The organism is Nocardioides sp. YIM 152588, from assembly GCF_040191335.1.
Lineage (GTDB): Bacteria > Actinomycetota > Actinomycetes > Propionibacteriales > Nocardioidaceae > Nocardioides.
This window is the reverse complement of the sequence record NZ_JBEGDJ010000001.1, coordinates 225,404-338,112: the sequence shown is the minus strand read 5'-3', so window position 1 is coordinate 338,112 and position 112,709 is coordinate 225,404. Positions and strand designations below refer to the sequence as shown.

The 112,709-nt window shown below is 72.8% G+C and carries 109 protein-coding genes (1 of these 109 cut by a window edge); 50 read left to right on the top strand and 59 right to left on the bottom strand.

The annotated features are described in order from the left end of the window. Positions 1-61 precede the first annotated feature (61 nt). The gene (locus ABLM29_RS01675; RefSeq protein ID WP_349711796.1) at positions 62-1,567 is read right to left on the bottom strand and encodes a DNA recombination protein RmuC; all 1,506 of its coding nucleotides are present in this window, start codon (positions 1,565-1,567) and stop codon (positions 62-64) included. A gap of 91 nt (positions 1,568-1,658) precedes the next feature. On the opposite strand from ABLM29_RS01675, the gene ABLM29_RS01670 reads away from it, so the two are divergent. Further along, complete coding sequence (locus ABLM29_RS01670) at positions 1,659-2,576, top strand: oxidoreductase (RefSeq protein ID WP_349711794.1); 918 nt, start codon at positions 1,659-1,661, stop codon at positions 2,574-2,576. Here ABLM29_RS01670 and ABLM29_RS01665 read toward each other — a convergent pair. Beyond that, complete coding sequence (locus tag ABLM29_RS01665; protein WP_349711792.1) at positions 2,566-3,267, bottom strand: peptidylprolyl isomerase; 702 nt, start codon at positions 3,265-3,267, stop codon at positions 2,566-2,568. The genes ABLM29_RS01670 and ABLM29_RS01665 overlap by 11 nt on opposite strands. 52 nt (positions 3,268-3,319) lie before the next feature. Between ABLM29_RS01665 and ABLM29_RS01660 the strand changes: the two genes are divergently transcribed. After that, positions 3,320-4,189 (top strand): LLM class F420-dependent oxidoreductase, encoded by an 870-nt coding sequence (locus tag ABLM29_RS01660; RefSeq protein WP_349711790.1) that lies wholly within the window; start codon positions 3,320-3,322, stop codon positions 4,187-4,189. Between the two features lie 13 nt (positions 4,190-4,202). On the opposite strand, the gene ABLM29_RS01655 is transcribed toward ABLM29_RS01660, so the two are convergent. Together ABLM29_RS01655 and ABLM29_RS01650 are read right to left on the bottom strand one after the other, a co-directional pair. Next, positions 4,203-5,495: a hypothetical protein gene (locus tag ABLM29_RS01655; RefSeq protein WP_349711788.1), complete on the bottom strand. Its 1,293-nt coding sequence runs from the start codon at positions 5,493-5,495 to the stop codon at positions 4,203-4,205. Beyond that, positions 5,492-6,007 carry a SigE family RNA polymerase sigma factor gene (locus tag ABLM29_RS01650; protein WP_349711787.1) on the bottom strand — a complete coding sequence of 172 codons (516 nt, stop codon included), beginning with the start codon at positions 6,005-6,007 and terminating at the stop codon, positions 5,492-5,494. Before ABLM29_RS01650 ends, ABLM29_RS01655 begins: the two co-directional genes overlap by 4 nt. 188 nt (positions 6,008-6,195) lie before the next feature. Here ABLM29_RS01650 and ABLM29_RS01645 point away from each other — a divergent pair, with 188 nt between their 5' ends. Both ABLM29_RS01645 and ABLM29_RS01640 read left to right on the top strand, forming a co-directional pair. Beyond that, a complete protein-coding gene (locus ABLM29_RS01645) occupies positions 6,196-7,737 on the top strand; it encodes an acyl-CoA synthetase (RefSeq protein WP_349711785.1) in 1,542 nt (513 codons plus the stop codon). A gap of 139 nt (positions 7,738-7,876) precedes the next feature. After that, the gene (locus tag ABLM29_RS01640) at positions 7,877-8,767 is read left to right on the top strand and encodes a sulfotransferase (RefSeq protein WP_349711783.1); all 891 of its coding nucleotides are present in this window, start codon (positions 7,877-7,879) and stop codon (positions 8,765-8,767) included. A 16-nt stretch (positions 8,768-8,783) separates the two neighbouring features. Here ABLM29_RS01640 and ABLM29_RS01635 read toward each other — a convergent pair whose 3' ends face one another. Next, positions 8,784-10,067, bottom strand: a complete 1,284-nt coding sequence (locus tag ABLM29_RS01635; protein WP_349711781.1) for a competence/damage-inducible protein A — start codon at positions 10,065-10,067, stop codon at positions 8,784-8,786. A 56-nt stretch (positions 10,068-10,123) separates the two neighbouring features. Here ABLM29_RS01635 and ABLM29_RS01630 point away from each other — a divergent pair, with 56 nt between their 5' ends. Beyond that, positions 10,124-10,885 (top strand): SDR family oxidoreductase, encoded by a 762-nt coding sequence (locus ABLM29_RS01630; protein WP_349711779.1) that lies wholly within the window; start codon positions 10,124-10,126, stop codon positions 10,883-10,885. Here ABLM29_RS01630 and ABLM29_RS01625 read toward each other — a convergent pair. From ABLM29_RS01625 to ABLM29_RS01605, 5 genes are all read right to left on the bottom strand, one after another. Further along, positions 10,848-12,080 carry a mechanosensitive ion channel family protein gene (locus ABLM29_RS01625; RefSeq protein WP_349711777.1) on the bottom strand — a complete coding sequence of 411 codons (1,233 nt, stop codon included), beginning with the start codon at positions 12,078-12,080 and terminating at the stop codon, positions 10,848-10,850. The genes ABLM29_RS01630 and ABLM29_RS01625 overlap by 38 nt on opposite strands. 69 nt (positions 12,081-12,149) lie before the next feature. Then, positions 12,150-13,352, bottom strand: coding sequence for an SGNH/GDSL hydrolase family protein (locus tag ABLM29_RS01620; protein ID WP_349711776.1), 1,203 nt, complete (start codon positions 13,350-13,352; stop codon positions 12,150-12,152). Beyond that, positions 13,349-13,939 (bottom strand): TetR/AcrR family transcriptional regulator, encoded by a 591-nt coding sequence (locus tag ABLM29_RS01615; RefSeq protein WP_349711774.1) that lies wholly within the window; start codon positions 13,937-13,939, stop codon positions 13,349-13,351. The genes ABLM29_RS01620 and ABLM29_RS01615 overlap by 4 nt, the downstream gene beginning before the upstream one ends. A 66-nt stretch (positions 13,940-14,005) precedes the next feature. After that, entirely contained in the window at positions 14,006-14,893 is an 888-nt protein-coding gene (locus tag ABLM29_RS01610; protein WP_349711772.1) for a GNAT family N-acetyltransferase, read from the bottom strand. 91 nt (positions 14,894-14,984) lie between these two features. Next, a complete protein-coding gene (locus tag ABLM29_RS01605; protein ID WP_349711770.1) occupies positions 14,985-15,839 on the bottom strand; it encodes an alpha/beta hydrolase family protein in 855 nt (284 codons plus the stop codon). 258 nt (positions 15,840-16,097) lie between these two features. Here ABLM29_RS01605 and ABLM29_RS01600 point away from each other — a divergent pair, with 258 nt between their 5' ends. The 3 genes from ABLM29_RS01600 to ABLM29_RS01590 are packed head-to-tail and all read left to right on the top strand — an operon-like array spanning position 16,098 to position 17,379. After that, positions 16,098-16,559, top strand: a complete 462-nt coding sequence (locus ABLM29_RS01600; protein WP_349711768.1) for an SRPBCC domain-containing protein — start codon at positions 16,098-16,100, stop codon at positions 16,557-16,559. Further along, positions 16,556-16,927, top strand: a complete 372-nt coding sequence (locus tag ABLM29_RS01595) for an ArsR/SmtB family transcription factor (RefSeq protein WP_349711766.1) — start codon at positions 16,556-16,558, stop codon at positions 16,925-16,927. The genes ABLM29_RS01600 and ABLM29_RS01595 overlap by 4 nt, the downstream gene beginning before the upstream one ends. Before the next feature lie 5 nt (positions 16,928-16,932). Beyond that, positions 16,933-17,379 carry an SRPBCC family protein gene (locus ABLM29_RS01590; protein ID WP_349711764.1) on the top strand — a complete coding sequence of 149 codons (447 nt, stop codon included), beginning with the start codon at positions 16,933-16,935 and terminating at the stop codon, positions 17,377-17,379. Between the two features lie 21 nt (positions 17,380-17,400). Here ABLM29_RS01590 and ABLM29_RS01585 read toward each other — a convergent pair whose 3' ends face one another. Both ABLM29_RS01585 and ABLM29_RS01580 read right to left on the bottom strand, forming a co-directional pair. Beyond that, positions 17,401-18,444: a S66 family peptidase gene (locus ABLM29_RS01585; protein WP_349711762.1), complete on the bottom strand. Its 1,044-nt coding sequence runs from the start codon at positions 18,442-18,444 to the stop codon at positions 17,401-17,403. A gap of 88 nt (positions 18,445-18,532) precedes the next feature. Next, complete coding sequence (locus tag ABLM29_RS01580) at positions 18,533-19,714, bottom strand: mechanosensitive ion channel family protein (RefSeq protein WP_349711760.1); 1,182 nt, start codon at positions 19,712-19,714, stop codon at positions 18,533-18,535. 121 nt (positions 19,715-19,835) lie between these two features. On the opposite strand from ABLM29_RS01580, the gene ABLM29_RS01575 reads away from it, so the two are divergent. After that, positions 19,836-21,476 carry an ABC-F family ATP-binding cassette domain-containing protein gene (locus ABLM29_RS01575; RefSeq protein WP_349711759.1) on the top strand — a complete coding sequence of 547 codons (1,641 nt, stop codon included), beginning with the start codon at positions 19,836-19,838 and terminating at the stop codon, positions 21,474-21,476. A gap of 17 nt (positions 21,477-21,493) precedes the next feature. Then, a complete protein-coding gene (locus tag ABLM29_RS01570) occupies positions 21,494-22,252 on the top strand; it encodes a class I SAM-dependent methyltransferase (RefSeq protein ID WP_349711757.1) in 759 nt (252 codons plus the stop codon). Positions 22,253-22,384: 132 nt separating this feature from the next. On the opposite strand, the gene ABLM29_RS01565 is transcribed toward ABLM29_RS01570, so the two are convergent. Together ABLM29_RS01565 and ABLM29_RS01560 are read right to left on the bottom strand one after the other, a co-directional pair. Continuing rightward, a complete protein-coding gene (locus ABLM29_RS01565) occupies positions 22,385-22,702 on the bottom strand; it encodes a type II toxin-antitoxin system PemK/MazF family toxin (RefSeq protein WP_349711755.1) in 318 nt (105 codons plus the stop codon). A 9-nt stretch (positions 22,703-22,711) separates the two neighbouring features. After that, positions 22,712-22,945: a ribbon-helix-helix domain-containing protein gene (locus ABLM29_RS01560; protein ID WP_349711753.1), complete on the bottom strand. Its 234-nt coding sequence runs from the start codon at positions 22,943-22,945 to the stop codon at positions 22,712-22,714. Between the two features lie 102 nt (positions 22,946-23,047). On the opposite strand from ABLM29_RS01560, the gene ABLM29_RS01555 reads away from it, so the two are divergent. The 3 genes from ABLM29_RS01555 (at position 23,048) to ABLM29_RS01545 (ending at position 25,280) form a co-directional block, all read left to right on the top strand. Continuing rightward, positions 23,048-23,437 carry a MerR family transcriptional regulator gene (locus ABLM29_RS01555; RefSeq protein ID WP_349711751.1) on the top strand — a complete coding sequence of 130 codons (390 nt, stop codon included), beginning with the start codon at positions 23,048-23,050 and terminating at the stop codon, positions 23,435-23,437. Between the two features lie 67 nt (positions 23,438-23,504). Beyond that, positions 23,505-24,497 carry an aldo/keto reductase gene (locus ABLM29_RS01550; protein ID WP_349711750.1) on the top strand — a complete coding sequence of 331 codons (993 nt, stop codon included), beginning with the start codon at positions 23,505-23,507 and terminating at the stop codon, positions 24,495-24,497. A 27-nt stretch (positions 24,498-24,524) separates the two neighbouring features. Beyond that, the gene (locus ABLM29_RS01545) at positions 24,525-25,280 is read left to right on the top strand and encodes a DinB family protein (RefSeq protein ID WP_349711748.1); all 756 of its coding nucleotides are present in this window, start codon (positions 24,525-24,527) and stop codon (positions 25,278-25,280) included. A gap of 1 nt (position 25,281) precedes the next feature. Here ABLM29_RS01545 and ABLM29_RS01540 read toward each other — a convergent pair whose 3' ends face one another. Next, positions 25,282-25,848: a GrpB family protein gene (locus ABLM29_RS01540; RefSeq protein ID WP_349711746.1), complete on the bottom strand. Its 567-nt coding sequence runs from the start codon at positions 25,846-25,848 to the stop codon at positions 25,282-25,284. 82 nt (positions 25,849-25,930) lie between these two features. Here ABLM29_RS01540 and ABLM29_RS01535 point away from each other — a divergent pair, with 82 nt between their 5' ends. Together ABLM29_RS01535 and ABLM29_RS01530 are read left to right on the top strand one after the other, a co-directional pair. Next, a complete protein-coding gene (locus ABLM29_RS01535) occupies positions 25,931-26,359 on the top strand; it encodes a DUF5658 family protein (protein WP_349711745.1) in 429 nt (142 codons plus the stop codon). 62 nt (positions 26,360-26,421) lie between these two features. Next, positions 26,422-26,934 (top strand): GNAT family N-acetyltransferase, encoded by a 513-nt coding sequence (locus ABLM29_RS01530; protein ID WP_349711743.1) that lies wholly within the window; start codon positions 26,422-26,424, stop codon positions 26,932-26,934. Positions 26,935-26,982: 48 nt separating this feature from the next. On the opposite strand, the gene ABLM29_RS01525 is transcribed toward ABLM29_RS01530, so the two are convergent. Then, positions 26,983-28,368, bottom strand: a complete 1,386-nt coding sequence (locus ABLM29_RS01525; protein ID WP_349711741.1) for an amidohydrolase family protein — start codon at positions 28,366-28,368, stop codon at positions 26,983-26,985. Next, positions 28,365-29,546: a hypothetical protein gene (locus tag ABLM29_RS01520; protein WP_349711740.1), complete on the bottom strand. Its 1,182-nt coding sequence runs from the start codon at positions 29,544-29,546 to the stop codon at positions 28,365-28,367. The genes ABLM29_RS01525 and ABLM29_RS01520 overlap by 4 nt, the downstream gene beginning before the upstream one ends. Positions 29,547-29,778: 232 nt before the next feature. On the opposite strand from ABLM29_RS01520, the gene ABLM29_RS01515 reads away from it, so the two are divergent. The 4 genes from ABLM29_RS01515 to ABLM29_RS01500 all read left to right on the top strand — a co-directional run bounded on the left by ABLM29_RS01515 (position 29,779) and on the right by ABLM29_RS01500 (position 33,256). Continuing rightward, complete coding sequence (locus ABLM29_RS01515) at positions 29,779-30,531, top strand: ABC transporter ATP-binding protein (protein ID WP_349711739.1); 753 nt, start codon at positions 29,779-29,781, stop codon at positions 30,529-30,531. Continuing rightward, positions 30,528-31,391 (top strand): ABC transporter permease, encoded by an 864-nt coding sequence (locus ABLM29_RS01510; RefSeq protein WP_349711737.1) that lies wholly within the window; start codon positions 30,528-30,530, stop codon positions 31,389-31,391. Before ABLM29_RS01515 ends, ABLM29_RS01510 begins: the two co-directional genes overlap by 4 nt. A gap of 117 nt (positions 31,392-31,508) precedes the next feature. Then, positions 31,509-32,513: an isopenicillin N synthase family dioxygenase gene (locus tag ABLM29_RS01505; protein WP_349711735.1), complete on the top strand. Its 1,005-nt coding sequence runs from the start codon at positions 31,509-31,511 to the stop codon at positions 32,511-32,513. Between the two features lie 86 nt (positions 32,514-32,599). Further along, positions 32,600-33,256: a GntR family transcriptional regulator gene (locus tag ABLM29_RS01500; RefSeq protein WP_349711733.1), complete on the top strand. Its 657-nt coding sequence runs from the start codon at positions 32,600-32,602 to the stop codon at positions 33,254-33,256. Between the two features lie 28 nt (positions 33,257-33,284). On the opposite strand, the gene ABLM29_RS01495 is transcribed toward ABLM29_RS01500, so the two are convergent. Beyond that, a complete protein-coding gene (locus ABLM29_RS01495) occupies positions 33,285-34,076 on the bottom strand; it encodes an MBL fold metallo-hydrolase (protein ID WP_349711732.1) in 792 nt (263 codons plus the stop codon). Between the two features lie 185 nt (positions 34,077-34,261). Between ABLM29_RS01495 and ABLM29_RS01490 the strand changes: the two genes are divergently transcribed. Further along, positions 34,262-34,822, top strand: coding sequence for a hypothetical protein (locus tag ABLM29_RS01490; RefSeq protein ID WP_349711731.1), 561 nt, complete (start codon positions 34,262-34,264; stop codon positions 34,820-34,822). A gap of 132 nt (positions 34,823-34,954) precedes the next feature. On the opposite strand, the gene pruA is transcribed toward ABLM29_RS01490, so the two are convergent. After that, positions 34,955-36,592 carry an L-glutamate gamma-semialdehyde dehydrogenase gene (pruA, locus tag ABLM29_RS01485; RefSeq protein WP_349711730.1) on the bottom strand — a complete coding sequence of 546 codons (1,638 nt, stop codon included), beginning with the start codon at positions 36,590-36,592 and terminating at the stop codon, positions 34,955-34,957. Between the two features lie 140 nt (positions 36,593-36,732). Continuing rightward, positions 36,733-37,902 carry a PucR family transcriptional regulator gene (locus ABLM29_RS01480; protein ID WP_349711729.1) on the bottom strand — a complete coding sequence of 390 codons (1,170 nt, stop codon included), beginning with the start codon at positions 37,900-37,902 and terminating at the stop codon, positions 36,733-36,735. Positions 37,903-37,998: 96 nt separating this feature from the next. Between ABLM29_RS01480 and ABLM29_RS01475 the strand changes: the two genes are divergently transcribed. Beyond that, the gene (locus ABLM29_RS01475) at positions 37,999-38,928 is read left to right on the top strand and encodes a proline dehydrogenase family protein (RefSeq protein WP_349711727.1); all 930 of its coding nucleotides are present in this window, start codon (positions 37,999-38,001) and stop codon (positions 38,926-38,928) included. Positions 38,929-38,952: 24 nt separating this feature from the next. Here the strand turns inward: ABLM29_RS01475 and ABLM29_RS01470 are convergent, their stop codons facing one another. After that, on the bottom strand, positions 38,953-41,310 hold the full coding sequence (locus ABLM29_RS01470; RefSeq protein ID WP_349711726.1) for an ATP-binding cassette domain-containing protein: 2,358 nt from the start codon (positions 41,308-41,310) through the stop codon (positions 38,953-38,955). A 223-nt stretch (positions 41,311-41,533) separates the two neighbouring features. Continuing rightward, positions 41,534-42,550 carry a zinc-dependent alcohol dehydrogenase family protein gene (locus ABLM29_RS01465; protein ID WP_349711725.1) on the bottom strand — a complete coding sequence of 339 codons (1,017 nt, stop codon included), beginning with the start codon at positions 42,548-42,550 and terminating at the stop codon, positions 41,534-41,536. 131 nt (positions 42,551-42,681) lie between these two features. Here ABLM29_RS01465 and ABLM29_RS01460 point away from each other — a divergent pair, with 131 nt between their 5' ends. From ABLM29_RS01460 to ABLM29_RS01445, 4 genes are all read left to right on the top strand, one after another. Further along, entirely contained in the window at positions 42,682-44,226 is a 1,545-nt protein-coding gene (locus ABLM29_RS01460) for a UDP-N-acetylglucosamine 1-carboxyvinyltransferase (protein ID WP_349711724.1), read from the top strand. Between the two features lie 11 nt (positions 44,227-44,237). Further along, positions 44,238-45,023, top strand: a complete 786-nt coding sequence (locus tag ABLM29_RS01455) for a glycerophosphodiester phosphodiesterase family protein (RefSeq protein ID WP_349711723.1) — start codon at positions 44,238-44,240, stop codon at positions 45,021-45,023. Beyond that, positions 45,020-46,414: an MFS transporter gene (locus tag ABLM29_RS01450; protein WP_349711722.1), complete on the top strand. Its 1,395-nt coding sequence runs from the start codon at positions 45,020-45,022 to the stop codon at positions 46,412-46,414. Before ABLM29_RS01455 ends, ABLM29_RS01450 begins: the two co-directional genes overlap by 4 nt. A 156-nt stretch (positions 46,415-46,570) precedes the next feature. Then, positions 46,571-46,957, top strand: coding sequence for an RNA polymerase-binding protein RbpA (locus ABLM29_RS01445; protein ID WP_349711721.1), 387 nt, complete (start codon positions 46,571-46,573; stop codon positions 46,955-46,957). Positions 46,958-47,002: 45 nt separating this feature from the next. Here the strand turns inward: ABLM29_RS01445 and ABLM29_RS01440 are convergent, their stop codons facing one another. The 4 genes from ABLM29_RS01440 to ABLM29_RS01425 all read right to left on the bottom strand — a co-directional run bounded on the left by ABLM29_RS01440 (position 47,003) and on the right by ABLM29_RS01425 (position 50,770). Continuing rightward, the gene (locus tag ABLM29_RS01440) at positions 47,003-47,506 is read right to left on the bottom strand and encodes an FxsA family protein (protein ID WP_349711720.1); all 504 of its coding nucleotides are present in this window, start codon (positions 47,504-47,506) and stop codon (positions 47,003-47,005) included. Continuing rightward, a complete protein-coding gene (locus ABLM29_RS01435) occupies positions 47,503-48,261 on the bottom strand; it encodes a polyprenol monophosphomannose synthase (protein ID WP_502889136.1) in 759 nt (252 codons plus the stop codon). The genes ABLM29_RS01440 and ABLM29_RS01435 overlap by 4 nt, the downstream gene beginning before the upstream one ends. After that, complete coding sequence (gene lnt, locus ABLM29_RS01430; protein ID WP_349711719.1) at positions 48,254-49,840, bottom strand: apolipoprotein N-acyltransferase; 1,587 nt, start codon at positions 49,838-49,840, stop codon at positions 48,254-48,256. Before lnt ends, ABLM29_RS01435 begins: the two co-directional genes overlap by 8 nt. A gap of 471 nt (positions 49,841-50,311) precedes the next feature. After that, entirely contained in the window at positions 50,312-50,770 is a 459-nt protein-coding gene (locus ABLM29_RS01425; RefSeq protein WP_502889135.1) for an Lrp/AsnC family transcriptional regulator, read from the bottom strand. Positions 50,771-50,828: 58 nt separating this feature from the next. Between ABLM29_RS01425 and ABLM29_RS01420 the strand changes: the two genes are divergently transcribed. From ABLM29_RS01420 to ABLM29_RS01365, 12 genes are all read left to right on the top strand, one after another. Next, positions 50,829-51,731: a 5'-3' exonuclease gene (locus ABLM29_RS01420; RefSeq protein WP_349711851.1), complete on the top strand. Its 903-nt coding sequence runs from the start codon at positions 50,829-50,831 to the stop codon at positions 51,729-51,731. 143 nt (positions 51,732-51,874) lie between these two features. After that, positions 51,875-53,119: an urea ABC transporter substrate-binding protein gene (gene urtA, locus ABLM29_RS01415; RefSeq protein ID WP_349711718.1), complete on the top strand. Its 1,245-nt coding sequence runs from the start codon at positions 51,875-51,877 to the stop codon at positions 53,117-53,119. Between the two features lie 104 nt (positions 53,120-53,223). Next, positions 53,224-54,108 carry an urea ABC transporter permease subunit UrtB gene (gene urtB / locus ABLM29_RS01410; protein ID WP_349711717.1) on the top strand — a complete coding sequence of 295 codons (885 nt, stop codon included), beginning with the start codon at positions 53,224-53,226 and terminating at the stop codon, positions 54,106-54,108. Then, on the top strand, positions 54,105-55,211 hold the full coding sequence (urtC, locus tag ABLM29_RS01405) for an urea ABC transporter permease subunit UrtC (RefSeq protein WP_349711716.1): 1,107 nt from the start codon (positions 54,105-54,107) through the stop codon (positions 55,209-55,211). Before urtB ends, urtC begins: the two co-directional genes overlap by 4 nt. After that, positions 55,208-55,990, top strand: coding sequence for an urea ABC transporter ATP-binding protein UrtD (gene urtD, locus ABLM29_RS01400; RefSeq protein WP_349711715.1), 783 nt, complete (start codon positions 55,208-55,210; stop codon positions 55,988-55,990). The genes urtC and urtD overlap by 4 nt, the downstream gene beginning before the upstream one ends. After that, positions 55,983-56,663, top strand: a complete 681-nt coding sequence (locus ABLM29_RS01395) for an ATP-binding cassette domain-containing protein (RefSeq protein WP_349711714.1) — start codon at positions 55,983-55,985, stop codon at positions 56,661-56,663. Before urtD ends, ABLM29_RS01395 begins: the two co-directional genes overlap by 8 nt. Positions 56,664-56,762: 99 nt before the next feature. Then, positions 56,763-57,065, top strand: coding sequence for an urease subunit gamma (locus ABLM29_RS01390; protein WP_349711712.1), 303 nt, complete (start codon positions 56,763-56,765; stop codon positions 57,063-57,065). Positions 57,066-57,093: 28 nt separating this feature from the next. Beyond that, positions 57,094-57,432 (top strand): urease subunit beta, encoded by a 339-nt coding sequence (gene ureB, locus ABLM29_RS01385; RefSeq protein WP_349711711.1) that lies wholly within the window; start codon positions 57,094-57,096, stop codon positions 57,430-57,432. Then, positions 57,425-59,131: an urease subunit alpha gene (locus ABLM29_RS01380; RefSeq protein WP_349711709.1), complete on the top strand. Its 1,707-nt coding sequence runs from the start codon at positions 57,425-57,427 to the stop codon at positions 59,129-59,131. Before ureB ends, ABLM29_RS01380 begins: the two co-directional genes overlap by 8 nt. Before the next feature lie 15 nt (positions 59,132-59,146). Then, complete coding sequence (locus ABLM29_RS01375) at positions 59,147-59,857, top strand: urease accessory protein UreF (protein ID WP_349711708.1); 711 nt, start codon at positions 59,147-59,149, stop codon at positions 59,855-59,857. Beyond that, entirely contained in the window at positions 59,850-60,605 is a 756-nt protein-coding gene (ureG, locus tag ABLM29_RS01370) for an urease accessory protein UreG (protein WP_349711707.1), read from the top strand. The genes ABLM29_RS01375 and ureG overlap by 8 nt, the downstream gene beginning before the upstream one ends. Then, positions 60,589-61,338 (top strand): urease accessory protein UreD, encoded by a 750-nt coding sequence (locus ABLM29_RS01365; protein ID WP_349711705.1) that lies wholly within the window; start codon positions 60,589-60,591, stop codon positions 61,336-61,338. Before ureG ends, ABLM29_RS01365 begins: the two co-directional genes overlap by 17 nt. Positions 61,339-61,376: 38 nt before the next feature. Here ABLM29_RS01365 and ABLM29_RS01360 read toward each other — a convergent pair whose 3' ends face one another. Beyond that, on the bottom strand, positions 61,377-62,465 hold the full coding sequence (locus ABLM29_RS01360) for a substrate-binding domain-containing protein (protein ID WP_349711704.1): 1,089 nt from the start codon (positions 62,463-62,465) through the stop codon (positions 61,377-61,379). A 188-nt stretch (positions 62,466-62,653) separates the two neighbouring features. Here ABLM29_RS01360 and ABLM29_RS01355 point away from each other — a divergent pair, with 188 nt between their 5' ends. After that, positions 62,654-63,040 carry a MarR family winged helix-turn-helix transcriptional regulator gene (locus ABLM29_RS01355; protein ID WP_349711703.1) on the top strand — a complete coding sequence of 129 codons (387 nt, stop codon included), beginning with the start codon at positions 62,654-62,656 and terminating at the stop codon, positions 63,038-63,040. Between the two features lie 42 nt (positions 63,041-63,082). Here ABLM29_RS01355 and ABLM29_RS01350 read toward each other — a convergent pair whose 3' ends face one another. The 13 genes from ABLM29_RS01350 to dop form a co-directional block, all read right to left on the bottom strand. Next, the gene (locus tag ABLM29_RS01350; protein ID WP_349711701.1) at positions 63,083-65,899 is read right to left on the bottom strand and encodes a DEAD/DEAH box helicase; all 2,817 of its coding nucleotides are present in this window, start codon (positions 65,897-65,899) and stop codon (positions 63,083-63,085) included. After that, positions 65,896-66,777 (bottom strand): diacylglycerol kinase, encoded by an 882-nt coding sequence (locus ABLM29_RS01345; RefSeq protein ID WP_349711699.1) that lies wholly within the window; start codon positions 66,775-66,777, stop codon positions 65,896-65,898. Before ABLM29_RS01345 ends, ABLM29_RS01350 begins: the two co-directional genes overlap by 4 nt. Before the next feature lie 31 nt (positions 66,778-66,808). Beyond that, positions 66,809-67,207 (bottom strand): hypothetical protein, encoded by a 399-nt coding sequence (locus tag ABLM29_RS01340; protein WP_349711697.1) that lies wholly within the window; start codon positions 67,205-67,207, stop codon positions 66,809-66,811. Further along, positions 67,204-68,040 (bottom strand): twin-arginine translocase subunit TatC, encoded by an 837-nt coding sequence (gene tatC / locus ABLM29_RS01335; RefSeq protein ID WP_349711695.1) that lies wholly within the window; start codon positions 68,038-68,040, stop codon positions 67,204-67,206. Before tatC ends, ABLM29_RS01340 begins: the two co-directional genes overlap by 4 nt. A 23-nt stretch (positions 68,041-68,063) precedes the next feature. Further along, positions 68,064-68,300 carry a twin-arginine translocase TatA/TatE family subunit gene (gene tatA, locus ABLM29_RS01330; protein ID WP_349711693.1) on the bottom strand — a complete coding sequence of 79 codons (237 nt, stop codon included), beginning with the start codon at positions 68,298-68,300 and terminating at the stop codon, positions 68,064-68,066. A 117-nt stretch (positions 68,301-68,417) separates the two neighbouring features. Beyond that, a complete protein-coding gene (locus ABLM29_RS01325; protein ID WP_349711691.1) occupies positions 68,418-69,437 on the bottom strand; it encodes a helix-turn-helix transcriptional regulator in 1,020 nt (339 codons plus the stop codon). Further along, positions 69,434-70,396 (bottom strand): helix-turn-helix transcriptional regulator, encoded by a 963-nt coding sequence (locus ABLM29_RS01320; protein WP_349711689.1) that lies wholly within the window; start codon positions 70,394-70,396, stop codon positions 69,434-69,436. The genes ABLM29_RS01325 and ABLM29_RS01320 overlap by 4 nt, the downstream gene beginning before the upstream one ends. Before the next feature lie 79 nt (positions 70,397-70,475). Beyond that, the gene (locus ABLM29_RS01315) at positions 70,476-71,498 is read right to left on the bottom strand and encodes an FKBP-type peptidyl-prolyl cis-trans isomerase (RefSeq protein WP_349711687.1); all 1,023 of its coding nucleotides are present in this window, start codon (positions 71,496-71,498) and stop codon (positions 70,476-70,478) included. A 54-nt stretch (positions 71,499-71,552) separates the two neighbouring features. After that, positions 71,553-72,914: a Pup--protein ligase gene (gene pafA / locus ABLM29_RS01310; RefSeq protein WP_349711685.1), complete on the bottom strand. Its 1,362-nt coding sequence runs from the start codon at positions 72,912-72,914 to the stop codon at positions 71,553-71,555. Between the two features lie 25 nt (positions 72,915-72,939). Next, positions 72,940-73,752, bottom strand: coding sequence for a proteasome subunit alpha (prcA, locus tag ABLM29_RS01305; protein ID WP_349711683.1), 813 nt, complete (start codon positions 73,750-73,752; stop codon positions 72,940-72,942). Next, on the bottom strand, positions 73,749-74,609 hold the full coding sequence (prcB, locus tag ABLM29_RS01300) for a proteasome subunit beta (RefSeq protein WP_349711681.1): 861 nt from the start codon (positions 74,607-74,609) through the stop codon (positions 73,749-73,751). Before prcB ends, prcA begins: the two co-directional genes overlap by 4 nt. Next, complete coding sequence (locus tag ABLM29_RS01295; protein WP_349711679.1) at positions 74,610-74,807, bottom strand: ubiquitin-like protein Pup; 198 nt, start codon at positions 74,805-74,807, stop codon at positions 74,610-74,612. Positions 74,808-74,864: 57 nt separating this feature from the next. After that, a complete protein-coding gene (gene dop, locus ABLM29_RS01290) occupies positions 74,865-76,373 on the bottom strand; it encodes a depupylase/deamidase Dop (protein WP_349711677.1) in 1,509 nt (502 codons plus the stop codon). A gap of 71 nt (positions 76,374-76,444) precedes the next feature. On the opposite strand from dop, the gene ABLM29_RS01285 reads away from it, so the two are divergent. Next, entirely contained in the window at positions 76,445-77,281 is an 837-nt protein-coding gene (locus ABLM29_RS01285) for a sulfotransferase (RefSeq protein ID WP_349711675.1), read from the top strand. A 238-nt stretch (positions 77,282-77,519) separates the two neighbouring features. Here the strand turns inward: ABLM29_RS01285 and arc are convergent, their stop codons facing one another. The 3 genes from arc to ABLM29_RS01270 all read right to left on the bottom strand — a co-directional run bounded on the left by arc (position 77,520) and on the right by ABLM29_RS01270 (position 81,585). Beyond that, positions 77,520-79,292, bottom strand: a complete 1,773-nt coding sequence (gene arc, locus ABLM29_RS01280; protein ID WP_349711673.1) for a proteasome ATPase — start codon at positions 79,290-79,292, stop codon at positions 77,520-77,522. Positions 79,293-79,457: 165 nt separating this feature from the next. Beyond that, positions 79,458-80,426, bottom strand: a complete 969-nt coding sequence (locus ABLM29_RS01275) for a tRNA (adenine-N1)-methyltransferase (protein ID WP_349711671.1) — start codon at positions 80,424-80,426, stop codon at positions 79,458-79,460. 61 nt (positions 80,427-80,487) lie between these two features. Further along, positions 80,488-81,585: a site-2 protease family protein gene (locus ABLM29_RS01270; protein ID WP_349711669.1), complete on the bottom strand. Its 1,098-nt coding sequence runs from the start codon at positions 81,583-81,585 to the stop codon at positions 80,488-80,490. Positions 81,586-81,708: 123 nt separating this feature from the next. Between ABLM29_RS01270 and ABLM29_RS01265 the strand changes: the two genes are divergently transcribed. Continuing rightward, positions 81,709-82,608 carry a RecB family exonuclease gene (locus ABLM29_RS01265; protein ID WP_349711667.1) on the top strand — a complete coding sequence of 300 codons (900 nt, stop codon included), beginning with the start codon at positions 81,709-81,711 and terminating at the stop codon, positions 82,606-82,608. A gap of 7 nt (positions 82,609-82,615) precedes the next feature. On the opposite strand, the gene ABLM29_RS01260 is transcribed toward ABLM29_RS01265, so the two are convergent. From ABLM29_RS01260 to ABLM29_RS01235, 6 genes are all read right to left on the bottom strand, one after another. Then, a complete protein-coding gene (locus tag ABLM29_RS01260) occupies positions 82,616-83,926 on the bottom strand; it encodes an ABC transporter ATP-binding protein (protein ID WP_349711665.1) in 1,311 nt (436 codons plus the stop codon). Then, positions 83,910-84,980, bottom strand: coding sequence for an ABC transporter ATP-binding protein (locus ABLM29_RS01255; RefSeq protein ID WP_349711663.1), 1,071 nt, complete (start codon positions 84,978-84,980; stop codon positions 83,910-83,912). The genes ABLM29_RS01260 and ABLM29_RS01255 overlap by 17 nt, the downstream gene beginning before the upstream one ends. Next, positions 84,977-85,933, bottom strand: a complete 957-nt coding sequence (locus ABLM29_RS01250; protein WP_349711661.1) for an ABC transporter permease — start codon at positions 85,931-85,933, stop codon at positions 84,977-84,979. The genes ABLM29_RS01255 and ABLM29_RS01250 overlap by 4 nt, the downstream gene beginning before the upstream one ends. Position 85,934: 1 nt before the next feature. Further along, the gene (locus ABLM29_RS01245; RefSeq protein WP_349711659.1) at positions 85,935-86,957 is read right to left on the bottom strand and encodes an ABC transporter permease; all 1,023 of its coding nucleotides are present in this window, start codon (positions 86,955-86,957) and stop codon (positions 85,935-85,937) included. A gap of 81 nt (positions 86,958-87,038) precedes the next feature. Beyond that, positions 87,039-88,646 (bottom strand): ABC transporter substrate-binding protein, encoded by a 1,608-nt coding sequence (locus ABLM29_RS01240; protein ID WP_349711657.1) that lies wholly within the window; start codon positions 88,644-88,646, stop codon positions 87,039-87,041. 114 nt (positions 88,647-88,760) lie between these two features. Further along, entirely contained in the window at positions 88,761-89,453 is a 693-nt protein-coding gene (locus tag ABLM29_RS01235; RefSeq protein WP_349711655.1) for an HAD family hydrolase, read from the bottom strand. An 88-nt stretch (positions 89,454-89,541) separates the two neighbouring features. Between ABLM29_RS01235 and ABLM29_RS01230 the strand changes: the two genes are divergently transcribed. Beyond that, entirely contained in the window at positions 89,542-90,129 is a 588-nt protein-coding gene (locus tag ABLM29_RS01230; RefSeq protein WP_349711653.1) for a hypothetical protein, read from the top strand. 9 nt (positions 90,130-90,138) lie between these two features. Here the strand turns inward: ABLM29_RS01230 and ABLM29_RS01225 are convergent, their stop codons facing one another. Further along, the gene (locus ABLM29_RS01225) at positions 90,139-91,182 is read right to left on the bottom strand and encodes a hypothetical protein (protein WP_349711651.1); all 1,044 of its coding nucleotides are present in this window, start codon (positions 91,180-91,182) and stop codon (positions 90,139-90,141) included. 237 nt (positions 91,183-91,419) lie between these two features. Then, a complete protein-coding gene (gene metH, locus ABLM29_RS01220; RefSeq protein ID WP_349711649.1) occupies positions 91,420-95,178 on the bottom strand; it encodes a methionine synthase in 3,759 nt (1,252 codons plus the stop codon). 173 nt (positions 95,179-95,351) lie between these two features. Between metH and ABLM29_RS01215 the strand changes: the two genes are divergently transcribed. Next, positions 95,352-96,203, top strand: a complete 852-nt coding sequence (locus ABLM29_RS01215; protein WP_502889132.1) for a PAC2 family protein — start codon at positions 95,352-95,354, stop codon at positions 96,201-96,203. Between the two features lie 8 nt (positions 96,204-96,211). Here ABLM29_RS01215 and mshC read toward each other — a convergent pair whose 3' ends face one another. The 4 genes from mshC to ABLM29_RS01195 form a co-directional block, all read right to left on the bottom strand. Then, complete coding sequence (gene mshC / locus ABLM29_RS01210; RefSeq protein WP_349711646.1) at positions 96,212-97,447, bottom strand: cysteine--1-D-myo-inosityl 2-amino-2-deoxy-alpha-D-glucopyranoside ligase; 1,236 nt, start codon at positions 97,445-97,447, stop codon at positions 96,212-96,214. An 88-nt stretch (positions 97,448-97,535) separates the two neighbouring features. Then, on the bottom strand, positions 97,536-98,276 hold the full coding sequence (locus tag ABLM29_RS01205) for an SCO1664 family protein (protein ID WP_349711644.1): 741 nt from the start codon (positions 98,274-98,276) through the stop codon (positions 97,536-97,538). A gap of 16 nt (positions 98,277-98,292) precedes the next feature. Beyond that, positions 98,293-98,838 carry a DUF3090 domain-containing protein gene (locus ABLM29_RS01200; protein ID WP_349711642.1) on the bottom strand — a complete coding sequence of 182 codons (546 nt, stop codon included), beginning with the start codon at positions 98,836-98,838 and terminating at the stop codon, positions 98,293-98,295. A gap of 35 nt (positions 98,839-98,873) precedes the next feature. Next, positions 98,874-99,605 (bottom strand): histidine phosphatase family protein, encoded by a 732-nt coding sequence (locus ABLM29_RS01195; RefSeq protein WP_349711640.1) that lies wholly within the window; start codon positions 99,603-99,605, stop codon positions 98,874-98,876. A 46-nt stretch (positions 99,606-99,651) separates the two neighbouring features. Between ABLM29_RS01195 and ABLM29_RS01190 the strand changes: the two genes are divergently transcribed. Next, positions 99,652-100,629 carry a magnesium and cobalt transport protein CorA gene (locus ABLM29_RS01190; RefSeq protein WP_349711638.1) on the top strand — a complete coding sequence of 326 codons (978 nt, stop codon included), beginning with the start codon at positions 99,652-99,654 and terminating at the stop codon, positions 100,627-100,629. 21 nt (positions 100,630-100,650) lie between these two features. Here ABLM29_RS01190 and ABLM29_RS01185 read toward each other — a convergent pair whose 3' ends face one another. Then, on the bottom strand, positions 100,651-101,493 hold the full coding sequence (locus ABLM29_RS01185; RefSeq protein ID WP_349711636.1) for an undecaprenyl-diphosphate phosphatase: 843 nt from the start codon (positions 101,491-101,493) through the stop codon (positions 100,651-100,653). Positions 101,494-101,564: 71 nt separating this feature from the next. On the opposite strand from ABLM29_RS01185, the gene ABLM29_RS01180 reads away from it, so the two are divergent. From ABLM29_RS01180 to ABLM29_RS01170, 3 genes are read left to right on the top strand one after another with little or no spacing between them, the layout of a single operon-like run. Further along, a complete protein-coding gene (locus ABLM29_RS01180) occupies positions 101,565-102,518 on the top strand; it encodes an aldo/keto reductase (protein ID WP_349711634.1) in 954 nt (317 codons plus the stop codon). 29 nt (positions 102,519-102,547) lie between these two features. Beyond that, complete coding sequence (locus ABLM29_RS01175; protein ID WP_349711633.1) at positions 102,548-102,754, top strand: DUF5703 family protein; 207 nt, start codon at positions 102,548-102,550, stop codon at positions 102,752-102,754. Positions 102,755-102,794: 40 nt separating this feature from the next. Further along, entirely contained in the window at positions 102,795-103,598 is an 804-nt protein-coding gene (locus ABLM29_RS01170) for an alpha/beta hydrolase (protein ID WP_349711631.1), read from the top strand. An 18-nt stretch (positions 103,599-103,616) separates the two neighbouring features. Here the strand turns inward: ABLM29_RS01170 and ABLM29_RS01165 are convergent, their stop codons facing one another. Then, complete coding sequence (locus ABLM29_RS01165) at positions 103,617-104,954, bottom strand: M20/M25/M40 family metallo-hydrolase (RefSeq protein WP_349711630.1); 1,338 nt, start codon at positions 104,952-104,954, stop codon at positions 103,617-103,619. Positions 104,955-105,161: 207 nt separating this feature from the next. Here ABLM29_RS01165 and ABLM29_RS01160 point away from each other — a divergent pair, with 207 nt between their 5' ends. Further along, complete coding sequence (locus ABLM29_RS01160) at positions 105,162-105,836, top strand: M23 family metallopeptidase (protein ID WP_349711628.1); 675 nt, start codon at positions 105,162-105,164, stop codon at positions 105,834-105,836. Positions 105,837-105,872: 36 nt separating this feature from the next. Here ABLM29_RS01160 and ABLM29_RS01155 read toward each other — a convergent pair whose 3' ends face one another. Together ABLM29_RS01155 and ABLM29_RS01150 are read right to left on the bottom strand one after the other, a co-directional pair. Next, positions 105,873-107,234 carry a TrpB-like pyridoxal phosphate-dependent enzyme gene (locus ABLM29_RS01155; protein ID WP_349711626.1) on the bottom strand — a complete coding sequence of 454 codons (1,362 nt, stop codon included), beginning with the start codon at positions 107,232-107,234 and terminating at the stop codon, positions 105,873-105,875. 171 nt (positions 107,235-107,405) lie between these two features. Next, complete coding sequence (locus tag ABLM29_RS01150; RefSeq protein WP_349711624.1) at positions 107,406-108,476, bottom strand: M4 family metallopeptidase; 1,071 nt, start codon at positions 108,474-108,476, stop codon at positions 107,406-107,408. Between the two features lie 114 nt (positions 108,477-108,590). Between ABLM29_RS01150 and ABLM29_RS01145 the strand changes: the two genes are divergently transcribed. The 3 genes from ABLM29_RS01145 to pflB form a co-directional block, all read left to right on the top strand. Beyond that, positions 108,591-109,547 carry an NAD(P)-dependent alcohol dehydrogenase gene (locus ABLM29_RS01145; RefSeq protein WP_349711623.1) on the top strand — a complete coding sequence of 319 codons (957 nt, stop codon included), beginning with the start codon at positions 108,591-108,593 and terminating at the stop codon, positions 109,545-109,547. Positions 109,548-109,665: 118 nt separating this feature from the next. Beyond that, positions 109,666-111,423: a SulP family inorganic anion transporter gene (locus ABLM29_RS01140; RefSeq protein ID WP_349711621.1), complete on the top strand. Its 1,758-nt coding sequence runs from the start codon at positions 109,666-109,668 to the stop codon at positions 111,421-111,423. Between the two features lie 81 nt (positions 111,424-111,504). Beyond that, positions 111,505-112,709, top strand: partial view of a formate C-acetyltransferase gene (gene pflB / locus ABLM29_RS01135; RefSeq protein WP_349711619.1) — the 5' portion only. 1,054 nt of this gene lie beyond the right edge of the window; the window shows 1,205 of its 2,259 coding nt (coding positions 1-1,205); it begins with the start codon at positions 111,505-111,507; its stop codon lies beyond the right edge, outside the window.

Sequence of the window (112,709 nt, the reverse complement as noted above, 5' to 3'; positions counted from 1 at the left end):
GACGGCTCCTCGGACCGGCTCCTCGGCCCGGGTGCCCGGACCTGTCGCTCGGGTGCTGAGCTCAGCCGGCCTGGGAGTCCTCGACGATCTCGGCCTCGACGGCCCCGTCCGCGTCGGTCGGCTCCGCGAGCCCCAGCGGGAGCTCGTCGCGGTCCAGGTCGGCGATGGCCTCGAAGTCGCCGCTGGTGAGCGCGCGCGGCGCCTCCTCGATCATCGCGGGCGTCGGGATGACGGTGGACTCGTCCATCCGGTCGAGCTTGCGCGCGGTGACCAGCACGCGGCTCTCCAGGGAGCCGGCGAAGCCGTTGTAGGCCTTGATGGTGCTCTCCAGCGAACGCCGCAGCTTCTCGGCGTGCTCGGCCATCTTCACGATCCGCAGGTAGAGCTCCCGGCCGAGGTCGAACAGCTCCTTGGCGTCCTCGGTGAGCACGTCCTGGCGCCAGGTGAAGGCGACGGTCTTGAGGATCGCCCAGAGGTTGGCCGGGGTGGCGAGGACGATCCCCTTGCCGAACGCGTGCTCCAGCAGGGAGGGGTCGGCGTCCAGGGCCGCGGCGAGCAGCTGGTCGTTGGGGATGAAGGCCACCGTGAACTCGGGGCTCGCCGCGAGGCCGGACCAGTAGGACTTCGACGCGAGCGCGTCGACGTGGCCGCGGACCTTCTTGGCGTGCTCGACCAGGTACTGGTGGCGCACGTCCGGCTCGATGTCCTTGCGGCACGCCTCCATGTAGGCGTTGTAGGGCGCCTTGGCGTCGATGGCCATCTGCTTGCCGCCGGGCATGTTGATGACCATGTCCGGGCGGCGCAGGCCGGAGTCGGCCTCGATCTGGCTCTGCAGGCTGAAGTCGACCCGCGAGAGCAGTCCCGCCGACTCGACGAGCGTCTTGAGCTGGGTCTCGCCCCAGAAGCCGCGCACCGCGTTGTTCGAGAGCGCCGAGGCCAGCGTGTCGGCGGCGCGCTTCGACTCCGCGACGGTGTGCTGGGTGGTGCGGAGCTGCTCGGCGAGCTCGCCGTGCTGGAGGTGGCGCGCCTTCTCCATGTCGTCGACCCGCTGCTGCATCGAGCGCAGCTGCTCGGCGACCGGGCTCAGCGTCTTGAGCACCTGGGTGTGCCCCGCGTCGACCCGGGCCCGCTCCTGCTGGGCCTCCTGGTGCTGGCGCAGGGTCTCCTGGTGCTGCTCGCGGGCGGCCTGCAGGCCGGTGCGGTGCTGCTCCTGGGCCGTGAGCAGGGCGGCGCGGTGCTGCTCCTCCGTGGCGCGGATGGCCGCCCGCAGCTCGTCGAGGGACGCGACGGCGCCGGCGAGCCGGCTCTCGACCTCGGCGCGGGCGGCGGCCTCCTGGGAGCGCACCTCGGCGACGATCGCCTGCTGCCGCGCCTCGGCGAGGTGCTCGGCCTGGGCCAGCTCGGCCCGGGCCCGGTCGACCTCGTGGCGCACCGCGTCGGCCTCGGTCCTCGCCCCCGCGGCCTCGCCGCGCACGGCCTCGACCTGGGAGCCCCGGACGACCCAGGCCAGCAGCCCGCCGACGACGACGCCGACGACGAGCCCGATGAGCAGCAGCACGATCTCCATGTCCTCATCCAAACAGCCGGGCGCGACACAAACCTGCGGCCACGCCGTCACTCCGGCCACTGTGACGCGTCCGTTGTGCCAGCCTGGGGCCATGCGCCCCTGGACGGACGTCCCGCCCCAGCGCGGGCGGGTGGTCGTGATCACCGGAGCCAGCTCGGGCATCGGGCTCTCCGCGGCCCGGATCCTGGGCTCGCGCGGCGCCACGCTGGTGCTCGCGTGCCGGAGCGTCGCGAAGGGCGAGGCCGCGGCCCGGACGGTGCCGGGCGTCGACCGGGGGCGGGTGAGCGTGCGCCGGGTGGACGTCGCCGACCTGGACTCGGTCCGGTCCTTCGCGACCGACCTGGCCGCCGACGTGGGCCCGATCGACGTGCTGATCAACAATGCGGGCGTGCTCGGCGTGCCGCACCGGCTCACCCCCGAGGGCGTCGAGCTGCACTTCGCGACCAACTACCTCGGACACTTCGCGCTCACCCAGCTGCTGCTCCCGCAGATCACCGACCGCGTGGTGGTCACCGGCTCCCGGGAGCACCGCTCGGGCCGGCTCGACCTCGACGACCTCGGCTGGCAGCGCCGTCGCTACCGCCGGTTCCGGGCCTACGGCGACTCCAAGCTGGCGGACCTGCTGTTCCTCGCCGAGCTCGACCGGCGCCTGCGGGCGGCCGGCAGCCCGGTCCGGGCCGTCGGCGCCCACCCCGGGGCGACCACCTCGTCGATCACCTCCGGCAGCGGCATCCCGGCGGTCACGGCGATCGCCGGCTTCGGCCAGCGCCTGGTCAGCATGCCGACCTGGCGCGGTGCGCTGTGCACCGTGTACGCGGCCACGATGGACATCCCCGGCGGCACCTACATCGGTCCGCACGGGATCACCGAGATGTGGGGCTGGCCGGCCCCGGCACGACGCAGCGCCCGCGCCGCCGACGAGTCGCTGGCGCGGGCGCTGTGGGAGCGGTCGGTCGCCCTGACCGGGCTCGACCTGCCGGAGCTGCCGGACCTGCCGGTCAGTCGATGACCACGCCGGTGATGTCGATCGCGGTCTTGGGCGTGCCGTCCTCGGGGTCGTTGACGGGGTCGACGCCGGCGTCGGCGGCGTCGGCGATCGCCTCGGTGCCCTCGTCGTCCACGGTGCCGAACACCGTGTAGAGCGGCGGCAGCGCGGTGTCGCCGTACACGATGAAGAACTGGGAGCCGCCGGAGTCGGGCTGGCCCGTGTTGGCCATCGCCAGGGTGCCCTTGCCGTAGGTCTCGCTGCCGTCGTACTCGTCGGGGATCGAGTAGCCCGGGCCGCCGCGGCCGGTGCCGGTCGGGTCGCCGCACTGGAGCACCTCGAAGCCGGTAGCCACGGTGAGCCGGTGGCACGGGGTGTCGTCGAAGTAGCCGGCCTCGGCCAGGGCGACGAACGAGCCCACGGTGCACGGCGCGCCGTCGGCGTCCAGGGTGATCGGCAGGTCCCCGATCGAGGTCTCGATGGTGCCGGCGATCTCGCCGCTCACTGTGGGCTCGGCGGGGGGCAGCGTGACGCCGGGGTCGGAGCCGTCCTCCGTGTAGGTGCAGTCGGTCGACGCGTCGTCGGTGGTGGCGTCGGTGGTCGGCGACTCCGAAGTGGTCGCGTCGGAGGCGGTGGTGTCCTCGTCCCCGCCGCAGGCGGACAGCGTGGCCAGGAGCAGGAGGGCCGGGGCACCGGCGAGCGCGCGCTTGAGCATGGTCCGAAATCGTACGCACCACCCCTGGGCGATCCGGCGTAGGTTCGCCGGTATGGACCTCGGAATCCACTACGCGAACTTCTCCCACCCGCAGTGGGAGACCCGACTGGCGGACCGGCTCACCGGGACCGCGCGGATCGCGGACGAGGGCGGCGTCGCCCTCTTCACGGTCATGGACCACTACTTCCAGATGGAGATGCTGGGCGGCCCGCCCGAGCCGATGCTGGAGGGGTACACCACCCTCGGCTACCTGGCCGGCGTCACCGAGCGCATCGACCTCGGGCTCCTCGTCACCGGCGTCACCTACCGCCACCCGGGCCTGCTGGCGAAGATCGTCACCACCCTCGACGTGCTGTCGCGCGGGCGGGCGTGGCTCAACATCGGGGCGGCCTGGTACGACCGCGAGCACGAGGGGCTGGGCGTGCCGTACCCGCCGACCGCGGAGCGCTTCGAGCGGCTGGAGGAGACGCTGCGGATCGTGCGCCAGATGTGGAGCGACGACGACGGCCCCTTCGAGGGCGAGCACTACCGGCTCGCGGAGACGGTCAACGTGCCGCAGCCGACCCGGGACCGTGTGCCGGTGCTGATCGGTGGGACGGGGGAGAGGAAGACGCTGCGCCTCGTCGCGCAGTACGCCGACGCCTGCAACATCTTCGCCGGAGACGACCCGGCGGAGATGGCCCACAAACTCGAGGTGCTGCGCGGCCACTGCGACGACGTGGGCCGCGACTACGACGAGATCCGCAAGACGATCCTCTACATGAACGACCCGCTAGCCGACGCCGACGCGTTCCTGAAGGCGATGGAGTCCTACGCCGGCCTCGGGGTGTCGCTGGTCGCCACGATGCCGCCGACCGACGACCCGGAGGCGTGGACCACGTCGCTGGTGTCGGACGTGGTGCCGCGCCTCCGGGACCTCTGAGCCGCAGACCGGCTCACCCGTCGGCCAGCGGGCGGTAGACCAGCACCGATCCATCGGCCGGTCGGCCGCGCTCGTCGACCAGCGTCAGCGTGGGACTCTGGCCCGGCCAGACGATGCGGGTGAGGGACCATCCCGTCGCGGATTGGATCCCGGGGGTGCCGCCCGTCCGGCCGTTCCGCGCCAGGCCCACCGAGGCGAGCGGGTCCCCGCCGCCGGCGACGATGCCGATCAGCCGGGGCTCGTCCGTCTCGGTGACCGCGAGTCGGACCCTGCGCCCGGGCGCCTCCTCCAGCTTCCAGAGCCTCCCGTTCGCCTCGATGATCTGGTCGACGTGTGCGCCGGAGACCAGCACGGCCGGGCCGGCGCGATAGATCCCGACGCCCATCTCGACGCCGTCGAACGGAACCGACTCCTCGGAGAAGACACGGTCGGAGGTGAAGATGGTCACCGTGTGGATCCGGGCGTCGAGCCGATCGGCGTCGTTGCCTGGCCGTGTCCAACTGGTGCCGGCGTCCTCGGCGATGCTGCGGGGACCGCAACGTCCGCTGACCACCGTGTCACCGTCGATGGCCATCGATCCGACCACGCCGGTGTCCGCCCCGCGCGCGCAGTCGAAGGAGAAGGCCAGGGACTCGAGCGGCCCCTCGACCTGGAAGCTGACACTGCTCGCACCGTCGGGGAGGAATCCGCCTTCGACGAGGGTGGCCCCGCCCACCTGCTGGCGGTAGACGGCCGTACCGTTGGTGATCCCCTCCGGCAGGACGTCCGTGCGCTCGTAGACCGTCAGGCGCAGGACCGTGTCGTCCGTGACGTCGTTGGCCGCCACGCGCAGGGTCCCCGGCACGGCGTCGATCGGAACCGGAGGCAGCTCGGCGCCCCCGCCGACGAGCCGCCCGACCACGCGGTCGTACTGGTCGAACAGTGTGACCTGCGATCCGTCGGGCAGGTGTGCGGCTGAGACCAGGGCCACCCGCTGGAGGTCGCCCGGCGGGAGCTCGACGGTGACCCCGGCTCCGCCCCGCACGCCGCCCGCCGCCTGGGCGATCGTGTAGTCGAATCCGAGGACGGTGACGTGCTCCGGCACCCGGTCGGCGACGTCGCCGGTGCCGCGCCCGACCAGCACCGGCACGCCGACGGCGACGGCCGCGACCACCGCGGCCACGGCGACCGCCATCGCGCCGTGCCGGCGTCTCCGGATCGCGCGGATCCGACGCTGCACCTGGCCGAGGCGTGCGGGGTCCGGGGCGCCCGTGACGGACGCGGCGTCGCGCTGCAACTGGGCGCGCAGGTCGTCCAGGTCGGTCATCGCGGGCCTCCCTTCGTGTCGACGACCAGGGCGGGGTCGATCCTGAGGTGGGCGAGCGCCTTGTGGAGCTGGCTCTTGACGGTTCCGGTGCTGCAGCCGAGGGCGTCCGCGGTCTCGGCGACGGAGAGGTCCTCGAAGAACCGCAGTACGACGACGGCCCGCTGGCGCCGGGGCAGCCGGGCGAGGGCGCCGGCGAGGTCGTGGCGGTCGACGACCGCCGCGGCGCCGTCGGCGCGGTCGGCCGTCTCCGGCAGGACCTCGGTGGGCCGCTCGCCGTTCCAGCGCCGGCCGCGCCAGCTGGCGTAGGTGGTGACCAGGATCCGCCGGACGTACGGCTCCGGGTGGGTCTCGATCCGGTGCCAGGAGAACCACGCCTTGCTCAGCGCGGTCTGCAGCAGGTCCTCGGCCAGGGCGTGGTCCCGGGTCAGCAGGTAGGCCGTCCGGAGCAGCGCCTGGGAGCGGGCGGCGACGAACGACTCGAAGTCGACGCGGTGGTCGATCTCGGTCGTCACGCGGCCCTCCGTTCGTTCGCTCGCCCTCGGCGGGGTCGGGGTCATGCTGGTAGGACCGTGCGTCCCGGCGGGTCGGTTGCCCGACGTGTCGAGGCAAAATCTGCGCCCGGCGGGACGATCTGAACGATCGTTGAGATTTCCGGCCGAATCCGTGGCGACCGTGACGTGATCGGTGTCACAGTTGCGGCATGTATCCCGGAACCTGGGCCGCGAAGGACCCCGACCGACTCGCCCTCGTCATGGCCGGCTCCGGCCGCAGCCTCACCTACGCCCAGCTCGACGAACGCAGCCTGCGCCTGGCCAACCGGCTCCGCGCTGCCGGGCTGCGCCGCGGCGACGTGGTCGCACTGCTCAGCGACAACACCCCGGAGACCTACGAGGTCTACTGGGCGGCGCTGCGCTCGGGGCTCTACATCACGGCGGTCAACCACAACCTGAGCGCCGACGAGGCGTCGTACATCGTCCGTGACTGCGACGCGAAGGCGATCGTGGTCTCCGCGGCGAAGGCCGAGCTGGTGGCGAGCCTCGACATCGACGTCGCGGAGCGTCTCGCCTACGGGGGAGGGGTCCCCGGCTACGGCGACTACGAGGCCGCGCTGGCCGGCGCCGGTGCCGCGCCGCTGCCCGAGCAGCCCCACGGCGACGACCTGCTCTACTCCTCCGGCACCACCGGGCGCCCCAAGGGGATCAAGCTCCCGCTGCCGGACTTCGCCGTCGACGAGCCCGGCTACCAGTACGTGACCATCTTCGGCGGGCTCTACCAGTTCACCGAGGAGACGGTCTACCTCTCGCCGGCGCCCGTCTACCACGCGGCGCCGCTGCGGTACGGCGGCGTGGTGCACGCCCTGGGCGGGACGCTGGTGATGATGGAGAAGTTCGACGCCGAGGGCTTCCTCGCCGCGGTCGAGAGGTTCGGCGTCACCCACACCCAGTGCGTGCCCACGATGTTCGTGCGGATGCTCAAGCTGCCCGAGGAGGTCCGGGGCGGCTACGACCTGTCGTCCCTGCGGTACGTCATCCACGCCGCCGCGCCGTGCCCGGTCGAGGTCAAGCAGAGGATGATCGACTGGTTCGGCCCGATCATCTACGAGTACTACGCCTCGACCGAGGCCAACGGCGCCACGATGATCGACTCCCAGCAGTGGCTGGCCCACCCGGGCTCCGTCGGCGTCCCGCTGCTCGGGGTCCCGCACATCTGCGCCGAGGACGGCACCGAGCTCGCGCGCGGCGAGGTGGGCACGATCTACTTCGAGCGCGAGGGCTTCGACGGGCCGTCGTTCGCCTACCACAAAGACCCCGCGAAGACGGCGGCCACGCAGCACCCGGCGCACGCGAACTGGACCACCGTCGGCGACCTCGGCTACCTCGACGACGACGGGTACCTCTACCTCACCGATCGCAAGGCGTTCATGATCATCAGCGGCGGGGTGAACATCTACCCGCAGGAGGTCGAGGACCTGCTCACCCTGCACCCGGCGGTCACCGACATCGCCGTGATCGGGGTCCCGGACGAGGAGATGGGCGAGCGGGTGGTCGCCTTCGTCGAGGCCGCCGAGGGCTACGCCCCCGGCGAGGTGCTCGCCGAGGAGCTGATCGGTTATGCCCGCGAGCGGATCGCCCACTTCAAGGTGCCGCGCGAGGTGCACTTCACCGACAGCCTGCCCCGCACACCCACCGGGAAGATGGTCAAGGGGAAGCTGCGCGAGGTGTACGCCCAGCTGGCGGGGTGACTGATCGTTCGGCGTCGTCACAACCGGATTGGCCCCTTTTGGGGGAGAAATGGGGCCAATCGGGTTGTGACGACGCGTCCTGGCGGCATGATCGCCGGGTGGCGCAGGTGAGGCGCCGAGGGGAGGCACAGTGGGCCTGGTGAAGAGCGAGCTCCCGCAGGGGACCCGGCGGCCGATCCTGGTGACCGGCGTCCCGAGGTCGGGGACCACGTGGCTGGCGCGGCTGCTGGCGCGCGCACCCGGCACGGCGATGGCCGGCCGGGAGCCGATGAACGCGCACAACCGGCAGTACGGGCTCGGCGGCACCCTGCCCGGCTGGGCCCGGCTCACGGACCCGACGCCGGGGCAGCGGCGGCGCCTGGCGCTGGCCTACCGGGGGCTGAACCCGTTCGTCTTCAGCCGCTACGGCAGCGGCCAGTGGCGGGCGCCGCTGCCCGGGACCCGGGTCGTGGTCAAGGACCCCTACGCCCTCGCGTCGATCCCCACGGTCGCCGAGGTGACCGGCGCCGTCCCCGTGCTGCTCTTCCGGCACCCCGGCGCCGTGCTGGCCAGCTATCGCCGGATGGGCTGGTCGCCCGGGCTCGCCCCGCTCTGCGCGATGCTGGAGGAGCAGGGGTTGACCGAGATCGTGGAGCGCTCCGGTGTGCGCGCCGACCTGGAGCCGTCCTCGGCCGAGGCCCTCGGCCGGTTCTGGACGGCCCTGCACGAGCTGGCGCTCGACGACATCGCGAGCGCCGGTACGCCGGTGGTCGTGGTCTCCCACCGCGAGCTGGCGATCGGCGGCGCGGACGCCGGCCGGGCGCTCGCCGGCCGGCTCGGCCTGACCTGGTCCGACGAGATGACCGCCGACCTCGAGCGCGAGTCCTCCGGCCCCGTCGACCCGAACCAGCTGCACAACTTCGACCGCAACCCTGCCGAGGTCGCCGACGCCTGGCGCGCGAAGCTGCCGGAGGAGGACGTGGCGGAGGTCGAGGCCATCGCCGCGGGCACGCTGGCCCGGTTGGAGGAGCTGCGGGGCGCCGGGGCCTGACGCCCCGCCCCGTGGCTCAGTCGGCGGTGCCGGCGACCGCCTCCCGCAGCAGGTGCAGGAGGCAGGTGACCGACCGCCCCCGGATCGCGGCCCGGTCGCCGCTCAGCCGCAGCGCCCGGTGCCACCGGCGGTCGGCCGTGGTCACGGCGATGTGCACCAGTCCGACCGGCTTGTCGGCGGTCCCACCGTCGGGTCCGGCGACGCCCGTCGTGGACAGGCCGTACGTCGTACCGAGCCGGGCGCGGGCGCCGTCGGCCATCGCCAGGGCGACCTCCTCGCTGACCGCGCCGTGGCGGGCGAGGAGCTCCTCGGGCACCGCGACCTCCGCGGTCTTCGCCTCGTTGGCGTAGGTGACGAACCCGCCGAGCAGGTAGCGGGAGGAGCCGGGCAGGTCGGCCAGCCGGCCGGCCACCAGGCCCGCGGTGCACGACTCGGCGGTGGCCACCGTCGCGCCGCGCTCCACCAGCAGGTCGGCGACCACCCGGTCCACGGTCCGGCCGTCGGTCGCGAAGACCTGGCCGCCGAACCGCTCGACGAGGGCCCGCTCGAGGCGACGGTAGTCCTCGGCCGCCTCGGGGGAGTGGCGGGTGACCACCTCCAGCTCGCCGTCGCGCAGGCAGGTGCTGACCTCCAGCCCGGCCGCGTCGTGGCGGGTCTCGTGGTCGCGGAGCAGCCCGGCGAGCTCGGCCTCCGGAGGGCCCCAGATCCGCACGGTCTCCTCCAGCAGCGGGACGGCGTCGGCGAGCGCGTCGCGGACCTCGGGCGCGGCGAGGGCCGCCGGCCACATCCGGCGCAGCTCGCCGGGAGGTCCGGGCAGCACGACGACGGGCGGGCCGCCGGCCTCCCCGGCGGGGACGACCAGCCCGGGCGCCGTGCCGGCGGGCTCGAGGACCCGTGCCCCGCGGGGGACGAGGGCCTGCTTCGCGGTGCCCGCGTCGACCTCGGCCGCCGGGGAGTCCCACCCGCGCTGGGCGTACAGCCGCTCGACGATGGCCCCGATGCGCTCGCGCAGGGCGGGGTCCTCCGCCATCTCCCGGCCCTGGAACCGGGCCACCACGGCGGCGGTCAGGTCGTCGGCGGTCGGCCCGAGCCCCCCGGTGGTGACCACCAGGTCGTTCGTGGCGGCCAGGTGCCGCAGCGCGGCGAGCAGGTCGTCGGGACGGTCGCCGACGACGGCCACCTGGCCCACCTCGACGCCGGACCGGCGCAGCTCCTCGGCCAGCCACGGACCGTTCGCGTCGGCGACCCGGCCGGTGAGCACCTCGGTACCGGTCACGAGGATCCCCGCACGCGCGCGCATGCGGCAGATCGTAGACGGGGGCGCGGACCCGCCGCGGCCGCTGCCAGGATGGAGCGGTGCCGGACGAGACCGTGGCCGACGAGACGGCGAGACGACCGATCGCGCTGATCACCGGCGGCAGCCGGGGGATCGGCGCCGCGACCGCGCGGGCGCTGGCGCCGGACTGGGACGTCGTGGTGACCTACCGCGTCGCCGCGGGCGAGGCCGCGGCGGTGGTCGACGGGTGCCGCGCGCTGGGGGCCGCGGCCTGGGCGCTGCCCTGCGACGTCGCCGACCCGGACCAGGTCGAGCCGCTGTTCGCCCGGGTCGACGAGCTCGGGACGCTCGGCGCGGTCGTCAACAACGCCGGCGTCGTCCCGCCGCCGGGGCGGGTGGCCGACTACGACGCCGCCCGGCTGGACCGGCTGCTGGCGGTCAACGTGCGCGGGGCCTTCCTGGTCGCGGGCGCGGCGGTACGCCGGATGGCGACCTCGGCCGGCGGCGCCGGCGGGGTCATCGTCAACCTCTCCTCCCGCGCCGCCGTCCACGGCTCCCCGGGCGAGTACGTCGACTACGCGGCCAGCAAGGCGGCGGTGGACGCGCTCACCACCGGCCTCGGGGGCGAGGTCGCCCGGGACGGCATCCGCGTCGTCGGCGTCCGTCCCGGGCTGATCGAGACCGACATCCACGCGCCGGGGCGGCTGGAGCGGATGGGCCCCGCCCTGCCGATGGGCCGGCCGGGGACCGCGGAGGAGGTGGCCGGGGCGATCGCCTGGCTGGTCTCCCCGGCGGCGTCCTACGTCACGGCGACGTCGGTTGACGTGGGCGGGGGTCGTTGACGACCTGGTCGCCCATGGCGGCCGCTCGCCGCTCCTCCTCGGCGACCTCCTCCAGGTCGATCTGACCGGTCGCGCGGGCGGCGCGCTCCTCGGCCGCCTCGTCGCCGTGGAACAGGCCGCCGGTGTCGGTGCGCGGCGTGCGGATGACCGTGCGCGGCGCCTCCACCAGCTCGGTCCGGACGCGGGGCATCCCGCGCTCGGCGTTCTCGCGGACCCAGGCGACCAGGTGCTCGCGGACGTGGCAGCGCAGGTCGAAGAGGGTGGGTGCGTCGCGGGCGGTGACCAGCACCCGCACGCGCACGTAGCCGCCGACGGCGTCGGTGACCTGGACGACCTTGGCCCGCCCGTCCCACAGGTCGGTGACCTCCAGCGCCCGGTCGACCTCGACCCGCAGGGCGGCGGTGTCCACGCGCCAGTCGAGGTCGAGCTCGACGGAGCCGAGGAGCTCGGCGCTCTTGCGGGTCCAGTTCTGGAACGGGGTGGTGGTGAAGTAGCTGGACGGCAGGACCAGGCGGCGCTCGTCCCAGAGGCGGACCACGACGTAGGTCAGGGTCAGCTCGTCGATCCAGCCCCACTCGCCCTCGACGATCACCGCGTCGTCGAGGCGGATCGCGTCGCTGAACGCAAGCTGGAGGCCGGCGAACACGTTGCCGAGCACCGAGGTGGCCGCGAGCCCGGCCACGATGCTGATCACGCCGGCCGAGGCGAGCACGCTGGCGCCGTACGCCTCCACGGAGGGGATGCTGAGGAGCACCGCGCCGACCGTGACCACCGCTCCGGCGACCCAGACGAGCCGACGCAGGATCATCACCTGGGTCCGCAGCCGCCGGGCGGCGCGGTTGTCGGACCGGGCCACGTCCTCGGCGTTGTGGAGGAGCGCGACGTCGACCAGGAACACCAGGACGACGGTGAGCAGCCAGCCGGCGGCGAGGACCGTCGCCACCGTCGCGCCGCCTGAGATCGCGTTCCAGGCGGGCAGGTTCCGGCCCTCGCCGAGGTCCGCGAGGACGGGGGTGAGCGCCACCAGCACGACGAGCGCCCGGAACGGGATCCGGGCTCGGTCGGCGAGCCTCTCGGCCGGTGGCCACCGTCTGGCCAGCATCCGGAGCGCGGTCCGGACGCCGGCGATGACGGCGACGGCGATGGCGAGGGCGACGGTCGCGGCGGTGAGCAGGTGCACGATCGGGTCGGCCATCGATCCAGGGTGACGGCCCGCGCCGGGGAACCGAAGGGTTATGTGGCGCGTTCCACATCCATCCGGGGATCAGTGCGCGGCGGTCGTGACCGCCTTCACTGCGAGCGGGCCCGCGGGCGCGAACGCCCGCGCGGCGAACCGCTCGCCCATCACGAGGTGGGTCGCGCCGTCGGGGTGCAGGGCGTCGGGGAGCGGCAGGGCCTCGGCGTCCCCGGGGCCGTAGAGCTCCCGGCCGTCGAGCAGGTGCAGGTGCTCGTCCTCGGCCCGCCGCTCCTCGACGATCCGGGCGAGCTCGGCCCGGATGGTGCCGAGCGTCAGCGCGCCGGAGGCGATGCCCGACGGGTCGCCGGCGGCGACGAACGAGAGCCGGCCCTCGGCCATCGCGGACAGGTCCGGGGCGCTGGGGCCCGGCGTCTCCTCGTGGATCGGGCACAGCACCGGCGAGACGACGAGCAGCGGCGTCGTCGGGTGGCCGTCGCGGACGGTGTCCAGGAAGCCGTGCACCGCCGCCCGGAAGGCGCGCAGCCGCATCGCGTCCTGGTTGACCAGGTTGATGCCGATCTTCACGCTGATCAGGTCGGCGGCCGTGTCGCGCATGGCGCGGGCCGTGAACGGGTCGAGCAGGGCGCTGCCGCCGAATCCGAGGTTGACCAGCTCGACCCCGCCGAGCCGCGCCGCGACCGCGGGCCAGGCGCCGGTCGGGTGGGCGGCGTTCGAGCCCTGGCTGATCGAGCTGCCGTGGTGGAGCCAGACCGGCCGCGGGTCGTCGGTCGCCGCGCGCACCGGGGCGTCGGCGCGCAGCGCGACCAGGACGGTCGTCTCGTCGTGGGGCAGCCAGACCTCGATGCGCTTCGTGACCGGCTCGAGGCCGTCGAACGTGACCGTCCCGGCGGTGCCGGGCTCGAGGTCGAAGCCGCCGCGGGCCATGTCGATGACCAGCCGGTCGCCGCCGGTGACCGTGCGCTGGGCGGCGTGGCGCCCGTCGACCACGAGGTCGTAGGCGCCGTCCGGGCGCGCCGGCGCGCCGACGTACACGCGCTTGGTCGGGATCGTGTCGAGCTCCACGACCGTCGCCGAGGTCTCCAGCACCAGCCGTACGCCGGCCGGCTGCGACTCGACCATCAGCAGCTGCCCGTCGGCCGACTGCGCGCGGGCGCGAGCCGGGAGCCGGTGCGGCAGCAGGCCGCGCTCGGTCCGCTCGATCTCGAGCGCCCCGCGGACGAGCTCGGCGGTGATCGGGACCTCGCGGATCGGTGTGCGGTGGTGGGTCATCGTGTCCCTTCCGGGGTGGGGGTGGTGGACCAGGCGCGCAGCGTCCGGTCGAGGCCGTCGAGGATCCGCTCCCACGACTGCTGGCTGGGCGGGGCGCTGTGGCTGAAGCCGCCGGCGAGCTCGAGGCTGATGAAGCCGTGGAACGTGCTGCCGAGAAGGCGCACGGCGTGGGTCTCGTCGAGCGGGGAGAGCCCGTAGCCCCGCAGCGCTGCGACGGTGAGCGCGGCGATCCGGGGGCCGGCGCTGCTCGCCGCCGCGTCGGGGGAGAGCGGGTGACGCATGGCGTCGTACCGGCCCGGGTGGGTCCGGGCGTAGTCCCGGTAGGCGTCGCCGAGCGCCACCAGCGCCTCCCGACCGGCCCGCCCCGCCAACGCCTCGGACGTCCGGTCGGCGACCTCGTCGAGTGCGAGCAGGGCGATCCGGGCGCGGAGGTCGTCGGCGTTGGCGACGTGGGAGTAGAGGCTCGCGACCCGTACGCCGAGGCGCCGGGCGAGCTCGGAGGGCGTGGCGTGGGCGAAGCCCACCTCGTCGGCCAGCGCGGCGCCCGCGCGGACGACGGTGTCGGTGGACAGGCCGGCTCGCTGCACGACCTCAACCTAAAGCCTTTAGGTTTTTGGTGGGTAATCGTAGGTTCGCCGGCAGGGCGGGGTCGCTCAGCGCAGCGGGCGCATCAGCCAGCAGGTGCTGCTGTGCGGCGCGTAGCCGAGCTGGTCGTTGACGTGCCGGATGCCCGGGTTCTCCTTGGCGTTGTCGGTGAGCACCGTCCGGACGCCGAGCTCCCTGGCATGGGCGTGCAGGACCTCCTTGGTCCGGCGGGCGAGGCCGCCGCCCCGGCGGGCCGGATCGACGCCCGTGTAGACCACGTGCATCCGGTCGCCGTCCGCCACCGCGAAGGAGATGGCCGCCGGGGCGCCGGCGACCCGCGCCAGCGCCGCCACCGGTCGCTGCCCGGGCGCGGGGGTGTCGCGGAAGCCGGCCAGGCTGAGCACGAGCCCGAGCTCGAACTCCGGGTTGGTCTGGCTCGCCAGCAGCATCTCCTCGACCGCCCGCTCGTCCTCGAAGCGCAGGTCGTCGCACGCGGTGACCTCCACGCCCTCCATGGGCCGCGGCATCCGGGCGTGCGACACGTCCAGCGTCGTCGTGTCCGACCGCCCGACGGGCTCGAACCCCCAGTGGCGGGCGACCGCCAGCGACGCGGAGTCGTCGGCGAAGGCGCTGGCGGTCAGCCGGGTCAGGTCCTCCGGGATGTCGGCCACCAGGTCGGCGCGCAGCCGAGAGGCGACGCCTCGGCCCCGGTGGTCGGGCCGCACCCAGATCATCGAGAACAGCGCTCCCGTCGGCTGGTTGGAGGCTGCCCGGGCCACCGCGACCCCGGCCCAGGTGCCGTCCGGGGCGCGCGCGACCAGGATGCGCAGGAAGGTGGCGGTCTCCGGGTCCAGCGAGGCCCGCAGGATCACCCGGTCCGTCCGTGGGTCGTGCGTGGTGACGAACGCGACGAACGCGTCGGCCTCCCGGGGCAGCACGGCCTCCGCGACGTCCATGGCCGCAGTGTGCCGGAAGGTCATCGCCCGCGCACGGCACGAGCCGCCGGATCCGGGACCCGGCGGCTCGCGTGGCGCTCGATCGGTGGTGTCAGGCGGGGCAGGTGTCCCGGTAGTCCGAGAGGTAGTAGGAGCTCGGGCCGGGGCAGAGGTACGGGTCGTACCGGGTGTCCTCGTCGACGTACCGCTTGAGCCAGGAGACGAACAGGCGACCCTGCCAGTCGTCGTCGCTGTTGGCGATCAGGTGGCCGGCGTTGTTGATCTCGCCGTACGCCTTCTCGGGCGCGCCCGAGAGGGAGTTGTAGAACGGGATGGAGTGCGAGGAGACGCCGGCGATCGTGTCGTTCTCGGCGCCGATGATCATGGTCGGGATGCGGACCCCCGGCCACGTCTTGTCGGTGTGCCACGGCTGGAGCGCGACGGCCGCCTTCACGATGCCGGGCGCGTTGTCGGCGGCGTACAGCGTGCCGCCACCGCCCATCGAGTGGCCGGCGACCGCGATCCGGGACTCGTCGAGACGGGCCGCGACGGCGCTGGGGGCGTCCTCGGTGAGGTACTCCACGCCGGCGAGGATCTGCCGTCCGCGGGTGTTCGGGTAGTCGTAGACGGTGTTGGTGTCGATCACCAGCACGACGAAGCCGTGGGAGGCCACCCGGCGGGCGAGCGGGATGTACTGGCTGGCCCGGGCGGTGAACCCGGGGGAGAAGACCACGCCGCCGAAGGTGCCCTCGGAGGTGGAGTTCGGGTAGTAGATCGTGCCGCCGCCGAAGCCGGAGACGAAGGAGGACACCGAGTCGGTGCTCACCGAGAAGGATCCGCTGCCGAGCAGGCTGCTCTCTGAGGGCGCGGGTCCGCGCTCGTAGCCTTCGGCCTGGGCGGGGCTCGCCACCAGGCCGGCGAGGGGGAGGGTCAGGGCGGCTGCAATCGCGCCGAGTCGGATTGCCATTTTTCGCACGTGGAGCTCCTTTGTCGGGGGCCGTCTATCCGGCCGCTCGGCTCCGACGCTAGGGGGGTAAGTGTGTCGGGCGTCACAGTCGCGTGGCCACGTACTGATTGGGCGGAATGCCCAAGTCGTCGCCTTGTGCGGTCGCCACAATTCGGGCCGCCGCGCGGGACGCAGGCCGAGTTATGCGCAACTGATGGTTGCGCTTCCACGTCTCCCCGGCGTAACGTCATTGGCAACCAAAGGTTGCAGGAGGCAGCGATGGACCTGGGCAGCATCGAGCGCGAGATCTACGTCGACGCCACCCCGGAGGTGGTCTTCGAGGTGGTCAGCAGTCCCGAGCACATCACGGGCTGGTGGCCGGACGAGGCGCGCTACGTGGCGCGCCCCGGCTCGTCGGGCGAGATCGTCTTCGGCGACCCCGCGGCCGGGGGAGGTGCCACCGGGTTCAGCGTGCTGGAGGTCTACCCGCCGACCACGTTCTCGTTCCGGTGGACGCAGGCCGTCGACGAGGAGGCGACCGAGGGCAACTCGCTGCTGGTCACGTTCTCGCTGACGCCGGCGGGGGAGGGCACGCTCCTGCGGATGGTCGAGACGGGGTTCCGCGAGCGCGGGTGGGAGCAGGCCGTCCTCGAGCAGCAGTACCGCGAGCACGTCGCCGGCTGGGACCACTTCCTGCCTCGGCTGCCGGACTACGCGGCCACGCTGGGGGCCCGCGCGTGACGCAGCCGGTGGACGACGACCTGTGGTCGGCGGTGGGGGACCCGATGCGCCGGCGGCTCCTCGACCTGCTCCTCGCCGAGGGGCCCGGCACGGCGACGTCGCTGAGCGAACGGGTGCCGGTGACCCGCCAGGCGGTGTCGAAGCACCTCGGCGTCCTCGACCGGGTCGGGCTGCTGCGGGTCGAGGCCGCCGGCCGCGAGCGCCGCTACCGGGTCGACGAGGCCCAGCTGGGGCGAGCGGTCGCCCAGCTCAACGCCGTCGGCGCGGCCTGGGACGGCCGCCTGCAGCGCATCAAGCGGATCGCCGAGGCGGTCCAGCGGGAACGGGGTCGGCAGGCCGGCCCCGACGAGCGACGGACGAAGGAGTGATCGGGATGGTCGACATCCTGCACCGGGTCGGGGTGCGAGCCGCGGGCCCGGAGAAGGTCTACGAGGCGCTGACCGAGGTCGACGCGCTCGCCGGCTGGTGGACGACGGAGACGAGCGGGTCCGGCGTACCGGGCGGGGAGCTGCGGTTCCGGTTCCCGCCGGTCGGCGGGTTCGACATGGACGTCCTGGAGGCGGTGCCCGACAAGCGGGTGGTGTGGCGCGTCGCGGACGGCCCCGAGGAGTGGATCGGCACCACCGTCGAGTGGGACCTGCGGCAGGACGGCGGCTGGACCGTCGTGCTGTTCCGGCACGCCGGCTGGCGCGAGCCGGTCGAGTTCATGCACCACTGCAGCACCAAGTGGGCGACGTTCCTGCTGAGCCTCAAGGCGCTGGTCGAGACCGGCCGCGGGGCTCCGGCGCCCGGGGACGTGCAGATCAGCGACTGGCACTGATCCGGTACGACGGCGGCGGGCTCACGCGTAGTCGGCGTACAGGCGCCGGGCGGCGCCGTCGACGGTCATCGCGCCGCCGTACGGGACGATCCACTGCGGCTGCGTGTGGCCGAACGGCGGGCCCACCACGACGACGGCGTCCGCGTTGTAGCGGGTGACCGTCTCGATGGCGGCGTCCCGCTGCTCCTCCCGCCGCCGGCGTCGGACCTCGCTGCTCGGCCGGTCGGTGAAGTTCGACGTCGGCGGCCGCGCCACCACGACGGCGGCGACGCGGTCGAGCATCCCGCGCTCGCCGAGGATCCGCACGATCCAACCGAACTCCCGGGCGGGGATCAGGTCCTCCGAGCTCTCCAGGAGCAGCACGGCGCCGTCGAGCACGCCGGGATCGTCGGGGAACCGGCCCGTGGCGAGCACCCACTGGACGACCTCGATGCAGCCGCCCCAGGTGCGCCCGGTGACGCGGCGGTCGGGTCCCGCCCAGGTCCACGGCCCGGTGGGCTCCCGGTCGCCGTGCTCGGTGAGCGCGCGCGGGGTGGTCCACTCGTGCCCGAAGTCCTCGGACTCGCCGGGCTCGGTGATCTCCAGCGTCCCGCCGGCCAGCAGCGCCGCGCGCAGCGACGCCTCGTGGACCGGGTCGACCCCGGGGCCGGGGCCGAGGTGCACCTGGGTGGAGCCGCCGTAGAACCCGGCGACGCCGTGCGTCCAGAGCCAGTTGAGGAGGTTGGTGTTGTCGCTGTAGCCGAGGAACGGCTTCGGGTCGTCCCGGACCGCCGCGGCGTCGAGGTGCGGGACCACGGTGATCTGGTCCTCGCCGCCGATCGTCGCGAGCACGGCCCGGATGGACGGGTCGGCGAACGCCGCGTTGAGGTCGGCGGCCCGGTCGCGCGGGTCCGCGTCGAGGCGGCGCGTGGTCGGGTACTCGACGGGCTCCAGGCCGGTGATGGCGCGCAGCCGCGCCATCGCCTGCTCGTGCACCTCCGGGCCGACCGCGGGCGCCGCGAACGAGGGGGAGAGGACCGCGACCCGGTCGCCCGGGCGGGCCTTCGGCGGGTGGACCAGCTCCATCCCCCGACACTAGTGACCTGCACTTGAAATCCGCACCCTCAGTCGCACCCGGACGGTCGGGCCGGGTGCAGCCGAGATTCGTGTCGCCTCACCCCTCCTGGTCCTCCGGGGAGTCCGGTCCGGTGGCGTCGTCGTGCAGCCCGGCGGCCCGCGCCGCCCGTTCCTCGGCGGCCTCGTCGCCGTGGAAGAGGCCGCCGACGTCGATCGCGACGGCGCCGATCCGGGAGTGCGGCGTGGTGACGATCTCGGTGCGCTGGCGCGGCATGCCCCGCTCCTGGTTCTCGCGGACCCAGGCGACCAGGTGCTCGCGGACGTGGCAGCGCAGGTCGAAGAGGGTGGGTGCGTCGCGCGCGGTGACCAGCACCCGGACCCGCACCCAACCGCCCACGGCGTCGGTCACCTGCACGACCTTGGCCCGCCCGTCCCACAGGTCGGTGAAGGACAGCGCCCGGTCGACCTCGGCGCGGAGTGCGGTGGTGTCCACGCGCCAGTCGAGGTCGAGCTCGACGGAGCCGAGGAGCTCGGCGCTCTCGCGGGTCCAGTTCTGGAACGGGGTGGTGGTGAAGTAGCTGGACGGCAGGACCAGGCGGCGCTCGTCCCAGAGGCGGACCACGACGTAGGTCAGGGTCAGCTCGTCGATCCAGCCCCACTCGCCCTCGACGATCACCGCGTCGTCGAGGCGGATCGCGTCGCTGAACGCGAGCTGGAGCCCGGCGAAGACGTTGCCGAGCACGGGCCCGGCGGCCAGGCCAGCGACGAAGCTGATCACGCCGGCCGAGGCGAGCACGCTGACACCGAAGCGGGAGACGGGCGGGAAGCTCATCAGCACTGCCCCGACGGTGAGCACGGCGCCGGCGACGTAGACCAGGCGTCGCATGATCAGCGCCTGGGTGCGCAGGCGGCGCGCGGACCGGTTGTCGGAGCGGGCGACGTCGGTCTCGTTGCGCCGCAGCCCGAGGTCGATGAAGAAGACGAGCAGGCTGGTCAGGAACCAGCCGCCCGCCCCGATGGCCAGGACGCGGGCGGTGATGGCCGCCAGGTGCCAGCCGGGCGCCGACCCCTCCGGGCGCAGGTGCTGCAGCACCGGGTTGAGCGCGATCAGGAGGACCAGGACGCGGAAGGGCACCCGCTCCCGCTGCGCGAGGAGATCGAGCAGGGGCCAGCGGCGGGCGAGCAGGTGCGCCGCGAGCTGGACGGCGAGGATCACGGCCAGCGCGGCGGCGATGGCGATGGTGGTCGCGGTCAGGAAGTAGGTGAGGTCGCCTCTCATCGCCACAGCCTGCCGGGCCGGCGGGCCCAGCGGAACCCGGGTGCGGCCGCGTGCGGGCGCGCGGCAGACTGGGCGTCGGCCTCGCACCGGCGCGGGGAGCGACGAGACGAGGGGATGCCCGGTGAGCGCGACGATCAAGGTGTCCGGCCTCGCCGCCGGCCACGGCGCCACGGCCCTCTTCTCGGGGCTGGACCTGGTGGTCGGGCCGCGCGACGTGGTCGGGCTGGTCGGCCCGAACGGCGCGGGCAAGTCGACCCTGCTGCGGACGCTGGCGGGCGAGCTGCGCCCCGAGGAGGGATCCGTCGTGGTGACGCCGGCGACGGCGAACGTCGGCTACCTCCCGCAGGAGGTGGACCGGCGGGCGGGGGAGTCCGTGCGTGGGTTCCTCGCGCGTCGTACCGGCGTCGCCGCCGCCCAGGCCGCGTTCGACGCCGCGACCGCGGCGCTCGAGGCCGGCGATCCGGGGGCCGACGACGCCTACGCCGTGGCGTTGGAGCGGTGGCTCGCGCTCGGCGCCCCGGACCTCGACGAGCGGGCCGCCGCCGTCGCCGCGGACGTCGGGCTCGCTATCGACCTCGACGAGCCGATGTCGGCGCTCTCCGGCGGCCAGGCCGCCCGGGCCGGGCTCGCGAGCCTGCTGCTGTCGCGCTACGACGTGTTCCTGCTCGACGAGCCGACGAACGACCTGGACCTCGACGGCCTCGCACGCCTCGAGCGGTTCGTCGCCGACCTCGGAGCAGGGGCGGTCATCGTCAGCCACGACCGTGAGTTCCTGGCCCGCACCGTCAACCGCATCGTCGAGCTCGACCTGCACCAGCGCGCGATCAACGTCTACGGCGGGGGCTACGACGCCTGGTTGCAGGAGCGCGAGATCGCGCGGCGGCACGCGCGCGAGGCCTACGACGAGTACGCCGACACCGTGGCCACGCTGCAGGCACGGGCGAGCACGCAGCGCAGCTGGGCGGCGCAGGGCGTGCGCAACGCCCGGCGCAGCATCAACGACGAGCCCGACAAGAACCTGCGCCGGTTCCGGACCGAGTCGAGCGAGAAGCAGGCCGCCAAGGTGCGCCAGTCCGAGCGGGCGCTGGAGCGCCTCGAGGTCGTCGAGGAGCCGCGCAAGGAGTGGGAGCTGCGGATGAGCATCGCCGCCGCGCCGCGTTCCGGCGCGGTCACCGCGGCGCTGCGGGAGGCCGTGGTGCACCGGGGCGACTTCACGCTCGGGCCGGTCACGGTGGAGATCGGCTGGGCGGAGAAGGTCGCGATCACCGGGCCGAACGGGGCCGGGAAGTCCACCCTGCTGGCGGTGCTGCTGGGTCGTCTGTCGCCCGCCGAGGGGGCGGCCCACCTGGGGCCGGGCGTGGTCGTCGGCGAGGTCGACCAGGCGCGCCGGCTCTTCGAGAGCGACGAGCCGCTGGTCGACGCGTTCCAGCGCCAGGTCCCCGACTGGGCGCCGGAGCCGGTGCGCACGCTGCTGGCGAAGTTCGGGCTCAGGTCCGACCACGTGCTGCGCCCCGCGACCACGCTGTCGCCGGGGGAGCGGACCCGTGCGGCGCTGGCGCTGCTGCAGGCCAGGGGCGTGAACCTGCTGGTGCTGGACGAGCCGACCAACCACCTCGACGTGCCCGCGATCGAGCAGCTGGAGGCGGCGCTGGCCGGCTACCCGGGCACGCTGCTGCTGGTCACGCACGACCGCAGGATGCTGGAGGCGGTGCGGACCACCCGCGAGCTGCGGGTCGAGGCCGGCCGCGTGAGCGAGCGGTGATGGGGCAGGCTGGTGCCGTGAGCGAGATCTTCGACGCCCAGCTGGACGCGTGGCGCGAGTACACGGCGACGCCGTGGGCGCGCATCCGGTACGCCGTCGTCGGCGAGGTGCTGCGCCGCCGGTGCGAGGCGCTGGGGGACCGGCTCCGGGTCCTCGACGTCGGAGGTGGGGACGGCCAGGACGCGCTGCCGCTGGCGGCGGCCGGTCACCGGGTCACGATCGTCGACCCGTCGGCGGGCTGGCTGGCGGAGGCCCGGCGCCGGGCGGCCGAGGCCGGCGTGCAGGTCGAGACGGTGCACGGCGGCCTCGACGACCTGCCCGAGGGCGCGTGGGACGTCGTGTTATGTCATTTTGTGCTGCGCTACCGACCCGCGGGCACGGACGACGTCGCGGCCCTGGCCGCCCGCGTGCGTCCCGGGGGACTGCTGTCGCTGATGGACGCCAACCCGGCCGGGCGCGTGCTGCGCCGCCTGGTGACCGAGGGGCCGGCCGCTGCGCGCGCGGAGCTGCACGCCGACCGCATGGAGACCGTGACGTTCGGCACCGACACCCGCAAGATCGAGGTCGACGACGCGGAGGCCGAGGCGCGCGCGGCCGGCCTGACGCCGGTGGCGCTGCACGGTCACCGGATCGCCAACGACCTGCTGGTGGACGACACGGCCAAGTACGACGCGGGGTGGTTCGACGAGCTGCTGGCGCTGGAGCTCGACCTGAGCGGGCGTGCGCCGTACAACCGGATCGGCGTGGCCTGGCAGCTGCTCCTGGAGCGCCCCTGAGCGATGACACCGGTGTGATTCGGTGCCGCCGTCCTGGGGAGTGGTCGAGGACGTCGCTGGGCGCTCCTGTCGAGACAGAATGACATAATGTCACTTATCGGCTATGTGGGTGGGTCTGTCAGTGGGAGCTGCTCAGTCGCCGAGCAACGGCACCTCGAGGTCGTAGGCCAGCGTGATGGCGCGCGCGAGCTCCCGTTCCTGATCGGCGCCGAGGAAGCCGATCGTGCGCCCGAGCAGGGCCGCCGGGATCGTCACGACGTTGTCGAGCGAGACGGCGCCGGCGTGGTCGAGCCCGTTGGCGCGCCCGACGGGCACCTCGCCGGACAGCCCCTTGATCGTCGAGGTGATCGGCGCGACGGTCACCTTCGTCATCGCTGCGCGGGCCGCCTCGCGCGTGAGCACGAGGACGGGACGGGTCCTGTCCAGGCGCGCCAGGCAGATCTCCCGCATCCGTGCGACTCAGTCGTCGAGCGGCGCGTGGGCCACGGACCAGTCGACGAGGTCGTCGAGGTCGTCCGCCGGGCCGTCGGCCGCCAGGATCTCGGCGTCGCGCTGCGCGGCCTGTGCCCGCATCTCGCGTTCCAGCGCGGCGGCGACGACGGCTGCGCGGCTCGTCGCACGCCCGGTCGCGACGGCGCCGTCGAGGAACTGCACCATCGCGTCGGGAAGCCGGACGGCGATCTGAGTGGTCACGCCGCCAGTATACCGAAATGAATCCCAAAGTGGTATGGATCTCCGCGCCAACGCGTCACGCCACCTTGACCTGGAGCGCACTCCAGGAGTGATGCTGGGGGTGTGACCACCACGGGACTGCCCATCGCCGAGGCCGCGGAGGCCGCCGGCCTCTCCGTCGACACGCTGCGCTACTACGAGAAGGACGGGCTGATGCTGCGCCCGGTCCCCCGCTCCCCCAGCGGCCACCGCCGCTACGACGCGACCGATCTGCGCTGGGTCGAGCTGGTCACGCGGCTGCGGTCGACCGGGATGCCGATCCGCGACGTCCGGCGCTACGCCGAGCTCGTCCGCGCCGGCGACGGCAACGAGGAGGAGCGCCTGGCGCTGCTGCGCGGGCACCGGGAGGTCGTGCTGCGGCGGCTCGCCGAGGTGACCGCGCACCTGGGCGCCATCGACCACAAGATCGGCATCTACGAGGACCGGCTCGCGCGGGTGCCGCGGTCCGCGTGAGGATCCGCGGATCGGCGTCGGCCCAGGGGTTGACCTGGAGCGCGCTCCAGGGAGTTGGCTGGTGGGCATGACGATTCCCACCCGCACGCTCGGCACCTCCGCCCCGCTCACCGTCTCCGCGCTCGGCCTCGGCTGCATGGGCATGTCGGAGTTCTACGGATCGCCGGACGAGGCCGGCGGCATCGCCACGATCCGCCGCGCTCTGGACCTCGGCGTGACCTTCATCGACACCGCCGACATGTACGGGCCCTTCACCAACGAGCGGCTCGTCGGCAAGGCGATCGCCGGCCGCCGCGACGAGGTGCAGCTGGCCACGAAGTTCGGCAACGAGCGGCTCCCCGACGGCACCCGGCTCGGCATCAACGGCAGCCCCGACTACGTCCGGCGGGCCTGCGACGCCTCGCTGGAGCGGCTCGGGGTCGACCACCTCGATCTCTACTACCAGCACCGCGTCGACCAGACGGTTCCGATCGAGGAGACCGTCGGCGCGATGAAGGAGCTGGTCGCGGCGGGCAAGGTACGCCACCTCGGCCTCTCCGAGGCGTCGCCGCAGACGATCCGCCGTGCGCACGCCGTCCACCCGATCACGGCGCTGCAGACCGAGTACTCCCTGTTCACCCGGGACCTCGAGGACGAGATCCTGCCGACCCTGCGCGAGCTCGGCATCGGGCTGGTGCCGTACTCGCCCCTGGGCCGCGGGCTCCTGACCGGAGCCATCGCCAGCACCCCGGAGGCGGAGGGCGACCGCCGCTCCTCGGCGTACTTCCCGCGCTTCCTGGGCGACAACCTCACCGCCAACCTCGCGCTGGTCGCACGGGTCCGCGAGCTGGCGGACGAGAAGTCCTGCACCCCGGGCCAGCTGGCGCTGGCGTGGGTGCTGGCCCAGGGCGACGACGTGGTGCCGATCCCCGGCACCCGGCGCGTCGCCTACCTCGAGGAGAACGCCGGGGCGGCCGACGTCGCGCTCACCCCGGACGACCTCGCGGCGATCGAGGCGGCGGTGCCGCGCGGCGCGGTCGCCGGCGCGAGGTACGGCGACATGAGCTCCATCGACGCGTAGGACCCACCCGAGCGCGACACTGGGCGCATGGCCACGGAGTACACCGACAGCGACCGGCTCCGCGACGCCCGCATCCACCTGTGCGACCTCGGCGGCCTGGAGATCCGCGACTGCGAGGTCAGCGGGCTCAAGATCGTCGACTGCTACGGCGGCACCGTCTCGCTCGGCGGCGACTTCGAGCGGGTCGTGGTCAACGACGTTGACGTGACGGCGTACGTGGAGCGCGAGCTGGACCGCGCGCACCCCATCCGCGTGCTCGCGCGGGAGGCCGACTCCCCCGCGGACTACCGCGCGGCCTGGGACGCGATCGAGGCGGCGTGGGCGGCCACGCTCGAGCGCGCCTGGCGGCTGGGCGAGCCCGCCCTGCACGCGCGGGTCGACGGCGAGTGGTCGTTCGTGGAGACCCACCGCCACCTGCTCTTCGCCTCGGACGCCTGGCTCGGCAACGCCGTGCTGGAGGAGGACGCGCCCCACCACCCGCTCGGCTACCCCGCCGGCGGCACGCCGGACGAGGACGCGGCGGCGCTCGGGCTGACGCTCGAAGCGGCGCCGACCCTCGACGAGGTGCTGGCGCTGCGGGTGCGCCGGATGGCCACGATGCGGCGGACGGTGGACGCGCTGACCGAGGCGGAGCTCGACCGGGTGTGCGCCCGCAAGCCCGCCGACAACTACCCCGACCTGCGCTACGTCGTCCGGCGCTGCCTCACGGTGATCCTCAAGGAGGAGGCCGAGCACCACCGGTACGCCGTGCGCGACCTCGCGGTGCTGGAGGGCGAGCGGTGAGTCAGCCCGGCTGACCGGACCGTCGGGCCCGCTCCTTGATCGCCGCGATCACGTCGGACTTCGCGTCGGCGTACGCGTTCGTGTCGGGCCAGTCGCGGGTGACCAGCTCGCGCTTGGTGCGTTCGTAGAGGGCGCGGTCCCCGGCGTCGGAGCGCAGCCGGTCGCGCAGCAGCAGGTACTCCCCCGCCGCCGGGTCGCCGTCCTCCAGCACGTGCAGGTTGACGTCGCGCTCCGGCGTCCGGACCAGCCGGTGTCCCGGCTCGCGGACCCGCAGCGCGTACCCGGCCGTGAGCAGCTGGTCCAGGTAGTCCTCCTCCGCGGTGATGTCCGGCACCACGAGGAGGATGTCGATGATCGGTTTCGCGCCCAGTCCCGGCACGGAGGTCGACCCGATGTGCTCGATCGTCACGGCGACCGTGCCGACGGCACCCGCGATCCGCTCCCGGTGCAGCGCGTAGCGCTCGGGCCAGGTCGGGTCGTAGACGGCGATCACCAGCGCCCGCTTCTCGATGCCGCCGACGAGCTCGGTCTCCGTCACGTCCGGGCGACGCCGTTCCTCGGGACTCACCCGGGGAGAGTACGTCGGGGCGCGCGGCCGCTACCCCATCGGGGCGATGCGTCCGGCCCGGCCGCCGCGCAGGGTGGGGCGGGTGAGCACACGGATCGCCGCCTTCGGGTCGACCGCAACGCCGGCGCTCGCGGAGCTGCGCCGGGAGCTGGTCACGCTGGTGCGGACGGCACCCGCCTCGCTGCGTCGGGTGCACCGCTCGGTGCCGGTGGCGGCCGTCGTCGGCGTCTGGCTCGCCGGCACCCTCGGGGACGCCTGGACGACGCTGGCGATGATGTCCTCGGGTGTCTCCGAGGAGGGCAACCCGGTGGCCGCGGCGGGCATGGCCGTGCTCGGCGTCCTCGGCTACGTGCTCGCCGCGTCGTTGGTCTGCGCGGCGCTGTGCTGGGTGAACGTCGGCCGCCCGACCGGCCTCTACAGCTGGACCGTCGTCGCCACGCTGACGGTGATCGGCTGCGCGAAGTGCTGGCAGGCCGTGGACAACGCCCTGCTCTGGGCCAGCCTGACCTGACGGCCGCGGGAGCGCCGCGCGGGCAGGTTGCCCGCGGGGCCGGTTCCTGCTCGACTGCGGGCATGGCCACCGCATGGATCGCCCACCCCGAGCGCCCGGACGACGTCGAGCCGATCCGCGAGGTCAACGTCGCGGCGTTCCCGACCGAGGCCGAGGCGGACCTGGTCGAGGCGTTGCGGGAGGACCCGGACGCCTGGGTGGACGGCCTCTCCTGGGTGAGCGAGACGCCCGACGGCCAGGTGGTGGGTCACGCGCTGCTCACCCGGTGCACCGTCGGCGGGGAGCCCGCGCTGGCGCTGGCGCCGTGCGCGGTGCTCCCGGGGTGGCAGCGCGGCGGCGCGGGCTCCGCCGCGATCGACGGCGCGCTGGCCGCCGCGCGCGACCGGGGCGAGAACCTCGTGGTGGTGCTCGGCCACGCCGACTACTACCCGCGCTTCGGCTTCGCCCCGGCCTCGGGCCTGGGTGTCACGGCCCCCTTCGAGGTGCCGGACGAGGCGTTCATGGCGTTGCGCCTCGACCCGTCCCGCCCGGCGCCTCGCGGCGCGATCGCCTACCCGCGCGCCTTCGGCGTCTGAGACCCCGCGCAGACCTGCTCAGACCTGCTCAGACCTGCTCGGCCCGGCTCAGCCCGGCGGCAGCGCGGCGAGCTCGCGGGTCAGCGCCTCGACGTCGACCCGCGTGGAGCGCCCGTCCGCCACGACGACCTCGCCGTCGACCAGCACCGTGTCCACGATCCGCGGCGTGCCGGTCGTCAGCAGGGACGCGCCGGGGTCGGTCACGGGCAGGCAGGCGAAGTCCCGGCCGAACCGGACCAGCGTCAGGTCGGCCGGACGACCCACGCCGACGCCGCCCGGCGCCGCCGCCCCCACCCGCTGCCCGAGGGTCGCGGCCGCCCCGTCGCAGGCCAGTGCCAGCATCTCGGCGTGCCCGAACATGTCGGCGCGCCGGTCCGTCGCCCGCTGGACGTAGGCACCCGCGCGCAGCGTCTCGAGCATGTCCTGCCGGTCGTTCGACGCCGCTCCGTCGACGCCGATCCCGACGCGCACCCCGGCCGCGAGCATCTTCTCCACCGGGGCGACGCCCGAGCCGAGCCGCATGTTCGACACCGGGTTCCAGGCGACGGCGACGTCGTGGGCCGCCAGCGCCGCGATCATCGCGTCGTCGACCTCGACGCAGTGCACCGCCAGCAGCCGGTCCCACAGGAAGTCGGACTGCGCGAGCAGCTCGACGGCGCCGACGCCGGCGTGCTCGCGGCACATCGCGTCGTCGGTGCCGGTCTCGGCCAGGTGGATCATCGCGGTCAGCCCGCGCTCCTCGGCGAACGCCCGGACCCGCTTCATCCCGTCGGGCGTCAGCGAGCGCGGGTTCGGCACGGCCAGCGCCGGCGTCAGCCGCCCGCCGGCCGTACGGCGCCCGAGCTCGTCGACGCCGGCGAACACCTCGTCGAGGGGTTTCATCAGGCTCGGCTCGAACCCCCACCTGCGGGTCGGGTCGGGGCGGTCGGCCACCCCGATGCCGAGCACGGCCCGGACGCCGACCAGGTCCAGCGCCTCCTGCACCGCACGGCCGACGGCGTCGTCGCGGTGGGGCCAGGCGTGCTCGACCAGCGTGGTGGTCCCGCTGAGCAGCCCCTCGAGTGCGGCGGCGACGGCGGCGACGTACGCGCGCCGCGGCGTGACCGCCTTCATCCCCTCGCCGACGGTGAGCAGCCAGGCCAGCAGCGGCTGCCCCTCCCCCACCCCGCGGCACAGGGACTGCTGGAGATGCGTGTGGGTGTTGGTGAACCCGGGGACGAGGTGGCCGCCGGAGCCGTCGAGGGCCTCGCCGGCCCAGGCGGCGCCGGGCCGGTGGTCGCGGAGGTCGGTGACGACGCCGTCGGCCAGCACCACGTCGCAGCGCTCCCGCCATCCGGTGCCCGTCCAGACGGTGACGTCGGTGATCGCGGCCGGCCGGCCGCCGCCGGGCGCGCTCACGCCCAGCGACGGTCGGCCGAGGTCGGGCTCGGTCACGGCATGCCGACCGTGTCGTCGACGAAGCGGTCGGTGAACAGGTCGTCGGCGCTCAGCGTGTCGGGGACCTTGTTGCCCTGCTCGCGGATCATCGGCGCGACCTCGTCGACGAACGCGGTCAGGCGGGCCTGGTCGTAGCCGCCGACGACGCCGCCCTCCTCGGCGATCAGCCCCTCGTCGGCGAGCAGCTGGGCGCTGTAGGCGGCCTCTCCGTCGCTGTAGGGGAAGTAGGAGTCGTCCGAGGCGATCATCTCGACGATGACGTCGTTGGTCGCCCCGGGGTCGGAGATGTAGGCCGCGCCGGCCCGCTGCACCATCGGCACCAGGCGCTCCAGGCAGGGGGCCATCTCGTCCAGCTCGTCGGCGCGGACGGAGAGGTTGGAGGCGTACGGGTCGTAGCCGGCGTCCTTGAGCAGCTGGTAGCCCACCGGCTTGCCCCAGGCCGAGATCTCGTTCTCGTAGGTGTAGGGCTCGGAGTTCGCGAAGCCCTGCTGGACGATGCTGGTGTCGCCGACGAACCGGGCCGGGTTGCCGTCGTAGCTGGGGTCGATCTGCTTCTGGGTCGCGTAGCCCTGCGCGACCAGCCACGCCGGGTAGGCCTGCTCGCCGGAGACGACGACGGTGGCACCGGTGTCGGCGATCTGGGTGATGTCGAAGTCGTCGCCGTACGTGGCGGGGTCCCACATCAGCATCGCCGGCGTGTGGGTCAGCAGCGGCGTGACGCCGACGACGGGCTGGTCGCCGGAGGCGGCGATCATCATGTCGGTGTGCACCAGGCCGAGGTCGATGGTGTCGTCGACGTACATCTGCGAGGGCACGGACTGGAAGCCGATGGCGGGTCCGCCGGCGCGCAGGGTGAGCTCGGTGCCGGTGTCCTCGCCCTCGCTGACCAGGGTCGCGGTGACCGACTTCGTGGCCGGGTCGAACCGGTGGTCCGGACCCAGCAGCGCGAACAGCGCACCCATGTCGGACTGCGGCTGCCACTGCAGCTGGACCGTCAGCTCGGTGCCGCACACGTCGTCGAGCCGGGTCTCCCCCGCCGCCTGGTCGAGGTCGGCGGCGGCAGCGTCGGTGGCCTCGGTGTCGGAGCCGAGCGAGCAGGCGCTGAGTCCGGTGAGGAGGACCGCGGCGGCCGCGACGGAGGCGGCGCGGGAGCGGGTACGGCGGGTGCTGGTCATCGATCTACTTCCTGTGGTGGGACCTCGGAGGAGGCGGCTGCCCGGAACCCTGACCGACGCCCCCGGCCGGGAGCAAGTGTTACGAGTGCATGTAACAAAGTCTTCACACGGCGTCGCTTGCGTCGATCTACATGCAATCGGCAGATTTGGGTCCGCAGGGAACGACGTATTGCCTTCCATCGAACGGAGCGACATGACCCGGACAGCACCTCTCGTCGACACGATGGGAGACGTGGACGCCCGGCACCTGACGCACGGGCTGCAGGTCGCGTTCCACGAGACCGGCCTGACCTACCCGAACGGCACGGTCGCCCTGGAGGACGTCACGCTGCCGGTCCGGGAGGGCGAGTTCGTCGCCATCGTCGGTCCGTCGGGCTGCGGCAAGTCCACGCTGCTGCGGCTCGCCGCCGGCCTGGAGCGGCCGACGACCGGATCGGTGGCCGTCGGGACCCGCTCGGTCGGCTTCATCTTCCAGGAGGCGACGCTGCTCCCGTGGGCGTCGGTGCGCCGCAACGTCGGCCTGCTGACCGACCTCGCGCGGCTCCCCAAGGCGGTGCGCCGGCAGCGCGTCGACCACGCGGTCGAGGCGGTCGGGCTCGGCGGCTTCGGCGACCACCTGCCCCGTGCGCTCTCGGGCGGCATGCGGATGCGCGTGTCGCTGGCACGTGCCCTCGCGCTGCAGCCGGAGGTGATGCTGCTCGACGAGCCGTTCGGCGCGCTCGACGAGCTGACCCGCCAGGAGATGCAGCTGCAGCTCCTCGACCTCTACGACCGCGAGGGGTTCACCGCCCTGTTCGTGACCCACTCGGTCTCCGAGGCGGTCCTCCTCGCGGACCGCGTCGTCGTGATGGCGCCGCGCCCGGGTCGGGTGCGCGCGGTCGTCGACATCGACATCCCCCGACCCCGCGGCCCCGAGCTGCGCTTCGACCCCGCCTACGTGGCCCAGGTCCAGGCCGTCTCGGAGCTCCTCCGGGGGGAGCAGTGAGCAGCGTGCCCGTCAGCGGCGCGGCGCCGCGCGCCCTCGCGCCCCGCCTCACCCTCCACGTCGGTCGGCTCGCGCTGCGCTCGCTGCGCGGCGCGCTGGTCCCGGTGCTCGCCCTCGCCGGCGGCCTCCTCGCCTGGTACGGCGTGAGCTACCTCGTCCTCGCCGAGGACCGCCGGTTCCTGCTGCCCCCGCCGCACCAGGTGTGGCAGCTGTCCGTCTCGGACCCGGCGCACCTGCGACCGATGCTGGAGGCGCTGTGGATCACCGCCCAGGTGGCGGGGATCGGCTTCGTGCTGGCGACGACGATCGGAGTCGCGGTGGGCGCACTGATGGCCCAGGCCCGGTGGCTCGAGCGCGTCGTCTACCCCTACGCCGTGCTGCTGCAGGTGATCCCGGTGCTCGCCATCGTGCCGCTGATCGGGCTCTGGTTCGGCTTCAGCGTCACCGCGCGGATCGTGGTCTGCGTGATGATCGCGCTCTTCCCGATCATCACCAACACCCACTTCGGCTTCCGGTCGATCGACCGCGGCCTGCGCGAGCTCTTCGTGCTCGGCCGGGCGTCCACCGCGCAGCGGCTGGTCCGCCTCGAGCTGCCCGCGGCGGCGCCCTCGATCCTCACCGGGCTCCGGATCGCGTCCGGCCAGGTCGTGATCGGCGCGATCATCGGCGACATGTTCTTCGCCCAGGGCCAGGCGGGGATCGGCACCCTCATCAACACCTACCGCGCGCAGCTGCGGAGCGAGGACCTCATCGCGGCGATCGGACTGGCCGCCCTCTTCGGCCTGCTGGTCTTCGCCGCCTCGGTGGCGCTCTCGTCCCTGCTGGTCGGCCGCTGGCACAGCTCCGGAGACCGCCACTGACCCCGCGAGTCGGCAGAAAGTTTCTGCCGACTCGCGCCCACCCACCCAGACCTGCCCAGGCGATTCGCGTCCCGGGGCACGCCCGCCCATGAGCGGGCAGCACGAGAGGAACCACCCATGACGAAGGCACCCACGCCGTACGGCCTCGCCGAGCTCGACAAGGAGGCCCGGATGGGCCAGGTCGGGACCGAGCGGTCGGACCGGTCGATCCCGCAGATCAGCCTCGCCGACTTCGACGCGCGCCGCGAGGAGATCACGGAGGCGCTCTGGACGGCCGCCACCGAGATCGGCTTCTTCCAGATCGTCGACCACGGCATCGACCAGGAGAAGGTCGACCGGGCCTTCGCGTGGTCGGCGCGGTTCTTCGACCTGCCCACCGAGTCGAAGGAGCGCCTGCCGCTGCGCAAGGCCGACAACGCGGGCTGGGAGTACTCCAGCCAGGTGCGCCCGTCGGTCGGGGTCCCCGACCAGAAGGAGTCGTTCCAGATCACCCGGCCGCACATGGCCGACCTGTGGCCCGGCGACGAGGAGCTGGCCGGGTTCCGCGAGTTCATGCTCGACTTCGAGGCGGAGTGCTGGAGCCTCGCGATGCGCGTGCTCTCCTGCTTCGCCGACCGTCTCGGGTTCGAGCGCGACTTCTTCGCGGAGGCGCACGACCCCGCCAGCGACCAGTACCAGTCGACGCTGCGGCTGATCCACTACTACGCGCTCCCCGAGGAGCTCCGCGGCCGGCCGGGCACGTGGCGGGCCGGCGCGCACACGGACTTCGACTGCCTCACGCTGCTCTTCCAGCGCGACGGTCAGGGCGGGCTCCAGGTCTGCCCCGGCCGGGAGGCCGACGCGCAGGAGTGGACGCCGGTGACGCCCAGCGACGACGCGATCACCTGCAACATCGGCGACATGCTGATGCGGTGGAGCGACGACCAGCTGCTGTCGAACTTCCACCGGGTGCGCGTCCCGGGCGCGGGCGAGTACACCGGTCCGCGGTACTCGATCCCGTTCTTCGCCCAGGCGAACCGGGACGTCGTGATCACCACGCCGCAGGGCACGTACCCGCCGATGACCGCCGACGAGTACCTCCAGCGCCGGGTCACGGCCAACTACTCTGGACCGCGCGCGTGACGACACAGTCACCGGAACGACGCCCGGCCGGCCGGTCCCCGCGCGGGGACCGGCCGACCGGGGTCGCGGACCTGAGGGGGCGACCGTTGGCCAACGGAACCGAGCTGCTGGGCGACGCCGTGTACGCGCGCCTGGTCGACCTCATCTTCACCGGCGACCTGCAGCCCGGCGCGCCGCTCAGCGTGCCGGCGTTGGCGGCCCGGCTCGACGTCAGCCGCAGCCCGGTCCGCGAGTCGGTCCAGCGGTTGATCGCCGACGGCCTGGCCGTCCACGTGGCCCACGCGGGCGCACGCGTCGCCGAGGTCGACGAAGAGACCATCGCGGACGTGATGACGGTGCGCGAGCTGCTCGACGGCCTCGCCGCGCGGGAGGCGACGCGGCGGGCCGACGGCGAGCAGATCGCCCAGCTGCGGCGACTGCTGGAGGAGCAGGAGGCGCTGCTGGGCTCGGCGGCGGACGGGCTGGTCGACGCCCGCCTCGACCTCGAGTTCCACACGGCGGTCCGCGACCTGGCCGGGAACCCGACGCTGAGCGACGCGCTGCACCGCCTCGACACGAAGGCCCACCTGTACAACTCGGGCCTGTGGGAGGACGACGAGAACCGCAGGATCGCGCTGCTCGAGCACCGGCGCATCGTCGACGCGATCGCGGCCGGTGACGCGGAGGCCGCCGGTGTCGCGGCGGAGGCCCACGTCTCGTCGGTACTGGTCCGGATGCGCCGGCTGGCGCGGCGCCGGCCGTAGGGCGCGGCAGCGGCGGGCCCGCGCGCGGTCACTCGACCACGGTGGACTCCCCCGGCCTCAGGTCGATCAGCTCGCACTCCGGCGCGATCCGCTCGAGCGCCCGCGCGAACGCCGGGTGCGGCCGGTCGATCCACGGCGCGGTGCCGCGGTGGATGATCGGCGGGTGCAGCGTGCCCCAGTGCACCGCGAGCGCCCGGGAGGCGCGCGTCCTCGCGCAGACCTCGGCCGCCTGCTCGGGGTCGAGGTGGCCGCCGGAGAGTCGCGGCCCCCAGCCGGCGATCGGGACCAGCACCAGGTCGGGCGCGCCGCCCAGCTGGTGCGGCACGAGGCGCATCTCGTCGAAGAGCTCGGTGTCCCCCACCGCCCAGATCCGCCAGTCCCGGCTCTTGATCAGGTGGCTGTTCGCGGCGTTGGGGCGGTGCGGCATCGGCCGGTGACCGTGCACCGCCGGCGCCAGCCGGACCACGACGTCGCCCGTTCCGACCGGCACCCAGTCCTCGCCCAGGTCGACGCCGCGCAGTCCCTGCCGGCGTACCCAGGCGGCGTTCTCGGGCGCGGTGAGGACGGGGACGCCGGGCAGCAGGCGCAGCGAGGGAAGCTCGGCGTGGTCGTGGTGGAGGTGGGAGATCAGGATCGCGTCGGTGCCGCGGTAGACCTCGGGGCTGGGCATCGGGAAGCGACGGCGCAGCGGCCCGTTGTGGCGCTTGAGCAGCGGGTCGATCAGCACCCGTGCTCCGTGCAGGTCGAGCGTCACGGTCGCGTGGCCGACCCAGGTGACCCCGAGCGGCGCACGCGGGGCGTCGGTGGGGTCGGTGCTCACGGGTCCTCCCGGGGTCGTGGTCGCGCGGGTTCACCGTCCCACGACTCGGGGGCGCTCCGGTAGCGATCGGGCCCGTGGCCGTCCCTCCTGTCCCCCGGCTGGCAGGAGGCTGTGAACCCGGCGGTCCACCTGTGAGTCGGACCGGGGACGGTCAGCTCGCGGCCCGGTACGCCGAAGGCGGGGGCATGACCATCAACTCGATCGGGAGCGCGTTGTCGTCGCTCTCCGTCACCAGCGCCACGCAGGCCCAGCAGTCGCGGGTCCCGGGCCACTTCCAGGCCGTCGCGTCCCTGCTCGGCGAGTCCGCCGAGGACCTCGCCGCCGCGGTCGCCGACGGCACCAGCCTCGCCGACATCGCCGCGGAGAAGGGCGTCTCCACCGAGGACCTGCTGCAGGCCCTGAAGGACGGGGCGCCGGCCGAGCTCCGGTCCGACCCCCACCTCGACCAGCTGGTCGCCTCGATCGCGGAGCAGACCGGTGTCGCCGGTCCGGGCGGTCCGGCCGGGCCCCCGCCGCCCCCGCCGGGCGGTGCGACCGGCGCCCTCGGGGGCACCATGACCACCGACCAGGAGGAGACGCTCTCGGCGATCGCCGACCTGCTGGAGATGGACGAGGCGGACCTCCTCGACGAGCTGCGCTCCGGCACCAGCCTGACCGAGCTGCTGGAGCAGCACGACGTCGACCTGTCCGAGCTGGCCGCGTCGCTGCAGACCAGCCTCGGCTTCCAGATCGACCTGCAGGCGTGACCCCACCGCGCGCCTGAGAAGGGAAGCGGGCGGGGACCGGATCCGGTCCCCGCCCGCGCTACCCGGGGCGGCGTCGCGCTGGTGGCGCGGTGCCGCTGGTCCCGGTGTCCCGCAGCCCGGATGCTCAGCCGATCAGGCCTCGGCCGCCATGTGCGGGTAGGCCACCGAGGTCGGCGGCACGAAGGTCTCCTTGATGGACCGCGGCGAGGTCCAGCGCAGGAGGTTGGCCGGCGAGCCGGCCTTGTCGTTGGTGCCCGAGGCCCGGGAGCCACCGAAGGGCTGCTGGCCGACGACGGCGCCGGTCGGCTTGTCGTTGACGTAGAAGTTGCCCGCGGCGAAGCGCAGCAGGTGCGTCGCCTCGGCCACGACCGCGCGGTCCTGGGCCAGGATCGAGCCGGTCAGCGCGTAGGCGGAGAAGGACTCCATCTGGCGCAGCACCTGGTGGTAGTCGGCGTCGTCGTAGACGTGGATCGCGAGCAGCGGGCCGAAGTACTCGGTCGCGAAGATCTCGTCGGTCGGGTCCTCGCTGACCACGACGGTCGGCCGGACGAAGTAGCCGACCGAGTCGTCGGTCTGGCCGCCGGCGACGACCTCGAGGTGTGCGGCACCCTCGGCCCGCTCGATGGCGGTGCGCAGGCGGGCGAACGCCCGGTCGTCGATGACGGCGCCCATGAAGTTGGACAGGTCGGTGACGTCGCCCATGGTCAGGCCCTCGACCTCGGCGACGAGGTCGTCGCGGATGACGTCCCACAGGCTGCGCGGCACGTAGGCGCGCGAGGCGGCGGAGCACTTCTGGCCCTGGAACTCGAAGGCGCCGCGGATGAGCGCCACGCGCAGCACGTCGGCGTCGGCCGACGGGTGGGCCAGCACGAAGTCCTTGCCGCCGGTCTCGCCGACCAGTCGCGGGTAGGTCCGGTAGGAGGCGATGTTCTCGCCGACCGTCCTCCACAGGTGCTGGAAGGTGGCGGTGGAGCCGGTGAAGTGGATGCCGGCCAGGTCGGGGTGGAACAGCGCCACCTCCGAGACGTCCAGGCCGTCGCCGGGGAGCATGTTGATCACGCCCGCCGGGAGCCCGGCCTCCTCGAGCAGCGCCATCACGAGGTGCGCCGAGGCCTGCTGGGTCGGGCTGGGCTTCCAGACCACGACGTTGCCCATCAGCGCCGGGGCGGTGGGCAGGTTGCCGGCGATGGCGGTGAAGTTGAACGGCGTGATCGCGTAGACGAAGCCCTCGAGCGGGCGGTGGTCGCTGCGGTTCCAGACGCCGGGGCTGTTCGCGATCGGCTGCTCGCCGGTGATCTGCTTGGCGTAGTGGGCGTTGAAGCGCCAGAAGTCGATGAGCTCGCAGGCGGAGTCGATCTCGGCCTGGACGGCGGTCTTCGACTGGCCGAGCATGGTCGCGGCGTTGAGGCGCTGGCGCCACGGGCCGGCGGCGAGGTCGGCGGCCTTGAGGAAGATCGCGGCGCGGTCGTCGACCGAGAGGTCTCGCCAGGCCGGGGCGGCGGCGAGGGCCGCCGCGATCGCGTCCTCGGCGTCGGCCTTGGTGGAGTTGTTCAGGACGCCCAGGACGTGCCGGTGGTCGTGCGGCTGGACGACCTCGATCGGCTCGCCGCCGCCCATCCGGCGCTCGCCGCCGATCGCGGCGGTGAACGCGACCTGCTTCGACTCCTGCAGCGCCAGCTCGGCGCGCAGCGCGTCACGCTCGGCCGTGCCGGGCGCGTAGGTGAGGGTCGGCTCGTTGACCGGCGCGGGGGTCTGGGTGATGGCGTCCAAGGGGTCCTCCTACGGTTCACGGCGCGCGCCCGGAAGCCGCACGCGTCCAGTCCTCACGCTAGGAGGTGCGGCGCCGCCGCAACACGGACGTTTGTCCGAGAGCAGTGGGGCGGGGTTCGACCAGATGTCACACGCCGCGGTCAGCCGGTGGTGACGTAGTCGCGGAACGTGAGGGCGAGGTGCAGCCGCATCCGGTCCTTCCCCACGCCCAGGTCCACCCCGGCGGCCGCCTCGATCTGGCGCAGCCGGTGGTAGAGCGTCTGGCGGTGGATGGTCAGGGCTGCCGACGTGCGCCCCGGGGAGCACGCCTCGTCGAGGTAGGTGCGTGCCGTCCGGACGAGGACGGGGTCCCCGTCGAGCGCGAAGGCGCCGGGCCGGCCGGAGAGCACCGTGCGGCGCAGGTCATCCGAGCCCAGCACCTGGAGCAGCTGCAGCGCGCCGAGGTCGTCCCACCGGGCTGCCGCGGAGCCGCCGGGCAGGTCGTGCGCGCGGCGCTGGGCCACGCGCAGCGCCGTGCGCGCGGCGGCCCAGCTGTCCGGCAGCCGGGCCAGGCCCGGCACGATCGGGCCGACCCCGAGGCGCAGGGAGGTGGCCAGCGCCTGCCCGCCGGGGCCGGGCGTGGAGAGCAGCGCGAGCAGGTCGTCGGAGGGCGCCGGGTCCGGCACCCGGGCCCCGGGGGCGATGACCAGCCGGTCGGGGCCGGCGTGCTCGGCCCAGACGATGCCCGGCCGGGCACGCCGGGCCGCCACCTCCAGCGAGCGGGCCGGGCCGGCGACGAGGACGCAGCGCACAGGGGCCTCCAGGTCGAGGCCGGTGAGCGCGGAGAGTCCGCGTGCCGCCTGCCGCGTGTCGGCCCCGTCGAAGCCCAGCAGGTCGGCGAGGTGCGCCTCGATCCGGGCCTGCCGGCGTCCCGCCTGGCTGAGCAGGACCCCGGCCGTGTCGGCGATCAGCATCGCGTCCGGCCACAGCGACTCGTCCACGCGCCCGTCGGGGTCGATGAGCCAGAAGTACCCGTAGGTCCGGCCCTGGTGGCGGGCCGGCACGCAGAGCCGCGGGCTGATCTGGAGGGCCTCGTCGGCGGGGGTGCGAACGGGCTGCTCGGCGGTCCGGATGCCGTGGCCGTGGAACCAGTCGCGGATCTCGGGGCTGGTCCGGCGCTCGAGGATGGAGCGCTGCCGCACGGCGTCCACCTCGCCCTGCGCCGCGTAGGTGATCAGGTTGAAGTCCGCGTCCTCGAGGACGCAGGGGCCGCCGAGGAGCGCGGCCATGTCCGCCACGAGCGTCTCGAGCTGACCGGCGACCGTTGTCATTTGATCCACTTTCGGGGCCTGGATGTCGTGCATCTGTCAGTACGACGCCGACGGCCGCCGATCTTACGCTCTGCTCGAAGCGAAGGAGTGTGTGCAGTGCTGAGCAACGTTTTGAACCGGGCGTCCCGCAGCGACCGGGCCCGTCGGGCCGTCGAGGCGATCCCCGTCACCAGGAAGGTCGTCGACCGGTTCGTCGCCGGCGCCGACCAGGATGCCGCCCTGGAGGTCGCCCGCGGCGTCAGCGGGCGCGGCCTCGCGACGAGCCTCGACATCCTCGGCGAGGGCGTCTCCGACATCGCCGGCGCGCGTCGCACCCGCGACCAGTACGTCACCCTGCTCGGCGCGCTCGGGCAGACCGGCGCCGGCACCGGCACCGAGGTCTCGGTGAAGCTCTCGGCCCTCGGCCAGGCGCTGCCCGGCGACGGCCACCGCGTCGCCCTCGACCTCGCCCACGACATCTGCGTCGCCGCGGACGCGGCCGGCACCATGGTCACCCTCGACATGGAGGACCACACCACCGTCGACTCGACCCTGGCGATCGGCAACGAGCTGCGCGCCGAGTTCCCGCGCACCGGCACCGTGCTGCAGTCGAACCTGAAGCGCACCGCGGGCGACATCGCCGACCTCGCCGCCGACCCGGTCCGGATCCGCCTGGTCAAGGGTGCCTACAAGGAGCCGGTCTCGGTCGCCCACCAGCGCAAGGCCGAGGTGGACGAGGCCTACCGCGGCGACCTGACCCGGCTGATGGCCTCGGCCTGCTACCCGATGGTGGCCACCCACGACCCGCAGATGGTGGAGCTCGCGCGTCGCCTCGGGCGGGAGCAGGAGCGCGGCGCGGCCGGCTGGGAGTTCCAGATGCTCTACGGCGTCCGCGGCGACCTGCAGGGCGCGCTGGCGGCCGAGGGCCACCAGGTACGGCTCTACGTGCCCTTCGGTGAGGAGTGGTACCCGTACTTCATGCGCCGCCTCGCCGAGCGCCCGGCCAACGTCGCGTTCTTCCTGCGCGCGCTGGCACGCAGCAACTGAACCCGGCGAGCACCTGCGTCGGCCTCAGCGGCCGAGGTACGACGCCAGGTGCTCGCCGGTCAGGGTCGACCGGGCCGCGACCAGGTCCGCGGGCGTGCCCTCGAAGACGACGGTGCCGCCGTCGTGGCCTGCGCCCGGCCCCAGGTCGATGATCCAGTCGGCGTGGGCCATCACGGCCTGGTGGTGCTCGATCACGATCACGGTGCGCCCGGCGTCGACGAGTCGGTCCAGGAGGCCGAGCAGCTGCTCGACGTCGGCGAGGTGCAACCCGGTCGTGGGCTCGTCGAGTACGTAGACGTCGCCCTTGTCGCCCATCTGGTTGGCCAGCTTGATCCGCTGGCGCTCGCCGCCGGAGAGGGTGGTCAGCGGCTGCCCCAGGCTGAGGTAGCCGAGCCCGACGTCGACCAGCCGGGTGAGGATCTTGTGGGCGGCCGGGATCCGGCCCTCCCCCTCGGCGAAGAACGTCTCCGCCTCGGCGACCGACATCGCCAGCACCTCCGCGATGTTCCTCCCGCCGAGGGTGTAGTCGAGGACGGCGGCCTGGTAGCGGCGCCCCTCGCACTCCTCGCACGGGGTGGCGACGCCCGCCATCATCGCGAGGTCGGTGTAGATGACCCCGGCGCCCTTGCAGGCGGGGCAGGCGCCCTCGGAGTTGGCGCTGAACAGCGCCGGCTTGACCCCGTTGGCCTTGGCGAACGCCTTGCGGACCGGCTCCAGCAGGCCCGTGTAGGTGGCGGGGTTGCTGCGGCGCGACCCCTTGATGCCGCCCTGGTCGATGGCGACGACGCCCTCCCGGGTGGCGACGGAGCCGTGGATGAGCGAGCTCTTGCCCGACCCGGCGACGCCGGTCACGACGGTCAGCACCCCGGTGGGGATGTCGACGTCGACGTCGCGCAGGTTGTGCGTGGCGGCTCCGCGCACCTCGAGCGCACCGCCGGCGGTGCGCACCTCGGGCTTCGTGCTGACCCGCAGGTCGAGGTGGCGGCCCGTCACCGTGTCGGCGGCGCGGAGCTCGTCGACGCTGCCCTCGAAGACGACCTGGCCGCCCGCGGTGCCGGCGCCGGGACCGAGGTCGACCACGTGGTCGGCGATCGCGATCGCCTCCGGCTTGTGCTCCACGACGAGCACGGTGTTGCCCTTGTCCCGCAGCCGCAGCAGCAGGGCGTTCATCCGGTCGATGTCGTGCGGGTGCAGCCCGATGGTGGGCTCGTCGAAGACGTAGGTGACGTCGGTGAGGGACGAGCCGAGGTGTCGGATCATCTTGGTGCGCTGCGACTCACCGCCCGAGAGCGTGCCGGACGGCCGGTCCAGGGAGAGGTAGCCCAGGCCGATCTCGACGAACGAGTCGAGGGTCTCCCCCAGCGACCGCAGCAGCGGCGCGACCGACGGCTCGTCGAGGTCGCGCACCCACGCGGCGAGGTCGGTGATCTGCAGGGCGCAGGCGTCGGCGATGCTGATCCCGCGGATCTTCGACGACCGCGCGGCCTCCGTCAGCCGGGTGCCGTCGCACTCGGGGCAGGTCGTGAACGTGATCGCCCGCTCGACGAACCGCCGGATGTGCGGCTGCATCGCCTCGACGTCCTTGGAGAGGAACGACTTCTGGATCTGCGGGATCAGGCCGAGGTAGGTCAGGTTGATCCCGTCGACCTTGATCTTGGTCGCCTCCTTGTGGAGGAGGTCGTCCAGCTCCTTCTCGGTGTACTTCCCGATCGGCTTGTCCGGGTCGAACCAGCCGCAGCCGCGGTAGATGCGCCCGTACCAGCCGTCCATGCTGTAGCCGGGGATGGTGATCGCGCCCTCGTTGAGCGACTTCGTCCCGTCGTAGAGCGCGGTGAGGTCGACGTCGCTGACGTTGCCGCGTCCCTCGCAGCGCGGGCACATCCCGCCGGTGATGCTGAACTCCCGGCGCTCCTTGGTCTCCTTGCCGCCCTTCGAGAAGGTCACCGCGCCGGCGCCGGACACCGACGCGACGTTGAACGAGAAGGCCTGCGGCGAGCCGATGTGCGGCTCGCCGAGCCGCGAGAAGAGGATCCGGAGCATCGCGTTGGCGTCGGTGACGGTGCCGACGGTCGAGCGGGGGTTCGCGCCCATCCGCTCCTGGTCGACCAGGATCGCGGTGGTCAGGCCCTCCAGCACGTCGACGTCGGGACGCGCCAGCGTCGGCATGAAGCCCTGGACGAAGGCGGAGTAGGTCTCGTTGATGAGGCGCTGGGACTCCGCCGCGACGGTGCCGAAGACCAGCGAGCTCTTGCCGGACCCGGAGACCCCGGTGAACGCGGTCAGCCGTCGCTTGGGGATCTCGACGCTGACGTCCTTGAGGTTGTTCACGCGGGCGCCGACGACCCGGATCAGGTCGTGGCTGTCGGCGGGGGTGCTGGGCATCGTCGCTCCGTTCGTCCGGTCGCGCTCAGGCTAGCCACCCCCGCCGACCGCCCGCCCGGTGGTTGAGGTGCGAGCGAAGCGAGCCCGCCCGGTGGTTGAGGTGCGAGCGAAGCGAGCCCGCCCGGTGGTTGAGGTGCGAGCGAAGCGAGCCTCGAAACCACCCGAGCGGCGTGGTGGTTTCGAGGCTCGTCGCTAGCGCTCCTCGCACCTCAACCACCGGCGCTCAGGGCTGGAGCAGCACCTTGATCGCGCGCCGCTCGTCCATCGCGCGGTAGCCCTCGGCGGACTCGGACATCGGCAGCGTCAGGTCGAAGACCAGCCCCGGGTCGATCGCGCCGTTCAGCACCCGGTCCAGCAGGTCGGGCAGGTAGCGGCGTACCGGTGCCATGCCGCCGCGCAGGCCGACGTTGCGGGTGAAGAGGGTCCGGATCGGCAGCTTGACGCCGTGCGGGACGCCGACGAAGCCGACGCCGCCACCGGGCCGCGCCGCATCGATCGCCGTCCGCATCGCGGCATCGGTGCCGACGCACTCCAGGACGGCGTCCGCGCCGACGCCGTCGGTGATCTCGAGGACCGCGGCCTGGGCGGCCTCGCCGCGCTCCGCGACGACGTGGGTCGCCCCGAAGGCGCGGGCGACCTCCTGCCGGGGCTCGTGCCGCGACATGGCGATGATCCGCTCCGCCCCCATGGTGGCGGCGGCGAGCACGCCGCACAGCCCGACCGCGCCGTCGCCGACGACGACGGCGGTGGAGCCCGGCGTGACGCCCGCGCAGACGGCGGCGTGCCAGCCGGTGGGCATCACGTCCGAGAGCGCCAGGACCGAGGGGACGAGGTCGGGCCCCGGCGCCTCCGGCAGCGCGACCAGGCTTCCGTCGGCCTGGGTGACCCGTGCGTACTCGCCCTGCCCGCTGGTCGTGAAGCCGAGCGCCACGCACGCGGACTGCATCCCGGCCCGGCAGTGCGCGCAGGTGTTGTCGCAGTGGTCGAACGGCACGACGACGAAGTCACCCGGCTTGATCGCGGTCACCGCCGAGCCCACCTCCTCGACGACGCCGACGCACTCGTGGCCGATCGTCGAGCCGGGCTGGATCGGGTTCTCGCCGCGGTACGGCCACAGGTCCGACCCGCAGATGCAGCCGGCCGTGACCTTGACGATCGCGTCCGTGGGCTCTTTGATGGCGGGGTCGGGAACCTGCTCGAAGCGGATGTCCCGGGTAGCATGGATCGTCGTTGCGAGCATGCCGGGCATCCTTCCATCGAGCGGATCCCGCGCGACAGGACATCGCCTCCAGTCGCACTCGGACGACCTGCACGACACGCCCGCGAACCGCGGTGAGTTGCGATATCTCATATGTGAGATACCGTCGTTGCATGACTGCCCCCACGGATGACGCCGGCGACTACAAGGGCCGCATCGGCAACCTGATCCGCGACGCACGCAGGCACCGAGGCCTCACGCAGGCCCAGCTGGCGGACCGGCTCAGCACCAGCCAGAGCGCGGTGAACCGGATCGAGAAGGGCCACCAGAACCTCTCCCTGGAGATGCTGGCGCGGATCGGCAGCGCCCTGGACTCCGAGATCGTCGCGCTCGGCGCCGGGCCGACCCACCTCCGGGTCAAGGGCCCCACGACGCTGACCGGCAGCATCGACGTCAAGACCTCCAAGAACGCGGGCGTCGCCCTGCTCTGCGCATCGCTGCTCAACCGCGGCCGCACCACGCTGCGCAAGGTGGCGCGGATCGAGGAGGTCAACCGCCTGCTCGAGGTCCTCAGCAGCCTGGGCGTCCAGACGCGCTGGATCAACGACGACAACGACCTCGAGATCATCCCGCCGAAGGAGATCGACCTCTCCGACATCGACGCCGAGGCCGCACGCCGGACGCGCTCGGTGCTCATGTTCCTCGGCCCGCTGCTGCACCGCGCGGACACCTTCGAGCTGCCGTACGCCGGCGGCTGCAACCTCGGCACCCGGACCGTCGAGCCGCACATGTCGGCGCTGCGTCCGTTCGGCCTCGAGGTGAAGGCGACCGACGGCTGGTACCACGGCCGCGTCAACCGTGCGATCGTCCCCGAGCGGGCCATCGTGCTCACCGAGCGCGGCGACACCGTCACCGAGAACGCGCTGATGGCCGCCGCGCTGCACCCGGGCACGACCACGATCCGCAACGCGTCCTCGAACTACATGGTCCAGGACCTGTGCTTCTACCTCCAGGCGCTCGGCGTCACGGTGGAGGGCATCGGCACGACCACCCTGCGGGTCACCGGCCGCGAGGTCATCGACGTCGACGTCGACTACGCCCCGAGCGAGGACCCGATCGAGGCGATGTCGCTGATCGCCGCGGCGATCGTGACGCGCTCGGAGATCACCGTCCGCCGCGCGCCGATCGAGTTCCTCGAGATCGAGCTCGCGGTGCTGACCGAGATGGGCTTCCGGTACCGGCTCAGCGAGGAGTACCTGGCCGCGAACGGCCACACGCGGCTGGTCGACATCCACACGCTGCCCTCCGACATGGTGGCGCCGCGCGACAAGATCCACCCGATGCCGTTCCCGGGCCTCAACATCGACAACCTCCCGTTCTTCGCGGTGATCGCCGCCGTCGCCCAGGGCGCCACGCACCTGCACGACTGGGTCTACGACAACCGGGCGATCTACCTCACCGAGCTCAACAAGCTCGGCGGCCGGGTCACGCTGCTCGACCCGCACCGGGTGATGATCGAGGGGCCGACGTCGTGGACCGGCGCGGAGCTGATGTGCCCGCCGGCGCTGCGGCCCGCGGTCGTGGTGCTGCTCGCGATGCTCGCCAGCAAGGGCACCTCGGTGCTGCGCGGCACCTACGTCATCCACCGGGGCTACGAGGACCTCGCGGAGCGCCTGAGCTCGTTGGGCGCCGACATCGAGACCTTCCGCGACATCTGAGCGGCGCGGCCGTGTACCTGCCGACGGGCAGGGTGCTGGCGTTCGCCCACCGCGGCGGCGCCGACCACCCGGAGATCGAGGGCCTGGAGAACACCCTGGCGGCGTTCCGGCACGCCGCGGACCTCGGCTACGACTACCTGGAGACCGACGTCGTCGCCACCAGCGACGGCGTCCTCCTGGCGTTCCACGACGACGTGCTCGACCGGGTCAGCGACGGCTCCGGCTCGATCCACGGGCTCAGCCTCGCGGAGGTACGGCGGTCGCGGATCGCCGGGCGCGAGGAGATCCCGGCGTTCACCGACCTGCTCGACGCGTTCCCCGACGCCTGCTTCAACGTCGACATCAAGTCCGAGGCCGCCGTCGAGCTGCTGGCCGAGCTCATCGCGGAGCGCGGCATCGCCGACCGGGTGCTGGTCGGGTCGTTCTCCGTACGGCGGACGCGACGGTTCCGCCGGCTGACCGCCGGCCGGGTGGCGACCGCCGCGCATCCGCTGGAGGTGCTGGCCTTCCGGCTCGCGCCGACCGCCGCCGTGGCGCGGCTCCTCGGCGGCCGGTCGTGCGCCGCGCTCCAGATCCCGGTCGCCCGCGGGCCGCTGCGCGTGCTGACCCCGGGGCTGCTGCGCCGTGCGCACGCGGCGGGGGTCCAGGTGCACGTCTGGACGGTGGACGAGCCCGAGGAGATGCACGCGCTCCTCGATCTCGGAATCGACGGAATCTTCACCGACCGCACCGATGTGCTCAAGGATGTCCTCGTGGCCCGCGGCCAATGGTGGACGCGGCGAAGGGGGAACCGATGACCAACGAAGTGCCGCTGCCCGTCCAGGGGCCGAGCCCCGACGAGGTGCTCGGTGGCGGCGACGACGGGCCCCGCGAGCGGTTCGGGTGGCCGGTCTATGCCTGGGGCCTGTGGGACTGGGGCTCCGCGGCGTTCAACGCGGTCATCACCACCTTCGTCTTCACCGTCTACATCACCTCCGACGACTTCGGGCCCGGGGCCTCGTCCAAGCTCGGCTGGACGCTCGCGGCCGCCGGCCTGCTGGTCGCGCTGTTCGCCCCGGTGAGCGGGCAGGGCGCGGACCGCAGCGGGCGGCGGTCCCGCTGGCTCGGGATCAACACCGCGCTGGTGGTGCTCGCCTCGGCGGGCATGTTCTTCGTCCAGCCCTCCCCCGACTACCTCTGGCTGGGCCTGCTGCTCCTCGCGTCGGGCAACGTCTTCTTCGAGTTCGCGCAGGTCAACTACAACGCGATGCTGGCCGACGTCTCCACGCCGCGCAGCATCGGCCGGGTCTCCGGGCTGGGCTGGGGCCTGGGCTACCTGGGCGGCATCGTGCTCCTGCTGATCGTCTACTTCGGCCTGATCAGCCCCGACGTCGGCCTGTTCGGCGTCACCGACGAGAACGCCATGGACGTCCGCGTCACCATGCTGCTGTGTGCCCTGTGGACGCTGCTCTTCTCGATCCCGGTCCTGGTCACCCTCCGCGACGAGCGTCGCCCGCGCGGCGAGCGGGGGCCGCGGATCGGGCTGCCGGCGTCGTACCGGCTGCTGTTCGGGAGCATCGCCGAGCTGTGGCGCACCGATCGGCGGACCGTGTGGTTCCTGGTCGCCTCGGCCGTGTTCCGCGACGGTCTGGCGGGCGTGTTCACGTTCGGCGCGGTGATCGCCGCCAACGTCTTCGGCTTCAGCGACGGCGGGGTGATCATCTTCGGCATCGTCGCCAACGTCGTGGCCGGTGTCGCCACGATCGCCTTCGGCCACCTCGACGACCGGATCGGACCGGAGCGCGTCATCGTCATCTCGCTGATCTCGATGGTGGTCGCCGGGCTGGTCATCTTCGCCCTGCACGACGCCGGCCAGACGCTGTTCTGGGTCTTCGGCCTGATCCTGTGCATCTTCGTCGGACCCGCCCAGTCGGCCTCGCGCTCCTTCCTCGCGCGCCTGATCCCGCCGGGCCGCGAGGGCCAGGTCTTCGGGCTCTACGCCACCACCGGCCGGGCCGTCAGCTTCCTCGCGCCGGCGGCGTTCTCGATCGCGATCTGGCTGGGCGCGACGTTCACCGGCGCCGCGACGCTCGACGACGCCCAGTACTGGGGCATCCTCGGCATCGCCTCGGTGCTGCTCCTGGGTCTGGCGCTGCTGCTGACGCTCGTTCGGCGGACCCCTCCCGCCGAGCGCGCCGACGTCGCCTGAGCGCGGCCCCGCACCGGCTCACGGTGAGACAGTCGTCACGATTGAAACCTTGAGCGGCTGGGTAGCGTTTGAACAGATGAGGCGGCCTGTCTGTCAGCCGTTGGGGAGACTCCCCGGCGAGGACGCCTCGTTGACTCTCGGGCGATGGAGGTAGAGATGGCCGAACGTACGTTGCGTGGCGCCCGGTTGGGCGGCCAGTCCTTCGAGGACGAGCGCGGGATCGAGTTCGCGGCACGGCAGCAGGTCGGGTACCGCTGCCCGCGCGCTCACGAGTTCGAGATCACCATGTCGATGGAGGCCGAGGTCCCCGCGGTGTGGGAGTGCCCGCGGTGCGGTCTCGAGGCGGCCAGCACCTCCGGGATCCAGGCGGAGGAGAAGGTCGACAAGCCGCAGCGCACCCACTGGGACATGCTGCTGGAGCGGCGGTCCGAGGAGGAGCTCGAGGCCATCCTCACCGAGCGCCTGGAGCTGCTGCGCGGCGGCGAGATCGGCCCGGCGCACCTGCACCGCGCCTCCCGGAAGCGCAAGCCCGCCCACACCTGATCGGCAGCGATCGACACCGACCGCCCCGGGCCCGCCCGGCGGCCGTCACTGTTCGTCGTCGATGACCTCGCCCCGGACCACGGCATCACCGGCCGCGGTTCCGGGGCGGGTCTGCGTTCCGGGCCCGTAGGTGGTCCGGCCGTAGGCGTCGGTCACGGTAACGGTGGCGCGGGTGGCGGCGTAGGCCATCAGCATCCGCCGGAACAGCGGACGGGTCGGCGGCAGGATGAGGAGCACGCCGAGCAGGTCGGTGACGAAACCGGGGCTCAGCATCAGCGCGCCACCGAGGGTGACCAGCGCCCCGTCGGCGAGCTCCCGGGTCGGCAGCCCGCCGGTCTCGAGCCGGTCGCGCAGCGCCTGCCAGGCGCTGCCCCACTCGCGCTTGAGCAGCCAGGCGCCGATGACGCTGTCGAGGATCAGCAGGAAGATCGTCGGACCGGCCCCGATCACCTCTCCGACCTGGATCAGCACGTACAGCTCGACGAGCGGCACCACGATGAAGGCGAAGAAGAGGACCAGGGCGAGCTTGCGACGCCCGGAGACGGTCATCGGCGCCCCCGGAGGTGGGCCAGCCGCTCGCGCAGTCCCCACTGGGTGATCCGGCGCAGGGACTCGAGCGCCACCTGCCCGCTCATCTTGGAGTCGCCGCGGATCCGCTCCACGAACTCGATCGGCACCTCGGTGACCGTGAGCCCGGCGCGCAGCGTCCGCGCGACGAGGTCGGTCTGGAAGACGTAGCCGGTGGAACGCACCTCGTCGAGGTCGATCTTCTCCAGCGTGGTGCGCCGGAAGAGCCGGTAGCCGGCGGTGGCGTCGCGGACGTCGATCCCGAGCAGCAGCCGCACGTAGAGGTTGCCGCCGCGTGAGAGCACCTCGCGCTGCCACGGCCAGTTCACCACCGAGCCGCCCGGCACCCAGCGCGACCCGATCACCAGGTCGGCGTGCTCGAGCGCGGTCAGCAGCCGGGAGAGCTGCTCCGGCTGGTGCGAGCCGTCGGCGTCCATCTCGCCGACCACGTCGTACCCCTCGGCCAGGGCCCACGCGAAGCCGGCCAGGTACGCCGCGCCGAGGCCGCCCTTGCCGCTGCGGTGCAGCACGTGCACGCGCGGGTCGTCGGCGGCCAGCGCGTCGGCGACGCGCCCGGTGCCGTCGGGCGAGGCGTCGTCGACCACGAGCACCTCGACGCCCGGCTGAGCGGCGTGCAGGCGGTCGATGATCCAGGCGATGTTCTCGACCTCGTCGTAGGTCGGCACCACCATCAGCACGCGCCCGAGCGGGCTGGGGATCGCGGGGTGGTCAAGCAACGGGGGCCTCGTTCGTGCTCGGGGACGGCGCCGGTTCCGCGGGGGCGGGCTCGGTCGGGAAGCCGGCATCCTGCCGTCTCCGACGATACGCCAGCGTGCCCAACACGAGACCGAGGAGCGACACGAGCGTGAACAGCCGGGCCGGCCAGTCGCCCATCCGGATCGCCGGGGTGAGCGTCTCGCTGAGCCCGACCCGCTGCTGGATGACCGCGGTGGTGCGCGGGTCGGCGCTCGCGACGACCTCGCCGGCCGCGTCGATCACGCCGCTGCGCCCGTTGGTCGACGCCACGACCAGCCAGCGCCCGGCCTCGAGGGCGCGCATGCGGGTGATCGCGAACTGCTGCTCGATCTGGTGGGTGAAGATGAAGCTGGCGTTGCTGGTCTGCACGGCCAGCATCTGCGCGCCGTTGCGGACCTGCTCGTCGAGCACGTCGTCGTAGGCGACGTCGAAGCAGATGGCGTCGCCGATCAGCGCGCCGTCGACGGGCAGCGGCGTCGTGCGGCTGCCGCTCTTCATGTCCCTGCTGATCAGCGAGAGCTGGCCGAACTTGGGGTCCCAGATGTCGCGGAACGGGATGTACTCGCCGTACGGCACGGGGTGCTGCTTGGTGTAGCGCTCCCCCGGCCCGGTGATCGGGTCCCACACGATGCCCTGGTTCAGCACGTGGTCGGGCCCGGCGGAGACGATGCCGCCGACCAGGACCGGCACGCCGATCGCGGAGACCGCGGTGCGGATGCCCTCGTTGACCTCGCTGTCGTCGAACGGGTCGACGGCCGTGGAGTTCTCCGGCCAGAGCACCAGGTCCGGCTGGGTGGCGCGGCCGGCGGCGACGGCGTCCGCGAGGGACACGGTGGCCTCGACGTGGTTCGCGGTGACGCCGCGCGGGTCGAACAGGATGTCGTTGCCGGGCCCCGGCACGTTGCCCTGCACCGCCGCGACGTCGACGGAGCCGTCCTCGTCGACGGGGTACGGAGCCACGGCTGGGATGGTGAGCACGGCCAGCACGCCGACGGGCAGCGCCAGCCGGGGCCAGCGCTCGCGTCCCTCGCCGGGCCGTCGTTCGAAGGCCCAGACGAGGCCGAACCCGAGGAGCGCCAGCGCGAACGAGAGCCCGGTCATCCCGAGATAGGCGACCGCCGGCGCCACCGGCGTGTCGATCGCGGCGAAGGAGAGGCGTCCCCACGGCATGCCGCTGAAGGGCCAGGTGCTGCGGATCCCCTCGATCATGGTCCAGACCGCTGCCATCCACACGGGCCACGCCGGCAGCGTCCGGATCACCGGCACGGCCGCCCCGGTCAGGCCGTAGAAGAGCGACTCGGCCGTGGCGAGCCCGAACCAGGCGTCGGGGCCGATCGAGGTGCGCATCCACGCGATGTGCGTGAAGTAGAACGCGATGCCGAAGAGCCAGCCGACCAGCGCCGCGCGGCGCACCGACAGCCCGGAGCAGGCCCAGCCCAGGCCGGCGATCCCGAACGGCAGGAGCACGGGAAGCGCGACCGGCTCGAACGCGGCGGAGAGGAGCAGGCCGCTGGCGATGGCGACGCCTGCCCGGAGGGCGAGCGATCCGGGGGCGTTCACGGGATCAGCCTATGTGCGAGCGGTGCGGGCCGCTCCGGGGGGCGGAAGGATCCCGGGCGCCTTCGGGCCACCCCGCGGATCGACCGGCTGCCGACGACGGGGCGTTGTCTAGGGTGCACGGGATCCTTCCGCGTCGCTCTCGTGGAGCGAACCGACCTCCGCGAACCGTGGGCGGGAAGAGCTGGTGCGGCTCCCCCGACTGCGGCCACTCGGACGGCGGTCCGCCGGTCACGACCTCATCGAGCAACGAGCGCTACGTTCTCACACTTGCGGGACGTGTCAACCACCCCGTCATCACCAACAATGGGTATATATGCAGGTCAACCCGCGTTTTTGGGGCCCTGAGAAGACCCCAATTCTTTCAGGTGCGCCCGCGAGGTCGCAGCACGCCGCCGGGGAGCGGCGCGGTGCGATAGCGGAGCGGCCGGCGGGTCGGGCCGCGTGGACCCCTGCGGGCGCCGAGCGCGTCGGTCAGCCCGTGACCGGGCGGTTCTCGTAGTAGGTGGAGAGCACGATGGTGGTCCGCGTCGAGACGTTGGCCGCGGCGCGGATGCGACCGAGCAGCTCCTCCAGCTCGGCCGGTGTACCGGTGCGCACCTTGAGCACGTAGGACTCCTCGCCCGCGACCGACCAGCACGACTCGATCTCGCGGATGCCCTCCAGCCGCTCGGGGCAGTCGTCGGGCTGCGAGGGGTCGATCGGCCGGATCGAGATCAGCGCGGTCAGGGGCAGTCCGAGCTCGGCGTGGTTGACGGTCGCGCCGTAGCCGAGGATCAGCCCGCGGCGCTCGAGCCGCTTGACCCGCTGGTGGACCGCGGAGGTCGACAGGCCGGTGGCCTTGCCCAGGTCGGTGAAGGACATCCTGCCATCGGTCGCCAGGAGCTCGAGGATCTGTCGATCGATCCCCTCCACCGGTCCACTCTCGCTCACCCCGCAGATGCTAGGGCATGGCGGCGCCACTACCGTGGCATGAGTGACTGATCGTCTGATGCTGCTGGACACCGCGAGCATGTACTTCCGGGCGTACTTCGGATCGCCGGAGATCCAGGCGCCGGACGGGACCAACGTCAACGCGGTGCGCGGCCTGCTGGACTACATCTCCCGGCTGGTCGAGCAGTACCGGCCGACCCACCTCGCCTGCTGCTGGGACGAGGACTGGCGCCCGGCCTGGCGCGTCGAGCTGATCGACACCTACAAGTCCCACCGTGTCGTCGAGCCCGTGGCGACCGGCCCCGACGTGGAGGAGGTGCCGGACCCCCTGCAGCTCCAGGTGCCGATCATCCGGGAGGTCCTCGCCGCGTTCGGCATCGCCGTGGTCGGCGCCCCCGGCTACGAGGCCGACGACGTGATCGGGACGCTGGCGACCGGCGCCGGGATGCCGGTCGACGTCGTCACCGGCGACCGCGACCTGTTCCAGCTCGTCGACGACGCCGCGGGCGTGCGTGTCCTCTACATCGGGCGGGGCGTCGGGCGCCACGAGCGGGTGGACGAGGCCTGGGTGGCCGAGAAGTACGGCGTCGCGGCCGGCCAGTACGCGGACTTCGCCACCCTGCGCGGCGACGCCTCGGACGGGCTCCCCGGGGTCAAGGGGGTCGGTGAGAAGACCGCGGCCACCCTGCTCGGGCGGTTCGGGGACCTCGACGGCATCCGCGCGGCGGCGGTGGACCCGGCCGCGGAGATGGCCGCCGGGGTGCGTGCGAAGGTCGCCGCCGCCGGCGACTACCTGGACGTCGCCCCCCGCGTGGTGGCCGTCGCCCGCGACCTGCCGCTCGACCGTGGAGCGCTCGCGCTCCCCCACGCGCCGGCTGACCCGGAGGCGCTCGAGGTGCTCGCCGAGCGCTGGGGGCTGGGTACCCCGGCGGCGCGCCTGACGGGCGTGCTCGGCGCGTAACCTCGTTTTAATTCCATTTGGTAATAGTTCGAAATCCCCTCTCCCTACGTTCTCTGCCACCGGGGCACGACGCCGTGCCCCCAGGCTCCCGAGGCCGCCGCGCGACCGCGGCCGCCCGAACGACCGAGAGGGTTGTACCCACCGTGTTCGAATCCCGCTCCCGCCTCGTCGCGGGCACCGTCCTCGCGCTGACCTCGACGCTCGCACTCAGCGCCTGCGGCTCCAAGGCCGGAGAGGAGGGCGCGGTCGAGAGCTGCGTCGACACCTCCGGCGACACCATCAAGCTCGGCTTCCTGAACTCCCTCTCCGGTCCGATGTCGATCAGCGAGACGACGGTGTCGAAGTCGCTGTCGATGGCGGCCGAGGAGATCAACGCCGACGGCGGCATCCTCGGCAAGGAGGTCGAGATCGTCCAGGAGGACGGCGCCTCCGAGCCGACCGTCTTCGCCGAGAAGGCCGAGAAGCTGATCCAGCAGGACTGCGTCGCCGCGGTCTTCGGCGGCTGGACGTCGTCCTCCCGGGTCGCCATGCGTCCGGTCTTCGAGTCGCTGAACTCGATCCTCTTCTACCCCGTCCAGTACGAGGGCCTGGAGGCCGACCGGAACATCTTCTACACCGGCGCGACGACCAACCAGCAGATCATCCCGGCGCTCGACTTCCTCCGCGAGGAGAAGAAGATCAAGAGCATCTTCCTGGCCGGCTCGGACTACGTCTTCCCGCGGACCGCCAACAAGATCATCAAGCAGTACGCCGACGAGTACGGGATCGAGGTCGTCGGCGAGGAGTACCAGCCGCTCGACCAGGGCGCCTGGGGCACCGCGGTCGACAAGATCGTCAAGACCAAGCCCGACGTCATCTTCAACACGATCAACGGCGACTCCAACGTGGCCTTCCTGCAGGCCTACGACGAGAAGGGCCTGGACGCGAAGAGCATCCCGATCATCTCGGTCTCGATCGCCGAGGAGGAGGCCGCCGCGATCCCGGTCGACCTCACCGGACAGATGACCTCCTGGAACTACTACCAGACCGTCGAGAGCCCCGAGAACGAGACGTTCGTGGCCGACTTCAAGGCCGCCTACGGCGAGGACGCGGTCACCTCGGACCCGATGGAGGCGGCGTACACGTCGCTCTACCTCTACAAGGCGATGGTCGAGAAGGCCGAGACCTTCGACGTCGACGACGTGATCGAGGCGGCCGGCGGCGTCAGCTTCGACGCCCCGGAGGGCACGGTCACCGTCAACGGCGACAACCACCACATCGCGAAGACCGCGCTGATCGGCCAGGTCCGCAAGGACAAGCTGATCGAGACCATCTGGTCCTCCGGTGAGCCGATCGAGCCCGACCCCTTCCTGGAGGGCTACGACTGGTGGGACCCGAGCAAGGAGTGACCGCCTGACGTCGGAGCGCCGCGGCGCTCGCCCGTCACCCCGGTGGTCCCGGTCGCCTCGCGGCCGGGACCACCGTGCCCGTCACCGGCAGGAAGGCGTCTGACATGGACGTTGTCATCTCGCAGGTCTTCACCGGCGCCTCCTACGGCGCCGCGCTCCTCCTCATCGCCCTCGGCCTGGCCCTGACCTTCGGCCAGATGGGCGTGATCAACATGGCGCACGGCGAGTTCGTGATGGCCGGCGCCTACACCGCCTACCTCACCCAGCAGATCGTCTCGAACGTCGACATCTCGCTCCTCATCGCGATCCCGGCCGCGTTCGTCGTCGCCGGCCTCCTCGGCGTCCTCCTCGAGGTGACGGTCATCCGCTGGATGTACGGGCGCCCCCTCGACACGCTGCTGGCCACCTTCGGCGTCAGCCTGGTGCTCCAGCAGGCCGCGAAGGACGTCTTCGGGGCCCAGGCGGTGGCGGTCGAGGCGCCGAGCTGGCTGGACGGCCAGATCATGATCCTGGGCTACCGCTACCCGCTGAGCCAGGCCTTCATCCTCGCCCTCGCCGTGGCCTGCCTGGGAACGGTCGCCTGGATGATGAAGTCGACCTCGTTCGGCCGCGAGATGCGGGCCACCGTGCAGAGCCGCGGCCTCGCGGAGACGGTGGGCGTCTCGACGCGGAACGTCGACCGGTTGACCTTCTTCCTCGGCTCGGGCCTGGCGGGCATCGCGGGGGTCGCGGTCACCCGGATCACGGCCGTCGAGTCGACCATGGGCCAGGAGTACATCATCTGGGCGTTCCTCGTCGTCGTCGTCGGCGGCATCGGCCAGATCAAGGGCGCCGTGATCGCGGCCTTCGCGCTCGGCATCCTGCGCTCGTTCCTCACCTACTTCACCGACGGGAGCATGGCCGTGGTGCTGACCTTCCTCATCGTCGTCGTCTTCCTCCAGATCCGGCCCCAGGGCCTGTTCGCGATCCGCACCCGGAGCCTGGTGTGAACGGCCGGGCCGGGCAGCTGCTCAAGGCGTCGGCGCCACTGCTGGGGATCGCGGCGCTCGCACTGCTGCTGCTGGTCGTCGCGCCCGCGGTGCTCACCCAGTTCCGCCTCAACAACCTCGGGAAGTACTGCTGCTACGCCATCGCCGCGGTCGGCATCGGCATCGCCTGGGGGCGCGGCGGCATGCTCGTCCTCGGCCAGGGCCTCTTCTTCGGGATCGGTGCCTACGCGATGGGGATGCACCTCAAGCTCGAGGCGTCGGAGGCGACGGGCGGCGTGCCGGACTTCATGCTCAACTTCGGTTCGGGCGCCCTGCCCGCCTGGTGGGAGCCGTTCCGCAGCGGGCCCTTCACGATCCTGGCGATCGTGGTGCTGCCGGCCGTGCTCGCGGGTCTGCTCGGGTTCGCGGTGTTCAAGCGCCGCATCAAGGGCGCCTACTTCGCGATCCTCTCCCAGGCCCTCACGGTCGCCTTCGCCGCGCTGCTGGTCTCCCAGATCAAGTACACCGGCGGCCAGACCGGGCTGAACTCGCTGCGGTCGTTCTTCGGCTACAACCTCTACGACCCGGCCAACAAGCAGATGATCTACTTCATCTCCGCGGGGCTGCTGATCGCGGCGCTCCTGGTCACCTACCAGCTCTACCGCAGCCGCTTCGGCGAGCTGCTGGTCGCCGTCCGGGACGCCGAGGAGCGGGTGCGCTTCCTCGGCCACGACCCGGCCAACATCAAGGTGGTGGCCTTCGTCGCCGCCGCGGTGATGGCCAGCATCGGCGGCGCGATGTTCGTCCCGCTGGCCGGCCTGATCAACCCGCGCGAGGTGAACGCCCTCGCCTCGATCATGCTGATCGCCGGCGCGGCGCTCGGCGGCCGCGCCTCCCTGCTCGGTCCGGCGATCGGCGCCCTCGCGGTGGGCTTCGGCCGGACCTACCTGTCGGAGAGCTTCCCCGAGCAGTGGACCTACTTCCTGGGTGCGATGTTCATCCTGGTCATCCTCTTCATCCCGAACGGCCTCGCGTCGGTCATCCCGCGGCTGTGGGCGCGCCGGCGCGAGCGGGAGACGGCCCCGGTCCCGACCCAGCAGCCCGAACCGGAGGTGGCCGCATGAGCCGGAAGATCGCTCCCCCGGACCCGCGGGGCATGGACTACCTGGAGATCCGGGGCCTCACCGTCGACTTCGACGGCTTCAAGGCGGTGGACGGTGTCGACGTCACGCTCCTCCAGGGGCAGCTCCACTTCCTGATCGGCCCGAACGGCGCCGGCAAGACCACGCTCGTCGACGCCGTGACGGGCCTGGTCTCCGGCTCCGGCCACGCCACCTACCGCGGGCACCAGCTGCTCGGCATGAAGTCGCACCAGATCGTGCGCGCCGGGGTCGGCCGCACGTTCCAGACCGCGACGGTCTTCGAGGAGCTCACCGTCCTGCAGAACCTCGACATCGCCGGCGGCGTGCACCGGTCGGCCTGGGGCATGCTGCGGGCACGCCGCGGCGTGCCCGACTACGTCGCCTCGGCGTTGGAGACGATCGGCCTGACCGACCTCGCCGACCGGCCCGCCGGCGTGCTCGCGCACGGTCAGAAGCAGTGGCTGGAGATCGGCATGCTGCTGGTCCAGGACTCCAAGGTGATGCTGCTCGACGAGCCCGTGGCCGGCATGAGCGCCGAGGAGCGGGCCGAGACCGGCGAGCTGCTGCGCCGGATCGGCACGGAGCGCACGATCGTGGTGATCGAGCACGACATGGAGTTCGTGCGGCAGTACGCCGACATCGTCACCGTCATGCACGCCGGCAAGGTGCTGACGGAGGGGTCCGTGGCCGACATCCAGGCCGACCCGAGGGTCCAGGAGGTCTACCTGGGCCGCACCGCGGAAGGAGCCGAGCATGCTTGAGATCCGTGGGGTCACCGCCGGCTACGGCCGGTCCATGGTCGTCCACGACATCGACGTGACGGTGCCCGAGGGCGGTGCGGTCGCGGTGATGGGCCACAACGGCGCGGGCAAGACCACGCTGCTGCGGGTGGCGGTCGGGCTGCTGCCGGTCCGGTCGGGCACGGTGCTGCTGGACGGCGAGGACGTCACCGGCATGCGTCCGAGCGCCCGGGTGAGGCGGGGCCTCGGCTACGTCCCGCAGGGGCAGCAGTCCTTCCCCCAGATGACGACGCTGGAGAACCTCCGGCTCATCACCACCGACAAGGCCGAGATCGACGGGGTGCTGGACACCTTCCCGGCGCTGCGCGGCCTGCTCGGCCGCCGAGCGGGGCTGCTCTCGGGTGGGCAGCGCCAGCAGCTCGCCATCGCACGCACGCTGCTGACCAAGCCCCGGATGCTCATCCTGGACGAGCCCACGGAGGGCATCCAGCCCAACGTGGTGGCCGAGATCGAGTCCGTCATCGCCGGTCTGACCCAGCGCGGTGACCTGTCGGTCCTCCTGGTCGAGCAGCACGTCGGGTTCGCGCTCCGCAGCACCGACTCCTACTACGTGCTGGAGTCCGGACACATCACGTCCAGCGGCGAGGGCGGGCCGGGGGCGCTGGAGTCGGTCCGTGCTGCGATGGCGGTCTAGACCCGTGCATCATGTGACATCGGTCACTGTGCAACGCTGGCCGCCGGACCCAGCCCCACGCACCGCTGGCCCGGACACCCACCGAGGAGGCATCCCCCGATGTACCTGACCGGTTCCGACACCGAGAAGCTGCTGCTGAGCGTCGCCGGCATGGTGGCCCGCGACCGGCTGGAGCGCGGGATCAAGCTCAACTACCCGGAGTCGGTCGCCCTGCTCTCCTGCTGGGTGATCGAGGAGGCGCGCGCGGGGGCCGGCGTGGCCGACCTGATGGAGCGCGGCCGAGAGGTGCTCACCCGCGACCAGGTGATGCCCGGCGTCGCGGAGATGGTCCTCGACGTCCAGGTGGAGGCGACCTTCCCGGACGGTCGCAAGCTCGTCACCCTGCACCACCCGATCGCCTGAGGAGTCCGAGAACTGTGAGGAGACTGGCATGAGCGGCGTCACCGACGGACCGGGCGCGACCCGGACGGCACCGGGGACCGTGGTCCTCAACGGGGACCGGGCCGAGCACGAGCGGGGCACGATCGTGGTCACCAACACCGGGGACCGACCCGTCCAGATCGGCTCCCACATCCATCTCCCGGACGCCAACGCGGCGCTCGACTTCGACCGCGGCGCCGCCCGCGGGTTCCGGCTCGACATCCCGTCGGGTACCTCCCGCCGCTTCGAGCCCGGCGCCTCCCAGGAGGTCGGGATCGTCGCGCTGCGCGGCGCCCGCGTGGTCCCCGGCATCCAGATCCGCACGGACGGGGGCGCCCTCGATGGTTGAGATCAGCAGGTCCGCCTACGCGGCCCTCTACGGCCCGACCGTGGGCGACCAGGTCCGCCTCGGCGACACCGACCTCTGGATCGAGGTCGAGCGCGACCTCGTCGTCGGTGGCGAGGAGGCCGTCTTCGGCGGCGGCAAGTCCATCCGCGAGTCCATGGCGCAGTCCACCCGGGCCTCGGCCGAGGGTGCGCTCGACACCGTGATCACCAACGCCCTCGTGCTCGACCACTGGGGCATCGTCAAGGCCGACGTCGGCATCCGCGGCGGACGCATCGTCGCGCTCGGCCGCTCGGGCAACCCGGACGTGGCCGACGGCGTCCACCCCGACCTCGTGATCGGGCCCGGCACGGACGTCGTCGCCGGCGAGGGGCGGATCCTCACCGCCGGTGCGATCGACATCCACGTCCACCTGCTCTCCCAGTCGCAGCTGGTCGAGGCGCTCGCCACCGGCATCACCACGATCGGCGGCGGCGGCACGGGGCCCTCGGAGGGCTCCAAGGCCACCACCGTCACCCCGGGGGCCTGGCACCTCGGCGCCGTGCACCGGGCGCTGGACACCGTCCCGGTGAACGTGCTGCTGCTGGGCAAGGGCAACACCGTCAGCGCGGCCGGCCTCGCGGAGCAGGCGCTGGCCGGGGCCGCCGGCTACAAGGTGCACGAGGACTGGGGATCCACCCCGGCCGCCATCGACGCGTCGTTGCGCGCCGCCGAGGAGTACGGCCTCCAGGTCGCGCTGCACTCCGACAGCCTCAACGAGGCCGGGTTCGTGGAGTCGACCGTGGGCGCCATCGGCGGCCGCAGCATCCACGCCTTCCACGCCGAGGGCGCCGGCGGCGGCCACGCCCCCGACATCCTGACGGTGGCCTCGCTCCCCCACGTCATCCCCGGGTCGACCAACCCGACGCTGCCGCACACGGTCAACACCGTCGCCGAGCACCTCGACATGCTGATGGTGTGCCACCACCTCAACCCGCGGGTGCCCGAGGACCTGGCGTTCGCGGAGTCGCGCATCCGCGCCACCACCATCGCCGCGGAGGACCTGCTCCACGACATCGGCGCGATGTCGATCACCTCCTCCGACGCCCAGGCGATGGGCCGGATCGGCGAGGTCGTCTGCCGCACCTGGCAGGTCGCGCACGTGATGAAGCAGCGGTTCGGCGCGCACGCGGACCTCGGCGAGGGCCCGGCGGACAACACCCGGGCGAAGCGCTACGTCGCGAAGTACACGATCAACCCCGCGATCGCGCACGGGATCGACCACGAGGTCGGCTCCGTCGAGGCGGGCAAGCTGGCCGACCTGGTGCTGTGGGACCCGCGGTTCTTCGGGATCCGGCCCGACGTCGTGATCAAGGGCGGCGCCCTGGTCTGGGCGGCGCTCGGCGACCCGAACGCCTCCATCCCGACGCCGCAGCCGGTGCTGATGCGGCCCACCCTGGTGGAGGACGGCAGCCCCTACTCGGTCAGCTTCGTGGCGCCGGCGGCGCTGGAGGACGGGCTCGCCGACCGGCTCGGCCTGCGTCGCCGCCTGGCCGCGGTCCGCCCGACCCGCGAGGTCACCAAGGCGTCGATGGTCAACAACGACGCCCTGCCGCGGATCGAGATCGACCCGGAGACCTTCGCCATCGACGTCGACGGCGAGCGGATCACGCCCGCGCCCGCCACCGAGCTGCCGCTGGCGCAGCTCTACACGATGTTCTGACGGTTGCCCGAGCAGATGACGGAACCCGCTGCCGACGCCGGGCCGACGGGGGCACACGCCTCCCCGGCGGCCGACCCGGAGCTCTTCCTGCTGCTGCTGGCCGACGCGCGCCTGCCGGTCGGGGGCCACACGCAGTCCGGCACGCTGGAGGCGGCGCTGGCGCACGGGCTCTCGCCGGACGACGTACCCGGCTACCTGCGCGCGCGGCTGCTCGGCGTCACCCGCGTGGAGGCGGGCACCGCGGTCGCCGCCCGCGCCGCCGTGCTGGCCGGGGCCGCCCTGGCCGACGTGGACGCCGCCTGGGCCGCCCGGACGGTGTCGCCCGCGCTCCGCGACGCCTCCCGGCAGCAGGGGCGGGCGCTGATGATGGTCGTCGAGCGGCTGTGGCCAGCGGCGCTGCCGCCGCTGGCGGGCATCGCCCGCCCCGCCCGCGCGACGGTGGTGGGCGCGGTGGCCGCCCACGTGGGCCTCGGCGCCGCCTCGCTGGCCCGCATGGTCGCGTACGACGACGTGCAGACCGTCTGCGCCGCCGCGCTCAAGCTGGCCCCCCTCGACCCGTTCGTGGTCACCCGGTGGGTCGCCGCCGCGCTGCCGGCCGTGGACGAGGCGGCCCGCGCGGTCGCCGACGTGACCGACCCGGCCGACGTGCCGGCGGTCGCCGCACCCCAGATCGAGGCGTGGGCACAGGCCCACGCCGTGACCAGCAGGAGGCTGTTCCGTGCCTGATCCCGCCGCATCCCGGACCCCGACCCAGCGGCCGCTACGCCTGGGCGTGTGCGGCCCGGTGGGCACCGGGAAGAGCTCCCTGATCGCGCTCCTGTGCCGCGAGCTCTCCGCCTCGTGGAACCTCGCCGTGGTCACCAACGACATCTACACCGACGAGGACGCGCGGTTCCTGCGCTCGGCCGGTGTGCTGGAGGCGGACCGGATCCGGGCCGTGGAGACGGGCGCCTGCCCGCACACCGCCATCCGCGACGACATCAGCGCCAACCTGATGGCCGTCGAGGAGCTGGAGCACGACTACACGGGCTTGGACGCGGTGCTCCTCGAGTCCGGTGGCGACAACCTGACGGCCACCTTCTCCCCCGCCCTGGTCGACGTGCAGATCTTCGTCCTCGACGTGGCCGGCGGCGGCGACGTCGCGCGCAAGGGCGGACCCGGTATCGAGCGCGCGGACCTGCTGGTCGTCAACAAGACCGACCTGGCGCCGTACGTCGGCGTGGACCTGTTCCGCATGCTCGCCGACGCCCGGGAGGCCCGGGGCGACCGGCCCGTGGTGGGGCTCTCGCGCACCGACCGCGCCAGCATCGACGAGCTGATCGCGTGGCTGGGGGCGGTGCGGGACCACCACCGGGAGGGTCAGTGGGTGCCGACCGACCCCGGCCCGATGGCGCCGCACTTCCATGCCGAGGACGTGCCGCACGACCACCGGCACGAGCACGAGCACCCGCACGGGCATGCTCACGGACACTGAGCGGCTCGCCCGCACCCGGATCCGGGCGACCCTGGGCGACGCCGGCCGGTGCCGGGTGCGCAGCGCGGTCACGCTGTCGGACCCCACCGCCTCCTCGGTGCGTCCGGTGGTCGTGTCCCAGGAGGGCACCGCGGCCCGGGTCTCGCTGGTGCCCGAGGGCGCCCTGCTCCTGGCCGGCGACGCGGTCGAGATCGACGTCGAGGTCGGCGCCGGCGCCCGCCTCGACCTGGTCGAGCCGGGCGGCACGGTCGCCTACGACATGCGTGGCGCGGCCGCCCGCTGGTCCGTCCGGATCAGCGTCGGTCCCGGTGCCGTGCTCACCTGGGCGGGTGAGCCGTTCGTGGTCTCCGCGGGTGCCGACGTCGAGCGGAGCACCACCGTCCGCCTGGCGGGGGACGCGGCGCTCGCGCTGCGCGAGACCCTGGTCCTGGGGCGGTACGGCGAGGCGCCGGGGCGGGTGCGGCAGCGCACGGACGTGAGCGTCGACGGCCGCCCCGCGCTCGTCGAGGAGCTGCCGTTGGACCCGGCCACCGCGCCCCTCCTCCTCGGCGGCCACCGGGTGGTGACGGCGGTGCTGGCCGTCGGCGCGGGCGAGCCGTTCGGCCCCGACCGGGACCGGTTCGGCCTGGAGGGCGGCGGCCTGCTGTGGCGTCGCCTGGGTGCGCAGGCCCACGAGGCGGACCTCGGCGAGCCCTGGCGGGCCACGCTCGCCGTCGTCGGAGCGGGCGGGTAGTCGTGCCCCGCGCGCTAGGACACGGCCCAGGACGCGCCCTAACGGGCCCGCGCGATCTGGTCCGTGATCCGGAACTCGAGGCCGTCCGCGGCCGCGAGGTAGACGTCCTGGTCGACCAGGTTGCCGTCCAGGCGCATCAGGCCGCGCGGGCTGCAGTAGAAGTGGCCCGACTCCAGGCGCGCGACGGCGTCCATCGAGACCGAGCCGCAGACGTCGCCGAGCCGCGCGAGGAAGAGCAGCGCCTCGTAGCAGGACTCCCCCACGGCGTTGAGCGCGGGCGCCCAGGCGCCCCACCGGGCGTAGTAGGCGGCGGCCAGCTCCGAGCTCTCCGCGGTCTGCAGCGAGTCGAAGTAGGCGGCCGCCGCGTAGAGCCCCTCGTGGGCGCCGGCGCCCCCGGCGAGCAGCGTGTTCTCCTCGACCGCCGGGCTGAGCCGCGGCATCTCGGCGGCGATGCCGGACCGTGCGAACTGCCGGTTGAAGTGCACGGCGTCCTGCCCCATCAGCAGCATGATCACGCCGTCGACCGGCTGGTCGTTCAGCCGGGACAGCACCGCGCTGAAGTCGCTGGTGCCCAGCGGCACGTAGGTCTCGCTCACGACCCGCGACGCTGTGCCCTCCAGGGCCAGGCGGGCGGTGGTCCCGGTGACGCGCGGGAACACGTAGTCGTTGCCGACGATCGCCCACCGGCCGACGCCGAGCTCGCGGCGCATCCAGTGCGCGGCCGGGAGCAGCTGGTTGATCGGCCGCTCGCCGAGCATGAACACGCCCGGCGTCTCGTCGCCGCCCTCGTGCATCGCGGCGAAGGCGTAGACCACCCGACCGCCGACGCGTCGCGTGATCGCCTGACGCACCGCCGAGATGTGCCAGCCGGCCACGGCCTGGACGCGCCCGGTGTCCACCAGCACGCCGACCTCGTCGGCCACGACCTCCGGGTCGCGGCCGCCGTCCACGATCACCAGCTCCACCTCGCGGCCCGCGATGCCGCGGCCCGCGTTGAGCTGCTCGACCGCCAGCTCGCCGCACGCCAGGCAGGAGGGGCCGTAGATCCCGGTGGGTCCCTGCAACGGGACCACGAAGGCGACCGACAGCTTCTGGGCGGCGCGCAGCGCCGCGCGGGAGTCGACCACGGGACCTCCGTGGGGCAACGGTCGTCCAGGCCGGCGACGCTGCGGGCGTGTGGGAGGACCGAGATGGTGGGGTGTGCCTACGATAGAGGCGACCCGACCGTCCGGGCGTCCGCTTCTCACGAATGGCGACCCCGCCCGGCGCGGGTCGAGGCGGGCCGACGGGGCCCGTGGGGGCGGAGGGGAGCACGGTGAACGACCTCAGGGCCGGTGAGGGCGGCACCCCGAGCCTGGCCGTGCACGTGCGTCAGGTGGAGGCGGTCCTGCGCGACGCGCTGCAGCCGCTCCTCGACGAGCACGGGCTGACCCTGGAGCACTGGCGGATCCTGGCCGTCGTCGACGCGGAGCCCGGCCTCGGGATGAGCGAGGTGGCGACGCTCGCGGTCGTGCCCGCGGCGTCCCTCACCCGCCACATGGACCGGTTGGTGGAGCGCGCCCTCGTGGTGAGGCGGATCGACCCGGAGGACCGGCGCCGCGCGGTCGTCGCGCTGTCGCCGCTGGGGCGCGAGTACGCCGCCCGGCTGCTCACGGCCGAGCGCGGTGCCGGGCTGCCCGCCCCCGCCGTACCCTCCGGCTGACGGCCCGGCCGGCCGGGGTGGTCCCGGCCCCCTCCGGCGGGGTCAGTCCCCCGCGACGATCCCCCGGCGCAGCAGGCGCACCGCCTCCCGCGCCGCGCTGCGCACCGGGGTGCCCGCGGCGGCGTCGGCCAGCTGCCCCATGAAGTCGACCAGCAGCTTCATCTGCCGCACGAAGTCGCCGGCCGTCAGGTCGCCCCGGCCCAGCACCTCGTCCAGCGGCTGCCCGTCGGCCCACCGGTAGGCGGTCCAGGCGAAGCCGGCGTCCGGCCGGCGCAGGAAGTCGAGCCGGTGGTCCCGCTCCAGGGCCTCCAGCGTGCCCCAGAGGCGGACCAGCTCGTCGATCCGCACGCTCACCAGCCCGCCCGGGACCCCGGGGAGCGCCTCGTCGGGGCGCCGCGCCTCGTAGACGAGCGTGGAGACGACGGCGGCGAGCTGCACCGGGGTGAGGTCGTCGAGGAGTCCGCTGCGCAGCGCCTCCGCGGCGACCAGGTCGAGCTCGGAGTAGATCCGCATCAGGCCGCGGCCGCGCTCGGTGACCTCGTCCTCGGTCAGGTAGTCGAGCGCCTCGAGCACCTCGCAGACCCGGTCGAAGGTCCGCGCGACGGTGTTCGTCCTCCGCTCCACGCGGCGGGCCAGCGTCTGGGCGTCACGGTCCAGCTTGAACCACCGCTCGGCCCAGCGGGCGTGGTCCTCGCGCTCGTCGCACCCGTGGCACGGGTGAGCCCGCACCTGGGCGCGCAGGGCGGCGATCTCCTCGGCGACCGCGCCGTCGATCGGGGCGCGCTGCGCGCGCGGTCGGGTGACCGAGTGCGGCAGCGCCCGCACCGCCTCCCGGACGGCCTGCGCCACGTCCTTGCGCTGGTGCGGGTTGCGGGGGTCGACCCGCTTGGGCAGCTTGATCTGCGCCACCGGCTCCACGGGCACCGGGAAGTCCGGCAGCGAGAGCCGCTTGCCCTGCTTGTCCGCGGTGATCACCAGCGGGCGGTGGCCGTGGTCGGAGAGCCCCGGGTCGAGGATCACCGCCGGGCCGGCGAACTTGCCCGCCGGCACCACGATCACGTCGCCGGGCCGGAGCTGCTCCAGCGACGCGGCGGCCTCGGTCCGGCGGTCGGTACGGCGCCCCCGGCTGGCCTCCTTCTCCTTGTCGCTGATCGCGCGGCGCAGCGCGGCGTACTCCATGAAGTCGCCGAGGTGGCAGGTGGCCGCCTCCTCGTAGCCCGCCAGCGCGTCCTCGGCCTTGCGCAGCTGCCGGGCCAGGCCGACCACGGCCCGGTCCGCCTGGAACTGGGCGAACGACTGCTCCAGGAGCTCGCGGGAGCGGTGCCGTCCGTAGGCGTGGACCAGGTTGACGGCCATGTTGTAGGAGGGCCGGAAGGACGAGCGGAGCGGATAGGTCCGCGTGGAGGCGAGGCCGGCCAGCTCGCGGGGGTTCATCCCGGGCTGCCACAGGACCACCGCGTGCCCCTCGATGTCGAGGCCCCGGCGCCCTGCGCGGCCGGTGAGCTGGGTGTACTCGCCCGGCGTGATGTCGGCGTGGGTCTCGCCGTTCCACTTCGTCAGCTTCTCGAGCACGACGGTGCGCGCGGGCATGTTGATGCCCAGCGCCAGGGTCTCGGTGGCGAACACGACCTTGACCAGCCCGCGCAGGTAGAGCTGCTCCACGCACTCCTTGAACGCCGGCAGCAGCCCCGCGTGGTGCGCCGCGACGCCGCGGCTGACCGCGTCGAGGAAGTCGTGGTAGCCGAGGACCTCCAGGTCGGCGCCCGGCAGCCGGCCCACCGTCGACTCGACGTACGCGATCGCCTCGTCGCGCTCCTCGGCCGTGGTCAGGCGCAGGTTGGCGTCCAGGCACTGCTGCACCGCCGCGTCGCAGGCGGCGCGGCTGAAGATGAAGACGATCGCGGGCAGCAGCTGCTGGCGCTCGAGGCGGTCGATCACGTCGGGCCGCGACGGGATCCAGACCCGGCGCCCGTTGCCGACCTGGCGGGGGTTCTTCGACGAGCCGGGCTTGCCCTTGCGGGGCGAGCGCCGGTCGCGCATCAGCCGGGAGCTGGCCCAGTCGTCGCGCGCGATCCGCATCAGCTCGTCGTTGACGGGCGCGCCCTCGCGGACGAAGCCGGCGGCGGCGTCCACGTCGGAGGAGGCGAAGAGGTCCATCAGCCGCCGACCGACCATCACGTGCTGGTACAGCGGGACCGGCCGGCGCTCGGCGACGATGGTGCTGGTCTCGCCGCGCACGGTCTCCAGCCACTCGCCGAACTCCTCGGCGTTCGACACCGTGGCCGACAGCGAGATCACCGAGACCGACTCCGGCAGGTGGATGATGACCTCCTCCCAGACCGCTCCGCGGGACCGGTCGGCGAGGTAGTGCACCTCGTCCATCACCACGAAGCCGAGGCCGACCAGCGTGCGCGAGCGGGCGTAGAGCATGTTGCGCAGCACCTCGGTGGTCATCACCACCACCGGCGCCTCGCCGTTGATGGAGGTGTCACCGGTCAGCAGGCCGACCCGATCCTCGCCGTAGCGGGCGACGAGGTCGTTGTACTTCTGGTTCGACAGCGCCTTGATGGGCGTGGTGTAGAAGCACTTGCGGCCCGTCTCGACCGCGAGGTGGACGGCGAACTCGCCCACCACCGTCTTGCCGGCGCCGGTCGGCGCCGCCACGAGCACCCCGCGCCCGTCCTCGACCTCCCGGCAGGCGTCGACCTGGAACTCGTCCAGCGGGAACGGGTACGCCGACGCGAAGTCCGCCAGCACCGGGTGCCGCGCGCGCCGCCGGGAGGCGGCGTACGCCTCCGCGGGACCGGGCTGATCCTGCTCCGGGTGCTGCTCGGCGGTGCGGTCGTGCCGGGCGCTCACGCGAGCACCCGGATCGCCGAAGGGACGGACTCCACGGTCAGGGGCAAGGCTCCGAACCTCTCGCCGTCGGCGTAGCCGACGATGTCGGGAGCGGCGACGGTCACCCGGGTGACGCGGTGCCGCTCGTACTGGGGGTGGTGGACGTGGGTTCCCCGGAAGAGCTTCGGGTACGTGCGCACCAGGTCGGGTCGCGTGAGCGGCCGGATCACCACCACGTCGAGGAGCCCGTCGTGGAGGTCCGCACCCTCGGCGATCCGGAGGCCGCCGCCGAACGACGGCCCGTTGCCGACCGCGACCAGGGTCGCGCGCGTGTGCAGCTCGGCGCCGTCGAGGTCGAGGCGATAGGTGCGCGGGCTGAACGCGCGCAGCTCGGCGAGCGTGGCGAGGTTGTAGCGCATCTGTCCACGCGGCCACCGCATCCGGTTGGCGCGCTCGCTCACCACCGCGTCGAACCCGGCCGCGAGCACCGTCGCGAAGTACCGCTCCCCCACCCTGGCCAGGTCGATCGGCGTCGGGGATGCGCCGAGCAGGTGGGCGGCCGCCGCGGCGCCGTCGCGCCGCGGGATGCCGAGGTAGCGCGCCACGTCGTTGCCGCTGCCCGCCGGGAGGATGCCGAGCGGCACCTCGGTCCCGGCGACGAGCTGGAGCCCGAGGTTGACCATCCCGTCGCCGCCGCAGACCAGCAGCGCGTCGGCGCCGTCGGCCAGCGCCTTCCGGCCGAGCTCGGCGGCGTCGTCCGCGTTGCGTCCGGTGATCGGGCGGACCCGCCACCCCGCGCCGCGCAGCCGCGGCAGCGCCTCGTCGCGGACCCGGAGCGCGCGCCCCCGGCCCGCGGTGGGGTTGGTCAGGACGACGACGTCCCGGATCTCTCCGGTCACGCGGCAAGCCTAGTGTCCCGGGTCGCGCGGATCAGCGCCCGGCGCGCAGGTGCACGCCGAAGCGGTCGCGCGGGGCGCCGACGGCCTGCGCCAGCCGGCCGACCGCCTCGAGCACGCCGTCCGCGGTGAGGGCCACCGTGGGCACCGCGAGCGCGAGCCGGCCGTCACCCTCCAGCAGGTGCACCTGGCCGAGCTGCCAGGCCTGGTGCACCTCGTGCCGGGTCTCCTCGTCGACGACGGGCCGGGGATAGGCGGTGTCGGCCGCCAGCAGGTCGCAGACCAGCCGGCTACCGTCGGCGTGGCTCTCGAGGACGCCCGGGACGAGCGCCTGGGCGAGCGCGCAGCCGGCGGTCCAGGTCACCTCATGGGTCCCGATCCACTCGGGCAGGTCGAACGGGTCGACGGCGGTCCACGCGCGGGAGCGCGTCACAGAGGACTCGCCTCGTCGGGCGAGAGGCCCGCGTTGATCCCCCGTGCGGCGCGGCGGCGGTCGTTGAGTCGCGCGATCACCTCGGAGATACCGAAGAGCACGATCATCGGGATGGCCATGAAGGTCATCGTGAACGGGTCGGTGGACGGCGTCATCGCCGCGGCGAAGATGAAGGTGCCGAGCACGATCCACGGCCGGTACGTGCCGAGCTGCTTGCCCTTGACCACACCGGCGAGGTTGAGCATCACCACGAACACCGGGATCTCGAACGCGATCCCGAAGCCGAGCAGCGCGCGGCTGAAGAACGTCAGGTAGTCGTTGAACTCCACCAGGTTCGTCAGGCCGTCCGGGGTGAACCCGATGAGGATCTCCAGGCCCTTGGGCAGCGTGACGTAGCCGAGGACGATGCCCGCGAGGAACAGCGGCCCGGCGATGGCGAAGAAGATGGCCGACCACTTCTTCTCCTGGGCGTGCAGGCCCGGGAGGATGAACGCCCAGATCTGGTAGAGCCAGAAGGGGCTGGTGCCGATCACGGCCGCCAGCCCGCACAGCTTGAGCGTCAGCAGGAAGCCGCCCGCCGCGCCGCTGGTCGTGGCCATCGTCCGCTCGTCGCCGAGGGCCTGGCGCGCCTGCTCGTACGGCGCGTTGACCAGGTCGAAGAGCGGGTCGAAGAAGTAGATCGCGACGATGAAGCCGACCACCAGGGCCAGCGCGCACTTCAGGATGCGGGCACGAAGCTCACGCAGGTGGTCGGAGAGGGCCATCCGCCCGTCGGCACCGACGGGGTGGACTGGACGGCCGACGAAGAGCTGGACGACGCCGGACAGGGACATGCAGGGAGCAGATCGATCCCGGCTCAGCCGGCGTTGGTGTCGCGGTTGTTCTCCACGATCTCGCCCTCAGCGGGCTCCGACTCGGAGAGCTCGCCGGCCGGCTTCTCCGGCGTCGAGTCATCGTCGCGCAGGCCCTTGGTCTCGGCCTTGAAGATGCGCAGCGCCTGACCGGTGCCGCGGGCGAGCTCGGGCAGCTTGGCCGCGCCGAAGACCAGGACGACGATCGCGAGGATCACCAGCCACTCGGCGCCACCCGGCATTGCCCAGAGGGGGACGGAACTCGGGACCGACATGACGAACCAACTCTCGACGATCGACTGCGACAACGGGAGGATCTCGGCGGCCGGATGACCGCCTCGGACCATCCTACGCTGCGCTCAGTGATACAGCGTCAGTGTCTCCCGTGCGCGTGCGGTGAAAGAGTCGATGAACTCCCGGGGTGCCAGCACGGAGGCGTGGGGTGCGAGGCGCAGCAGCAGCCGGTCGAGCCACCGGGGGTCGGCCACGACCAGGTCGACCTCCGCCGATCCGTCGGGGCGCGGCCGCACGTCGCGCATCGGGTAGTAGTCGCACGCCCAGCGGGCGGCCGGCGCCAGCAGCAGCGTCGCGACCACGCCGGAGTCGACGGGCTGCTCGGCGAACGCGCCGTCGCTGAGGTCGCGGACCGGGCGGCGGGACGTGCTGATCGCCGAGGCGAGGACCTCGGCGCCGGCGATCCGGTCCAGCCGGAAGAGGCGGTCGCCCTCGGCCAGGTGGCACCACGCGTCCAGGTAGCGGAACCGACCCGAGGTCACCACGCCGTACGGGTCCACGACCCGCTCGGACAGCTCGTCGCGGCTGGGTACGTGGTAGGTCAGGCGGACCTGGCGGCCCGCGTCGGCGGCGCGCTGCAGCTGCGCGGCGAGCGTCACCAGCGCCGCGTCGCGCGCCTCGGTGGCGACCGCGACGCGGCGCTCGACCGGGACGCCCGCCGCGCCGGCGGCCAGCGACCCCTCGAGCTTGGCCAGCACGCGGTCGACAAGCTCGGCGGTCGTCGGGTTGGACCCGACCCGGACGGTGTGCAGCGCCACGATCACGGCGGACGCCTCGGTCGCGCTCAGGCGCAGGGGCCGCGCCAGGTAGTCGGCGTTGTCGATCCGGATCACGCCGTCGGCGAGCGGTGTCCCCTCGAGCGTCTCGATCGCGTCCAGATCGACGTCGATCAGGTCGTCGGGCAGGCCGCCCGGCAGCCCGCAGAGGAAGAGCACCCGCAGGTCGGCGAGGACCTGGGCCGGGGTCGTGCCCAGCAGCTCGGCGGCCTCGCCGAGCCGCACGTGCGTCCGGTGGTGCAGGTACGGGACCAGGGTCAGCAGGCGCGCGACCTGGTCGCGCGCGCCCGGCACCACGCGGCTGCTCACCCGGACACCGCGCTCAGCCGGGCGACGAGGCTGTCGCGCAGCTCCCTCGGCTCCACGAGCACCGCGTCGGGTCCGTGGTAGAGCACCTCGTCCACCAGCCCGCGGCCGGGCCGGTCGAGCTCGATGCGGTCCCAGTCGGCGCGTCCGTCGGGGCCGACCACGCCGGGCGTGACCGTCGCCGCCCGCCGCCGGAACGAGTGGCCCGTGCCCGGGCGCAGCAGCAGCACCGCGTGGCGCGCGCCCGGCATCGGGGCCAGGCGCCCGATCGTCTCGCGCAGGTCGGTGTCGGGCGGGACCTCGTAGGCTCCCGGGCGCCCTGTGCGCCGGACCGGGCTGGTGAAGCGGTCCAGCCGGAAGACCCGCTCGGCCCCCCTGTCGACGTCGCGCCCGACCAGGTACCAACGACCGGCCGACCGGACCACCCCCCACGGCTCGACGCGGCGTCGTCGTGGCTCCGCCTCGTCGGGCCGCTGGTAGTCGAACTGGATCGCCGTCCGCTCGCAGACCGCCTCCCAGCAGGCCGGGAACGCCGGCTCGTCGGTCCGGGCCCCCGGCCGCGCCAGGTCCAGCGCGGTGAGGTCGACCCCGACCCCGGCGGCGGAGAGCTTGCGGACCGCGTCGGTCGTCGCCTGGGTCATGGTGGCGTCCTGCCACACCCGGGTGGCCAGCGCCACCACGGACGCCTCCTCGGCGGTCAGCGTGACCTCCGGCAGTGCGAACTCCTCGGCCGGGATCCGGTAGCCCAGCTCGTCGTCGAAGTAGGAGTCCGTCGGGGCGACCTCGATCGGCACGCCGAGGCCGCGCAGCTCCTCCTTGTCACGCTCGAACATCTTCTCGAACGCGTCGGGACGCGCATCCGGGTACAGCAGCTCCCGGATGCGCTCCTTGGGGATGGGGCGGCGCTGCACCAGGAGCATGATCAGCAGGTTGAGCAGGCGCTCGCTCTTCGCGGCGGGCATTGCTCAAGTCTGCCCGATCGCCGGGCTCCGGCGCGGCACCGTTTCGGTGAACGCGCCGCGCCGCGGCGGGGTGTCTAGATCACGCCGTGCCGAGGACGTCGACGAGGAAGTAGAGGGTCGAGTTGCCGGGGATGTCCTCGCCCTGGCCGGCCTTGCCGTAGCCCAGCTTCGGGGGGATCTCGATCAGCACCCGGCTACCGGCGGTGACGCCGACCAGGCCCTCGCTCCAGCCCTTGATCACCGGGGTCGCCAGCGTCGAGTTCACCAGCGGGGCGGCGTCCGCGCCGACCACCGCGGTGAGCGTGCGGTCCTCGCTGAAGCTCTCGTCGAACGGCTTCGCGCCGTCGTAGACCTGGCCGAGGTAGTCGACCACCGCGATCGAGCCGTCGACGACCTCCGGACCGCCGCCCTCGATGAGCGTGGTGACCCGCAGCTTGCCGCTCGGCTCCGGGGTGCCGTCGAAGTCAAGCGACGTCGGCACACCCTTCTTCTCGACGACCCGCGGCGCCCAGCCGGCCGGCTTCTGGGCCTGACCGTCGGCTCCCTCGGCGACGACGCCGACCAGGTCGGCCACGAAGACGAGGCCGTCGGCGTTGCCGACGTCGTAGGTGGTGAACGCGGTGACGTAGTCCGGGAACGCCTGCGGCACGCCGACCGTGACGGCGAACCGGGTGCCGACGGTCATGCCGGCCTCGATCTGGTCGGACACGTAGCCGGCCAGGAGGTCGCCGGCGACCTGCGGCTCGCCGGCCTCCTCGCCGACCGTCGCGACGAAGCCGGTGAGGTCGTCGGCGAACGTGTCGACGACGACGTCCTCGGTGAACCCGTCGGCCACCGCGAGGTTGACCAGCACCCGGTCACCGTCGGCCAGCTCGGCGCCGTCGCCCTCGATCAGGGTCTCCTGCTCGGCGTCGCCGGCCGGGACCTCCGCCGAGAAGTCGAACGTCGGCGAGGTGCCGTAGTCGCCGGAGATCTCCACCGCGTCGAACCCCTGCGGGTCGTCGCCGTCGTCGGAGCCGCAGGCGGCCAGCGAGAGCGCCAGCGCGGGGGCCAGGACGAGGGCGGTGGGACGGCGGAGGGCGCGCGGCAGGTGGTGAAGCACGCGCAAACCATACAGAAGCGGTCCACAACGGATGCGGACAACCCCTGGCGTGCCTCACATGCCGTCGATGAGCCGCTGGACCCGCTCGTCGTAGGCCCGGAACGGGTCCTTGCACAGCACGGTCCGCTGCGCCTGGTCGTTGAGCTTGAGGTGCACCCAGTCGACGGTGAAGTCCCGTCGCCGCTCCTGGGCCGTCCGGATGAACTCGCCGCGCAGCCGGGCCCGCGTCGTCTGCGGCGGCACCGACTTGGCCTCGAACGTCTTCAGGTCGGTGGTCACCCGCGCCACGGCGCCCCGCTTCTCCAGCAGGTAGTAGAGACCGCGCTCGCGGTGGATGTCGTGGTAGGCCAGGTCCAGCTGCGCGACCCGGGGGTGGCTCAGCGGCAGCCCGTGCTTGGCGCGGTAGCGGTCGATCAGCTTCCACTTGATGACCCAGTCGATCTCGCGGTCCACCAGGCCCAGGTCGTCGGACTCGACCGCCTTGAGCGTCCGCTCCCACAGGTCGAGCGTGCGCTCGATCGTGGGCGTCGCCAGCCCGCGGCGGTCGACGAAGTCGCGCGCCTTGGCGAGGTACTCCGCCTGGATCTCCAGGGCGCTGGCCTCGCGGCCGTTGGCCAGCCGCACCTTGCGCTGCCCGGTGACGTCGTGGGAGATCTCGCGGATCGCGCGGATCGGGTTCTCCAGGGTGAGGTCGCGCATGACGACCCCCTCCTCGATCATCCGCAGCACCAGGTCGCAGGAGGCGACCTTGAGCATCGTCGTCGTCTCGCTCATGTTGGAGTCGCCCACGATCACGTGCAGCCGGCGGTACTTCTCGGCGTCGGCATGCGGCTCGTCGCGGGTGTTGATGATCGGCCGGCTCCGGGTGGTCGCGCTGGAGACGCCCTCCCAGATGTGCTCCGCCCGCTGGCTCACCGAGTAGCTGGTGCCGCGCGGGGTCTGGGTCACCTTGCCGGCGCCGACGATGATCTGCCGGGTCACCAGGAACGGGATGAGCACGTCGGCGAGCCGGCTGAACTCCCCCGCCCGGCCGACCAGGTAGTTCTCGTGACACCCGTAGGAGTTGCCGGCGGAGTCGGTGTTGTTCTTGAACAGGTAGATCTCGCCGGCGATGCCCTCGTCGTGGAGCCGCTGCTCGGCGTCGACGAGGAGCCCCTCCAGGACGCGCTCGCCCGCCTTGTCGTGGGTGACCAGCTCGACCACGTCGTCGCACTCCGGCGTCGCGTACTCGGGGTGGCTGCCGACGTCGAGGTAGAGCCGCGCCCCGTTCCGGAGGAAGACGTTGCTGGAGCGGCCCCAGCTGACGACCTTCCGGAACAGGTAGCGGGCGACCTCGTCGGGCGACAGGCGCCGCTGACCCTTGAACGTGCACGTGACGCCGTACTCGTTCTCGATCCCGAAGATCCGGCGGTCCATGCGGCTCACCCTAGACCCGAGCCGGTTACACCGGCGGCGCGATCGGCGCGTCGCCGTCGTCGTCGGAACCGGGCTCTGCCTCCGGTGGTGCCTGCGGCGAGGTGTCCGCAGTGGCCTCCGGTGCGGCGTGCTGCGGCCGGCCGCGCTCACCCAGCAGCGCACCGAGCCGCTCGCCGAGCAGGCGACGGAACTTCCTCGGCTGCACCCGGGTCCGGTCCAGCACCGCGACCTCGAGGTCCTCGACCGGGATCACCCGGTCCTCGCTGCTGGTGTGCCCGAGGGCGGCCACGGCGACCCGGAGCGCGGCGTCGAGCGTGGCGCCCGGCTCGTAGTGCTCCTTCAGGTAGGTCGCGACGGTCTCCGCGTCGCCGCCCATCACCGCGTAGCCGTGCTCGTCGGCGACCCGGCCCTCGTAGGTGAGCCGGTAGATCTGGTCCGACTCGGGCGAGTCGCCGATCTCGGCGACGAAGATCTCCACCTCGTAGGGCTTCTCGCCGCCGCTGGAGAAGATCGTGCCGAGCGTCTGCGCGTAGGCGTTGGCGAGGCCGCGGCCGGTGACGTCGCGCCGGTCGTAGGAGTAGCCGCGCATGTCGGCCAGACGGACTCCGGCGATGCGCAGGTTCTCGAACTCGTTGTAGCGGCCGACGGCCGCGAACGCGAGGCGGTCGTAGAGCTCGGAGACCTTGTGCAGCGCCTGCGAGGGGTTCTCGGTCACCAGCAGCACGCCGTCGGCGTACTGGACCGCGACCAGCGAGCGGCCCCGGGCGATGCCCTTGCGGGCGAAGTCCGCCCGGTCCTTCATCAGCTGCTCGGGCGAGACGTAGAACGGCATGCTCATCTCAGACCCCCCTCCCCCGCGTCCGGGCCGGTCAAGGGAGCGAGGGGGCCGTCCGGCCGCACCATCCGCCCGCCGACGACGCGGTCGGCCAGCTCGCCGATCTCGGCCTCGGAGAGGCGGACGCCGCCGTCGGCGGTCACCACCCAGACCACCGGGAAGATCCGGCGGGTCAGGTCCGGCCCGCCGGTCGCGGAGTCGTCGTCGGCGGCGTCGTAGAGCGCCTGGAGGCAGATGCTGACGGCCTCCTCGCGGTCCAGGTCGTCGCGGTAGAGCTTCTTCAGCGCGCCGCGGGCGAACAGCGAGCCGGAGCCGACCGTGAAGAAGGAGGACTCCTCGTGGCGGCCGCCGGTCACGTCGTAGCCGAAGATCCGGCCCACGCCCCGCTGGAGGTCGTAGCCGGCGAACATCGGCACCACCGCGAGGCCCTGCATCGCCATCCCGAGGTTGGCGCGGATCAGGGCGGAGAGCCGGTTCGCCTTGCCGTCCAGGGACAGGACGGAGCCCTCGATCTTCTCGTAGTGCTCCAGCTCGACCTGGAACAGGCGGACCATCTCGACCGCGAGGCCCGCCGTGCCGGCGATGCCGACCACGGAGTACTCGTCGGCCGGGAAGACCTTCTCGATGTCGCGCTGGGCGATCACGTTGCCCATCGTGGCGCGGCGGTCACCGGCCATCACCAGGCCGCCGGGGAACGTCGCGGCCACGATCGTCGTGCCGTGCGGCGCGATCTCGCCGTGGCTGCCGGCGGGGAGCGAGCGCCGGGCGGGCAGCAGGTCGGGGGCGTTCTCTGCGATGAAGTCGCTGAAGGACGAGGTCCCGGGGCGCAGGTAGGCGGCCGGGATGCGAGCGTCGGTCAACTACTCGCCGCCCTTCTGGATGAACGACTTCACGAAGTCCTCGGCGTTGGACTCCAGCACGTCGTCGATCTCGTCCAGGATGGCGTCCACGTCCTCGTCCAGGGCCTCCTTGCGTTCGGCCACGTCCGTCTCGGGGGCGGCCTCCGTGGAGGTCTCCTCGTCGGTTCCCTTGCGCGGTTGCTTCTGCTCCTGGGACATGCCCAGAGCCTAGCCACAGATCGGTGAGGACAGTGGCGGATATCGGTGCGCGTCGCGTCAGCGGCTGAGCGCCCGCACCAGGTCCGCCGCCGTCGGGCTGGCGTCGATCAGGCCGCCGACGTGCGCCTTCGAGCCGCGCAGCGGGTCGATCGTGGGCACGCGCTGCAGCGACTCGCGGCCCGGCAGGTCGAAGATGACCGAGTCCCACGACGCGGCGGCGACCTGGTCGGCGTACTTCTCCAGGCAGCGGCCGCGGAAGTAGGCCCGGGTCTCCGGCGGCGGGTCGGTGATCGCGGCGCCCACCTGGTCGTCGGTCAGCAGCCGCTGGATCCGGCCGGCGCCGACGAGGCGGTGGTAGAGCCCCTTCTCGGGCCGGATGTCGCTGTACTGGAGGTCGATGAGCTGGAGCTTCGCGTCGTCCCAGGCCAGGCCGTCGCGCGAGCGGTACTGCTCGAGCAGCTTGAGCTTGGCGACCCAGTCGAGCTGGTCGGCCAGCGACATCGGGTCGCGCTCGAGCCGGTCCAGCACGTCCTCCCACCGCGCCAGGACGTCGGCGGTCTGCGGGTCGACGTCGGTTCCGAGCCGGTCCTCGACGAACTTCTTGGCGAGGTCCAGGTACTCCATCTGGAGCTGGACGGCCGTGAGCCGCCGGCCGTCCGACAGCGTGACCGTGTGGCGCAGGGAGGGGTCGTGGGAGACCGCGCGCAACGAGGCGACGGGCGAGTCGACCGTGAGGTCGCGGCCGATGAAGCGGGCCTCGACCATCGCCAGCACGAGTGCGGTCGTGCCGACCTTCAGGTACGTCGAGATCTCGGCCAGGTTCGCGTCGCCGATGATCACGTGGAGCCGCCGGTACTTCTCCGGGTCGGCGTGCGGCTCGTCGCGGGTGTTGATGATGGGCCGCTTGAGGGTGGTCTCCAGGCCCACCTCGACCTCGAAGAAGTCGGCGCGCTGGCTGATCTGGAAGCCGGTCCCCCGGCCGTCCTGGCCACGACCGACCCGGCCGGCGCCGCAGACGACCTGGCGGCTGACGAAGAACGGGATCAGGTGCCGCACGATGTCGGCGAACGGTGTGGAGCGCCGCATCAGGTAGTTCTCGTGCGCCCCGTAGGAGGCGCCCTTGTTGTCGGTGTTGTTCTTGTAGAGCACGATCGACGGGTTGCCGGGCAGCTGCTGCGCGAGCCGGGCGGCGTCGAGCATGACGGCCTCCCCCGCCTTGTCCCAGCGCACCACGTCCAGCGGCGTGACCACCTCGGGCGTGGAGTACTCGGGGTGCGCGTGGTCGACGTAGAGGCGCGCGCCGTTGGTGAGGATGACGTTGGCCAGACCCAGGTCCTCGTCCGTGAGCTGCGACGGGTCGGCCACCTGGCGGGACATGTCGAAGCCGCGGGCGTCCCGCAGCGGCGACTCCTCCTCGAAGTCCCAGCGGGCCCGTCGGGCACGCACCGTCGCCGAGGCGTAGGCGTTCACGACCTGGGACGACGCCACCATCGGGTTGGCGCCTGCCTGGCCCTGGACCGCGATGCCGTACTCGACCTCGGTGCCCATCACGCGTCGCACGCTCATGCATCGAGCGTACGCGAGGGGTGCGCCTGGATGGCCCGAACCGGCGCCGCTTCCCCCGATAGCCTGCCTGCATGGTGAGACGACTCCGGCGCCGCCCGGACCGCCGGCGGGCCGCGCTCGAGGTGGAGCTGGAGCGCCTTCGCGAGGAGAGCGCCCGGCTCCGTCGCCGGCTCGGCAGGCTCGAGGGTGAGCGTGACCTCGGCTACCTGTTCGTGCTGACCTACGGCCGGTCGGGATCGACGCTGGTCCAAGGCATCCTCAACTCGATCCCGGGCTTCCTGATCCGCGGTGAGAACCGACAGGCTCTGCGGCACCTGTGGGAGTTCGACCGGGGGCTCGTGGCCGAACGGTCCCGGATGCGGCGTCTCCAGCGGCGGGCCGGCGACGAGCCCGGCAGCTCGGACACCACCGCGCCGTGGTTCGGCATCGACGGCTACCCGCACCGGCGAGCGCTCGCACTGACCCGCCAGCTGGCGCTGTCGACGCTGCTGCGGCCGGACGAGGACACCCGGGTCACCGGCTTCAAGGAGATCCGCTGGGACCAGGAGGACACCCCCGAGTACGTCGCCTGGCTGCGCGAGGTGTTCCCGGGCGCGCGGTTCGTGATCAACACCCGCGACCTCGGCGCGGTCTCGCAGAGCGCCTGGTGGGGTGAGCAACCGGGAGCGACCGCCAAGCTGGTCGAGCGCGAGCGGGTGCTGGACGCGCTCGCGGGCCAGCTCGGCGAGGTGGCCTACCGGGTGCACTACGACGAGTTCACCGCCGACCCGACCGTGCTCCGCGGCCTCTTCGACTGGCTCGGCGAGGCGTTCGACGAGGAGCGGGTGCGCGCCGTGCTGGACACGCGCCACTCCTACCAGCCGCCCGCCGCGGCACAGCCCGCCGCGGAGGGCGACGTCGACGCGTGACGGCCCGGGACGCACCGCGGACCGGGGGCGGACGTGACTGCGGGCGGCACGCCCGGGGGATCCCCGGACCGTGCCGCCCGCAGTCAGCGCTTCGCCCGGCTCAGCGGCTCTTGGCCACCTTGAACGCGATCGCGCCGATGCCGGCGGCGACGAGGACGATCAGGACGAACTTCTTCATGTGACTTCCTCCGGTAGGGCGACGCGGGACGACTTGCCCCGCGGGGTTGATTCAATCAGGTCACAGGTACTGCCCGGTGTCCGACACCGTGTCGATGGAGCGTCCCGGCTCGGTGCCCTGCTTGCCGGTCACCAGCGTACGGATGAACACGATGCGCTCGCCCTTCTTGCCGGAGATCCGCGCCCAGTCGTCGGGGTTGGTGGTGTTGGGCAGGTCCTCGTTCTCCTTGAACTCGTCCACGCACGCCTGCAGCAGGTGTGCGATCCGCAGGCCCTTCTGCTGGTGGTCGATGAGGTCCTTGATCGCCATCTTCTTGGCCCGGTCGACGATGTTCTGGATCATCGCGCCGGAGTTGAAGTCCTTGAAGTACAGGACCTCCTTGTCGCCGTTGGCGTAGGTCACCTCGAGGAACCTGTTCTCCTCGGTCTCGGTGTACATCCGCTCGACGGTCGCCCGGATCATGCCCGCGGCGCAGGCCTCCCGGTCGCCGCCGAACTCGGCGAGGTCGTCGGCGTGCAGCGGCAGGCGCGAGGTCAGGTACTTGCTGAAGATGTCCCGAGCGGACTCGGCGTCCGGGCGCTCGATCTTGATCTTCACGTCCAGCCGGCCGGGACGAAGGATGGCCGGGTCGATCATGTCCTCGCGGTTCGAGGCGCCGATGACCAGCACGTTCTCCAGGGTCTCGACGCCGTCGATCTCGCTGAGCAGCTGCGGGACGATCGTGTTCTCCACGTCGGAGGAGACGCCCGATCCGCGGGTGCGGAACAGCGAGTCCATCTCGTCGAAGAAGACGATCACGGGCGTGCCGTTGCTGGCCTTCTCACGGGCCCGCTGGAACACCAGCCGGATGTGGCGCTCGGTCTCGCCGACGTACTTGTTGAGCAGCTCGGGGCCCTTGATGTTGAGGAAGTAGGACTTCCCCTCGGCGCCGGTGCGCGCCGCCACCTTCTTGGCCAGGCTGTTGGCGACCGCCTTGGCGATCAGCGTCTTGCCGCAGCCCGGGGGGCCGTAGAGCAGGATGCCCTTCGGCGGCTTCAGCTCGTGCTCGTCGAACAGCTCCGGGTAGAGGTACGGCAGCTCGACGGCGTCCTGGATCGCCTCGATCTGGCCGGACAGGCCACCGATCGACTCGTACGCGATGTCGGGGACCTCCTCCAGGACGAGCTCCTCGACCTCGGACTTGGGCACCCGCTCGTAGACGTAGCCCGCGCGCGAGTCCAGCAGCAGCGAGTCGCCGGCACGCAGCTTCTCCGACATCAGGGGCTCGGCCATCCGGACCACGCGCTCCTCGTCCGCGCCGGCGATCACCAGGACCCGCTCCCGGTCGGCGAGGATCTCCTTGAGCATCACGACCTCGCCGACGCTCTCGTAGTCGAACGCGCCGACCACGTTGAGCGCCTCGTTGAGCATGACCTCCTGGCCGCGGCGGAGCTCGTCGACCTCGACGGCCGGGCTCACCGTGACGCGCAGCTTGCGGCCGCCGGTGAACACGTCGACGGTGTCGTCGTCGTTGCGCTGGAGGAAGGTGCCGAAGCCGGCGGGCGGCTGGGCCAGCCGGTCGACCTCCTCCTTGAGCTTGAGGATCTGGTCGCGCGCCTCGCGCAGGGTGCCGGCCAACCGCTCGTTCTGCGCGGTCACCGCGGCCAGCGAGCGCTGGGCCTCCGCGAGCCGCGCCTCGAGGGTGCCGGACCCGGCTCCCGGGGTGTCGGAGAGGCGCCTGCGAAGATCGCGCACCTCGCCCTCCAGATAACCGACCTGGTGCGTGAGCTCCTCGCGGCTCAAGTCGTCCCGGTCGTGGCTGCCACTCGTGCTGGGTCCATCCATGTTGGACATCGCCCCACCTCCTCAGACACAGCCGACCCTACTCGGACGGATGTTGCGGGAAGGTGCGTCACACCGCTCCGCGCGTCACGTTTGTATTGCGACGCACGGTGCCGGGACCGCCGGTGGCGGCTACTCGGCGGTCACCGGCCGGTTACCCGCCGGTCACGTGCGCGGCTACTCGGCGGGGGTCTCGGGGACCCCCGCCGGGCGCGGCCCGGCGTAGTCCGGACCGTACGCACCGGGGGCCGGCCGACGCTTCTTCAGCGGCGCCCGCTCGCCCGGCGCCAAACGGCGCGCCGTGACCAGGAAGGCCGTGTGGCCGATCATCTTGTGGCCCGGGCGGACCGCCAGTCCCTCGACGTGCCAGTCCCGGACCAGCGACTCCCACGGTGCCGGCTCGGTGAACCCGCCGTGGACCCGGACGGTCTCCACGAAGCGCGACAGCTGCGTGGTGGTGGCGACGTAGGCGCAGAGGATCCCGCCGGGCAGCAGCGCGTCGGCCGCGGCGTCGAGGCACTCCCAGGGCGCGAGCATGTCGAGGATGATCCGGTCGCACCGCTCCCCCGACGCCGGCAGCGCCTCGGCCAGGTCGCCGATGGTCAGGGACCACGCCGGGTGGGTCTCGCCCTCGGGGGCGCCGAAGAACTGGTTGACGTTGCGGCGCGCCACGTCCGCGAACTCCTCGCGTCGCTCGAAGGAGGAGACCTTGCCGTACGGACCGACGGCGCGGAGCAGCGAGCACGTGAGCGCGCCGGACCCGACGCCGGCCTCGACCACGTGGGCACCCGGGAAGATGTCGGCCATCGCCACGATCTGGGCCGCGTCCTTGGGGTAGACGACGGCGGCGCCCCGCGGCATCGAGACCACGAACTCCGAGAGCAGGGGCCGGAAGACCAGGTACTCGCCGCCCGCGGAGGAGGTGACGGTGAAGCCCTCCTCGCGGCCGATCAGCTCGTCGTGCTCCAGGTGACCCTTGTTCGAGAAGAAGCGCTTGCCCGGGACCAGCTCGAAGTTGTGCTTGCGGCCCTTGCCGTCGACCAGGCGGACCCACTCGCCGACCCGGAGGGGGCCGCGGTGGACGCCGGACCAGGCCTCGGTCGGGACGTCGCCGGTGGCAGGGTGGGGGTGCTCGCCGTTCGTCACCGACGAAATCTATCCGGCCCGGCCGGGAACCGCCGAAATCGTCGGCCGGCCGCGGGCGGGCTCAGCCGCCCGAGCGCACCACCCGGGCCACGTCGGCGGTGGCCAGCACGCCGCACAGCGTGCCGTCCTCCTCCACGAGCACGTACTCCGATGCCGGGGTGCGCCGGATCGCCTCGACCAGCGCCTCGCCGGTGATCGACGCCGGCAGCGACAGTCCGGGCTCGACGCTGCGGGCGACCGTCGAGGTGGCGACCCAGGGGCGCCGCTCGCCGGGGACCGCCGCCGCCGCCCGCTCGTCGACGACGCCGACGGGCGCGCCCGCGGAGGTCACCGTGACGATGCTGCCGGCCTCGGCCGCCTGGGCCCGGCGGATCGCCTCCGCGAGCGGGAGCTCGGCCGGGACCGCGAGCGTCCGGCGGGCGAGGTCCCGGGCCACGATCCGGCCGATCTGGTCGCGGACCTCGGCCGCCTGCAGCGCCTGGGAGGCACCCATCCAGAGGAAGACCGCGACGATGACCGCCATCAGCGGGCTGAGGGTGCCGCGCGACGAGTCGACCAGCTGCGCCTGGACCAGCGCCCAGAGCACGACCCCGGCAGCCGCCACGCGACCGGCCCAGCCGGCCACCAGGGTGCCGGTGCGGGCGCGGCCCGTCAGCGCCCACACGCCGGCCTTGAGCACGCGGCCGCCGTCGAGCGGGAGCGCCGGGACCAGGTTGAGCACGCCGATCAGCAGGTTCGTCCAGGCCAGTCCCTCGACGATCAGCAGCAGCACGCCGCCCGGCGTCACGAACCACAGCGCGAGCGCCGCGAGGCCGACGCCGAGCGAGGTGATCGGGCCCACGACCGCGATCCAGAACTCCTGGCGCGGCGTGCGCGCCTCGCCGTCGATCGCGGTGGCGCCGCCGAGGAAGTGCAGCGTGATCGACTCGACGCGGAAGCCGAACCGCTGGGCCACGACGGCGTGGGACGCCTCGTGCAGGAGCACGGCGCCGTAGAGGACGACGGCGAACAGCAGGCCGACGACGTACTTGAGCGGACCCAGGCCCGGAGCGATCTGGTCCACGCGCGGCGCCATCACGAAGGCGATCAGCGCGGCGACCAGGAACCAGCTGCTGGAGACGAGCACGTCGCTGCCCGCGATGCTGCCGATCCGGAGCATGCCGCGCGTCGCGGGCCTGCGGGGTGCAGGCGCGCGGGGCGGGGAGGGATCACCGGACACACTCCGAGGCTACCGGCGTGGCGGGGGGATCCGCTGTCGGAGGTGTCACCTAGCCTCGGGGCCATGACGGGCGAGGTGCTGGCCGGGTCGATGCGGACCGGAACGACGGCGGCGCCGTCCGAGGTGCCCGACCCGGAGGTGCTGGGCTCCCTCTCCCCCTCCCGCGCGGGCGACTTCCTCACCTGCCCGCTGCTCTACCGGTTCCGCACCATCGACCGGCTCCCGGAGACGCCGTCGCCCGATGCGGCGCGCGGGACCCTGGTGCACAAGGTCCTCGAGGACCTGTTCGACCTCCCGGCGGCCGAGCGGACGCCGGCCTCCGCGGAGGGGATGCTGGAGCCGACCTGGGCGACGCTGGCGGAGGCCGAGCCCGCCCTGCGCGAGATGTTCCCGGCCGACGGCGAGGAGATCGTGGGCTGGCTGGACTCCTGCCGCGCCGTCCTCGCCCGCTACTTCGCGCTCGAGGACCCGCGCCGCCTCGAGCCCGCGGAGCGCGAGCTGTACCTGGAGACGGTGACCGGGTCCCACCTCCAGCTCCGCGGCATCATCGACCGGGTCGACGTCGCCCCCGACGGCGCCGTCCGGGTGGTCGACTACAAGACCGGCCGGTCGCCCCGCGAGGGCGGCGAGGCGCGAGCGCTCTTCCAGCTCAAGTTCTACGGGCTGCTGCTCTGGCGGATCCGCGGCGTGGTGCCCCGCCGGCTGCAGCTGATGTACCTCGGCAACGGCGAGATCGTGCACTACGAGCCCGACGAGCAGGACCTGCTGGCCACGGAGCGCAAGGTCGAGGCCGTGTGGCGGGCGATCGAGCAGGCCCGCGACTCCGGCGACTGGCGCCCGAGCCCGGGCCCGCTCTGCGCCTGGTGCGACCACCAGGCGCTGTGCCCGGCCTACGGGGGCACCCCTCCCCCGCTGCCGGTGCTGCCGGTCCCCGAGGTGGCCGCGGCCCGAGAGTCGGCCTGAGCCCCGGTCAGCCGTCGCCGGGGTAGAGCACGCAGGCGACGTCGGCCCCGCCGGCGCGGCGCAGGGCCGGGTCGACACCGTCGACGAAGTCGATCCGGACGCCGTCCCCGTCGTCCTCGATCGACCGCACGCCCTGCCAGATCGGCTCCTCCGGCGCCTCGGCGCGGACCCGCGCCAGCAGGTCGCGCACCGCGGCCGCGCCGCCGGTGCCGATGGTGACCGACGTGGTCGACTCGTCGAGTGCGTCCAGCGACCCGAGCACCGCCCGGTCGGCGTCGTACTCGTCCGCGCTGCGGCGGGTCCAGTGCCCCTCCAGCAGCGCCCGCAGGTCCCGCGCCTCCCAGCCGCACTCCGCCCGGGCCACCGGGCACCGCGGGTGGAAGGAGCAGCCGAGCGGCGGCGCCGCCGCGTCGGGGATCTCGCCGCGCGGGATGGTCCGCGGCAGCTGGCGGTCCGGGTCGGGGTCCGGGATCGCGGCCAGCAGCGCCTTCGTGTATGGGTGCCGCGGATTGGCGAAGATCTCCTCGGTCGGGCCGATCTCGACGATCCGGCCGAGGTACATGATCGCGATCCGGTCGCAGAAGTACTTCGCGCTGGCCAGGTCGTGGGTGATGTAGACGTAGGTCAGGCCGAGGTCGCGCTTGAGGTCCAGCATCAGCTGCAGGATCTTGGCGCGGACCGACATGTCGAGCATGGAGATCGGCTCGTCGGCGATGAGCACCTCGGGCTCCAGGATGATCGCCCGGGCGATGACGGCCCGCTGCTTCTGGCCGCCCGACAGGTCCGCGGGGTACTTGTCGAGGAAGTTCTCCACCGGGCTGAGCCCGACCCGCTCCAGGGCGTCGACCACCCGGGCGCGCAGCTCGGGGCCCTTCGCGCGGCCGTGGATCACCAGCGGGTGGCCGACGGCCTCCTCGATCGTCATCGACGGGTTGAGCGCCGCGTGCGGGTCCTGGAAGACCATCTGCAGGTCCGTGCGGAGCTGGCGCAGCCGCTTGCCGCGCATCGCGGAGACCTCCGCGTCCCCGCTCGTGCCGTGGTACTGGATCTCACCCTCGGTGGCCGGGGCCAGCCCGAGCAGCGCTCGGCCGAGCGTCGACTTGCCGCTGCCCGACTCGCCGACCAGGCCCACCACCTCCCCGCGGCGGATCCCCAGCGTGATGCCGTCCACCGCCTTCACCGTCCGCGAGCGCATCCCGAGCAGGCGGCTCAGCGCGTTGCCCTGGAGCGCGAAGTGGACGGACAGGTCGGCGATGTCCAGCACGAGGTCGTCGTCGAGCTCGCGATCGGCCACGGTGTCGTCAGGCCTCGTCGGCAACGGAGAGCTCCTCTCGGTCCAGCGGCGTCGCGTCCGCGCCGGCGGGCAGCGAGCCGCCGTCGCGCAGGTCCGCCGCCCAGCAGGCCACGCGGTGCCCGGGGGCGCCGGCGCGGTCGTGGTCGATGGGTTCGGTGGTCGCGCAGACGCGCATCGCGTCCGGGCAGCGCGGGTGGAAGTGGCAGCCGCTGGGCGGGTCCACCAGGTTCGGCGGCGCGCCCTCGATGAACTCCAGCCCGGTGGTGGAGAGCGAGATCGTGGAGCGCAGCAGCTCGCGGGTGTAGGTGTGCTGGGGGTCCTTGAAGACCTGGCGGGCGTCGCCGATCTCGACGATCTTGCCGGCGTACATCACCGCGACGCGGTCGCAGGCCTCGGCCACGATGCCCAGGTTGTGGGTGATCAGCAGCATCGCGGTGTCGAAGTTCTCGCGCAGGTCGTGCAGGATCCGGATGATCTGGGCCTCGACCAGCACGTCCAGAGCCGTGGTCGGCTCGTCGGCGACCACGAAGGCCGGACGCAGCACGAGCGTCAGCGCGATCAGCAGGCGCTGGCGCATGCCGCCGGAGAACTCGTGGGGGTAGGCGCGGTAGCGGGTGGGTGGGATGCCCATCACCCGCAGCACCTCCAGCGCCCGGCGCTGGGCCTCCTTCTTGCCGATCTTCGGCTCGTGGGTGCGCAGCGCCTCCTCGAAGTGGTCCGAGATCCGCATCAGCGGGTTCAGCCGGGTCATCGGCTCCTGGAAGATCATGCCCAGGTCGCCGCCGCGCATCCGCTGCTGCTCGCGCTTGCTGAGGGCGAGCATGTCCCGGCCCTGGAAGAGGAGCCGGCCGTCGCGCTCGGCGCCCGGCGGCAGCAGGCCGAGCAGGCCGCGCCCGAGGGTGGACTTGCCGCAGCCGGACTCCCCGACCAGGCCGAGGATCTCGCCGGGGCGGAGGTCGAAGGTGACGCCGTCGACGGCGCGGACGGCGCCGCGCTCGCTGCCGTACCAGACCTTCAGGTCCTTGACCTCGAGCGTCGGCCGGCCCTCGCCGGTCCGGCTGGTCGCGGGCGCGCTCATCGGCCGGCCTCCGTCTCTCGCTCGTCGGCCCCCGCACGCGCGGGGAACCGGACCGGCAGCATCCGCCGGCGCCGCAGGGCCGGGTTGAGGGTCTCGTTGAGCCCCTCCCCGACCAGGGTCAGGCCAGTGATCAGCAGCACGATGGCCAGGCCCGGGAAGAGGCCGGTCCACCAGACGCCGATCAGCGGGTCGTCCAGCGCGCGGTTGAGGTCGTAGCCCCACTCCGCGGCCTCGTTCGGCTGGATGCCCATGCCGAGGAAGCCCAGGGCCGCCAGGGTGGACAGCGCGTCGGCGGCGTTGAGCGTGCCGATCACGGGCACGGACTGGATGACGTTGCCGAACAGGTACTTGCGCATCACCGTGAACGGGTTGGCGCCGAGCGCCCGCGCGGCCTCGACGTAGGTCGCCTCCCGCACCGAGACGGTCGTGTTGCGGACGACCCGGAAGTACTGCGGGATGTAGATCACGGTGATCGAGAGCGCGGCGGCGACGATGCCGTTGCCGAGCTTCTGGTTGAGCAGGAACGCCATCACGATCGCCAGCAGCAGCGACGGGAACGCGTAGAGCGCGTCCATCAGGAACACCAGCACCCGGTCCACGACGCCACCGATGAAGCCGGCGACGAGGCCGAGCGGTACGCCGATCGCCACCGAGAAGATGACCGAGATGACGATCACCTCCATCGCGGTGCGGGCGCCCCACACGACGCGGGAGAAGACGTCGTAGAACATGTCGTTGGTGCCGAAGATGAAGTAGCTGCTCGGCGGCGCCAGCTTGGGCAGCTTCACGCCGTCCACGCGGCTCTCGGCGAAGCCGTAGGGCGCGATCAGCGGGGCGAAGATCGCCAGCACGACGAAGGCCGCGGTGATCGCCAGCCCGATCCAGAACATCCAGCGGGCGAGGCCGCGGGTGCGCCAGACGCGGGTGGTCCAGCCGAATCCGGGGAGTGCCATCTCAGTACCTCACCCTCGGGTCGATGAGCGCGTTGATCACGTCGACCACCACCGAGACGATGACGACGATCAGCGCGAAGAAGGTGACCAGGCCCTGCACGGCGACGTAGTCGCGCGCGATCACGTAGTCGACCAGGTCGGTGCCGAGGCCCGGCCAGTTGAAGGTGTTCTCCGTGAGCACGGCACCCGAGAGCGTCAGCGCCACCTGGAGCCCGATCACGGTCACCACCGGCACCAGCGCGTTGCGGAAGGCGTGGTCGCGGACGACCACCCGCTCGGAGATGCCGCGGGCGCGGGCCGCCTCGACGTAGTCGGCCTGCATGGTCTGGATGACGTTGATCCGGACCAGGCGCACGATGACGCCGGCCAGCAGCAGCCCGAGCACGAAGCAGGGCAGCAGGTGGTGCTGGAGCACGTCCCAGAAGTAGGTGCCGTCGATCGCGGCGTCCACGAGCAGGATGTGGGTGTGGGTCGGCACCTCGAAGATCGCCTGCGGCGAGGCGATGCCGGAGGTCGGCCAGGACGGCCAGAGGTTGCCGATCAGCAGGATCAGCAGGATGCCCATCCAGAAGACGGGGGCGGCGTACACGACGATGCCGAGCAGCCGGATCGGCGCGTCGATGATCGTGTCGCGGTGCCGGCCGGCCCAGCGGCCCAACGGCACGCCGACGCCGACCGCGAAGATGAACGCGCCGATGGTCAGGGTCAGCGTGGCGCCGCCGTGGTCGCGGATCAGGGTGGTGACCGGCGTGCCGTCGGAGATCGCGTTGCCGAACCGGAAGCGGACCACGTCGCCGAGGTAGTCCAGGTACTGCTGGAACAGCGGCTGGTCGAGACCCAGCGCGGCCTGGCGCCGGGCGATCTCGTCGGCCGAGAGCTTGCCGCCCGCGGCGGCGGTCACCGGGTCGCCGGGGGCGACGCGGAGCAGGATGAAGACCATCGTGAGGAGCACCCACATCATCGGGATGACGAGCAGGGTGCGGACGGCGATGTAGCGGGGCAGGGATCCCCTGCTCGAGCTCAACGGACCTCCGAGAAGTATGTGATGCGGTCAGACACGGACCCGGGGGGCGCCCGCACGCGGACGCCCCCCGGATGCCGGGGTTCAGCTCTTGGTGATCATCCAGAAGCGGAAGATGTAGGTCGGGTCGAGCGTGTCCTGCACGCCGCCCATGCCCTCACCGACCGCCGCGATGTTCGCGCCGTTCCAGCTGGGGATCAGCGGGACGTCCTCGGCGACGATGTCCTGGATCTGCCCGATGATCTCGTCGCGGGCCGCCTCGTCGGTCTCGGCGAGCTCCTCGTCGACGAGCGTGTTGACCTCGTCGTTGGAGTAGCCGTTGGCGAAGAAGCCGCCGTCGACGACGAACGGGCTCAGGTAGTTGTCGGCGTCCAGGAAGTCCGGGTACCAGCCGAGCATGAAGAGGTCGTAGGCGTCCTTCTTGTAGTCGGTCTGGTACTGCTCCCACTCACCGGTCTCGGTGGTGACGTCGAACAGCCCGGTGTCGTTGAGCTGCTCGGCGATCTCGGTCGCCTCGTCGACGGCGTTGGGGCCGTAGTGCTCCTGCGGGTAGCCGAGCTTGAGCGCCACCGGGGTCTCGACGCCGGCGTCCTCGAGGAGGGCCGTGGCGGCGTCGACGTCCGGGTCGCCGTACACGTCCATGAAGGAGTCCTTCTGGCCGCCGAAGCCCGGCGGGACGATCGAGTACGACGGCGTGACGGTGCCGTCGTAGGCGTTCGCCGAGATCTGGTCGCGGTCGAGGACCTGGGCGACGGCCTGGCGGACGGCCGCCTCGGTGCCCGCGCCCTCGTTCATGTCCCAGACCCAGTAGCGGAACTCGGAGCCGTTGCCCTTGAGCACGGCGACGCCGTCGTCGGCGAGGCCCTGCTGCTGGGTCGGGCTCAGCGAGCGCCACGCGATGTCGATGGCGCCCTTCTTGATGTCCGAGGCCAGCGAGGCGTCGTCCTTGTAGTAGGAGACGTAGACGCGCGGCGCGATGCCCGGGTGGGGGCCGGCGTAGTTCTCGTTGAGCTCGAACGTCGCCTGGACGCCGTCCTTGTACTGGGCGAGGACGTAGGGGCCCGAGCCGGAGTGCTCGTCGGTGTCGGCGAGCTCCTTGTTGGCCGGGTAGACCTCCTCGTCGACGATCGAGGCGGTGGCCGTCGACAGGACCTTGAGGAAGGTCAGGTCCGGCTTGTTGAGGTGGAAGACGACGGTGGTGTCGTCCGGGGTCTCGACGGCGCCCTTGGCCAGGACCGGCTTGTCGGGGTTGCTGTCGTCGATGATCGAGCCGAGCAGGATCGCCGAGCCGTTGGGGTCGTTGATCGCGATGTTGCGCTCGAGCGAGTACTTCACGTCCGAGGAGGTGAGCTCGTTGCCGTTGGCGAAGGTCAGGCCCTCGTCGAGGTCGCAGGTGATCGTCTGCGGGTCGTCGTACGCGCAGGAGGCCGCGTCGGGCTCGGGCTCCGAGCCGTTGGCCGGGACCGAGACCAGGGTCTGGAACATCTGGTACTGCAGGTTCCAGGAGCCGAAGTCGTAGGCGCCGGCGGGGTCGACCGCGGTGATCGTGTCGGTCGTGCCGAGCGTCCACTCGTCGCTGCTGTCCGCAGCGGGGTCGCCGGTCGAGTAGTTGACCCCGAGGGGCTCACGGTCCTCCGACGCCGGCGGCGGCGTGTCGCTGCACGCTGCCATGCCGACGGCGAGGACGCTCACTCCGAGGAGTGCACCAAGCTTCCGCTTCACCGCTGTCACCATCTCCTTGAGAAGAAACCTCTGCTGCTCAGAGGCTCGATGGCGACGGAAGTTACTCAGATAACGGCAGGTCGGCTACGGATTCGTGCCCGAATCGAGGTCTCGAATAGGCAACGTTTCGAGGTCGGCGACCGTTACCTCGACCAGCGAGTCCCGGAAGTTCAGCCCGGGCACGGCCGGGACCGGGACGTGGTTCGGTACCGCCAGCACCCGGGCGCCCGAGGCGAGACCGGAGGCGGCGCCGGTCGGCGAGTCCTCGATCGCGACGCAGTCCTCGATCGGTACGCCGAGCAGCTCCGCCGCCCGCAGGTACGGCTCGGGGTGCGGCTTGCCGTTGTCGACCTGGTCGCCGGTCACGACGACGTCGAAGGTGTGCTCGGGCAGGTGCTCGAGGATCGGCTCCACGAACCGCTGGTAGGACATCGTCACGAGCGCGCACGGCACGCCGGCGGCGCGGAGGTGGAGCAGCAGCTCCCGGGCGCCCGGCCGCCACGGCACCTGGTGGCGCACCTGCTCGACCACGCCGTCGAGCAGCAGCTCGACGACCTCCTCGACCGAGTACGGCAGGTCGAGCTTGTCCTTCAGGTAGCGCCCGGAGACCGACAGCTCGTTGCCGACGAGGTTCATCGCGTCCTCGGTGGTCCACGTCCCGCCGTGGTCGTCCGCGATCTTGTGCTCGGCCGCCATCCAGTACGGCTCGGTGTCGACCACCGTGCCGTCCATGTCCCACAGGACGGCCGCGAGCGGTCGTCGGTCGTCCGTTGCCACGTCACTCGGTTCCACAGCGCCAGCATGCCGGGTGGGCGGCCGACCGACGCAAACCGCGGCGACCGCGGCGGATGGCAGGATGCCCGGCATGCGGCAGGCGGGCGGGCACGAGGGGCGACGGCGGTCGGTCGCGCCGGCCACCACCGCCGGGTCCGACGGGATCCCCGCGGACCTGATGCTGGGCCCCGGCGGCCGGTACGCCGGCTGGGCGCTCTGGCTGCGCCTCTACCGGGCCGGGACGCTCGTGCTGATCACCTTCGGAGTCGCGGTGGCGGTGGCGGTCGGCCGTGCCGCCGACCTCGAGGCGGAGCAGCTCGACAGCGCGGAGGACCTGGTGGGGGCCGTGGTCTCGCCGCTGGCCCTGTTCGCCGTCGGACTCATCCTGCGGCTGCTGCTCGGGCCGGTGGTGCTCGTCCTGGTGCTGGTGGCGGCCTCCCGCTCCGGCTACGACATCCAGCCGGGCGAGGACCGGCGATCCCGCCGCGCCCGTGCCTTCGACCGGTTCCGCCTCGCCTCGGCAGGCCGGTCGCTGCTGTGGACCTCGGCGGTCAAGGACGAGGCGGTCGCCCACCTGGGCGGTCGCGGCCGCAGGCTCGCCGTGGCGGAGGTGGTCCTCCGCATCCTCGCCGTGGTCGGGCTGGTCGCGATCGTGCCCGCCTCGGTGATCGGCTCCTGAGCTCGCCCGTCACGGTCCCAGGTGACGCCAGGCGACGTACTTCTCCACCGCGATGCCGGCGAACGCCGGGTGGCAGGCGAACGCCGCCCGGGTCTTGAACGTCTCCCGGCGCAGGGCCCGGGTGCCGTCGTCGGAGAAGCTCCACTCCGGGCCGATGTCCTCGGAGACCTCGACCGCGATCGGCACCCGCAGCCCGTGCTCGGCGGCGGCGTCCAGCGCGGGCAGGGAGAGGCGGACGATGCCGCCCTCGCCGAAGGCCCGGTCGACGAAGGTGATCACGGTGCCGCCGTCCGCGCGGGCGAACATCGCCGCCGCCATGCTGGACTCGCCGGGGAAGGACTCGTCGGCGAGCCAGTACGGCACGTCCACGTGCACCACCGGGCGGGCGGGCGTCGCCGCCACCTCGTCGAGCATCCCGATCAGCTGCGCCTTGACCGTCTCGCGGTCGGTCTCCCACTCCGGCAGCGACCACGGCTCGACGTCGAAGTTGACGCCGTCGAACGGGATCCCGGCGCTCGTCGCGTCGCCCATCCACTGCACGGCCAGCGCCGGCTCCGCCGCCCAGGAGTTCTCCCCGCCCAGTGCGAGGACCTCGATGTCCAGGGCGTGCGCGAGGAGCACCACCTCGCGCAGCCACGCGCGGGTGTTCACCCAGGCACCGTCCGGCAGCGCCCACGGCACGGCGACCATGATCGTGTCGACACCGCGTGCCGCGGCGAAGCCGACGAGCGTCACCGGCTCGTAGTCCTCGGAGATGTTCCCGCTCTCGATCTGGGCGGGGTCCTCCCAGACGTACATCGAGTCGTCGCGGGCGATCACCGCACGCCCCGTGCCCCCGAGCCAGCCGCGGCACCAACCCCGGTCCCCGGCGCAGAGCCGGGGCCAGGCGAACCGCCGGGGGCCGCACCCGAAACCGGGGTGGTCGGCCGGGCCCGCCCCCGGGACTGCCCTGCTGGCGGCGCCGTGCCCGGGACGCCCCGGGCCGGCGCCGGCGACCGCCGGGTGGACGGCCACCAGGCCCACGAGGAGGGCGATGGCCGCCGCGCGCGCCACGCCACGGCCCCTCCCCCGCCGTCGTCGTTCCCGGAAACGTTCACGGACCCCGAGCATCCCTCCATCGTGCCCCAGATCACGGGACACGCCGGAGTAGTTGCGGGTGCCAACCGGTGGGGCACGGTGGTTTCGAGGCTCGCTTCGCTCGCACCTCAACCACCGGAGCCGGCTCGCTTCGCTCGCACCTCAACCACCGGAGCCGGCTCGCTTCGCTCGCACCTCAACGACCGGCAGGGCTCAGTCCTCGGGGTCGTAGCCCAGGTTCGGCGAGAGCCACTTCTCGGCCTCGGCCACCGTCCAGCCCTTCCGCTCCGCGTAGTCCTCGATCTGGTCGCGACCGAGGCGGCCGACGACGAAGTACTGCGCGTCGGGGTGGCTGTAGTAGAGGCCGGAGACCGAGGCGCCCGGCCACATCGCCATGTGGTCGGTCAGCTCGATGCCGGTCGACGCCTGCACGTCGAGCAGGTCCCAGATCGTCAGCTTCTCGGTGTGGTCCGGGCACGCCGGGTAGCCGGGCGCCGGACGGATGCCCGAGTAGCGCTCGGCGATCAGGTCGTCGTTGGAGAGGTCCTCCCCCGCCGCGTGGCCCCAGAACTCGGTGCGCACGCGCTGGTGCAGCCGCTCCGCGAACGCCTCGGCCAGGCGGTCGGCCAGCGACTCCAGCAGGATCGCCGAGTAGTCGTCGAGGGCGTCCTTGAACGCCTGCACCCGCTCCCCGAGCCCGATGCCGGCGGTCACCGCGAACGCGCCGACCCAGTCGTGCCCGCCGGCGTCGGTGCCGATCGGCGCCACGTAGTCGGCCAGCGACCGGTTCGGGATGCCCCCGCGGTGCTGGCCCTGCTGGCGCAGCTGGAAGAGCGTCGCACGCTCCTGCGAGCGCGTCTCGTCGGTGTAGACGACCACGTCCTCGCCCGTGCTCGCGGCCGGGAGCAGGCCGTAGACGCCCTGGGCGGAGATCCACTGCTCGGCGATGATCGTGTCGAGCATGGCCTGCGCGTCGTCGTACAGCTTGCGGGCGGCCTCGCCGCTCGCCGGGTTGTTGAGGATGTCGGGAAAGCGCCCCTTCATCTCCCAGGCGTTGAAGAACGGCTGCCAGTCGATGAACTCGCGCAGCTCGGCCAGGTCGTAGTCCTTCAGCACATGCACGCCGGGACGCGCGGGCTGCGGCGGCGCGTAGCCGTCCCACTCGATCGGGCTGCGGTTCGCGGACGCCTCGGAGAACGCCAGCTGCGGCCGCTCGGTCTTGTTGGCGTGCCGGGCCCGCAGGGCGTCGTAGTCGGCCTGCACGTCGGCCATCAGCGCCGGACGGCGCTCCTCGGAGAGCAGCGACGCGACGGTCGGGACCGAGCGGGAGGCGTCCTTGACCCACACCACGGGCCCGTCGTACTTCTTGTCGATCTTGACCGCGGTGTGGGCGCGCGAGGTGGTGGCGCCGCCGATCAGGAGCGGTACGTCGAGGCCGACCCGCTGCATCTCCGCGGCGAACCCGACCATCTCGTCGAGGCTCGGGGTGATCAGGCCGGAGAGGCCGATGACGTCCGCGCCCACCTCGGCGGCGGTGTCCAGGATCCGCTGCGCCGGCACCATCACGCCGAGGTCGATCACCTCGTAGTTGTTGCACTGCAGCACGACGCCGACGATGTTCTTGCCGATGTCGTGGACGTCGCCCTTCACCGTGGCCAGCACGATCGTGCCGTTGCTGTCGCTCTGCGCGGCCAGTGCCGGGTCGTTCGCCTTCTCCTCCTCGATGAAGGGGATCAGGTAGGCGACGGCCTTCTTCATCACGCGGGCCGACTTCACCACCTGCGGCAGGAACATCTTGCCCGCGCCGAAGAGGTCGCCGACCACGTTCATGCCGGCCATCAGCGGGCCCTCGATCACCTCGATGGGGCGGCCGCCGCGCTCGGCGATCTCGGCGCGCAGCTCCTCGGTGTCGGCCTCGACGTGCGCGTCGATGCCCTTCACCAGGGCGTGCGTGATCCGCTCGGCCACCGGCAGGGCGCGCCACTCCTCGGCGGCCGCCTCCTCGACCTTGCCGCTGCCGCGGTGCTGCTCGGCCAGCTCGAGGAGCCGCTCGGTGGCGGCCAACGAGTCGTCGGTCCGGTTCAGCACGACGTCCTCGATGGCGTCGCGCAGCGCGGGGTCGATCTGGTCGTAGGTGACCAGGGCGCCGGCGTTGACGATGCCCATGTCGAGCCCCGCGGCGATCGCGTGGAACAGGAAGACCGCGTGGATCGCCTCGCGCACCGGGTTGTTGCCGCGGAAGCTGAAGGAGACGTTCGAGATGCCGCCGGAGACCTTCGCGCCGGGCAGGTTCTCCTTGATCCACCGGGTCGCCTCGATGAAGTCCAGCCCGTAGGAGGCGTGCTCCTCGATGCCGGTGCCGACCGCGAAGACGTTCGGGTCGAAGATGATGTCCTCGGCCGGGAAGCCGACCTCGTCGACGAGGATCCGGTAGGCGCGGGCGCAGATCTCCTTGCGCCGCTGCAGGTTGTCCGCCTGCCCGTTCTCGTCGAACGCCATGACGACCGCCGCGGCGCCGTACTTGCGGCACAGGCGGGCCTGCTCGACGAACTTCTCCTCGCCCTCCTTGAGCGAGATCGAGTTCACGATCGCCTTGCCCTGGACGTTCTTCAGGCCGGCCTCGATGACCTCCCACTTGGAGGAGTCGACCATCACCGGCACCCGCGAGATGTCGGGCTCGGCGGCGATCAGCTTCAGGAAGCGATCCATCGCGGCGACGCCGTCGATCATGCCCTCGTCCATGTTGACGTCGATCACCTGCGCGCCGTTCTCGACCTGCTGGGCCGCGACCGACAGCGCGGTGTCGTAGTCGCCGCCCTTGATCAGGTTGCGGAACCGGGCCGAGCCGGTGATGTTGGTCCGCTCCCCGACGTTGACGAAGAGCGAGTCATCGGTGATCGCGAACGGCTCCAGCCCCGAGAGCAGCATCGACGGCGCCGCGGCCCCGGGCCGGCGGGCGGGCTCGTCCTCCACGGCGGCGGCGATCGCGGCGATGTGGTCGGGCGTGGTGCCGCAGCAGCCGCCGACCAGGTTGACGAAGCCGGCGCTCGCGAACTCCGAGACCACCGCGGCCGTCTGCTCCGGCGTCTCGTCGTACTCTCCGAAGGCGTTGGGCAGCCCCGCGTTCGGGTAGGCGGAGACGAAGGTGTCGGCCACGCGCGCCATCTCGGCGATGTAGGGCCGCATCTCCTTCGCGCCCAGCGCGCAGTTGAGTCCCACCGCGAGCGGGCGGGCGTGCCTGACCGACGCCCAGAAGGCCTCGGTCACCTGGCCGGACAGGGTGCGGCCCGAGGCGTCGGTGATCGTGCCGGAGATGATCACCGGCCACCGGCGACCTGTCTCGGCGAAGAGGGTCTCGACCGCGAAGATCGCGGCCTTGGCGTTCAGGGTGTCGAAGATCGTCTCGATCAGCAGGACGTCGGCACCGCCGTCGACCAGGCCGCGCCCGGCCTCGACGTACGCCGCCACCAACTCGTCCCACGAGACGTTCCGCGCGCCCGGGTCGTTGACGTCGGGGCTGATCGAGGCGGTACGGGTGGTCGGGCCGAGCGCGCCGGCGACGTACCGCTTGCGGCCCGTCTCGGCGGCCACCGCGTCCGCGGCCTCGCGGGCCAGGACGGCGGAGGCGTGGTTCAGCTCGTAGGCCAGGTCCGCCATGCCGTAGTCGGAGAGGGAGACCGCGTTGGCGTTGAACGTGTTGGTCTCGATGATGTCGGCGCCTGCCTCGAGGTACTCGCGGTGGATGCCGGCGATGATCTGCGGCTGGGTCAGCGTGAGCAGGTCGTTGTTGCCGATCAGGTCGCTCGGCCAGTCCGCGAACCGCTCGCCGCGGTAGCCGGCCTCGTCGGGGCGGTCCCGCTGGATCGCGGTGCCCATGGCGCCGTCGATGATCACGATCCGCTCGCGCAGCAGCGCCGCGAGCTCGTCGGTGGCGTCGGGGCGCCAGGCGGCCGCTCCCTGGGACTCAGTCATTCCAATTCCTTCCTCAGCGGGAAGGCGTCCTTGATCCACGGTGGGAGACCGAGCGTGGCGGTCGGGGAACGCCCTTCCGTTGCAACGCCTCTCGGCTGCGGGCAAGTCTACGGCAGCCGGTTCCGCGTCCCTGCCCGGTTCCGGTCCGCGACCCGTCTAGGCTCGTAGGTGTGATGGAGATCGACGAGGTTCCCGACCTGGAGCGGCCGGTGGTCATCGCGGCCTTCGAGGGCTGGAACGATGCGGCAGAGGCGGCGAGCGGCGTCGTGGACCACCTGATGGACGTCTGGGACGCCAAGGTGGTGGCGGCGATCGACCCCGAGGACTACTACGACTTCCAGGTGAACCGGCCCTCGGTCGGCCTGGACGACAACGGCTTCCGCAAGCTCACCTGGCCGAGCACCCACGTGGCGGTGGCCTCGCCGCCCGAGCTCGACCGGGACGTCATCCTGATCCGCGGGATCGAGCCGAACATGCGCTGGCGGGCCTTCACCGCCGAGCTGCTCGCGGCGGTCGACGACCTGGGCGCCGAGCTGGTGGTCACGTTCGGGGCGCTCCTGGCCGACTCCCCGCACACCCGGCCGATCCCCGTCACCGGTACGGCGACCGAGCCCGAGCTGATCGACCGGCTCTCGCTGACCGAGTCCACCTACGAGGGGCCCACGGGCATCGTCGGGGTCGTCCAGGACGCGTGCGTGCGCCTCGACCTGCCGGCGGTCTCGTACTGGGCCGCGGTCCCCCACTACGTCGCCCAGCCGCCGTGCCCCAAGGCGACGCTGGCGATGCTCGGCCACCTGGAGGAGCTGCTCGGCACCAGCATCCCGCTCGGCGACCTGCCCGAGGAGGCGCGCGCCTGGGAGCGCGGCGTCGACGAGCTGGCCGGGGACGACGAGGAGATCGCCGACTACGTCCGGTCCCTGGAGGAGTCGCGCGACACCGCCGACCTCCCGGAGGCGTCCGGCGAGGCGATCGCCCGGGAGTTCGAGCGTTACCTCAAGCGGCGCGGCGGCGACGCGAACGACTGATCGGCGGGTCAGACGGTCAGGCCGAGGGCGGCGTCGAGGACCGGGAGCAGCGTGGCCGCGGCGTCCGGGTCGGAGGTGTCGGCCAGGCCGTCGGTGCCCAGCGTCGCGGCGGCCCAGGCGTCGACCGCAGCGGTCGCCCGCGGCGCGTCGAGGTCGTCGGCCAGTGCCGCGAGCACCTCGGTCACCACCGGCCCCGCCGCGGCGCCGGCGCCGAGCGACAGCGCGCGACGCCACGTGGCCAGGTCGTCGACCGCCTGCCACAGCTGGTCGTCGGTCCACTCCCAGTCGGTCCGGTAGTGGTGGCGCATCAGCGTCAGCCGGACGGCCATCGGGTCGATGTCGCTGTTGCGGAGCGCGGAGACGAAGACCAGGTTGCCCAGGGACTTCGACATCTTCTCGCCGCCGTAGGCGACCATCCCGGCGTGCGAGTAGACGCGCGCGAACGGCTCCCCCGAGACGACCTGCGTGTGGCCGGCGCACATCTCGTGGTGCGGGAAGACCAGGTCGCTGCCCCCGCCCTGGACGTCGAAGGCCCCGCCGAGGTGCTCCAGCGCGATCGCCGCGCACTCGATGTGCCAGCCGGGCCGGCCCGGCCCGAAGGGGCTCTCCCAGGACGGCTCGCCCGGACGCTCGCCCAGCCAGACGACCGGGTCCAGCGGGTCCTTCTTGCCGGCGCGGTCCGGATCCCCGCCGCGCTCGCCGAAGAACCGCAGCATCGTCTCGCGGTCGTAGTTGGACTCGCGGCCGAACGCCGGGTCGGCGGAGACGGCGTAGTAGAGGTCGTCCTCGACGCGGTAGATGGCGCCCGCGGCGTCGAGGCGCTGGATCAGGTCGATGACCAGCGGGATCGACTCGACGGCGCCGACGTACTCGGCCGGCGGCAGGATGCGCAGCGCCTCCATGTCCTGCCGGAAGAGCTCGGTCTCCCGCTCGGCGAGCTCCACCCAGTCCACGCCGACCTTGTCGGCGCGCTCCAGCAGCGGGTCGTCGACGTCGGTGACGTTCTGGACGTACCGCACCGGGTGGCCCGCGGTGCGCCAGGCCCGGTTGAGCAGGTCGAACGCGAGGTAGGTGTTCGCGTGGCCGATGTGCGTGGCGTCGTACGGGGTGATGCCGCAGACGTAGAGGCGCGCCGTTCCCGTGGGGGTGGCGGTCACCCGGCCCTGGGTCGCGGTGTCGTGCAGCGACACCTCGGGGCCGGTGACGGCCAGGGTGGGGATCTCGGCCGAGGTCCATGCGCGCATGCCGCCGATGCTAGTCACCGGACCGGAGGACCACCGCGACGGGGCCGCACCCGGCGCTCCCCCGGGGTCGCCGCGAAGCGCCCCGGTGTCAGAACGGCGGCCACGGGATGGAGGGCCACCCGGCCCCGGCCCGCGGCAGCGCGCCGCGCTCCACGAGCAGCTCCGCCCGCCGCCGCGCCGCCTCGATCTCGTGATCGACGAGGAGGTCGGCGAGCCGGTCGCCGAGGTCGCCGCCGAGGGCCTCGGCCACCCGCGTGACCACGGCGCACTCGTCCCGCGCGAGCGACGAGCCCGCCCACCCCCAGAGCACGGTGCGGAGCTTCGGCTCGTGGTGGAAGGTCAGGCCGTGGTCGACGCCGTAGCGGCTGCCGTCGGGCATCGCGAGCACGTGACCGCCCTTCCGGTCGGCGTTGTTGGCGATGACGTCGAAGACGGCCATCCGCCGCAGCGCGGCGGAGTCCTCGTGGACCAGGGTGATCGGGCGGTCGAGCTCGTCGAGACCCTCGACGACCGGCAGCCATCCAGCCGGCACCTCACCCTCGGGCACGAGCGTGACGGGCTCCTGCTCGGGGTCCACCTGCTGCCACTCCTGCAGCATCCCGAGCCCGTGCGGACCCTCCCCCAGCCAGGTGCGCGGCACCAGGTCCCAGCCGGTGGCCTCCGAGAGCAGGTAGGCCGCGACCTCGCGGTCGGCCAGCGTGCCGTCGGGGAAGTCCCACAGCGGCCGCTCGCCGGCCACGGGCTTGTAGACGACCTCGGTGCCGTCGAGGTCGGCGAGGAAGGTGGCGTTCGACGCCGGCATGATCCGGCCGCGCAGCGTCAGTCCCATGCCGTGTCCCCCTGGCTCACGGATCGCGGCGCTTGAACCCGTTGGCGCGGACGCAGAGATGGCCCTCGGCGTCGATCGGCTGGCCGCAGAACGGGCAGGTCGGCCGGCCGGCCTCCAGCACCCGCTCGGCCCGCTGCACGAACGCCCGCGCCTGGCCGGGCTCGAGGCGCACGACCAGCATCTCCTCGGGCTCGGTCTCGTCCTCGAGGTCCTCGCCGAGCCGGAACACCTCGATCACGACCCGCTCGTCCGACGGGTCCCACGACAGCGTCATCGTGCCGGCGCGGAACTCCTCGTCGATCGGCTGGTCCAGCGGTCCGTCGTCGACCATGCCGAGCGGCGCCATCGCGGGCACGACGCTCTGGGTGGTCGCCTCCGCCATCACCTGGTCGAGCAGCTCGTCGACCCGCTCGGCGAGCGCGGCGACCTGCTGCTTCTCCAGTCCGACGCTGACAAGGCGGGCGTCCTCGCGCGCCTGGAGGAAGAACGCGCGCTGGCCGGGCTCGCCGACGGTGCCCGCGACGAACCGCTGCGGGGAGTCGAATCCGTGCACGATCGCCATGACGCTCAGCCTAGGGGGCGGCCCCACCCCCGGGACTACCCGGCGTCTCCGGCGGGCTCGGGTCCCGCGCCGCCGCCGACCTCGGCGTCACCGGCCTTCCGACGGCGCCGTGCGCGCGGCGGCGGGGCGAGCCAGCCCAGGTCGCCGGCGTGGGTGTTGGTGCCGAGCACGAACGGTCGCTCGGCGGTGTAGCGGACCACGGAGATCGACGCCGGGTCGACGTGGACCCGCTGGAACAGGTCGAGGTGGAGCCCGAGCGCGTCGGCGAGCACGGACTTGATCACGTCGCCGTGGCTGACGGCGACCCAGACCGCGTCGGCGCCGTGCTGGTCCGTGATCGCCGCGTCCCGGCGCCGTACCGCTGCCACCGCCCGCTGCTGCATCTGCACCAGCGACTCGCCGCCGGGGAAGGCCGCGGCCGAGGGTTGGGCCTGGACCGTGCGCCAGAGCTTCTCCCGCGCCAGCTCCTTCAGCGGGCGGCCCTGCCAGTCGCCGTAGTCGCACTCCGCCAGCGCGCGGTCGGTGGTGGCCCGCAGCGACCGCCCCGCGTCACGCTGCGCGGAGAGCACCGCCTTGGCGGTCTGGCGGCACCGCTCCTGCGGGCTGGTGACGACCGCGGTCAGCGGCACCCCGGCGAGTCGCTCGGCCGCTCGGGTCGCCTGCCTCTCGCCGGTCTCGTCGAGCAGCACGCCGGGGAGGCGTCCGGCCAGGATGCCGGCGGCGTTGGCGGTGGTGCGGCCGTGCCGCACCAGGATCAGGGTGGCCACGGTGCGCGAGCCTAGCCGTGGGTACTCCAGCCGCTACCTTGATCGGGTGATCGTCGACAGCGCGGTGTACCGCAACGGCGCCCGGGTGGAGGTCGACTGCCACCGGCACGACTACACGACGCTCCGGGCGGCGGCGACCGAGCCCGGCGACTTCGTGTGGGTCGGCCTGTACGAGCCCAGCCACATCGAGCTCGACACCGTCGCCGAGGCGTTCGACCTGCACCCGCTCGCCGTCGAGGACGCGGTCACCGCCCACCAGCGGCCCAAGCTGGAGCGCTACGAGTCCGGGCTGTTCCTGGTCCTCAAGACCCTCTGGTACGTCGACGCGGACGACGCCGTCGAGACGGGGGAGATCAATCTCTTCGTCGGTCGCGACTACGTGATCACGGTCCGGCACGGTCGCGGGTCCCCGCTCCGCGACGCCCGGCACGCGCTCGAGGCGCGGCAGGCGGTGCTCGACCACGGGCCGTCGGCGGTGGTCTACGCGGTGTGCGACGTGGTCGTCGACGCCTACACCGCGGTCGTCGCCGACCTGCAGACCGACGTGGACGAGGTGGAGACGTCCGTCTTCAGCGACCGACGCACCAAGGACTCCGGCCGGATCTACACGCTCAAGCGGGAGCTCGCCGAGGTGCGCCGCGCGGTGATGCCGCTGCGCGAGCCGATGCGGCGCTTCGCGACCGGCTCGGTGCCCTTGGTGGAGGAGTCGTCGGCGCCGTTCTTCCGCGACGTCAGCGACCACCTCGCCCAGGCGGCGGAGGAGATCGACACGCTCGACGCGCTGCTCTCGTCCGCCTTCGACGCGCACATGGCGGCGATCGCCGTCCAGCAGAACGACGACATGCGCAAGATCTCCGCCGGCATCGGCCTGGCCGCCGTGCCGACGCTGATCGCGGGCTTCTACGGGATGAACCTTCCCCTGCCGTTCCCGCAGTCACCCGCGAGCACCCTGATCGCGATCGGCCTGATGGTCGCCTCGATCCTGGCGCTGTGGATCTTCTTCAAGCGCTCCGGCTGGATCTGACCCGGTCGCGCCGCCACCGGTTCAGGGGGTGAGCACGCCGCCGGCGAGGAGGCTGAGCACCGCCGCGCCCAGCACCACCCGGTAGATCACGAACGGGCGGTAGGAGTGCGTGGAGACGTAGCGCAGCAGCCACGCGATCGCGGCGTACCCGACCAGGAAGGAGACGATCGTCGCGGTGATCGTGGGTCCCCAGCCGTACGCCGCCTCGCCGGGTGCCGCCTCGCCGACGTGGGAGATCTCCTGGAGCTCGAACAGCCCGGCGCCGACGACGGCGGGGATCGCGAGCAGGAAGGCGAACCGGGTGGCCGCGGCGCGGTCGAAGCCGAGGAACCGGCCCATCGAGATGGTGGCGCCGGAGCGGGAGACCCCGGGGATCAGCGCGCACGCCTGTGCCACGCCCATCAGCAGCGCGTCGCGGAGGCGGAGGTGCTTGATCTCCCGATCGGTGCGGCCGACGCGGTCGGCGATGCCCAGGATCACACCGAGGACGATCAGGGTGGTGCCGATCACCCACAGGTTGCGGAAGTCGGACTCGATGACGTCCTTGAGCAGGATGCCGAGGATCACGATCGGCAGCGAGCCGAGGATCACGTACCAGCCCATCCGGGCGTCGAGCGTGCCGCGGTGCTCGGGCTTGAAGAGCGAGAGGACCCAGGCGCGGGCGATCCGCCAGATGTCGCGCCAGAAGTAGAGCAGCACCGCGACCTCGGTGCCGATCTGGATCACCGCGGTGAACGCCGCGCCCGGATCTCCCCACCCGAAGAGCTCGGGGAAGATCCGCAGGTGCGCGCTGCTGGAGATGGGGAGGAACTCGGTGAGTCCCTGGAGGACGCCGAGGAAGATCGCCTGGAGGTACTCGACCACGAGGGGTGATCCTAGGCCGTGGCGGCGTGCCCAGTCGGAGGTCCCTGGGATCGGCCGCTACCTTGTGCCCCATGCAACAGCGGTACGTCGGCTCCAGCGGCCTCCGGGTGTCCCGACTGGGCCTCGGCACGATGACCTGGGGCAAGGACACCGACGAGCACGAGGCGCGCGACCAACTGGTCGCGTTCGTCGAGGCCGGCGGCACCCTCGTCGACACCGCGGCGGGCTACACCGACGGTCGCTCCGAGGCGCTGATCGGGAGCCTGCTCGGCGACGTGGTTCCGCGCGACGAGGTCGTGCTCGCGACGAAGGCCGGGATCTGGCGGCGCGGCGGCGACCGTGCCACCGACACCTCCCGTGGCGCCCTCCTGCGCGGCCTGGACACGTCGCTGCGCCGGCTGGGGACCGACCACGTGGACCTGTGGCAGGTCCACATCTGGAGCGACGACGTGCCGCTCGAGGAGACCCTCGGCGCTCTGGACCACGCGGTGTCGAGCGGCCGGGCCGCCTACGTCGGCGTCTCCAACTTCACCGGTTGGCAGACCGCCCAGGCCGCCACCTGGCAGCGAGCCGTGCCGGGGCGCGCCCCGCTGATCTCGTCCCAGATGGAGTACTCGCTGGTGAACCGCCGGATCGAGCACGAGGTGCTGCCGGCGGCGGCCGCGATGGGCATGGGCCTGCTCCCGTGGTCGCCGCTGGGCCGCGGCGTGCTGACCGGGAAGTACCGGGGCGGCACGCCGTCGGACTCCCGCGGCGCCTCGCAGTCGTTCTCCTCGTTCGTCGAGGCCTACCTGGACGAGCGCAGCCGCGGGATCGTGGAGGCCGTCTGCCGGGCCGCGGACGGGCTGGGGTGGTCCCCGCTGGAGGTCGCGCTGGCATGGGTGCGCGACCAGCCGGGCGTGACGGCCCCGATCGTCGGCGCGCGCACGGCGGCGCAGCTCAAGGCGGTGCTCGGGGTGGAGGACCGCGTGCTGCCGCCGGAGATCCGGTACGCCCTCGACGACGTGTCCGACGGCGCTCGGTGACCCGGCCCCCGACGATGCCGCGACCGAGCTTGCTGAGGGGGCTCGGGCGGGCCGTCGAGTGGGAGTTCGACCGGGTCACGTTCGACCGGGACTTCTCCCGCGGCGCAGTGGCGAGGATGCTCGTCGAGCGCGCCGAGCACGGCGGCTGGGAGCTGGACCGGGTCCAGATCGGGCCGGACGGGAAGCGGCGCGTCGTGCTGAGGCGCAAGATCATCCGGGCGGTCCGCACCGCCTGATCGCCCTCCGCACGAGGCCGTGTCCCACTAGCGTGTGGACATGCGTCTGACGCGCCGCGGGGCGCTGCTGGGGACCGGTGGCGTGGCGGCGACAGGGCTGCTGGGTGTGGCGACCCTCGAGGCGGCGCCGTGGCGGATGCGCCGGGCGCTCGGCCTGACGCCGGATCCCTACATCCCGGACGCCGAGGAGGGCGTCGTCGAGCTGACCACGGTGAGCTCACGCGCGCTGGGCGCCGACGTCGACCTGTTCACCGCGGTGCCGGCGGGCCACGGCGACGGCGCCGGGCTTCCCGTGGTCGTGGTCATGCACGGCGCCAGCGCGTCCGCGGCGGAGTTCCGCGGGTTCGGGTTCGGGCGCTTCGTGACCGCCGCCGTGGCGGCGGGTGCGCCGCCGTTCGTGCTCGCCGGCACCGACGACGGCCCGTACGGCTGGGTCCCCGGCGCCGGGGTCGACCCGTTCACGATGCTGCGGGACGAGCTCCCGGGGTGGCTGGGCGAGCGCCGGTTCGACGTCTCGCGGCGCGCGGTCTGGGCCTGGTCCCGCGGCGGCTACGGCGCGCTCCGCCTGGCCCTGGACACCCCGCAGTGGGCGCGCTCGTGGGCGCTGTTCAGCCCCGCGGTCGCCGACGACGACCCGGCGCTGACCGACCTCTCCCGGCTCGCGGGCGCCCGGACGGCCCTGTGGTGCGGCACCGGCGACCAGTTCTACGACGACGTCTGCGCCGTCGCCGACCGGCTGCCGACGCCGCCGGAGGTCCAGACCTACACCGACGGCGGTCACACCCGCGTCTTCTGGAACGACCACACGGTCGAGGCGCTGACCTGGCTGGCCGGCTCGCTCTGACACCGGTACGCCGGGCGCTCAGACCTCGCCGAGGAACCGGTCCATCACCCGGGCTCCGAACTCCAGCGCGTCGACCGGGACGCGCTCGTCGACCCCGTGGAACAGCGCCGTGAAGTCGAGGTCCGCCGGGAGCCGCAGCGGCGTGAACCCGTAGGTGCGCATGCCCAGCCGGCCGAAGTGCTTGGCGTCGGTGCCCGCACTCATCAGGAAGGGAGCGACCAGCGCGTCGGGGTCCTCGGCGACGAGGCTGCGCGTCATCGCGTCGACCACGGCGCCGTCGTACGGCATCTCCCAGGGTGGCTGGCGGCTCACGAACTCCGTGGTGACGTCGTCGCCGATGAGCTCGGCGAGCGTCGCGAAGAACTCGTCCTCGTAGCCCGGGAGGAAGCGTCCGTCGACGTGGGCGGTGGCCTCGCTGGGGATCACGTTCACCTTGTAGCCGGCGTCGAGCATCGTCGGGTTCGCGGAGTTGCGCAGCACCGCGCCCAGCATCCGCGTCGCGCTGCCGAACTCCTCCATCAGCGCCACGGCGTTCTCGGGCGTCGCCTCCTCGCCGACCACCTCGCCGACCGTCGCCAGCAGCGTGCGCATGGTCGGGGTGAGCCGCAGCGGCCACTCGTGGGCGCCGATCCGTGCGATGGCGGAGGCGAGCCGGGTCACCGCGTTCTCGTCGTTGATCATCGAGCCGTGCCCGGCGCGGCCGCGCGCGGTGAGCCGCATCCACGCCATGCCTCGTTCGGCCGCCTCGATCAGGTAGAGGCGCTGGCCGCGCACGGTCGTGCTGAAGCCCCCGACCTCGCCGACCGCCTCGGTGCACCCCTCGAACAGCTCCGGCCGGTCGCGGACGAGCACCTCGGCCCCGTGGTGGCCGCCAGCCTCCTCGTCGGCCGTGAAGCAGAGCACGACCGGGCGGGCGGGTGCGCGTCCGGCGGTCTGCCGCGCACGGACCACGGCGAGCACCATGGCGTCGAAGTCCTTCATGTCGACGGCGCCGCGACCCCACACGTAGCCGTCCTGGACCTCGCCGCTGAAGGGGTCCACTGTCCAGTCCTCCGCGGCGGCGGGCACCACGTCGAGGTGGCCGTGCACCAGCAGTGCGTCCTCGCGCTCGCCGTCGCCGCCCCAGCGGGCGACGACGTTGGCCCGCCCGGGGGCGGTCTCGATGATCTCGGCGGGTACGCCGACCTCCTCCAGCCGCGCGGCGACGTACTCGGCCGCCCTGCGCTCACCGGGGCCGTCGGCGCCGCCGTAGTTCGAGGTGTCGAAGCGGATCAGATCCCGGCACAGGTCCACCACCTCGGCGGCCGGATCGGCGTGCTCGACAGGGGCGCGGTCTGCGTCGTGGGCCACATCCATGCGCTCATCCTTCCACGCCGGGCGCAAGCCCCGGACGGTGTGAGTTCGGTCGCACAATTCGCGGATCTGAGCGGGGCCGTCGGCGCCGACAGGTGACCGGCGCCACAGATTGCGTTCCGAGGAATTGGGGTATCCGGCCCGATTTTGGCGCACTGGATCGCGGCGCCCGTGACAGCGGGCACTGTAACGAACGAAGGAATCAGACCTGTGACGCCCCTGCTCAAGACCCTGCGCAAGGCACTTGTCGTGCCGTCGCTGGCCGGGTTGATGCTGGCTGGTGCGTTCCTGATGCCGGAGCCTACAGCAGCCGCTCGGGAGCGCTTGAGGGTGGTCCCCGTGGCCGCCACCGTGGAGATCGCACGCAACGCCGAGCTCGAGCCCGAGCGTCGCCAGGCGCTGCGGCCGGTCCGCACCGTCATCCAGCGCCCCGCCCTCCGCCCGGCTCCCGAACCCGTCAAGAAGGTCGCGCGGCCCGAGATCGCGCCCGTGACGGCCGTGCTCCCCGTGACCGGGTACCGACTGACCGGACGCTTCGGCAACGCGGGCTCGATGTGGTCCTCGACGCACACCGGCCTCGACTTCGCCGCGCCGCTGGGCACGCCGGTGCGCGCGGTCGTCTCCGGCCGCGTCGAGTCGGCCGCGTACGCCGGCGCCTACGGCCTGCGGGTGTCGGTCGTCGACGCCGAGGGAAGGACCTGGTGGTACTGCCACCTGTCCGCCTCGTCCGTCCAGATCGGCCAGCAGCTCTCCGCCGGCGACGTGCTCGGCTCCCTCGGCTCGACCGGCAACTCGACCGGTCCCCACCTGCACCTGGAGATCCGCCAGGGCGACGTCCCGGTCAACCCGGAGACGCTGCTGCCCTCGCTCGGCGTCCAGCCCTGACGCGCCGGCGGGCGCGGAGACCGGCCCGCCGCCTGCTCAGCCCGCGACCACCGGGACGCCGGCCAGTGCGGCCGCGAGGTCCGCGTCCGACAGCGGGTCGTCCTCGAGGCGCCCGCCCAGGTAGCTCTCGTAGGCCCCGAGCTCGAGCAGGCCGTGGCCGGACAGGCCGACCACGATCACCGGCTCCGTGCCGGCCTCGGCGGCGGCGAGCGCCTCGCGGCGGGCCTGGGCGAGCGCGTGGGAGGACTCCGGGGCGGGGACCACGCCCTGGGTGCGTGCGAACTCGACCGCGGCGGCGAAGCACTCGCTCTGGTGCAGCGAGGTCGCCTCGATCAGCCCCTCGGCGTACACGTGCGAGACCAGCGGCGCCATCCCGTGGTAGCGCAGCCCGCCGGCGTGGATCGGCGAGGGCACGAAGTCGTGTCCCAGGGTGTGCATCTTCATCAGCGGCGTGAGCCCGGCGGTGTCGCCGAAGTCGTAGCGGTACTCACCACGGGTCAGCGTCGGGCACGAGGCAGGCTCGACGGCGAGGATCCGCGGCGCCTGCCGCCCGGCCAGCTTCTCCCCCAGGAACGGGAACGCCAGGCCGGCGAAGTTGGACCCGCCGCCCGCGCAGCCGACCACGAGGTCGGCGCCGTCCTCACCGGCGTCCGCGAGCTGGGCCAGCGCCTCCTGGCCGATCACCGTCTGGTGCAGCAGGACGTGGTTGAGCACCGAGCCGAGGGCGTACTTGGTCGCCTCGTCCTGCGCGGCGACCTCGACCGCCTCGGAGATGGCGATGCCCAGCGAGCCGGGGTGACCCGCGGCGAACGCCTTGCCGGCCTCCGTCATCGTGCTCGGCGAGCGGTGGACCCTGCCGCCGAAGACCTCGATCAGGGTGCGGCGCTGAGGCTTGGTGTCGTACGACGCCCCGACCTGCCACACCTCGCACTCGACGCCGAACAGGGCGCTGGCGTAGGAGAGCGCGGTGCCCCACTGGCCGGCACCGGTCTCGGTCGTGAGCTTCGTGATCCCGTTGAGCGCGTTGTAGTAGGCCTGCGGCACGGAGGTGTTGACCTTGTGCGAGCCGGCCGGCGAGACGCCCTCGTACTTGTAGTAGATCCGGGCGCCGGTGCCGAGCTTCTCCTCCCAGCGACGGGCCCGCACCAGCGGGGAGGGTCGGTACTGGGCGTACACCTCGCGCACCGGTTCGGGGATCGCGATCATCCGCTCCGCGGAGACCTCCTGCGCGATCAGCTCCGGCGGGAACAGCGGCGCCAGGTCGTCCGGGCCGACGGGCTCGTGGGTGCCCGGGTGCAGCGGCGGGGGCGGCGGCACCGGCAGGTCGGCGACGACGTTGTACCAGTGCGTCGGCACCTCCGTCGTCCCCAGCGTGCTGGTGCCCTGCTCGTCGCCCATCGGTGCTCCTCGGTGTCGGTGGTCCGTCCGTGCGGAGCGTGCAGCCTAGCGGCGCCTCCGGTCGCCGGTTGGCACGTTTCACCAGAGAGACGGGACGGGTCCCCGGCGGCCCCGGGCGCGCAGCCGGTCGGGGAGCCGCGCGTGCGGCTCCCCGACCAGGGGGAGGGCTCGTCAGCCGACGCCGACCTCGTGCCACGCGCCGCGGACGACCTGGGTGGCGCCCTTGTGCACGGCACCGGCCTTCACCAGGATCCGGGCCGACTCCGCGGTCTGGGCGGCCGCGTGCGCGAAGTTGGCCTTGGGCTTGAGGAAGTTGAGCGCGTGGTACCAGATCCTGGCCGCGACCAGGGTGTCCCCGAGCTCGGTGGCCACGCGGAAGAAGACCCGGTTCGGGATGCCGGAGTTGATGTGCACCCCGCCGTTGTCGGCGTTGCCGGTGTAGCGGTCGGCGTAGTGCGCCGGCTGCGGGTCCTGGCCGAGGATCGGGTTGTCGTAGGCCGTGCCCGGGTAGCGCATCGAGCGCAGGGCCTCGCCGTACAGCTCCGGACCCATGATCTCGTCGCCGATCAGCCAGTCCGCGTCCTCGGGTCGCTCGCCGGCCGCCCACTGCGTGATCGCCGTGCCGAAGACGTCGCTGAAGTGCTCGTTGAGCGCGCCGGACTCGCCCTGGTAGACGAGGCCGGAGGCGTGCTGGGTCACGCCGTGGGCGAGCTCGTGGGCCACGACGTCGAGGGACCGGGCGAAGCCGCTGAAGATCACGCCGTCGCCGTCGCCGAAGGTCATCTCGTCGCCGTCCCAGAAGGCGTTGTTGTAGTCGGTGCCGAAGTGCACGTTGAGCACCAGGTCGAGGGCGCGGTTGTCGATCGAGTTCCGGTTGAGGGTGTCCTTGAAGAAGCCGCGCACCAGGCCCGCGTTGTCGTAGGCGTTGATGACGTCGGCGTCCTTGGTCTCGGGACCACCCTCCGGTCGGACCAGCGTGACGCGCTGGTTGTTGGTGTTGCCGCTGTCGTAGACCTCGCGGCGGGAGGTGCCGGTGGCGGGCGGCGCCAGCGGCTGCACGGCCTCCTCCGCCTCGGCCTTCGCGGCGGCCTCGTCGAGGACCCCGGCGCGCCGGTCGCGTGCCGCGCCGGTGAGGTCGGCCTGGGTCTGGTCCATCGAGGGCGCCTCGGCGCTCTCGACGAGCGCCGACTCGACGTACGGCGGCACGTAGAAGCAGTGCGTACGGGCGACTGTGGTGGTCATGATGCCTCCTGGGTAGATGAGTCGCTGGAACGTCATCCCTAGGAGCCGCGGGGTGGCGCGGTTGATACATCCGAGGTTACGCCGCGAGCATGGGGTCATGACTGGGGAGATCTCGTGAGAGCCGTCGCCTACGACCGCTACGGCCCGCCCGACGTGCTGCGCCTGGTCGACCTGCCCGAGCCGGAGCCCGGACCGGGCCAGGTCCAGCTCCGGGTGGCGGCGACGTCGGTCAACCTCAGCGACTGGGAGACCCTGGTCGGCTCCCCCGCCTACTCCCGGATCGGCGGCCTGCGCGCCCCGCGCCGGCGGGTGCTCGGCTCGGACATCGCCGGACGGGTCACCGGCGTCGGTCCCGGCGTCTCCGGCTTCGCCGTCGGCGACGAGGTCTACGGCGACAACCTCGACCTGAAGGGCGGCTTCGCCGAGTACGCCGTCGCGCCGGTCTCCGCGCTCGCCCACCGCCCCGACGGGCTGAGCGCCGTCGACGCCTCGACGATCCCCCAGGCCGCCGCCATCGCGCTCCAGGGGACCGCGACGGCGACCGCCGGCAGCCGGGTGCTGATCAACGGCGCCGGCGGCGGGAGCGGGACCTTCGCCGTCCAGCTCGCCAAGCGGGTCGGCGCGCACGTGACGGGCGTCGACAACGCCGGCAAGCTCGACTTCATGCGCTCGCTGGGCTGCGACGAGGTGATCGACTACCGCAGCGACGACTACACCCGCGGCCGGCCGCCCTACGATCTGATCCTGGACATGGTCACCGGCCGGTCGGTCTTCGCCTACCGCCGCGCGCTGGCCCGGGGCGGGCGGTACCGGTGCAGCGGAGGTCCGGTGCGGGCGCTGCTGCGGGTGGCCACCGTCGGCGCGGCGGCGGGGCTGCTGACCGGGCGGCGGATCGGGATGCTGATCGTCAGGGAGGGCCCGGAGCACTTCGAGCCCATCGCCCGGCTCTGCCTCGACGGCGAGGTCACGACGCGCGTCGACCGCGTGCTGCCGCTGGAGGAGACGGCCGACGCGCTGGCCCGGGTCGGCCACGGGCGTGCGCTCGGCAAGGTGGTCGTCGTACCGGGGTAGGGCGTGCCTGATCGGCCGGGCTACCCAGTCTGGCGGTGTACGCCGACCGCTCGCGGTGGTCTACTCCCGTTAACGCAGACCGCCGCAAGGCGCATACCCGGACGAACGGAGCGTGGGAGTGGCGCCGGAAACCACCACCCACCGCCTGGACGCGGTCGGCCGCGTCCTGCCGGGCGTGGCCGGCCTGCGCAGCTATCGGCCCTCGCTGTTCGGCAAGGACCTCGTCGCCGGTCTGGTGATCTCGACGCTGCTGGTCCCCCAGGGCATGGCCTATGCCGAGCTGGCCGGCCTGCCCGTCATCACCGGCCTCTACACGACGGTGCTCGGGCTGATCGGCTACGCGCTCTTCGGGCCGTCCCGGGTGCTGGTCCTCGGTCCGGACTCGGCGCTCGGCCCGATGATCGCCGCGACCGTGCTCCCGCTCGCCCTCGCGAACGGCGATCCGCAGACGGCCGTCGCCTACGCGTCCGTGCTCGCGCTGATGGTCGGCGCCATCACGGTCCTGGCGGGGCTGTTCAAGCTCGGGTTCGTCGCGGACCTGCTCTCCCGGCCGACCCAGGTCGGCTACATGAACGGCCTCGCGATCACAATCCTGATCGGCCAGCTGCCCAAGCTGTTCGGGTTCTCCGTCGACGGCGACAACCTCCTCAGCGAGATCACCGGTTTCATCCGGGCCGTGGCCGAGGGCGAGACCGTCGCGCCCGCGCTGGCGATCGGCACCGGCTGCCTCGTCCTGATCCTCGTCCTGCAGCGCCTCTGGCCGGTGTTCCCGGGGGTGCTCGGCGCCGTGGTGCTGGCGATCGCGGCGGTCGCGGCCTTCGACCTCGGCGACCGCGGGGTCGCGGTGGTCGGCGAGCTCCCGGCCGGGTTCCCCCCGTTCGAGATCCCGACCGTCCCGCTCGCCGACCTGACGGTGCTGTTCGCCGGCGCGCTCGGCATCGCCCTGGTCTCCCTCACCGACACGATCTCGACGGCCAGCGTGTTCGCCCGCAAGACCGGGGCGGAGGTGGACGGGGACCGCGAGATGGTCGGCGTCGGCGCCGCCTCCGTCGCCGCCGGGCTGTTCCAGGGGTTCCCGATCAGCACCAGCAGCTCGCGGACCGCCGTCGCGTTCCAGGCGGGTTCGCGGACCCAGGTCACGGGCCTCGTCGGCGCCGCCGCCGTGACCGTCATGCTGGTGGCCGCGCCCGGGCTGCTGCGCGACCTCCCGCAGCCGGCGCTGGCGGCCGTCGTGATCGCCGCGTCGCTCTCGCTCGCGGACATCGCGAGCCTCCGGCGGCTGCGCCGCCAGCGCCGCTCGGACTTCGTGCTGGCGCTGGTCGCGTTCCTCGGCGTCGCCGTGCTGGGCGTCCTGCCCGGCATCGCCGTGGCGGTCGGCCTGTCGATCCTCAACGTGTTCCGCCGGGTGTGGTGGCCGCACCAGGCGCTGCTCGGGCGCTCGGGCGATCTGCGCGGGTTCCACGACTCGGCGTACCGGACGACCACCCAGCACCTGCCGGGGCTCGCCATCTACCGCTTCGACGCACCGCTGCTGTTCGCGAACGCCCGCACCTTCCGCGACCAGGTGCAGCGCATCGCCTCCCTCGATCCGCGGCCGCGCTGGATCGTGGTCGCCGCCGAGCCGATCACCGACGTGGACACGACCGCGGCCGACATGCTCGAGGAGCTCGAGGAGGAGCTCGACGACGCGGGCACGCTCCTGGTGTTCGCCGAGCTGAAGGACGCGGTCCGCGAGAAGGTGCAGCACTACGAGATCGCCCGCACCCTCCCGACCGAGCGCTTCTTCCCGACCATCCATGCCGCGGTCGACGCCTACGAGCGCGCGCAGGGTGCCTCGTGGGAGCCGGGGCCCGGCCCCTACGACCTGGACGAATGACCGCGCCGCGGGCGGAGTGATGGCACCGCGGCCATCGCCAGCCCTCGCTCACCCGTCGTAGCGTTGTCCCAGGAGGCGCTCATGACCAGTGATCGGGTAGCGGAGCACGCCGGGACGGACGCCTGGGAGGGATTCGTCGCCGGACCATGGCGGTCGGCGATCGACGTCGCCGACTTCGTCCGGACCAACCGCACGCCGTACGACGGCGACGCGTCGTTCCTCGTCGGCCCGACCGACCGCACGACGGCCGTCTGGAGCGCGATCAGCGCACTCTTCCCGGAGGAGCGCGAGCGCGGCATCTACGACGTCGATCCCGCCACACCGGCCGGGATCACCGCCTTCGAGCCCGGCTACATCGACCGGGAGAGGGAGCTGATCGTCGGCCTCCAGACCGATGCGCCACTCAAGCGGGCGATCATGCCCAACGGCGGGCTGCGCATGGTCGAGTCCGGGCTGGCGGCGTACGGCTACGAGGTCGATCCGGGCGTGCGCGAGACCTTCACCAAGTACCGACGCACCCACAACGACGGCGTCTTCGACGCCTACACCGCGCAGATGCGCGCGGCGCGCAAGGCCGCGATCATCACCGGCCTCCCCGACGCCTACGGGCGCGGCCGGATCATCGGCGACTACCGGCGCGTGGCGCTCTACGGAGTCGACCACCTCATCGCGGACAAGAGGCGCGACCGCGCCGGCATCGACGACGTGCCGTCCACCGACGACGTCATCCGCGACCGCGAGGAGCTGGCCGAGCAGGTCCGGGCGCTCGGCGAGCTGAAGGAGATGGCGGCCTCCTACGGCTACGACATCTCGGGGCCCGCCCGCACCGCCCGCGAGGCGATCCAGTGGCTCTACTTCGGCTACCTGGCGGCGGTGAAGGAGCAGAACGGCGCGGCGATGTCGCTGGGCCGCACCTCCTCCTTCATCGACGTCTACCTGACCCGCGACCTCGCCGCCGGCGCCCTCGACGAGGCCGGTGCGCAGGAGCTGGTCGACGACCTCGTCATCAAGCTGCGGATCGTGCGCTTCCTGCGCACCCCGGAGTACGACGCGCTCTTCTCCGGCGACCCGACGTGGGTGACCGAGGCGATCGGTGGGATGGGCGCGGACGGCCGGACGCTGGTCACCCGGACCAGCTTCCGGTTCCTGCAGACCCTCTACAACCTCGGACCGGCACCCGAGCCCAACCTGACCGTGCTCTGGTCCCCGTCCCTGCCCGAGGGGTTCAAGCGGTTCTGCGCGCAGGTGTCGATGGACACCAGCGCGATCCAGTACGAGTCGGACGA

Coding starts and splice junctions, on each gene's coding strand:
- ABLM29_RS01675 (WP_349711796.1), bottom strand. CDS start 1,567: ATGGAGATCGTGCTGCTGCTCATCGGGCTCGTCGTCGGCGTCGTCGTC.
- ABLM29_RS01670 (WP_349711794.1), top strand. CDS start 1,659: ATGCGCCCCTGGACGGACGTCCCGCCCCAGCGCGGGCGGGTGGTCGTG.
- ABLM29_RS01665 (WP_349711792.1), bottom strand. CDS start 3,267: ATGCTCAAGCGCGCGCTCGCCGGTGCCCCGGCCCTCCTGCTCCTGGCC.
- ABLM29_RS01660 (WP_349711790.1), top strand. CDS start 3,320: ATGGACCTCGGAATCCACTACGCGAACTTCTCCCACCCGCAGTGGGAG.
- ABLM29_RS01655 (WP_349711788.1), bottom strand. CDS start 5,495: ATGACCGACCTGGACGACCTGCGCGCCCAGTTGCAGCGCGACGCCGCG.
- ABLM29_RS01645 (WP_349711785.1), top strand. CDS start 6,196: ATGTATCCCGGAACCTGGGCCGCGAAGGACCCCGACCGACTCGCCCTC.
- ABLM29_RS01635 (WP_349711781.1), bottom strand. CDS start 10,067: ATGCGCGCGCGTGCGGGGATCCTCGTGACCGGTACCGAGGTGCTCACC.
- ABLM29_RS01625 (WP_349711777.1), bottom strand. CDS start 12,080: ATGGCCGACCCGATCGTGCACCTGCTCACCGCCGCGACCGTCGCCCTC.
- ABLM29_RS01620 (WP_349711776.1), bottom strand. CDS start 13,352: ATGACCCACCACCGCACACCGATCCGCGAGGTCCCGATCACCGCCGAG.
- ABLM29_RS01610 (WP_349711772.1), bottom strand. CDS start 14,893: ATGGACGTCGCGGAGGCCGTGCTGCCCCGGGAGGCCGACGCGTTCGTC.
- ABLM29_RS01605 (WP_349711770.1), bottom strand. CDS start 15,839: ATGGCAATCCGACTCGGCGCGATTGCAGCCGCCCTGACCCTCCCCCTC.
- ABLM29_RS01600 (WP_349711768.1), top strand. CDS start 16,098: ATGGACCTGGGCAGCATCGAGCGCGAGATCTACGTCGACGCCACCCCG.
- ABLM29_RS01590 (WP_349711764.1), top strand. CDS start 16,933: ATGGTCGACATCCTGCACCGGGTCGGGGTGCGAGCCGCGGGCCCGGAG.
- ABLM29_RS01585 (WP_349711762.1), bottom strand. CDS start 18,444: ATGGAGCTGGTCCACCCGCCGAAGGCCCGCCCGGGCGACCGGGTCGCG.
- ABLM29_RS01580 (WP_349711760.1), bottom strand. CDS start 19,714: ATGAGAGGCGACCTCACCTACTTCCTGACCGCGACCACCATCGCCATC.
- ABLM29_RS01565 (WP_349711755.1), bottom strand. CDS start 22,702: ATGCGGGAGATCTGCCTGGCGCGCCTGGACAGGACCCGTCCCGTCCTC.
- ABLM29_RS01550 (WP_349711750.1), top strand. CDS start 23,505: ATGACGATTCCCACCCGCACGCTCGGCACCTCCGCCCCGCTCACCGTC.
- ABLM29_RS01545 (WP_349711748.1), top strand. CDS start 24,525: ATGGCCACGGAGTACACCGACAGCGACCGGCTCCGCGACGCCCGCATC.
- ABLM29_RS01530 (WP_349711743.1), top strand. CDS start 26,422: ATGGCCACCGCATGGATCGCCCACCCCGAGCGCCCGGACGACGTCGAG.
- ABLM29_RS01520 (WP_349711740.1), bottom strand. CDS start 29,546: ATGACCAGCACCCGCCGTACCCGCTCCCGCGCCGCCTCCGTCGCGGCC.
- ABLM29_RS01505 (WP_349711735.1), top strand. CDS start 31,509: ATGACGAAGGCACCCACGCCGTACGGCCTCGCCGAGCTCGACAAGGAG.
- ABLM29_RS01490 (WP_349711731.1), top strand. CDS start 34,262: ATGACCATCAACTCGATCGGGAGCGCGTTGTCGTCGCTCTCCGTCACC.
- ABLM29_RS01480 (WP_349711729.1), bottom strand. CDS start 37,902: ATGACAACGGTCGCCGGTCAGCTCGAGACGCTCGTGGCGGACATGGCC.
- ABLM29_RS01470 (WP_349711726.1), bottom strand. CDS start 41,310: ATGCCCAGCACCCCCGCCGACAGCCACGACCTGATCCGGGTCGTCGGC.
- ABLM29_RS01465 (WP_349711725.1), bottom strand. CDS start 42,550: ATGCTCGCAACGACGATCCATGCTACCCGGGACATCCGCTTCGAGCAG.
- ABLM29_RS01460 (WP_349711724.1), top strand. CDS start 42,682: ATGACTGCCCCCACGGATGACGCCGGCGACTACAAGGGCCGCATCGGC.
- ABLM29_RS01450 (WP_349711722.1), top strand. CDS start 45,020: ATGACCAACGAAGTGCCGCTGCCCGTCCAGGGGCCGAGCCCCGACGAG.
- ABLM29_RS01445 (WP_349711721.1), top strand. CDS start 46,571: ATGGCCGAACGTACGTTGCGTGGCGCCCGGTTGGGCGGCCAGTCCTTC.
- ABLM29_RS01440 (WP_349711720.1), bottom strand. CDS start 47,506: ATGACCGTCTCCGGGCGTCGCAAGCTCGCCCTGGTCCTCTTCTTCGCC.
- ABLM29_RS01420 (WP_349711851.1), top strand. CDS start 50,829: ATGCTGCTGGACACCGCGAGCATGTACTTCCGGGCGTACTTCGGATCG.
- urtB (WP_349711717.1), top strand. CDS start 53,224: ATGGACGTTGTCATCTCGCAGGTCTTCACCGGCGCCTCCTACGGCGCC.
- urtD (WP_349711715.1), top strand. CDS start 55,208: ATGAGCCGGAAGATCGCTCCCCCGGACCCGCGGGGCATGGACTACCTG.
- ABLM29_RS01395 (WP_349711714.1), top strand. CDS start 55,983: ATGCTTGAGATCCGTGGGGTCACCGCCGGCTACGGCCGGTCCATGGTC.
- ABLM29_RS01390 (WP_349711712.1), top strand. CDS start 56,763: ATGTACCTGACCGGTTCCGACACCGAGAAGCTGCTGCTGAGCGTCGCC.
- ureB (WP_349711711.1), top strand. CDS start 57,094: ATGAGCGGCGTCACCGACGGACCGGGCGCGACCCGGACGGCACCGGGG.
- ABLM29_RS01380 (WP_349711709.1), top strand. CDS start 57,425: ATGGTTGAGATCAGCAGGTCCGCCTACGCGGCCCTCTACGGCCCGACC.
- ABLM29_RS01375 (WP_349711708.1), top strand. CDS start 59,147: ATGACGGAACCCGCTGCCGACGCCGGGCCGACGGGGGCACACGCCTCC.
- ABLM29_RS01365 (WP_349711705.1), top strand. CDS start 60,589: ATGCTCACGGACACTGAGCGGCTCGCCCGCACCCGGATCCGGGCGACC.
- tatC (WP_349711695.1), bottom strand. CDS start 68,040: ATGTCCCTGTCCGGCGTCGTCCAGCTCTTCGTCGGCCGTCCAGTCCAC.
- tatA (WP_349711693.1), bottom strand. CDS start 68,300: ATGCCGGGTGGCGCCGAGTGGCTGGTGATCCTCGCGATCGTCGTCCTG.
- ABLM29_RS01320 (WP_349711689.1), bottom strand. CDS start 70,396: ATGCCCGCCGCGAAGAGCGAGCGCCTGCTCAACCTGCTGATCATGCTC.
- pafA (WP_349711685.1), bottom strand. CDS start 72,914: ATGGACCGCCGGATCTTCGGGATCGAGAACGAGTACGGCGTCACGTGC.
- prcA (WP_349711683.1), bottom strand. CDS start 73,752: ATGAGCATGCCGTTCTACGTCTCGCCCGAGCAGCTGATGAAGGACCGG.
- ABLM29_RS01295 (WP_349711679.1), bottom strand. CDS start 74,807: ATGTCCCAGGAGCAGAAGCAACCGCGCAAGGGAACCGACGAGGAGACC.
- dop (WP_349711677.1), bottom strand. CDS start 76,373: ATGAGCGTGCGACGCGTGATGGGCACCGAGGTCGAGTACGGCATCGCG.
- ABLM29_RS01285 (WP_349711675.1), top strand. CDS start 76,445: ATGGTGAGACGACTCCGGCGCCGCCCGGACCGCCGGCGGGCCGCGCTC.
- arc (WP_349711673.1), bottom strand. CDS start 79,292: ATGTCCAACATGGATGGACCCAGCACGAGTGGCAGCCACGACCGGGAC.
- ABLM29_RS01270 (WP_349711669.1), bottom strand. CDS start 81,585: ATGCTCCGGATCGGCAGCATCGCGGGCAGCGACGTGCTCGTCTCCAGC.
- ABLM29_RS01265 (WP_349711667.1), top strand. CDS start 81,709: ATGACGGGCGAGGTGCTGGCCGGGTCGATGCGGACCGGAACGACGGCG.
- ABLM29_RS01255 (WP_349711663.1), bottom strand. CDS start 84,980: ATGAGCGCGCCCGCGACCAGCCGGACCGGCGAGGGCCGGCCGACGCTC.
- ABLM29_RS01250 (WP_349711661.1), bottom strand. CDS start 85,933: ATGGCACTCCCCGGATTCGGCTGGACCACCCGCGTCTGGCGCACCCGC.
- ABLM29_RS01230 (WP_349711653.1), top strand. CDS start 89,542: ATGCGGCAGGCGGGCGGGCACGAGGGGCGACGGCGGTCGGTCGCGCCG.
- metH (WP_349711649.1), bottom strand. CDS start 95,178: ATGACTGAGTCCCAGGGAGCGGCCGCCTGGCGCCCCGACGCCACCGAC.
- ABLM29_RS01215 (WP_502889132.1), top strand. CDS start 95,352: ATGGAGATCGACGAGGTTCCCGACCTGGAGCGGCCGGTGGTCATCGCG.
- mshC (WP_349711646.1), bottom strand. CDS start 97,447: ATGCGCGCATGGACCTCGGCCGAGATCCCCACCCTGGCCGTCACCGGC.
- ABLM29_RS01205 (WP_349711644.1), bottom strand. CDS start 98,276: ATGGGACTGACGCTGCGCGGCCGGATCATGCCGGCGTCGAACGCCACC.
- ABLM29_RS01200 (WP_349711642.1), bottom strand. CDS start 98,838: ATGGCGATCGTGCACGGATTCGACTCCCCGCAGCGGTTCGTCGCGGGC.
- ABLM29_RS01180 (WP_349711634.1), top strand. CDS start 101,565: ATGCAACAGCGGTACGTCGGCTCCAGCGGCCTCCGGGTGTCCCGACTG.
- ABLM29_RS01170 (WP_349711631.1), top strand. CDS start 102,795: ATGCGTCTGACGCGCCGCGGGGCGCTGCTGGGGACCGGTGGCGTGGCG.
- ABLM29_RS01165 (WP_349711630.1), bottom strand. CDS start 104,954: ATGGATGTGGCCCACGACGCAGACCGCGCCCCTGTCGAGCACGCCGAT.
- ABLM29_RS01155 (WP_349711626.1), bottom strand. CDS start 107,234: ATGGGCGACGAGCAGGGCACCAGCACGCTGGGGACGACGGAGGTGCCG.
- ABLM29_RS01150 (WP_349711624.1), bottom strand. CDS start 108,476: ATGACCACCACAGTCGCCCGTACGCACTGCTTCTACGTGCCGCCGTAC.